Source organism: Rhodovulum imhoffii (genome assembly GCF_003046545.1).
Lineage (GTDB): Bacteria > Pseudomonadota > Alphaproteobacteria > Rhodobacterales > Rhodobacteraceae > Rhodovulum > Rhodovulum imhoffii.
Genome location: NZ_QAAA01000006.1, coordinates 1 through 110,720, shown reverse-complemented (window position 1 = coordinate 110,720; position 110,720 = coordinate 1). Strand labels below are relative to the sequence as shown.

Annotated in this window: 110 protein-coding genes, 1 tRNA gene and 1 riboswitch (1 of these 112 running past the window's edge); of the genes, 77 read left to right on the top strand and 34 right to left on the bottom strand. The window is 64.2% G+C overall.

Annotation, left to right across the window (positions count from 1 at the left end; translation table 11 throughout):
* Both C8N32_RS06880 and C8N32_RS06875 read right to left on the bottom strand, forming a co-directional pair.
* Positions 1-591 carry the 5' portion of an EI24 domain-containing protein gene (locus C8N32_RS06880; RefSeq protein WP_107891768.1) on the bottom strand. The gene continues 102 nt to the left of window position 1, outside the view, so the window shows 591 of its 693 coding nt (coding positions 1-591); it begins with the start codon at positions 589-591; its stop codon lies beyond the left edge, outside the window.
* Entirely contained in the window at positions 588-1,160 is a 573-nt protein-coding gene (locus C8N32_RS06875) for a nitroreductase family protein (protein ID WP_107891872.1), read from the bottom strand. The genes C8N32_RS06880 and C8N32_RS06875 overlap by 4 nt, the downstream gene beginning before the upstream one ends.
* 91 nt (positions 1,161-1,251) lie before the next feature.
* Between C8N32_RS06875 and C8N32_RS06870 the strand changes: the two genes are divergently transcribed.
* Positions 1,252-1,509 carry a DUF167 domain-containing protein gene (locus C8N32_RS06870; RefSeq protein ID WP_107891766.1) on the top strand — a complete coding sequence of 86 codons (258 nt, stop codon included), beginning with the start codon at positions 1,252-1,254 and terminating at the stop codon, positions 1,507-1,509.
* On the opposite strand, the gene C8N32_RS06865 is transcribed toward C8N32_RS06870, so the two are convergent.
* The gene (locus C8N32_RS06865) at positions 1,500-1,736 is read right to left on the bottom strand and encodes a hypothetical protein (RefSeq protein WP_107891764.1); all 237 of its coding nucleotides are present in this window, start codon (positions 1,734-1,736) and stop codon (positions 1,500-1,502) included. The genes C8N32_RS06870 and C8N32_RS06865 overlap by 10 nt on opposite strands.
* Positions 1,737-1,859: 123 nt before the next feature.
* Here C8N32_RS06865 and C8N32_RS06860 point away from each other — a divergent pair, with 123 nt between their 5' ends.
* The gene (locus C8N32_RS06860; RefSeq protein WP_107891762.1) at positions 1,860-2,123 is read left to right on the top strand and encodes a DUF6455 family protein; all 264 of its coding nucleotides are present in this window, start codon (positions 1,860-1,862) and stop codon (positions 2,121-2,123) included.
* Between the two features lie 3 nt (positions 2,124-2,126).
* Positions 2,127-2,387, top strand: a complete 261-nt coding sequence (locus C8N32_RS06855) for a DUF6455 family protein (protein WP_107891760.1) — start codon at positions 2,127-2,129, stop codon at positions 2,385-2,387.
* A 3-nt stretch (positions 2,388-2,390) separates the two neighbouring features.
* On the opposite strand, the gene C8N32_RS06850 is transcribed toward C8N32_RS06855, so the two are convergent.
* On the bottom strand, positions 2,391-3,194 hold the full coding sequence (locus tag C8N32_RS06850) for an ABC transporter permease (RefSeq protein ID WP_242509522.1): 804 nt from the start codon (positions 3,192-3,194) through the stop codon (positions 2,391-2,393).
* 130 nt (positions 3,195-3,324) lie between these two features.
* On the opposite strand from C8N32_RS06850, the gene C8N32_RS06845 reads away from it, so the two are divergent.
* A complete protein-coding gene (locus C8N32_RS06845) occupies positions 3,325-3,894 on the top strand; it encodes a GcrA family cell cycle regulator (RefSeq protein WP_107891868.1) in 570 nt (189 codons plus the stop codon).
* Positions 3,895-3,903: 9 nt separating this feature from the next.
* On the opposite strand, the gene C8N32_RS06840 is transcribed toward C8N32_RS06845, so the two are convergent.
* Positions 3,904-5,892 (bottom strand): AsmA family protein, encoded by a 1,989-nt coding sequence (locus C8N32_RS06840; RefSeq protein WP_170106752.1) that lies wholly within the window; start codon positions 5,890-5,892, stop codon positions 3,904-3,906.
* Between the two features lie 115 nt (positions 5,893-6,007).
* Here C8N32_RS06840 and rimO point away from each other — a divergent pair, with 115 nt between their 5' ends.
* The 5 genes from rimO (at position 6,008) to argF (ending at position 10,924) form a co-directional block, all read left to right on the top strand.
* Positions 6,008-7,381, top strand: coding sequence for a 30S ribosomal protein S12 methylthiotransferase RimO (gene rimO, locus C8N32_RS06835; RefSeq protein ID WP_107891756.1), 1,374 nt, complete (start codon positions 6,008-6,010; stop codon positions 7,379-7,381).
* A gap of 318 nt (positions 7,382-7,699) precedes the next feature.
* Entirely contained in the window at positions 7,700-8,008 is a 309-nt protein-coding gene (cutA, locus tag C8N32_RS06830; protein WP_107891754.1) for a divalent cation tolerance protein CutA, read from the top strand.
* A gap of 76 nt (positions 8,009-8,084) precedes the next feature.
* Entirely contained in the window at positions 8,085-8,585 is a 501-nt protein-coding gene (locus tag C8N32_RS06825; protein WP_170106751.1) for a DUF4405 domain-containing protein, read from the top strand.
* 228 nt (positions 8,586-8,813) lie between these two features.
* Positions 8,814-10,001, top strand: coding sequence for an aspartate aminotransferase family protein (locus C8N32_RS06820; RefSeq protein ID WP_107891750.1), 1,188 nt, complete (start codon positions 8,814-8,816; stop codon positions 9,999-10,001).
* Positions 9,998-10,924 carry an ornithine carbamoyltransferase gene (gene argF / locus C8N32_RS06815; RefSeq protein WP_107891748.1) on the top strand — a complete coding sequence of 309 codons (927 nt, stop codon included), beginning with the start codon at positions 9,998-10,000 and terminating at the stop codon, positions 10,922-10,924. Before C8N32_RS06820 ends, argF begins: the two co-directional genes overlap by 4 nt.
* A gap of 420 nt (positions 10,925-11,344) precedes the next feature.
* Here argF and hrpB read toward each other — a convergent pair whose 3' ends face one another.
* Positions 11,345-13,756, bottom strand: a complete 2,412-nt coding sequence (hrpB, locus tag C8N32_RS06805) for an ATP-dependent helicase HrpB (RefSeq protein WP_107891744.1) — start codon at positions 13,754-13,756, stop codon at positions 11,345-11,347.
* 98 nt (positions 13,757-13,854) lie between these two features.
* On the opposite strand from hrpB, the gene meaB reads away from it, so the two are divergent.
* From meaB to C8N32_RS06780, 5 genes are all read left to right on the top strand, one after another.
* Complete coding sequence (gene meaB / locus C8N32_RS06800; protein ID WP_107891742.1) at positions 13,855-14,838, top strand: methylmalonyl Co-A mutase-associated GTPase MeaB; 984 nt, start codon at positions 13,855-13,857, stop codon at positions 14,836-14,838.
* The gene (locus C8N32_RS06795; RefSeq protein ID WP_107891740.1) at positions 14,835-15,431 is read left to right on the top strand and encodes a DUF2238 domain-containing protein; all 597 of its coding nucleotides are present in this window, start codon (positions 14,835-14,837) and stop codon (positions 15,429-15,431) included. The genes meaB and C8N32_RS06795 overlap by 4 nt, the downstream gene beginning before the upstream one ends.
* A gap of 100 nt (positions 15,432-15,531) precedes the next feature.
* Positions 15,532-15,819, top strand: coding sequence for a 50S ribosomal protein L28 (gene rpmB, locus C8N32_RS06790; protein WP_107891738.1), 288 nt, complete (start codon positions 15,532-15,534; stop codon positions 15,817-15,819).
* 99 nt (positions 15,820-15,918) lie between these two features.
* A complete protein-coding gene (locus C8N32_RS06785; RefSeq protein ID WP_107891736.1) occupies positions 15,919-16,275 on the top strand; it encodes a hypothetical protein in 357 nt (118 codons plus the stop codon).
* A gap of 24 nt (positions 16,276-16,299) precedes the next feature.
* Complete coding sequence (locus C8N32_RS06780) at positions 16,300-16,776, top strand: copper chaperone PCu(A)C (RefSeq protein WP_107891734.1); 477 nt, start codon at positions 16,300-16,302, stop codon at positions 16,774-16,776.
* Here C8N32_RS06780 and C8N32_RS06775 read toward each other — a convergent pair.
* Positions 16,773-17,471 (bottom strand): NAD-dependent deacylase, encoded by a 699-nt coding sequence (locus C8N32_RS06775; RefSeq protein WP_107891732.1) that lies wholly within the window; start codon positions 17,469-17,471, stop codon positions 16,773-16,775. The two genes, C8N32_RS06780 and C8N32_RS06775, sit on opposite strands and share 4 nt — an antisense overlap.
* Positions 17,472-17,578: 107 nt before the next feature.
* Between C8N32_RS06775 and C8N32_RS06770 the strand changes: the two genes are divergently transcribed.
* A complete protein-coding gene (locus C8N32_RS06770) occupies positions 17,579-18,034 on the top strand; it encodes a low molecular weight protein-tyrosine-phosphatase (protein WP_107891730.1) in 456 nt (151 codons plus the stop codon).
* Here the strand turns inward: C8N32_RS06770 and C8N32_RS06765 are convergent.
* Positions 18,022-18,381 (bottom strand): hypothetical protein, encoded by a 360-nt coding sequence (locus tag C8N32_RS06765; RefSeq protein WP_420853788.1) that lies wholly within the window; start codon positions 18,379-18,381, stop codon positions 18,022-18,024. The genes C8N32_RS06770 and C8N32_RS06765 overlap by 13 nt on opposite strands.
* A gap of 40 nt (positions 18,382-18,421) precedes the next feature.
* A complete protein-coding gene (locus C8N32_RS06760; protein WP_107891728.1) occupies positions 18,422-19,969 on the bottom strand; it encodes a BCCT family transporter in 1,548 nt (515 codons plus the stop codon).
* A gap of 201 nt (positions 19,970-20,170) precedes the next feature.
* Between C8N32_RS06760 and lepA the strand changes: the two genes are divergently transcribed.
* The 5 genes from lepA to C8N32_RS06735 all read left to right on the top strand — a co-directional run bounded on the left by lepA (position 20,171) and on the right by C8N32_RS06735 (position 24,754).
* Positions 20,171-21,973 (top strand): translation elongation factor 4, encoded by a 1,803-nt coding sequence (gene lepA, locus C8N32_RS06755; protein ID WP_107891726.1) that lies wholly within the window; start codon positions 20,171-20,173, stop codon positions 21,971-21,973.
* A gap of 149 nt (positions 21,974-22,122) precedes the next feature.
* Positions 22,123-23,424: a Hint domain-containing protein gene (locus C8N32_RS06750; protein ID WP_107891725.1), complete on the top strand. Its 1,302-nt coding sequence runs from the start codon at positions 22,123-22,125 to the stop codon at positions 23,422-23,424.
* A gap of 107 nt (positions 23,425-23,531) precedes the next feature.
* A complete protein-coding gene (locus C8N32_RS06745; RefSeq protein WP_107891864.1) occupies positions 23,532-23,966 on the top strand; it encodes a DsrE family protein in 435 nt (144 codons plus the stop codon).
* A gap of 73 nt (positions 23,967-24,039) precedes the next feature.
* The gene (locus tag C8N32_RS06740) at positions 24,040-24,213 is read left to right on the top strand and encodes a CTP synthetase (RefSeq protein ID WP_107891862.1); all 174 of its coding nucleotides are present in this window, start codon (positions 24,040-24,042) and stop codon (positions 24,211-24,213) included.
* A 52-nt stretch (positions 24,214-24,265) separates the two neighbouring features.
* Positions 24,266-24,754 (top strand): cytochrome b, encoded by a 489-nt coding sequence (locus C8N32_RS06735; RefSeq protein ID WP_107891724.1) that lies wholly within the window; start codon positions 24,266-24,268, stop codon positions 24,752-24,754.
* Here C8N32_RS06735 and C8N32_RS06730 read toward each other — a convergent pair.
* Together C8N32_RS06730 and glyA are read right to left on the bottom strand one after the other, a co-directional pair.
* A complete protein-coding gene (locus C8N32_RS06730) occupies positions 24,751-25,509 on the bottom strand; it encodes an alpha/beta fold hydrolase (protein WP_107891723.1) in 759 nt (252 codons plus the stop codon). The genes C8N32_RS06735 and C8N32_RS06730 overlap by 4 nt on opposite strands.
* A gap of 30 nt (positions 25,510-25,539) precedes the next feature.
* Entirely contained in the window at positions 25,540-26,835 is a 1,296-nt protein-coding gene (glyA, locus tag C8N32_RS06725) for a serine hydroxymethyltransferase (RefSeq protein WP_107891722.1), read from the bottom strand.
* Between the two features lie 155 nt (positions 26,836-26,990).
* Here glyA and C8N32_RS06720 point away from each other — a divergent pair, with 155 nt between their 5' ends.
* A complete protein-coding gene (locus C8N32_RS06720) occupies positions 26,991-27,758 on the top strand; it encodes an NAD kinase (protein ID WP_107891721.1) in 768 nt (255 codons plus the stop codon).
* Here C8N32_RS06720 and C8N32_RS06715 read toward each other — a convergent pair.
* From C8N32_RS06715 to C8N32_RS06705, 3 genes are all read right to left on the bottom strand, one after another.
* Positions 27,755-29,107 (bottom strand): sigma-54-dependent transcriptional regulator, encoded by a 1,353-nt coding sequence (locus tag C8N32_RS06715; protein ID WP_107891720.1) that lies wholly within the window; start codon positions 29,105-29,107, stop codon positions 27,755-27,757. The genes C8N32_RS06720 and C8N32_RS06715 overlap by 4 nt on opposite strands.
* The gene (locus tag C8N32_RS06710; RefSeq protein ID WP_107891719.1) at positions 29,104-30,648 is read right to left on the bottom strand and encodes a response regulator; all 1,545 of its coding nucleotides are present in this window, start codon (positions 30,646-30,648) and stop codon (positions 29,104-29,106) included. Before C8N32_RS06710 ends, C8N32_RS06715 begins: the two co-directional genes overlap by 4 nt.
* 95 nt (positions 30,649-30,743) lie before the next feature.
* Positions 30,744-32,639 carry a propionyl-CoA synthetase gene (locus C8N32_RS06705; protein ID WP_107891718.1) on the bottom strand — a complete coding sequence of 632 codons (1,896 nt, stop codon included), beginning with the start codon at positions 32,637-32,639 and terminating at the stop codon, positions 30,744-30,746.
* A 217-nt stretch (positions 32,640-32,856) separates the two neighbouring features.
* Here C8N32_RS06705 and C8N32_RS06700 point away from each other — a divergent pair, with 217 nt between their 5' ends.
* Genes C8N32_RS06700 through upp form a run of 5 tightly spaced genes read left to right on the top strand, consistent with a single transcriptional unit; the run spans position 32,857 to position 37,354 of the window.
* Complete coding sequence (locus C8N32_RS06700) at positions 32,857-33,249, top strand: cytidine deaminase (protein WP_107891717.1); 393 nt, start codon at positions 32,857-32,859, stop codon at positions 33,247-33,249.
* Complete coding sequence (locus C8N32_RS06695) at positions 33,249-34,556, top strand: thymidine phosphorylase (RefSeq protein WP_107891716.1); 1,308 nt, start codon at positions 33,249-33,251, stop codon at positions 34,554-34,556. The genes C8N32_RS06700 and C8N32_RS06695 overlap by 1 nt, the downstream gene beginning before the upstream one ends.
* Complete coding sequence (locus C8N32_RS06690) at positions 34,556-35,767, top strand: phosphopentomutase (RefSeq protein WP_107891715.1); 1,212 nt, start codon at positions 34,556-34,558, stop codon at positions 35,765-35,767. Before C8N32_RS06695 ends, C8N32_RS06690 begins: the two co-directional genes overlap by 1 nt.
* Positions 35,764-36,729, top strand: coding sequence for an adenosine deaminase (locus C8N32_RS06685; RefSeq protein WP_107891714.1), 966 nt, complete (start codon positions 35,764-35,766; stop codon positions 36,727-36,729). Before C8N32_RS06690 ends, C8N32_RS06685 begins: the two co-directional genes overlap by 4 nt.
* A complete protein-coding gene (gene upp / locus C8N32_RS06680) occupies positions 36,722-37,354 on the top strand; it encodes a uracil phosphoribosyltransferase (protein WP_107891713.1) in 633 nt (210 codons plus the stop codon). Before C8N32_RS06685 ends, upp begins: the two co-directional genes overlap by 8 nt.
* Here upp and C8N32_RS15475 read toward each other — a convergent pair whose 3' ends face one another.
* On the bottom strand, positions 37,355-38,353 hold the full coding sequence (locus C8N32_RS15475; protein WP_107891712.1) for a hypothetical protein: 999 nt from the start codon (positions 38,351-38,353) through the stop codon (positions 37,355-37,357).
* A gap of 68 nt (positions 38,354-38,421) precedes the next feature.
* Positions 38,422-40,053, bottom strand: a complete 1,632-nt coding sequence (locus C8N32_RS06670) for an AMP-binding protein (protein WP_107891711.1) — start codon at positions 40,051-40,053, stop codon at positions 38,422-38,424.
* Positions 40,054-40,150: 97 nt separating this feature from the next.
* Between C8N32_RS06670 and C8N32_RS06665 the strand changes: the two genes are divergently transcribed.
* Positions 40,151-40,867 carry a sulfotransferase family 2 domain-containing protein gene (locus tag C8N32_RS06665; RefSeq protein ID WP_107891710.1) on the top strand — a complete coding sequence of 239 codons (717 nt, stop codon included), beginning with the start codon at positions 40,151-40,153 and terminating at the stop codon, positions 40,865-40,867.
* On the opposite strand, the gene C8N32_RS06660 is transcribed toward C8N32_RS06665, so the two are convergent.
* From C8N32_RS06660 to C8N32_RS06640, 5 genes are all read right to left on the bottom strand, one after another.
* Positions 40,834-43,020, bottom strand: a complete 2,187-nt coding sequence (locus C8N32_RS06660; protein WP_107891709.1) for a 3-hydroxyacyl-CoA dehydrogenase NAD-binding domain-containing protein — start codon at positions 43,018-43,020, stop codon at positions 40,834-40,836. The two genes, C8N32_RS06665 and C8N32_RS06660, sit on opposite strands and share 34 nt — an antisense overlap.
* Positions 43,021-43,034: 14 nt before the next feature.
* The gene (locus tag C8N32_RS06655) at positions 43,035-44,246 is read right to left on the bottom strand and encodes an acetyl-CoA C-acetyltransferase (RefSeq protein WP_107891708.1); all 1,212 of its coding nucleotides are present in this window, start codon (positions 44,244-44,246) and stop codon (positions 43,035-43,037) included.
* Between the two features lie 52 nt (positions 44,247-44,298).
* Entirely contained in the window at positions 44,299-46,077 is a 1,779-nt protein-coding gene (locus tag C8N32_RS06650; protein WP_107891707.1) for an acyl-CoA dehydrogenase C-terminal domain-containing protein, read from the bottom strand.
* Between the two features lie 20 nt (positions 46,078-46,097).
* Positions 46,098-46,493: a MerR family transcriptional regulator gene (locus C8N32_RS06645; protein WP_107891706.1), complete on the bottom strand. Its 396-nt coding sequence runs from the start codon at positions 46,491-46,493 to the stop codon at positions 46,098-46,100.
* Positions 46,494-46,618: 125 nt separating this feature from the next.
* Positions 46,619-46,987, bottom strand: coding sequence for a MerR family transcriptional regulator (locus tag C8N32_RS06640; RefSeq protein ID WP_107891705.1), 369 nt, complete (start codon positions 46,985-46,987; stop codon positions 46,619-46,621).
* Positions 46,988-47,129: 142 nt separating this feature from the next.
* Here C8N32_RS06640 and C8N32_RS06635 point away from each other — a divergent pair, with 142 nt between their 5' ends.
* From C8N32_RS06635 to C8N32_RS06625, 3 genes are read left to right on the top strand one after another with little or no spacing between them, the layout of a single operon-like run.
* On the top strand, positions 47,130-47,567 hold the full coding sequence (locus tag C8N32_RS06635; protein WP_107891704.1) for a PaaI family thioesterase: 438 nt from the start codon (positions 47,130-47,132) through the stop codon (positions 47,565-47,567).
* Positions 47,564-48,073 carry a PaaI family thioesterase gene (locus tag C8N32_RS06630; protein ID WP_107891703.1) on the top strand — a complete coding sequence of 170 codons (510 nt, stop codon included), beginning with the start codon at positions 47,564-47,566 and terminating at the stop codon, positions 48,071-48,073. Before C8N32_RS06635 ends, C8N32_RS06630 begins: the two co-directional genes overlap by 4 nt.
* On the top strand, positions 48,066-49,391 hold the full coding sequence (locus C8N32_RS06625; RefSeq protein WP_107891702.1) for an MATE family efflux transporter: 1,326 nt from the start codon (positions 48,066-48,068) through the stop codon (positions 49,389-49,391). The genes C8N32_RS06630 and C8N32_RS06625 overlap by 8 nt, the downstream gene beginning before the upstream one ends.
* Here the strand turns inward: C8N32_RS06625 and arsC are convergent.
* The 3 genes from arsC to C8N32_RS06610 are packed head-to-tail and all read right to left on the bottom strand — an operon-like array spanning position 49,388 to position 51,125.
* The gene (arsC, locus tag C8N32_RS06620; RefSeq protein ID WP_170106749.1) at positions 49,388-49,735 is read right to left on the bottom strand and encodes an arsenate reductase (glutaredoxin); all 348 of its coding nucleotides are present in this window, start codon (positions 49,733-49,735) and stop codon (positions 49,388-49,390) included. The two genes, C8N32_RS06625 and arsC, sit on opposite strands and share 4 nt — an antisense overlap.
* Complete coding sequence (locus C8N32_RS06615) at positions 49,732-50,790, bottom strand: quinone-dependent dihydroorotate dehydrogenase (RefSeq protein WP_107891701.1); 1,059 nt, start codon at positions 50,788-50,790, stop codon at positions 49,732-49,734. Before C8N32_RS06615 ends, arsC begins: the two co-directional genes overlap by 4 nt.
* Positions 50,787-51,125: a DUF952 domain-containing protein gene (locus tag C8N32_RS06610; protein WP_107891700.1), complete on the bottom strand. Its 339-nt coding sequence runs from the start codon at positions 51,123-51,125 to the stop codon at positions 50,787-50,789. Before C8N32_RS06610 ends, C8N32_RS06615 begins: the two co-directional genes overlap by 4 nt.
* A gap of 110 nt (positions 51,126-51,235) precedes the next feature.
* Between C8N32_RS06610 and C8N32_RS06605 the strand changes: the two genes are divergently transcribed.
* The 35 genes from C8N32_RS06605 (at position 51,236) to C8N32_RS06435 (ending at position 85,451) form a co-directional block, all read left to right on the top strand.
* Positions 51,236-52,807, top strand: coding sequence for a bifunctional metallophosphatase/5'-nucleotidase (locus tag C8N32_RS06605; protein WP_107891699.1), 1,572 nt, complete (start codon positions 51,236-51,238; stop codon positions 52,805-52,807).
* Positions 52,808-52,967: 160 nt separating this feature from the next.
* Positions 52,968-53,041 (top strand) — tRNA-Gly (locus C8N32_RS06600).
* An 86-nt stretch (positions 53,042-53,127) separates the two neighbouring features.
* On the top strand, positions 53,128-54,921 hold the full coding sequence (locus C8N32_RS06595) for an ABC transporter transmembrane domain-containing protein (protein WP_170106748.1): 1,794 nt from the start codon (positions 53,128-53,130) through the stop codon (positions 54,919-54,921).
* A 72-nt stretch (positions 54,922-54,993) separates the two neighbouring features.
* Positions 54,994-55,422, top strand: coding sequence for a peptidoglycan-binding protein LysM (gene lysM, locus C8N32_RS06590; protein ID WP_107891698.1), 429 nt, complete (start codon positions 54,994-54,996; stop codon positions 55,420-55,422).
* Between the two features lie 132 nt (positions 55,423-55,554).
* Positions 55,555-57,450 carry an acyl-CoA synthetase gene (locus C8N32_RS06585; RefSeq protein WP_107891697.1) on the top strand — a complete coding sequence of 632 codons (1,896 nt, stop codon included), beginning with the start codon at positions 55,555-55,557 and terminating at the stop codon, positions 57,448-57,450.
* 113 nt (positions 57,451-57,563) lie between these two features.
* On the top strand, positions 57,564-57,962 hold the full coding sequence (gene ybgC / locus C8N32_RS06580; protein WP_107891696.1) for a tol-pal system-associated acyl-CoA thioesterase: 399 nt from the start codon (positions 57,564-57,566) through the stop codon (positions 57,960-57,962).
* Positions 57,963-58,046: 84 nt separating this feature from the next.
* On the top strand, positions 58,047-58,742 hold the full coding sequence (gene tolQ / locus C8N32_RS06575) for a protein TolQ (RefSeq protein WP_107891695.1): 696 nt from the start codon (positions 58,047-58,049) through the stop codon (positions 58,740-58,742).
* Positions 58,743-58,745: 3 nt separating this feature from the next.
* On the top strand, positions 58,746-59,225 hold the full coding sequence (tolR, locus tag C8N32_RS06570; protein ID WP_107891694.1) for a protein TolR: 480 nt from the start codon (positions 58,746-58,748) through the stop codon (positions 59,223-59,225).
* Positions 59,222-60,364, top strand: a complete 1,143-nt coding sequence (locus C8N32_RS14945; RefSeq protein WP_170106747.1) for an energy transducer TonB — start codon at positions 59,222-59,224, stop codon at positions 60,362-60,364. The genes tolR and C8N32_RS14945 overlap by 4 nt, the downstream gene beginning before the upstream one ends.
* A complete protein-coding gene (gene tolB / locus C8N32_RS06560) occupies positions 60,364-61,677 on the top strand; it encodes a Tol-Pal system beta propeller repeat protein TolB (protein ID WP_107891693.1) in 1,314 nt (437 codons plus the stop codon). Before C8N32_RS14945 ends, tolB begins: the two co-directional genes overlap by 1 nt.
* Before the next feature lie 73 nt (positions 61,678-61,750).
* Complete coding sequence (gene pal / locus C8N32_RS06555; protein WP_107891692.1) at positions 61,751-62,266, top strand: peptidoglycan-associated lipoprotein Pal; 516 nt, start codon at positions 61,751-61,753, stop codon at positions 62,264-62,266.
* Positions 62,267-62,271: 5 nt separating this feature from the next.
* Positions 62,272-63,072, top strand: a complete 801-nt coding sequence (ybgF, locus tag C8N32_RS06550; protein WP_107891691.1) for a tol-pal system protein YbgF — start codon at positions 62,272-62,274, stop codon at positions 63,070-63,072.
* Positions 63,069-64,292 (top strand): tRNA lysidine(34) synthetase TilS, encoded by a 1,224-nt coding sequence (tilS, locus tag C8N32_RS06545; protein ID WP_107891690.1) that lies wholly within the window; start codon positions 63,069-63,071, stop codon positions 64,290-64,292. Before ybgF ends, tilS begins: the two co-directional genes overlap by 4 nt.
* Before the next feature lie 75 nt (positions 64,293-64,367).
* Positions 64,368-66,284, top strand: coding sequence for an ATP-dependent zinc metalloprotease FtsH (gene ftsH, locus C8N32_RS06540; protein ID WP_107891689.1), 1,917 nt, complete (start codon positions 64,368-64,370; stop codon positions 66,282-66,284).
* A 135-nt stretch (positions 66,285-66,419) separates the two neighbouring features.
* On the top strand, positions 66,420-68,090 hold the full coding sequence (locus C8N32_RS06535) for a formate--tetrahydrofolate ligase (protein ID WP_107891688.1): 1,671 nt from the start codon (positions 66,420-66,422) through the stop codon (positions 68,088-68,090).
* A gap of 67 nt (positions 68,091-68,157) precedes the next feature.
* Entirely contained in the window at positions 68,158-68,466 is a 309-nt protein-coding gene (locus C8N32_RS06530; RefSeq protein WP_107891687.1) for a chorismate mutase, read from the top strand.
* Entirely contained in the window at positions 68,463-69,365 is a 903-nt protein-coding gene (gene folD, locus C8N32_RS06525) for a bifunctional methylenetetrahydrofolate dehydrogenase/methenyltetrahydrofolate cyclohydrolase FolD (RefSeq protein ID WP_107891686.1), read from the top strand. The genes C8N32_RS06530 and folD overlap by 4 nt, the downstream gene beginning before the upstream one ends.
* Before the next feature lie 117 nt (positions 69,366-69,482).
* Positions 69,483-70,490: a PhoH family protein gene (locus C8N32_RS06520; RefSeq protein ID WP_107891685.1), complete on the top strand. Its 1,008-nt coding sequence runs from the start codon at positions 69,483-69,485 to the stop codon at positions 70,488-70,490.
* A complete protein-coding gene (ybeY, locus tag C8N32_RS06515) occupies positions 70,483-70,977 on the top strand; it encodes an rRNA maturation RNase YbeY (protein WP_107891684.1) in 495 nt (164 codons plus the stop codon). Before C8N32_RS06520 ends, ybeY begins: the two co-directional genes overlap by 8 nt.
* A 37-nt stretch (positions 70,978-71,014) precedes the next feature.
* Entirely contained in the window at positions 71,015-71,908 is an 894-nt protein-coding gene (locus C8N32_RS06510) for a hemolysin family protein (RefSeq protein ID WP_107891683.1), read from the top strand.
* 4 nt (positions 71,909-71,912) lie between these two features.
* Entirely contained in the window at positions 71,913-73,400 is a 1,488-nt protein-coding gene (gene lnt / locus C8N32_RS06505) for an apolipoprotein N-acyltransferase (protein WP_107891682.1), read from the top strand.
* A 41-nt stretch (positions 73,401-73,441) separates the two neighbouring features.
* Positions 73,442-73,490, top strand: a riboswitch (SAM-SAH riboswitch).
* A 6-nt stretch (positions 73,491-73,496) separates the two neighbouring features.
* Entirely contained in the window at positions 73,497-74,651 is a 1,155-nt protein-coding gene (metK, locus tag C8N32_RS06500; protein ID WP_107891681.1) for a methionine adenosyltransferase, read from the top strand.
* A 75-nt stretch (positions 74,652-74,726) separates the two neighbouring features.
* Positions 74,727-75,437, top strand: a complete 711-nt coding sequence (gene trmB / locus C8N32_RS06495; protein ID WP_107891680.1) for a tRNA (guanine(46)-N(7))-methyltransferase TrmB — start codon at positions 74,727-74,729, stop codon at positions 75,435-75,437.
* 51 nt (positions 75,438-75,488) lie between these two features.
* Positions 75,489-76,541: an amidohydrolase family protein gene (locus C8N32_RS06490; RefSeq protein WP_107891679.1), complete on the top strand. Its 1,053-nt coding sequence runs from the start codon at positions 75,489-75,491 to the stop codon at positions 76,539-76,541.
* A 54-nt stretch (positions 76,542-76,595) separates the two neighbouring features.
* The gene (aroA, locus tag C8N32_RS06485) at positions 76,596-77,948 is read left to right on the top strand and encodes a 3-phosphoshikimate 1-carboxyvinyltransferase (RefSeq protein WP_107891678.1); all 1,353 of its coding nucleotides are present in this window, start codon (positions 76,596-76,598) and stop codon (positions 77,946-77,948) included.
* A complete protein-coding gene (locus C8N32_RS06480) occupies positions 77,945-78,349 on the top strand; it encodes a GFA family protein (RefSeq protein WP_107891677.1) in 405 nt (134 codons plus the stop codon). The genes aroA and C8N32_RS06480 overlap by 4 nt, the downstream gene beginning before the upstream one ends.
* A complete protein-coding gene (gene cmk, locus C8N32_RS06475) occupies positions 78,346-78,969 on the top strand; it encodes a (d)CMP kinase (protein WP_107891676.1) in 624 nt (207 codons plus the stop codon). Before C8N32_RS06480 ends, cmk begins: the two co-directional genes overlap by 4 nt.
* 173 nt (positions 78,970-79,142) lie before the next feature.
* Complete coding sequence (gene rpsA, locus C8N32_RS06470) at positions 79,143-80,852, top strand: 30S ribosomal protein S1 (protein WP_107891675.1); 1,710 nt, start codon at positions 79,143-79,145, stop codon at positions 80,850-80,852.
* A 233-nt stretch (positions 80,853-81,085) separates the two neighbouring features.
* Positions 81,086-81,367 (top strand): integration host factor subunit beta, encoded by a 282-nt coding sequence (gene ihfB / locus C8N32_RS06465; RefSeq protein WP_107891674.1) that lies wholly within the window; start codon positions 81,086-81,088, stop codon positions 81,365-81,367.
* Positions 81,368-81,380: 13 nt separating this feature from the next.
* Positions 81,381-81,743, top strand: coding sequence for a LapA family protein (locus tag C8N32_RS06460; protein WP_107891673.1), 363 nt, complete (start codon positions 81,381-81,383; stop codon positions 81,741-81,743).
* Between the two features lie 8 nt (positions 81,744-81,751).
* Positions 81,752-82,390 (top strand): phosphoribosylanthranilate isomerase, encoded by a 639-nt coding sequence (locus C8N32_RS06455; protein ID WP_107891855.1) that lies wholly within the window; start codon positions 81,752-81,754, stop codon positions 82,388-82,390.
* 64 nt (positions 82,391-82,454) lie between these two features.
* Positions 82,455-83,693, top strand: a complete 1,239-nt coding sequence (trpB, locus tag C8N32_RS06450) for a tryptophan synthase subunit beta (protein WP_107891672.1) — start codon at positions 82,455-82,457, stop codon at positions 83,691-83,693.
* 142 nt (positions 83,694-83,835) lie between these two features.
* The gene (locus tag C8N32_RS06445; protein WP_107891671.1) at positions 83,836-84,387 is read left to right on the top strand and encodes a PepSY domain-containing protein; all 552 of its coding nucleotides are present in this window, start codon (positions 83,836-83,838) and stop codon (positions 84,385-84,387) included.
* Positions 84,388-84,494: 107 nt separating this feature from the next.
* The gene (locus tag C8N32_RS06440) at positions 84,495-84,911 is read left to right on the top strand and encodes a hypothetical protein (RefSeq protein ID WP_107891670.1); all 417 of its coding nucleotides are present in this window, start codon (positions 84,495-84,497) and stop codon (positions 84,909-84,911) included.
* Between the two features lie 33 nt (positions 84,912-84,944).
* The gene (locus tag C8N32_RS06435) at positions 84,945-85,451 is read left to right on the top strand and encodes a helix-turn-helix transcriptional regulator (RefSeq protein WP_107891669.1); all 507 of its coding nucleotides are present in this window, start codon (positions 84,945-84,947) and stop codon (positions 85,449-85,451) included.
* Here the strand turns inward: C8N32_RS06435 and pth are convergent.
* The 4 genes from pth to trpA form a co-directional block, all read right to left on the bottom strand.
* Positions 85,448-86,116, bottom strand: a complete 669-nt coding sequence (gene pth, locus C8N32_RS06430; protein ID WP_107891668.1) for an aminoacyl-tRNA hydrolase — start codon at positions 86,114-86,116, stop codon at positions 85,448-85,450. The genes C8N32_RS06435 and pth overlap by 4 nt on opposite strands.
* A 110-nt stretch (positions 86,117-86,226) precedes the next feature.
* Positions 86,227-86,874 (bottom strand): 50S ribosomal protein L25/general stress protein Ctc, encoded by a 648-nt coding sequence (locus C8N32_RS06425; RefSeq protein WP_107891667.1) that lies wholly within the window; start codon positions 86,872-86,874, stop codon positions 86,227-86,229.
* A gap of 100 nt (positions 86,875-86,974) precedes the next feature.
* A complete protein-coding gene (locus tag C8N32_RS06420) occupies positions 86,975-88,138 on the bottom strand; it encodes an alpha-hydroxy acid oxidase (protein ID WP_107891666.1) in 1,164 nt (387 codons plus the stop codon).
* Positions 88,139-88,203: 65 nt separating this feature from the next.
* A complete protein-coding gene (gene trpA, locus C8N32_RS06415; protein ID WP_107891665.1) occupies positions 88,204-88,995 on the bottom strand; it encodes a tryptophan synthase subunit alpha in 792 nt (263 codons plus the stop codon).
* Between the two features lie 121 nt (positions 88,996-89,116).
* On the opposite strand from trpA, the gene ychF reads away from it, so the two are divergent.
* On the top strand, positions 89,117-90,214 hold the full coding sequence (ychF, locus tag C8N32_RS06410; RefSeq protein ID WP_107891664.1) for a redox-regulated ATPase YchF: 1,098 nt from the start codon (positions 89,117-89,119) through the stop codon (positions 90,212-90,214).
* On the opposite strand, the gene C8N32_RS06405 is transcribed toward ychF, so the two are convergent.
* Positions 90,211-91,143 carry a LysR substrate-binding domain-containing protein gene (locus C8N32_RS06405; RefSeq protein ID WP_107891663.1) on the bottom strand — a complete coding sequence of 311 codons (933 nt, stop codon included), beginning with the start codon at positions 91,141-91,143 and terminating at the stop codon, positions 90,211-90,213. The genes ychF and C8N32_RS06405 overlap by 4 nt on opposite strands.
* Positions 91,144-91,254: 111 nt before the next feature.
* Between C8N32_RS06405 and C8N32_RS06400 the strand changes: the two genes are divergently transcribed.
* The 7 genes from C8N32_RS06400 (at position 91,255) to C8N32_RS06370 (ending at position 97,211) form a co-directional block, all read left to right on the top strand.
* Entirely contained in the window at positions 91,255-91,725 is a 471-nt protein-coding gene (locus tag C8N32_RS06400) for a TRAP transporter small permease (RefSeq protein ID WP_107891662.1), read from the top strand.
* Complete coding sequence (locus C8N32_RS06395; protein WP_107891661.1) at positions 91,722-93,020, top strand: TRAP transporter large permease; 1,299 nt, start codon at positions 91,722-91,724, stop codon at positions 93,018-93,020. The genes C8N32_RS06400 and C8N32_RS06395 overlap by 4 nt, the downstream gene beginning before the upstream one ends.
* A 23-nt stretch (positions 93,021-93,043) precedes the next feature.
* Positions 93,044-94,036: a TRAP transporter substrate-binding protein DctP gene (gene dctP, locus C8N32_RS06390; RefSeq protein WP_244905903.1), complete on the top strand. Its 993-nt coding sequence runs from the start codon at positions 93,044-93,046 to the stop codon at positions 94,034-94,036.
* 78 nt (positions 94,037-94,114) lie between these two features.
* Complete coding sequence (locus C8N32_RS06385; RefSeq protein ID WP_107891659.1) at positions 94,115-95,215, top strand: NAD(P)/FAD-dependent oxidoreductase; 1,101 nt, start codon at positions 94,115-94,117, stop codon at positions 95,213-95,215.
* A 16-nt stretch (positions 95,216-95,231) separates the two neighbouring features.
* Positions 95,232-95,489, top strand: a complete 258-nt coding sequence (locus tag C8N32_RS06380; protein ID WP_244905902.1) for a 2Fe-2S iron-sulfur cluster-binding protein — start codon at positions 95,232-95,234, stop codon at positions 95,487-95,489.
* The gene (locus tag C8N32_RS06375; protein WP_107891657.1) at positions 95,482-96,873 is read left to right on the top strand and encodes an FAD/NAD(P)-dependent oxidoreductase; all 1,392 of its coding nucleotides are present in this window, start codon (positions 95,482-95,484) and stop codon (positions 96,871-96,873) included. The genes C8N32_RS06380 and C8N32_RS06375 overlap by 8 nt, the downstream gene beginning before the upstream one ends.
* Complete coding sequence (locus tag C8N32_RS06370; RefSeq protein WP_107891656.1) at positions 96,870-97,211, top strand: RidA family protein; 342 nt, start codon at positions 96,870-96,872, stop codon at positions 97,209-97,211. Before C8N32_RS06375 ends, C8N32_RS06370 begins: the two co-directional genes overlap by 4 nt.
* A gap of 32 nt (positions 97,212-97,243) precedes the next feature.
* On the opposite strand, the gene typA is transcribed toward C8N32_RS06370, so the two are convergent.
* The 3 genes from typA to C8N32_RS06355 form a co-directional block, all read right to left on the bottom strand.
* Positions 97,244-99,064 carry a translational GTPase TypA gene (gene typA, locus C8N32_RS06365; protein WP_107891655.1) on the bottom strand — a complete coding sequence of 607 codons (1,821 nt, stop codon included), beginning with the start codon at positions 99,062-99,064 and terminating at the stop codon, positions 97,244-97,246.
* Positions 99,065-99,180: 116 nt separating this feature from the next.
* Positions 99,181-102,381 (bottom strand): efflux RND transporter permease subunit, encoded by a 3,201-nt coding sequence (locus C8N32_RS06360; RefSeq protein ID WP_107891654.1) that lies wholly within the window; start codon positions 102,379-102,381, stop codon positions 99,181-99,183.
* Entirely contained in the window at positions 102,378-103,346 is a 969-nt protein-coding gene (locus C8N32_RS06355) for an efflux RND transporter periplasmic adaptor subunit (RefSeq protein ID WP_107891653.1), read from the bottom strand. Before C8N32_RS06355 ends, C8N32_RS06360 begins: the two co-directional genes overlap by 4 nt.
* A 163-nt stretch (positions 103,347-103,509) precedes the next feature.
* Here C8N32_RS06355 and deoC point away from each other — a divergent pair, with 163 nt between their 5' ends.
* Both deoC and C8N32_RS06345 read left to right on the top strand, forming a co-directional pair.
* A complete protein-coding gene (deoC, locus tag C8N32_RS06350; RefSeq protein WP_107891652.1) occupies positions 103,510-104,475 on the top strand; it encodes a deoxyribose-phosphate aldolase in 966 nt (321 codons plus the stop codon).
* A gap of 11 nt (positions 104,476-104,486) precedes the next feature.
* A complete protein-coding gene (locus C8N32_RS06345; protein WP_107891651.1) occupies positions 104,487-106,808 on the top strand; it encodes an aldehyde dehydrogenase family protein in 2,322 nt (773 codons plus the stop codon).
* Here C8N32_RS06345 and C8N32_RS06340 read toward each other — a convergent pair.
* Together C8N32_RS06340 and C8N32_RS06335 are read right to left on the bottom strand one after the other, a co-directional pair.
* Positions 106,805-107,581: an SseB family protein gene (locus tag C8N32_RS06340; protein WP_107891650.1), complete on the bottom strand. Its 777-nt coding sequence runs from the start codon at positions 107,579-107,581 to the stop codon at positions 106,805-106,807. The genes C8N32_RS06345 and C8N32_RS06340 overlap by 4 nt on opposite strands.
* On the bottom strand, positions 107,578-108,177 hold the full coding sequence (locus tag C8N32_RS06335) for a uracil-DNA glycosylase family protein (protein WP_107891649.1): 600 nt from the start codon (positions 108,175-108,177) through the stop codon (positions 107,578-107,580). Before C8N32_RS06335 ends, C8N32_RS06340 begins: the two co-directional genes overlap by 4 nt.
* A gap of 180 nt (positions 108,178-108,357) precedes the next feature.
* On the opposite strand from C8N32_RS06335, the gene C8N32_RS06330 reads away from it, so the two are divergent.
* Together C8N32_RS06330 and C8N32_RS06325 are read left to right on the top strand one after the other, a co-directional pair.
* Entirely contained in the window at positions 108,358-109,011 is a 654-nt protein-coding gene (locus C8N32_RS06330; protein WP_107891648.1) for an ABC transporter ATP-binding protein, read from the top strand.
* A complete protein-coding gene (locus C8N32_RS06325) occupies positions 108,995-110,554 on the top strand; it encodes a KpsE/RkpR family capsule polysaccharide export protein (protein WP_107891647.1) in 1,560 nt (519 codons plus the stop codon). Before C8N32_RS06330 ends, C8N32_RS06325 begins: the two co-directional genes overlap by 17 nt.
* Positions 110,555-110,720 lie beyond the last annotated feature (166 nt).

Below are 110,720 nucleotides of genomic sequence, written 5' to 3'. Positions count from 1 at the left end.
CAAAAGCCCGGCCATGAATATCGTGACCCAGTGGCGCTTGCGCAAGGCCTGTGCCGGGGCGCGACCGATCCGCCGCATGGCCGCCATCTGAAAATACTCTCGCCCCAGCAGGTACCCGTTTACGGCCCAGAACAAAAGTGGAGCGAAAGGACCGGCAGGCAAATACAGAACCAGGGCGGCGATGTTCACGCCGACCACGATTCCGAAAAATCCCACGGCGTCGCGAATCTGTGACAGGACCGCGATGCGGGGCGGGGCGGGCAGGTCGGGGTGGTGGCGCGCCTCGACCGCCTCCGCCACGTCATCGAGGAACAGGCCCGTGAAGGCCGAGGCCACCGGCACCATCAGGAAGGCCGACATCACCAGCATCAGGGCCAGCGAGGCCCCGGACAGGATGTTGTCCACCCATGTCACCTCACCCAGCCATGGCAGGGAAATGCTTTCGGGTACGAACACTCCAATGGCAAGGAAGGTTAGCCCGTAGACGGCGGCCAGCAGCAATATCGTCAGCCCCAGCCCCATCCATAACACGCGGCGGAAGCGCGGGTCGGAAAACTGCGCGATCGATTTCAGGAAGGCAGAGAAGATCATTCGTAAATCCAGGTGGTAATGTCGTCGATATCCGGGCGCGGGCGCTCGGGCGGGGTGCGGGTTTCGCTCCCGATGTGAATGAAGCCGGCCAGTTGCTCCTGCGGGGAGAGGCCCAGGTCGTCAAGAAAGGGGCGATCCTGTGCGGGCCAGCCGCTGAGCCAGTTCGCCCCCCAGCCCGCCGCCAATGCCGCGTTGAGCAATTGCAGGCACGCCGCCCCGGCGGAGAACAGCTGATCCAGTTCCGGTACCTTGTCTGAGATCTTTGGCGAAAACACCACCGCCACCGCCAGGCCGCTGCCGGAAAAGGCCGCGGCGGCCTTTTCGGTCAGGGCTGTCTCCAGCCCCAGGGCTTCGCCCCGCTTCTGGACCTGCGCGCCCAGCCGGAGCAGCGCCGCGCGCTCCAGGACCAGAAAACGCCACGGAACCAGCTTCCCGTGATCGGGCGTGCGCGCCGCGGCGGTCAGGATCGGGCGCAGATCGTCACGGGTGGGATAGGGCGCGGCCAGCGTTTTGGCCGGGCGCGACCTGCGGTTCAGAAGAAAAGAGAGGGCTTCGGGATACTTGGGCATGTGACCTCCTGTGCACATGATGTCGAACATTCGCGGGCGTGGTTCAAGGGGCAGCCTTGACGGCGGGAGCGCACAAGGGCACCCCGGTTGCATGGATATCCCCGATCTTTCCCATCTTGCCTTACCCGGCGCGCGGATCAGCCTGCGCGTCACGCCAAAGGCGTCGCGCAACCGTATCGCCGGGGAAGGAGGACATTTGCGCGCTTACGTCACCGCCGTCCCCGAGGGGGGGAAAGCCAATGCGGCGGTGGCGAAGATGCTGGCCAAGGCGCTGGGCGTGCCGAAATCGCGGCTGGAGCTTGTTCAGGGGCAGACGGCGCGGGACAAGACCTTCCGTATTCAGGGCTGATCGCGCAGCCGGTAAACGCCTTCGGGCAGGTCCAGCGCCGCGGCCAGTTCCCGTACCTGCGCGACCGACAGCGTGATCTTGGCCACCTTGTCGGAACGGGGGTCCAGTTGTTCGACAGTGATGCAATCCTCGAACGCGGTCAGGATCACGTCTTCCTGCAAGGGGGCAGGGCCTTCGTCGACAAGGGTGACGACTGTTGCGTCGAAATCGTGCTCGATTGTGAACATGGGTCAAGGCTAGCCCGGTTGGGCGGTTTTGTGAAGCATTCCGGTATTTGATACGCATCAAGGCGCCAGTGGGGGCCGGTCGTCTAGACCTTTTGGAAAGCTGCCCAACCCCAGGAGGACACCATGTCCAACCGATATGACGATCATGGCGAGCTCGTCCAAAAGATGGCCGATACGCTTGGGATCGACCTGACGGAGGAAATGATGGCCGGTCGCTGGACGCCGGAGGATATGCAGGGCACGGTTTCGCGCTGCCTTGGCTGTACCGACCCCGAGCAATGCCGCCACTGGATGGAAGATCACGCCAAGGGGGCCACCCATACGCCGGGCTACTGCCGGAACAAGGACCTGCTCGAGAAGATGCGTGAGCGTCTCGTCGAAGAGTGAGCGATGGAGCATACGGGCAAATTTACCAGGCACTACTGGCTGACGCTGGGAATGGCCCGGACCATTGGCGTCAACCTGCCGGAGGCGATGCGTGTCGGCGATTTGCTGCGTGACGACTTTGCGCTGATGGTGGCGGAGTGCTGTCAGTGCAAGCTCTCGAGCCAGTGCGTCGCCTGGATGGCGTCGCAAGGCGCAGGCGCGGAGGATTTGCCGGCGTGGTGTATTCTCAGGCCCCGGCTTGCCCCTTTGCGCGAACCGGCCTGAGTGTCAGGGCTTCATCCGGTAGCCGCGCGCGAACCAGTACCAGCACAGACCCAGCACGGCGGTCGTGGCCCCCGCGCAGACCGCAAGCCCCAGCCAGGGCGAACTGTCCGAACGCCCGATGATTCCGTAGCGCACCCCGTCGATCAGGTAAAAGACCGGGTTGAAATGGGTGATCGTCTGCATCGCGGGGGGCAGGCGTTCGATCGAGTAGAACGTACCGGAGAGAAAACTCAGCGGTGTGACGATGAAGTTGGTGATGGCGGCCATCTGGTCGAACTTGTTGGCGAAAATTGCCGCAACGATGCCCAGCCCGGCCAGGAATGCCGCGCCCAGAACGACGAATATCAGCGCCCAAAGCGGATGCGCGACCCCCATCCCCAGAACCGAAACCATCAGGAACCCAACCGCGAGTGCAACGATCACCCCCCGTGCCACGCCCCCCGCAGTATAGCCCAGCACCAGTTCGGCGCCCGAAAGCGGCGGCATGAGGGTATCGACGATATTTCCCTGGACCTTGGAAATCACGATCGAGGACGAGGTGTTGGCAAAGGCGTTCTGGATCACGGTCATCATCAGGATGCCGGGGGCGAGAAACTCGACGAAGGGAACGCCCATGACCTCCCCCCGCGACGGGCCGATCGCCAGCGAAAAAACCCCCAGAAAGAGGGCCGCCGTCACCAGCGGTGCGGCCAGTGTCTGGGTCCAGACGGCAAGGAACCGTTGCATTTCGCGCCCCGCGAGGGTGTAAAGCCCCAGCCAGTTCACCCGGCCGAAGCGCCGCACGCCCATTTTCGTTGTTTCGCTCATCCCGGCCCTCAATCTTTTCCGATGCGCTTGTAACCCGGTCGCGGGAACGATTAAATAGGGCCTCAAGCGAATTTGCCAGATGGGCCTGCCGCAGGCGACATCTGATCGGCCGGAACGCAAGGAAACACCCATGTCCTGGACTGAAGAACGTGTTGAGACGTTGAAGCGCATGTGGGCGGAAGGACAATCCGCCAGCCAGATCGCCAAGGAACTGGGTGGCGTGACGCGCAATGCCGTGATCGGAAAGGTGCACCGGTTGGGGCTTTCGAACCGCGCGGGCAGCAACGGTAAGCCCGCCGCTGCGACCAGGGAAAAAACCGCCCCCAAGCCCGAACCGGCAGCAGAAAAACCCCCCGTTCGGGAGAAACCCGCCCCCAGGCCCGAACCCGTGGCCGAGACCCCTGTCCACAGCACGCCGCGCCGCCAGATTATTCCGGCCGGCCGCCCTTTGCCGCCCCAGCCCTCGGCGAACGAGATCAGCCCGGAGGCACTTGCCTCGGTTCGTGAGGTAGAGAAAACCGCGAAGAAGCTGACCCTGATGGAATTGACCGAGCGCACCTGCAAATGGCCCATCGGTGATCCGGCCACTGAAGATTTCTGGTTTTGCGGCCTGCCGGTTCAACCCGGCAAACCCTATTGTGAGGCCCATGTCGGCGTCGCCTTCCAGCCAATGAGTTCCCGCCGCGACCGCAAACGTTGAACGGGCGGTTCAGTTCCCGCCGAACAGGTTTCGAAGGCCGCGCACGGCCTCTTCCTCGACCTTGCGTCTTAGGGCGTCTTCAAGGCTTTCGCCTTCCTTCCGGCCCAGTTCCTCGGCGGCGCGCTGCTCGGCTTTCTCTCGTGCCTTGTCGGTTTCGGCGCGGGCGCGCTCTTCCAGGTCCTTGCGCTTTTGCTCGAGTTCCAGTTCCTCGCGGGCCAGCGCCTCCAGGTCGAGGTTGAACTTCGGGTCCTCCCACGGACCGGTGATCATCAGGGGCACCCTCAGACCTTTGCCGTCGCTGCCCGGCAGGGCGGTGGGGCGCAGGCGATAATCCAGCCGCTGGCGGCCCAGATCCACAGCCCCGTGCCCCTCGGCGGCCATCAGCGGGGCGGAAAAGGTCAGGTCGTCATTGTGCAGCACGCCATTGCGGATGGTGAAACTGGCAGAGATCGCGTCGAAGATCGTCTTGGACCCCTCCCCCATGTAAGACAGGTCAAGGTTGCGCAGCATTCCCGCAAGGTCCAGTCCACGCAGTTCCCCCTTGCCGAAGGAGACCGCCCCCTCTCCTGAAAGGCTGCCCATGACCGCCGCCATGCTGCGCCCGGCCCCAAGCAGATTCAGCCGCAAGTCGGCCGCCCCCAGCAGCCGGTCATAGCCGGCAAGGTCGCGCAGCAACGCCTGCATGCCCACGCGAGCGATCGTCAGGTCCGCCCCGACGGATCCGTCGCCGCGCCCGTTCAGCACCAGGGTTCCTGAGACCGCGCCGTCATAGGCCGCGACACGGTTCAGGGTTATCGCCAGCCTTCTGTCCACCAGTTGCGCACGCAGATCGGTCGCGCCCAGATGCAGCCCGCCGGCTGACAGGCTGTCGGTGGTCAGGGTCACGTCCGCGTCCAACGCCCCCAGTGTGCCAAGGTCGAATGGGGTTTCAGGCCAGCCTGCGCCTGAGGTCTTGCGCCCGCCAGCCCCGGACCCGCCGCCCGCCGTTTTGTCGGAAAGCGTCGTGAAATCAAGGGAACTGGCGGCCAGCGCCGCGGTCACGCGCGGTTTTGCAGCGAGGTCCAGATCGGCCTGCCCGGTCACGGTGTTTCCCGCGGCCTGGACCGTTGCGTTGCGCAGCGACAACTTGGAGCCTGCAAAACTGATTTGGCCTTCGGCGGCCATGCGCCGGTCCATGCCCTTGGGCAGATCCGGCGCCGGTTGCCCAAGCGCCGAAAAAAGCGCGGCAATATCCCTGGCTTCGGCCTCGACCCGGCCCGAAGCGGAAGGTGCAAGGCCGGCCTGCCCGTCGAACCGTCCCCGTGCCCCGGCCAGCGATATTTCGGCCGTCAGCCCGGCGGTTTCGCCCGCGAGGAACGGCCCGAAGGCGGCGACCCGCGCGGTGGCCTCCAGATCTTGCCCGTTCAGCCGCGCGGAGAGTGCCAGATCCGCCGGGCCGTGATACTCGGGGAGGCGCGCGGTCAGGTTCAGCCCCTCTATCTGCTGGCGGGTGCCGGTGGCGTGGTCGATATAAGTGAGGCTGGCGTCGGCGATGGTTGCCTTTTCCAGGGCGAAAGGGCGCGGGGTATCCGGTGCCGCGGAATCTCCGCCGTTGCCCGCGCCGGTGCTTTCGGTTTTGGCCAGCGCCCAGTTGACCCGTCCGTCGACGGCCTTTTCCAGCAGGATGCGCGGGCGGCGCAGGGCGATCTCATCCACGCGGATATCGCCCCCCAGAAGTGCCATCAGGTCCAGCCCGACAGACATGCCGTCGGCGGCCAGAATCGGCGTCTGATCTGCCCACCCGGCGTTGGAGATGGAGATGGGCCCTGTTGCCACCCCGATCTGTGGCCACAGCGAGGGCGACAGCCGACCCGAGAGCGTGACCTCACGCCCCGTGGCTTCGCGCAGCTTGTCCGAGGCCAGCCCGGCGACCTTGTCGGCAGGTAACAGGAACAAGGTTCCGACAAGCAGACCGATCAGCAAGATCAAGGACAACACGATCCGAAGCAGCCAGCGCATCATCGCCTCCGGTGGGAATGAACGTTGCCCGGACTTTATGCGCCGTGCGGCGGTGTCTCAAGGGATGTGTGATTGCGCCTTCTCATGACACGCCTTCCGGTTTATCCACCCCGCCATGAGCCAGAACCCGCCCGACCTGCGCCCCGATATCGCGCCCCGCCCCCGGATCGATGCCGCGCCCCGGCCCGGCCAGCCGACCATTGGCATGGTCAGCCTCGGCTGTCCCAAGGCGCTGGTGGACAGCGAACGCATCCTGACACGCCTGCGCGCCGAGGGCTACGCGATCAGTCCCGATTATGCCGGGGCGGATGCGGTGATCGTGAACACCTGCGGGTTTCTCGACAGTGCCAAGGCCGAGAGCCTCGAAGCCATCGGTGAGGCGCTGTCGGAAAACGGGCGGGTTATCGTTACCGGGTGCCTCGGGGCGGAGCCGGAGTTTGTCACCGGGGCGCACCCGTCGGTTCTGGCCGTGACGGGGCCGCACCAGTATGAGCAGGTTCTAGATGCCGTGCATGCCGCCGTGCCGCCGGACCCGGACCCGTTCGTTGATCTGCTGCCCGGAAGTGGCGTACGCCTGACCCCGCGCCACTACAGTTACCTGAAGATTTCCGAGGGGTGTAATCACAAGTGCCGCTTTTGCATCATTCCCGACATGCGCGGGCGGCTGGTTTCCCGCCCCGCCCATGCGGTGATCCGGGAGGCCGCGAAGCTGGTCGAGGCCGGGGTGCGGGAGTTGCTGGTCATCAGCCAGGACACCAGTGCCTACGGGCTGGATCTGCGCCACGTCAGTGACAAAGGGCACCGGGCGCATATCACCGACCTTGCGCGGGATCTGGGCCGGCTGGGGGTCTGGGTGCGGCTGCATTACGTGTACCCGTACCCCCATGTGCGCGATCTGATCCCCCTGATGGCGGAGGGGCTGATCCTGCCTTATCTGGATATCCCCTTTCAACATGCCCATCCGGAAACGCTCCGGCGTATGGCCCGCCCGGCCGCGGCGGCGAAGACGCTGGAGGAAATCGCCGCGTGGCGGCGCGATTGCCCGGAGATCGCCCTGCGTTCCACCTTTATCGTCGGCTATCCCGGTGAGACGGAGGCGGAGTTCCAGACCCTTCTGGATTGGCTGGAGGAGGCGCAACTGGACCGTGTCGGCTGTTTTCAGTACGAAAATGTCGCCGGGGCGCAATCGAACGATTTGCCCGGCCATGTGCCCTCTGAGGTCAAGCAGGAGCGCTGGGACCGGTTCATGGAAAAGGCGCAGGCGATTTCCGAGGCCAAGCTGACGGCCAGGGTGGGGCAGCGTCTGGAGGTGCTGGTGGACGATGTGGACGAAGACGGTATCGCCACCTGCCGGACCAAGGCCGATGCTCCGGAGATCGACGGTTGTCTGTTCATCGACGAGGGTACCGGGGGTTTGGCGCCCGGCGATCTCGTCACTGTCGAAGTGGACGAGGCCGGGGAGTACGATCTGTGGGGACGACGGATTTAGGCATGCGCAGACCCCAAATGGAGTATCCGTGGCCCCCCGCGCGGTTACGTGCCCGTGCGCGGTGGGGTGTGTTGCGAGGGGGTGTGTGTTGCGAGGGGGTGTGGCGGATCGGGCCTCTGGCTTTCGTGAAGGACGGGTTTTGCGGGGCGTCCGGATACGCGCCAGCCTGCCGCGCGCGGCGGGGCCCCCTTCGGTCCTTGGGGTGGCCCCGGCCCATGCGCCTGTGGTGCGGGCAGGGTTTTTGCCATGGCAAATCACGTTCGCATGCGTGCGAAGCGGACCTGCATAAGCTATTGTACCGGAAAAGCCGGAGGCTCCATGATCCACGTTACCACGACCTGCGCCGATCTTGAGACGGCCCGCGCCCTGGCCCGCGCCGCGCTGGAGGCCCGGCTGGCGGCCTGTGCGAATATCCTGCCCGGCGTCGTCAGCCTGTTTCACTGGCAGGGCCGGGTCGAGGAAGACGCCGAGGTACAGATCACTTTCAAGACCACCGAGGTCTGTCGCCCCGGTCTTGTGGATCTGATCGGGGATCGCCACCCCTATGATCTGCCGGTCATCGCATGGGAGACGGCAGAGACGACATCCGACTGTACGGGCTGGCTGTCGCAGGAAACCGCGCCATGACAGACTGACGCACCCGCGGCGGATGCCACCCCCGGATCCGTTTCATTCCCGAAAGCAAATCAAACCGGGGATGAGAATGTCCGTTCTTCGCAAGATCGCCACGCCGCTGACCATCGGCACTTCCATCGTTGTCGGGATCACCGGCGTTTTGATGTTCCTTCACGCCGAGCCCCCCCTTGCCGAGCTTGTCCATGAGTGGATCGGGCTGGCCTTTGTGGGGATGATCGTTCTGCATCTGATCGTCAACAATCGCCCTTTGCGCGGACACCTGAAGCACTGGCCGGGACGCATCGCGATCGGTTTGGGGGCGGTGGTGCTGGCGGCCAGTTTTTTGCCGGTGGTGGAAAAGAACAAAGGGCCGCGCCCGGATTTTGCCTTGCTGGAGCGGGTCGAGGCCGCACCGCTGGGGACCGTCGCCGCGTTGCTGAACGAAAACCCGGAGGATCTGGCGGATCGGCTGCGCGCTGCCGGGTACGGACAGGCGGATGCCGAGGCAACCATCACCGCGCTGTCCGGTCCGGAAAGAGGCCGCAAGATGCACCTGATTGCCGCGATCCTTGACACACAGGATGGATGATCTGGAAAAGGCCCTGTTCGGGGTCTTTTCCCGTTCGGGGCTGTGCCATCTGGACAAATCCGCGGGTCCGCGCTAGAGCCCTAGTATGACTTGGGAACTCCATACCGCCCCGATGCGACGCCGACGCCGCGCCTGAACGCACCGCGTGCGTTTTCCCTGTCATTTTCCCACCGTTGACTTGACCCTGCGCCTGAGGCACCCCTAGGGCCTCCCACAAAGGATATTTCCATGATCCCCACCGTTTTGCCGACCTATAGCCGGGCACCGCTCAGCTTTGTCCAAGGCGAAGGAAGCTGGCTGATGACGGGGGACGGCACCCGATACCTCGATCTTGGCGCGGGGATTGCCGTCAACGCGCTGGGCCATGCCCACCCGGCGCTGGTCGAGGCACTGACCGATCAGGCCGGGCGGTTGTGGCACGTGTCGAACCTTTACGAGATCCCGCAGCAGCAGGCGCTTGCCGACGCGCTGGTGGAAAAGACCTTTGCCGATACGGTGTTCTTTACCAACTCCGGCACCGAGGCGTGCGAACTGGCGGTAAAGATGGCCCGCAAGTACTGGCACGACAAAGGCCAGCCCGGGCGGGTCAACATCGTGACATTTTCCGGGGCGTTCCATGGCCGCTCGTCCGCCGGGATTGCCGCCGCCGGATCCGGGAAGATGATCGACGGTTTCGCGCCGCTTCTGCCCGGTTTCATTCACCTGCCTTTTGCCACCCATGGCAGCGTTCTGTCGAATGCCGTCGACGAAACCGTGGCCGCCATCATGGTGGAGCCGATCCAGGGCGAGGGCGGAATCCGCCCGCTGCCCGATGCCTGCCTGAAAGGGTTGCGCCAGCTCTGCGATGAAACCGGCGCGCTGTTGATTTATGACGAGGTCCAGTGCGGCATGGGGCGCACCGGGCGCCTTTTCGCCCATGAATGGGCCGGCGCCATGCCCGACATCATGATGGTTGCCAAGGGAATCGGAGGGGGATTCCCGCTGGGCGCGGTATTGGCCACGGAGGATGCCGCCAGCGGTATGGTCGTGGGCAGCCACGGCTCCACTTACGGGGGCAATCCGCTGGCCTGCGCGGTGGGCAAGCGCGTGATGGAGATCGTGGCCGAAGAAGGTTTCCTGGATGAGGTGACCCGCAAGGCCGCGCTGATGCGGCAAAGGCTGGAAGGGCTGGTTGCCGCCCACCCGGACGTGTTCGAGGAGGTGCGTGGCCTTGGCCTGATGCTTGGCCTGAAATGTCGGGTGGCGAATACCGGGGTGGTTCAGGCGGGGTATGCGCAGAAACTGCTGATCGTTCCGGCGGCCGATAATGTCGTGCGGCTGCTGCCCGCCCTGACCATCTCCGACGATGAAATCGCCGAGGCCGTTGCCCGGCTGGATGCCGCCGCTGCGGCGCTGACCAAGGAGTCCGACGCGTGACCCATTTCCTGGACATTCACACCACCCCCCCGGCCGATCTGCGCGCGATCATCGACCAGGCCCGTACAATGAAGGAGGCCCGCGCGGGCCGTCCCCGTGGCACGCCCGATGACACGCTTCCGCTGGCGGGGCGCATGGTGGCGCTGATCTTCGAAAAGCCCTCTACCCGTACGCGGGTGTCCTTTGACGTGGGGGTGCGCCAGATGGGCGGCCAGACGATGGTGCTCTCGGGGGCCGATATGCAGTTGGGCCACGGGGAAACCATCGCCGATACGGCACGGGTACTTTCGCGGTATGTGGATCTGATCATGATCCGCACCTTCGAGGAGGCGACGCTTCAGGAAATGGCCGAGTTCGCCAGCGTGCCGGTCATCAACGGACTGACGAACCGTACCCACCCCTGTCAGATCATGGCCGACATTCTGACCTATGAGGAACATCGCGGTCCGATCGCGGGCAAAAAGGTCGTCTGGGCGGGGGATGGGAACAATGTGTGTGCCTCTTTCATCCATGCCGCCGGGCAGTTCGGGTTCGACCTGACCTTCACCGGCCCCGCCACGCTGGACCCGGAGCAGGACTTCATCGAGGGCGCGCGTGCCGGGGGGGCGGATGTGCGGATTGAGCGGGACGCGCACAAGGCGGCCGAAGGTGCGGACCTGATCGTGACCGACACCTGGGTTTCGATGCACGATCCGCAATCGGCCCGTGAACGTCGCCACAACCAGTTGCGCCCCTACCAGGTGAATGATGCGATGATGGCCCGGGCCAAGCCCGATGCGTTGTTCATGCACTGCCTCCCTGCCCATCGGGACGAGGAAGTGACCAGCAGGGTCATGGACGGTCCGAACTCCGTCATTTTCGATGAGGCTGAAAACCGCCTGCACGCGCAAAAGGCAGTGATGCGCTACTGTCTCGGCGTGTGAGGATCGCTCCGAGCTCAGTGGGTGTGGTCCATCAGCGTGTCCACCCGGGCGCGTCCCAGCCGGACCCGGCGGGTCGAGAAGGCGAATTCCCGTGCCCCGCTGCGCCCCACATTCTGCCGGCATAATCGCACTGGGCGGTGCGGCAGGCCCCCCATACCGCGTGCCGGCCTCCAGCGCCGGGTCTGCTGCGGCGCGGCCGGTCATCCCGTCCAGTTCTCGTGCCGCGTTCATGGAAAAGCCGCGCGTGGTTTTCTGCGCTGTGTCCACGACCCTCTTCGCATCGGCGGCACAGTCGTCGATTTCAATCTGGCTGTTGCCATTTTGTAAGCATCCTGTCGTCGGGCCCGCGATGGCAGGCAAGGCGGACAGCAGGCCTGCGGCAGGCTTGATGTGTTTCATCCGCGCCGTCGCCCCCTGGGTCTAACGGCGGGGTTTGGCCCGGAGCGTCGGGGTGGCCTGTGTCGGATCTTCGGGCCAGGGGTGCCGGGGATATTGGCCCCGCATGTCCTTGCGGACGTCGGCGTAGGAATTGGCCCAGAATCCGGGCAGATCCATCGTCACCTGCACTGGCCGCCCCGCAGGCGACAACAGCGTGACGCGCAGTGGAACGCCGGCCACGGTGGGGTGGGTGGTCTGGCCGAACATCTCCTGCAGGCGCAGGGCGATTTCAGGGGTCGCCCCGCTGTAATCAATGGGCACCTTGCGCCCCAGCGGGCTGAGAAACCAGGCTGGCGCGGCACTGTCCAGGGTTTGCGTCTGCGGCCAGTCCAGCATGGCGCGCAGGGCGGGCAGCAGGTCGAACCGCTTCCAGTCGGCGGCGGTGCGTATACCGGTCAGGTGGGGCAACAGCCAGGCCTCAAGACTCTCCATCAACGCGGGGTCGGTCATTTCAGGCAGGTCGGCGCCGTTCCGGCGCACCAGGTTCACCCGGGCACGGAAGCGGCGGGCGGCCTCGTTCCATGGCAGGCCAAGGTCACGCACGCCGTCCAGCATGGCGTGGGCAATGGCCTCCGGAGGGGCGTCCTTCCAGATGCGATCCTCCAGCACCAGGGCGCCAAGATGTTCCTGCCGCCGGGCAAGTACCCTGCGCTCCCTCCGGGACCAGTGGCAAAGGTCGTGCCACCCGATCAGGTTGGCATGCACCGCGCGCAGTTCACTTTCCGCCAGGGGGGCGGCAAGGCGGATCCTTGCCTCCCGCGCGTCGCCATCGAGGTCCAGCGCCACCAGAAGGCGCTGCCCGGCCAGCGGGTCGCCTTCCTCCAGAATCGCGCCCTTGCCGCCCGAAAGCACGTAGCGCGGGGCCTCACCGGGGCGGCGCAGGGCGATCCGGTCGGGATAGGCGAGCGCGGCCGCCTCCGCCGCGGAAACCGGCGGAGCGTCAGAGGCGGCGCGGGCAAGGCGCCCGGCCTCGGCACGGATGCGGGCCAGTCCGGGACGGGCGGCGGGGGGCGCGCCCTGCGGGTCTTGCAGGGCACGCAGACGCGGGGTCAGGTCGCTGCCGGTCCCGCGCAGGGGGTCGCGGTCGGACAGAAGCGCGGCGAGGGGCGCGGCCTGTTTCCCGGCCCGTATCAGCATATGTCCAAGGCGCGGATGCACCGGCAGCGCGGCCAGGTCCCGCCCATGTGCGGTAATGCGCCCCTGTTCATCCAGCGCCCCAAGCTGGCCCAGCAAGGCGCGCGCTTCGGCGAACGGGCCGGGGTTGGGCGGGGTCAGGAAGGCCAGGTCCTGAGGCTCCGCACCCCAAAGCGCGAGTTCCAGCGCCAGCGCGCTCAGGTCGGCGGCTTCGATCTCGGCCGGGGGGTAGGAGGCCAGCGCCCCCTCCGCCCCCCGTGTCCAGAGCCGATAACACACCCCCGGCGCGACCCGTCCCGCGCGGCCCCGGCGCTGTTCGGCTTCGGCGCGGGTGACGCGCTCCGTCACCAGCCGTGACATGCCGGAATTCGGGTCGAATCGCGCCCGCCGCGCCCGTCCCGCGTCCACCACCACGCGGATATCCTGAATCGTCAGGGAGGTTTCCGCGATCGAGGTTGCCAGAACCACCTTGCGTCTGCCCGTGGCGGGGACGATGGCCGCGCGCTGTGCGGCGAAGGGCAGCGCGCCGTAAAGGGGGCGGACGTCACAACCCGGCAGCCGGCCCTCCAGCACGGCGGCGGTGCGGCGGATCTCTCCCTCTCCGGGCAGGAAGACCAGAACCCCGCCGTCGGTTTCGCGAACGGCGCGCGTTACGAGATCCGCCGTGGCTTCGGGCAAGCGCGCGGTCCTGGGCAGGGGGGCGTCCAGCCAGTGTGTCTCTACCGCAAAGCTGCGTCCATGCGCGGTGACGACCGGTGCATCGTTCAGCAGCGCGGCGACCGGTGCGGCATCCAGCGTGGCGGACATGACCAGCAGGATCAGATCCTCCCGCAGGGCGGTGCGCGCTTCCCATGTCAGGGCAAGACCGAGATCCGCGTTCAGGGAGCGTTCGTGAAATTCGTCGAAAATCACCGCGCCTATGCCCTCAAGCGAGGGGTCGGATTGCAGCATCCGGGTCAGGATTCCCTCGGTGACGACCTCGATGCGGGTGCGGGCGGTGGTCTTGGCCTCACCCCGGATGCGGTAGCCGACGGTCTGGCCGACGGGTTCGTCGAGGGTTTCGGCCATGCGTTCGGCGGCGGCACGGGCGGCAAGGCGACGGGGTTCGAGCATCACGATCCGGCCCTTGGCGATGTCGCGCAGGGCCAGCGGCACGCGGGTTGTCTTGCCCGCGCCGGGGGGGGCTTGCAGAACTGCGCACCCGGCGCGGCGCAGGGCGGCAAGAAGATCGGGCAGAGCGGCGTCGATCGGCAGGGTCATGGGATGCGTTATGGGGGATTTGGCCGTCCGGGGCCAGAGGGCTGGACAGCCACGTCCCCACGCGGCAAGAGTGTTGCGCCACAGACCGGAGGAACGCCATGGATATTGCCGACCTTGCCCAGCGGATCGTCGGGGGCGAACGCCGGGCGCTGGCCCGTGCGATCACCCTGATCGAGAGCACCCGGCCTGACCATCGGGAACAGACTCGCGCGCTTTTGGAGGCGTTGCGGGGCACCGGGCGGCAGGCGCTGCGCATCGGGCTTTCGGGGACGCCGGGGGTGGGCAAATCGACCTTCATCGAATCCTTCGGAATGATGCTGACGGGGCAGGGGTTGCGCGTGGCGGTGCTGGCGGTGGATCCCAGTTCGGCCCGCTCGGGGGGGTCGATCCTGGGCGACAAAACCCGGATGGAGCGTCTCAGCCGGGAGCGGAACGCCTTTATCCGGCCCTCTCCCAGCCAGTCGGCGCTGGGGGGTGTGGCGCGGCGCACGCGTGAGGCCGTCGCCCTGTGTGAGGCGGCGGATTTCGATGTGGTGCTGATCGAAACCGTCGGTGTGGGGCAGTCGGAAACCATGGTCGCTGAAATGGCGGACCTGTTTATCCTGCTGCTGGCCCCCGCCGGTGGGGATGAGTTGCAGGGCGTCAAGCGCGGCATCATGGAGATGGCGGATATCATTCTTGTCAACAAGGCGGATGGCGATCTCAAGCCGGCGGCGGAACGGACCCGCGCCGAATATGCCGGGGCGCTGCGCCTGTTGCGTCGCCGTCCGCAGGACCCGAAGGCGTTTCCCAAGGCGATGTGCGTCTCTGCGCTGGCTGAGGACGGGTTACAGACCGCATGGGAAGAAATGCGCATACTGGACGCCTGGCGGCGGGAAAACGGCCATTTCGACATTCGCCGGGCCGAACAGGCGCGATTCTGGTTCGGAGAGGAGGTCCGCCGCGGCCTGCTGGCGCGGTTGGACGAAGATCCGCAGATGCGTGCCCGGATGCGCGCCCTGGGGGAAGAGGTGGCGCGCGGCGGGATGACGGTGGCGGTGGCGTCTCAGGCGATGCTGGCCGAACTGGGGGCCGGTGGATGACGCGTGCGCATTGGGCAGTTTTGCTGTTTACATTGGGGTATGTGGCCGTTTTCTCGGCCTGGTTCCTGGGCACCGGCAATACGGAATTTCTGTTTTATGTCGTCACAATGCTGGTCCTGATTGCGCTGGTCGCGCTGAGCTGGCGCAAGGGCGATTATCCCTTGCCGATCCTTTGGGCGCTGAGCCTGTGGGGGCTGGCGCATATGGCGGGCGGGGGTGTGCCGGTGGGGGATTCGGTCCTGTATGCCGCGGTTCTGGTGCCTGTGGTCGAAAACGCGGAGATGACGATTCTGAAATACGATCAGGCCGTACATGCCTATGGTTTCGGGGTAACGGCATGGCTGCTGCACCACCTTCTGGTGCGTCATTACCCGCCCGCCCGCGGCAGTCTCAGTGCGCTGGCCTTTCCCGCCCTTGGGGCGATGGGGCTGGGGGCAGTCAATGAAATCGTTGAATTCATTGCTGTTCTTGCGGTTCCGGAAACCAATGTAGGCGGCTATGTCAACACGGCGTTGGATCTTGTTTTCAATGCTTTCGGGGCGTGCATTACGGTGGCGGCAATCCACCTGTCCGGGGCAAAAACTTCGACCTGACTTCTTGACGGCCCACGTCTTTGCGCATAAACACCCGCAACGGAATTCGCGGCGCTGCTGTTGGCGGCGCCTGCTTTGTTATCGAGACAAGGAAAAAGCCATGTCGCGCGTTTGCGAACTGACCGGAAAAGGCCCCATGGTTGGCAACAATGTCAGCCACGCCAACAACAAGACCAAGCGCCGGTTCCTGCCGAACCTGAACGACGTGACGCTGATCTCTGACACGCTCGGCCGGTCTTTCAAGCTGCGCGTTTCGACTTCGGCGCTGCGTACGGTCGATCATCGCGGGGGGCTTGATGCGTTCCTCGCCCGCGCCAAGGATGCGGAGCTTTCCGAAAAGGCGCTCAAGATCAAGAAAGATATCGTCAAGGCGCAGGCCACCGCCTGAATTTCGCACCCTGCCATTCGAAGGCCCCGCTTTGGCGGGGTTTTTTCGTTTTGGCATTAATCGCTTGGCGATATGCGCGTCTGGTCTTAGAAAAACGTCATGATGCGCCCCCGGTTCCTTGTTGCGTTCGCTTTGGCCGTGTCGCTGGTGCTGGCCTCGCTTAGCCTGGCGGCTGCACGCGGGCAGGCGCCAGCGGCGGGCCAGGTTCAGATCTGCACCGGGATGGGTGTGCAGGCCGTCCCCGTCGATGCGGAGGGCAAGCCGGCGGGGAACGCCCATGTTTGCCCTGACGGGGTCAGCGCGATTGCCGCGGTGGCGTTGCCGGTTCTGCCCTCTGGTGTGGATGGCTGCGCCGATGGCGAATCGTTGTGCCTGCCGCGTGTTCTGGGCGGAACCGGGACAGCGTGCCCCTTCCCGCAGGCGCGCGACCCGCCCGCAGGGCCGGTTTTCCGCTGAAACCGACCTGACAAGGAAACCGAGATGTCTTTCAGAACTACTTTTTTTGCGGTTTGCGCCGCTTCTTTTGCAGTACCTGTGCTCGCCCAGGGTATCACCATCGAAGACGCCTATGCCCGCGCCTCCACGATGATGTCGCAGTCGGGTGCAGCGTTCATGACCATTGCCAATTCTGCTGAGGCCGATGACCGGCTGGTTTCGGCCAGTTCGGATGTGGCCAAGCGGGTGGAGTTGCACACCCATGTCGCCGGAAAGGGCGGGGTGATGCAGATGGTCGAGGTCGAAGAGGGGTTCGTTATCCCCGCGCAGGGACGCCATGTGTTGGAGCGCGGCGGCGACCATGTGATGTTTCTGGGGCTGAACCGGCCTCTGGAGCAAGGCGATACCGTAACCGTCACCCTGTCATTCGAAAATGCGGGCGATATCAGCGTGGACATCCCCGTCGATCTGAAACGCCAACCCATGGGCATGAAGCCGATGGGTATGAAGATGGGTAATTAGCCCGTGCGTGCCAGCACCTCGTTGACCCATTCGGGGACGAGGTCGCTGGCGCGGCCGTGCCGGGCTTCGGCGAAATCGTTTACGGTTTCCGATGGCTCGAGATTGATTTCCAGCGTGTGAGCCCCCGCGCGGGCGGCATCCTGGACGAAGGCCGCTGCCGGATAGACACTGCCCGAGGTTCCAATGGCGGCGAATGTCTTTGCCCTGCGCAGGGCGTCCCAGATTTCTTCCATGAAATAGGGAAATTCCCCGAACCAGACGATATCGGGCCGGGTTCCGGGGTGCGCGCAGGCCGGGCATGGATCGCCGGGGGCCATTTCCGCCGGGGCATCCCAGGCGTGTCCGCAGGCGGTGCAGCGGGCGCGGAACAAGTCCCCATGCATGTGCAGTACCGTTCTGGACCCGGCGCGTTCATGCAGGTTGTCGATATTCTGCGTGATGATCAAAACTTCGCCGGGCAGCGCCTTTTCCAGCCGGGCAAGGGCTGCGTGGGCGGCATTCGGGAGGGCCTCGGCGGCGTTCTTGCGGCGGGCATTGTAGAAATCGTGTACCAGCCTGGGGTTGGCGGCGAAACCTTCGGGGGTGGCGATCTCCCTCAGATCGTAGCGGGTCCATAATCCGTCTTTGTCGCGGAAAGTTCCCAGCCCGCTTTCGGCGGAGATTCCCGCCCCCGTAAGAATGACGAAACGTGCCATGGAGATATGGTAATCATGCCTGCCGGGCCGGCCAAGTACTTTGCGCAAGCTTGCCGGACCGGGCGGATTGCGCTTTGGTGGGAGGGAATCCACAGGGGGGGACCGTGATGACCCGTATCCTTTTTGTCTGTCTTGGGAATATCTGCCGGTCGCCTACGGCGGAGGGCGTGTTCCGGGGGCTGGCCGAGGCCGCCGGGGTCGCGGTACAGGTGGACAGTGCGGGAACCGGCGGCTGGCATGTAGGAAACCCGCCGGATCGGCGCGCCCAGGCCGCCGCAGCGGCGCGGAGCTATGACCTTTCCGGCCTGCGCGCCCGGCAGGTGTGCCCGGAGGATTTCGACCGGTTCGACCTGATCCTTGCGATGGATCGTTCGAATCGGGCGGATCTCGAACGTCTGCGCCCGGCGGGGAATACCACGCCGGTGCGCCTGTTTCTGGACTATGCCGGCGGTTCGCAGCGGGAGGTTCCCGATCCTTATTATGAGGGCGGATTCGATCGGGTGCTGGACCTGATCGAAGCCGCCTCACGCGGCGTTCTGCGGCAGGTGTCTCAGCCGCAATAAGAGGCGGCAGCCTGGCCAAAACGCTTGTAGCGTTTCCAGAAGGCTTCGTCATCCCGGCGGTCCGACTGGCGGACGACCTGTGCCTGGTGGGGATCGCGGAAGAACTTGATCGCCCGGCGCTGGTCGCTGCCGGAAAGCGTCATGTCTGCCACGTCCTGAATGCAGCCGCACAGGCTGCGCGAGGGGCCTCGGTCGGATTGGAGGCAGGCCCGTTCGATGGGTCCCGCCTGCGCGGTCGTAGTAGAAAGTACGGCCAGAGCGGCCACGAGTACGATGTTTTTCATTGATCTGCCTATGGTTCCTACCTGCGTGATGGGGTGGCGGCTGCCCGCTTCTTGGTCCAGCATGGAAATGGTAGTATGACTGAAAAGATGATTTTTTCAACAACTACCCTTTTGCGCGTGTCCGTCCTTTTTCCAGTGTGATCCGCAGCGCATCCCACAATGAGGGCAACAGCACCAGCGAAACGGGTGCTGCGGTGACCACGATGAAGCTTTGCAGCTTGTCCACGCCCCCCGAACCGAGCGTCACCAGGATAAGCGCCATAAGCCCCATTGCCAGCCCCCAGAACACCCGTACGGCCATTGCCGGGCGGTCTTCGTCGGACAGGGTCACGGCGATGACGTAGGTCATCGAATCTCCTGTCGTGGCGACGAACACGGTGGTCAGGACCAGGAACAGAACGGAGACAAGAAACCCCAGCGGCAGGTGCTGGGTGATGGCCAGCAGCGCGGCAGGCAGGTTGAAGCCCTCGAACGCGGCAGAGATCGAGCCGGGGTTGGCCTGTTCGAAGGCCAGCCCGGTGCCGCCCAGGATGGTGAACCAGAAATTGGTCGCGACCGGTGCGACGATGGCCAGCATCAGGACGATGGCGCGGATCGAGCGCCCGCGCGAGATGCGCGCGATGAAGATGGCCATCAGCGGACCATAGCCAAGAAACCAGCCCCAGAAGAAGACCGTCCACCACCCCAGCCAGCCGGGCGCAGAGAAGAAATCCGCTGACCCGCGGTGCAGCGCCATGCCGAAGAAGTTTTTCAGGTAGGTGACAAAGCTGGTGGCAAAGGCTTCGAAGACGAAGCCAGTCGGCCCCGCCACCAGGATAAAGGCCAGTAAAAGCGCAGCCAGTATCACGTTGAAGCGGCTGAGAATCTGGATCCCCCGGGACAGGCCCGTCATCGCGGAAACGGTGTAAAGAAGGACAAGCCCGGCGATGACGCTGGCCTGGGTGGCAAGCCCTTCGGGCAGGCCGAACAGTTCGTGCAGACCGTAGCTGACCTGCAGGCCGAGAAACCCGATCGGGCCGACGGTTCCCGCAACCACGGCGATGATGCAGCTGGCATCGGCGAGCAGCCCGATGGGGCCATGCAGGGCATGCCGTCCGAACAGCGGGTAAAGCAATGTGCGCGGCGCGAGCGGCAGGCCTTTCTCATAATGGTAGAACATCAGCATCACGGTGGTCAGTGCCCCCAGGATCGCCCAGCCGAGGAATCCCCAATGCAGGAAAGATTGTGCCAGCGCGGCCTGAAGGCCGGGCGTGGCCTTATCGGCGAAATAGGGCGGGGGCGAGAGAAAATGCGCCATCGGTTCGCCCGCGGCCCAGAACACGCCGCCGCCGGCCAGCAGGGTACACATGACCATCGCCGCCCATTGGAACAGGGTGAATTCGGGCGTGTCGCGCCCGCCCATCACGGCGCGCCCGCCGGGGAGAACGACCAGGACCATGCCGATCAGGAACGTTCCCAACAGCAGAGCCTGCCAGTAGAGGCCGAAATACCGCGCCGCGAAGGCAAAGCCGGTGTCCACGGCCTGAGACAGGGCGTCCAGGTCGATCAGCGCCGTCAGGCAGAAAAGCGCGATGAACCCGCCGGTGATGGCGAAAAGCGGTTTGTTGACATGGGCGTGGGCGCCCATATCCGGCGATGCGGTTGTTTTCATGGGAAGGAACGGTCCTCTTGTCCGTTTTCAGGGCGCTTTGCGCCGGGCTTTGTGGGGTGGGGGTCTGCCAGAGTCGTGCAGGGGCCCGAAAGGCCTTTTCTGAAAACCTGCGGAAATTCACCCGACCGATGTAGCCATGCAACGCTTTACACGGCGCAACAGCCATTGACCGCCCGTGGTTTCCGCAGCATATCGCTCTGCATGACCGAGCTTGGCCTTATTCGCAATTTTTCCATCGTGGCCCATATCGACCACGGCAAATCCACCCTTGCGGACCGTCTGATTCAATTGACGGGGACCGTGTCCGAACGCGACATGAAAGAGCAGCTGCTCGACGCGATGGACATTGAGCGGGAGCGGGGCATCACCATCAAGGCCAACACCGTCCGAATCGATTACCCGGCGCAGGACGGCAAGACTTACGTGCTGAACCTGATTGATACGCCCGGTCACGTGGACTTCGCCTATGAGGTCTCCCGCAGCATGCGCGCGGTGGAGGGCTCCTTGCTGGTCGTGGATGCGACGCAAGGGGTCGAGGCGCAGACGCTGGCCAACGTGTACACCGCCATCGAAGCCGACCATGAGATCGTCCCGGTTCTCAACAAGATCGATTTGCCCGCCGCCGATTGCGACCGCGTGGCCGAGCAGATCGAGGACGTGATCGGTATCGATGCGACGGACGCCGTGCAGATCAGCGCCAAGACCGGCCTTGGGATTCCCGATGTGCTGGAGGCCATCGTCACCCGCCTGCCGCCGCCCCATGAGGGCGATCGGCACGCGCCGCTCAAGGCGATGCTGGTGGACAGTTATTACGACCCGTATCTGGGTGTCGTGGTCCTTGTGCGCATTATCGACGGCGTGCTCAAAAAGGGCGATCGCGTGCGTATGATGAAGACCGGCGGCACCTACGGGGTGGACCGCATCGGTGTATTCCGCCCCAAGATGACGGATGTCGCAGAACTCGGTCCGGGGGAGATCGGGTTTCTGACCGCTTCGATCAAGCAGGTGCGCGATACCCGCGTGGGGGACACGATCACCACCGAAAGGAAAGGGTGTGAGACACCGCTGCCCGGGTTCAAGCCGGCCCAGCCGGTGGTGTTTTGCGGCCTGTTCCCGGTGGATACCTCGGAATTCGAGGATCTGCGCGATTCGATCGAAAAGCTCGCCCTCAACGATGCCAGCTTCAGCTATGAGATGGAAACCTCGGCTGCGCTGGGCTTTGGTTTCCGTTGCGGTTTTCTGGGGCTTTTGCACCTTGAGGTCATCCGGGACCGGATCGAGCGGGAGTATGGCATCGACCTGATCACCACCGCGCCCTCGGTGATCTATCATGTCTACATGCGCGATGGCGAGATGATAGAGTTGCACAATCCCGCCGACATGCCGGACCTGACCCATGTCGACCACCTTGAGGAACCGCGCATCAAGGCGACCATCCTTGTCCCGGACGAATATCTTGGCGATGTGCTGAAGTTGTGCCAGGACCGCCGGGGGGAACAACTGGATCTGACCTATGCCGGTTCCCGCGCCATGGTGGTTTACGACCTGCCGCTGAACGAGGTCGTGTTCGACTTCTACGACCGGCTTAAATCCGTCACCAAGGGCTATGCCTCTTTCGACTATCAGTTGATCGGCTACCGTCAGGACCATCTTGTGAAGATGCAGATTCTCGTCAACGATGAGCCGGTGGATGCGCTATCCGTCATGGTCCATCGTGACCGGGCCGAAGCCCGCGGGCGCGCCATGTGTGAAAAGCTCAAGGAGCTGATTCCCCGTCACATGTTCAAGATTCCGATCCAGGCGGCGATCGGCGGGCGGATCATTGCCCGTGAAACGCTGGCGGCCCTGCGCAAGGACGTGACTGCCAAGTGTTACGGCGGCGATGTGACCCGCAAGAAGAAACTTCTGGAAAAGCAAAAGGCGGGCAAGAAGAAGATGCGCCAGTTCGGAAAGGTGGAAATCCCGCAGGCGGCCTTCATCAACGCGCTGAAAATGGATGACTAGACCGGATCCCCTGAGGGTGCTGCCAGCGATATTTATGCAACCTGGACGTATAACAACCTAAAATAGTATTTTTTTGATAAAAAGAACTTGTGGCGAATCTAAAGTCGGGATTACGTTGCCCAGCGATGTTTTGTTCTGGGTAATGAATAATGGCAGATTTAACCTATACGTCAGGGTCGGCAACCGACTATGCCAATGCGTTGCTGGGTAAGGGGATCACGCTTGTCTCGGCCTCATTGATCGGGTCCACGAGCCAGTCACGCATCTACACCGACGGTGACGCGCAGTCCCCCACCGTGACGCCTACCGACACGGGGCTGATCTTTTCCACAGGCCTGGCCGAATCGTTCAACGACGACGATACGACCAATGATGAACTCGACAGCTTCATCGGATCCGGTGGCGATAGCGACCTCTCCAATGAGGTTGGCTCGACGACACGGGACGCTTCCGGCATCGTGATAACCTTTACGGCGGACAAGACGGGAACGATCGATCTTTCCCTGACCTTCCTCAGCGACGAATATCCGGATTACTTCGGGTCAAGGTTCAACGACGTCGCCGGCGTTTTTGTCAATGGGGCACTGGTCCCCATCACCGATACGGTGAATGGTTACTATGCCGTGAACGATATGGAAAGCGGCGGGTCGTTTTTCGACAATGGCGAAACCGGCGATACGAACACATACGGTACAGATTTCAATGCCTTCCGTTCCGGTGTGGCCAGTTTCAACGTGGTTGAGGGGCAAACCTATACGCTGAAAATCGTCGTTGCGGACATTGTCGACCGTAAGTTCGACTCCGCCCTGATGGTGGGGTCCGGCGCCGTCAAGATTGTCTGCTTTACGGAAGGCACGATGATCCAGACCCGATCCGGCCCGGTCGCGGTGGAGGATCTTTCGCCGGGCGACATGGTCCTGACGAAAGATCGGGGTTATCAGCCGCTGCGCTGGTCGGGGGCGACGCGGCTGTCAGCGGGGCGGCTGTCCGCCAACCCGCACCTTCGAGCCATCCGAATCCGGGCCGGGGCGCTGGGGGCGGGGATGCCTGGACAGGATTTGACCGTCTCACCCCAGCATCGCGTGCTTGTGCGTTCCCGCATCGCCGAGCGCATGTTCACGGCGACAGAGGTTCTCGTCCCCGCGAAGGCGCTCTTGCCGCTTGAGGGTGTTGAGGTCGTCGATGATGGCGCAGAGGTTTCCTATTTCCACCTGCTGTTCGATCAGCATGAGATTATTTTTGCGAACGGGGCGGAAACTGAATCTCTTTACCTTGGGGAAACTGCGCTAGAGTCCGTTGGGCGGGAAGCGCGGCGGGAAATTCAGGAACTTTTCCCCGATTTGCGTACGATCCATCCCGATCCGGTTCGCCCTCTGGCAACCGTAAGGCGAGCCAGGACTTTGGCGGAGCGGCATCTGCACAATGCAAAGCCAATCTGCACCAGCGCCTGAGGAGAGAACCGGTCGGGAGGCGGATGTACTGGGTGGCTGCGACATCCCGACATATTCTTATTTTCAGATATATGTTTATCTTTCCCGGTATCACCGAGGAGGACTTCATGCAAAATGCCCTTAAGGCCGTTGTTCTTGTCGCGCTCCTGGCTGCGACACCCGCAAATGCACGCGACGCCGAACGCCTGGTGACAGTCGTGACCTCTCCGGAACCGCAAGTGCAGGCGATGAGCATGGTGTTGACACTTCAGGCTGTGCAGCGCGGGGTGGCGACCCGTATCCTGTTGTGCGGTCCGGCAGCGGATATAGCCCTGCGTGAGGCCCCCGGAACGGCAACCGCAGGTCAACCGCCACAGGGGGCAAGCCCGCAAGGCCTGTTGAAATCCGCGTTGGACGGCGGCGTGCGGGTTGAGGTTTGCGCCCTCTACCTTCCCGGCAAGGGCCTGTCGCCGGAGGCCTTGATCGATGGGGTGAACCCGGCTGCGCCCCCGGCGATGGCAAGGACACTTTTGGACAGCAAGGCACGCGTCTGGTCGTTTTGACTTGCGCCATGTCAAGGACATCCACCATAAAAGGCGCTTTTCCAACATTTGTTTTGTGACGAGGGGATCTGTGGTGGCACGGTTGGCGACGCTTTTGTTTTCCCTGATACTCCCCACTCTCATGGGGGTGGGGATCCTGGGTTTTCTTATGGCAGGGTTCGGCACGCCGGGCCCCATCGTGGCGGCGGCCGTCGGGTTGATCTTGTCCTTGCCGCTGTCCTGGGCGGTGGCCCGCACACTGTACTGACCGGCGCGTCTGCGCCGATCAGATGACATCCTGACAAACGGAGAACTGGATCATGTCGGTTTCGGGGTACTCACGGATACAAATCCGCCTGCACTGGGTCATCGTGGCCCTTGTTGCGCTTCAGTTTCTGTTCAACGGGTGGGTTTCGGCAGCCTTCCGCGATGGGCTGGAACGTGGCGCAACGGCGATGACGCCTTTGGCGGGCGGCCATATCGCGTTGGGAATCCTGGTGCTTGTCCTGAGTTTCTGGCGTCTTATCCTGCGGGTGCAGCGCGGGGTGCCGGCGCCGGTTTCCTCCCACTCGGCGGCACAGGTCAAGGTGTCAAAGGGGCTTTTCGGGGCGTTTTACGCGCTTTTGATCCTGTTGCCCGTATCGGGGATGGTGGCATGGTCGCAAACCTCTGCGACGGCGGGCGCAATCCACGGACTTTTGACGACGCTGCTCTTGCTGCTTGTCATTTTGCATGTGGCGGCGGCGCTTGCCGGGCATTTTCTGCGCAAGGATGGCACGATGACCCGGATGAGGGTGCCGCAGGATTAATCGAGGAACGCGCGCACGGCAGCTTCGAACTCGCGCGGTTTTTCGGCGTGCAGCCAGTGGCCCGCGCCGGGAATCCTTGCGAACCGGGCCGCCGGGAACAAGGCCTTGATCCGGGGGCGGTGCCGGGGCTCAACATAGTCTGACAGATCGCCCGACAAGAACAGCGCGGGGCCGGTGAAGGCCCCCGCAACGCCCTCTGGCCATCCGGTGATGTGCGCCATTTCGGCTTCCAGCACATCAAGGTTCAGCCGCCAGCGGGGTGGGCGGACCTTCAGGTCCAGAGATTGCAACAGGAAGGCCCGTACGGAAGGGGTTTCCACCTCCTGCGCCAGCGCGCCATCCGCTTCGCTGCGCCGGGTCATGGGGGCGATGTCCAGCCCGCGCATCGCCCGGATCAGGTGCGACTGGCTGTGCCCATAGGCGACCGGGGCGATATCGGCCACCACCAGCCGCCTCACCAGCCCGGGCCGGGAGAGCGCGAGCATCATTGCCGCCTTGCCCCCCATCGAATGCCCCAGAACATCGATCTGGCCGCCCTGTTTTTCGATGACCTCGGCCAGGTCGGCGGCCAGGTCCGGGTAACGATGGGCGGGCGCGCGAAAGCTTTCCCCGTGGTTGCGCATATCCACGGCAAGCACCCGGCGCGTATCCGACAGCCTCCTGGCGATGACGCCCCAGTTGCGCGCCGAGCCGAAAAGACCGTGTGCGATCAGAAGCGGTGTGCCGCCAGAGCCAAGAGAGACCGTGTTGAGCATGTGTTCGGGGCCCCGAAGGGCCCCCTTTCGTTACAGGTTCGGATAGATAGGAAAGCGCGCGCAAAGCGCCTCTACCTCGGCCTTGACCTTGGCTTCGGCGGCGGCATTTCCCTCTTCGCCGCTGCCGGCCAGCCCGTCGACGACCTCGGTGATCCATGTCCCGATCCGGGTGAACTCGGCCTCACCGAAGCCGCGCGTCGTCCCGGCGGGAGAGCCAAGCCGAATACCGCTGGTGATCGTCGGCTTCTCGGTGTCGAAGGGGATGCCGTTCTTGTTGCAGGTGATATGCGCCCGGCCAAGCGCCCTTTCGGTCGCGTTTCCTTTTACGCCTTTGGGCCGCAGGTCTACCAGCAGGACATGGCTGTCGGTGCCGCCGGTGACGATGTCCAGCCCACCCGCGATCAGTGCGGCAGACAGCGCCTGCGCGTTCGCGATGACCTGTTTCTGGTAGGTCTTGAACTCGGGGCGCAAGGCTTCACCGAAGGCAACCGCCTTGCCCGCGATCACATGCATCAGCGGCCCCCCCTGAATGCCGGGGAAGATGGCAGAGTTGAACTTCTTGGCCAGAGTCTCGTCATTGGTCAGGATCATGCCGCCGCGCGGGCCGCGCAGGGTTTTGTGGGTGGTGGTGGTGGCGACATGGGCGTGCGGGAAGGGGGAAGGGTACAGCCCCGCCGCGACCAGCCCGGCAAAATGTGCCATATCCACCATCAGCCAGGCCCCGACCATGTCGGCGATCTCGCGGAAGCGTTTGAAATCCAGAACGCGCGGAATGGCGGAGCCGCCGGCGATGATCATCTTCGGCTGGTGTTCCTTGGCCAGGGCCTCGATCTGATCGTAATCGGGCAGCAGGTCGCTTTCACGCACGCCGTATTGCACCGCATTGAACCACTTGCCAGACTGGTTCGGTGCCGCCCCGTGGGTGAGGTGACCGCCCGCGTCCAGCGACATGCCCAGGATCGTGTCGCCCGGCTTCAGCAGTGCGGTGAAGACCCCCTGATTGGCCTGGCTGCCGGAGTTGGGCTGTACGTTGGCAAAGCCGCAGTCGAACAGTTTGCAGGCGCGGGCGGTGGCCAGGTTTTCGGCGATATCCACGAAGTGACAGCCCCCGTAATAGCGCCGCCCAGGATATCCTTCGGCGTATTTGTTGGTCAGCACCGAACCCTGCGCCTGCATCACGGCGGCGGAGACGATGTTCTCGCTGGCGATCAGTTCGATCTCGTCACGTTGGCGGCCAAGCTCCTGCGCCACGGCGGCAGCGATTTCCGGGTCGCGGGTGCTCAGGTCTTCGGTGAAGAAGTCGCTGTCGCGGGGGGTATCTGTCATCTTGGCATCTCCTGGTGGGCCGACTGTGCGGCGTTTTTATCCAAACTTCCCCGGCGGCAAAAGGGCGTTTGCGACCCGCAGGCTGTGTTAACCGGCCCTTGTGTTTCCGATCCGGGCGCGCGATGACATTTTCAGAAACGCGCGAAAGGACAGGAATGGCACGGTTTCGGAAAATTGCATTTCTTGCCAGCCAGACGGAGGCCGCGCAACGAAACCTTGCCGCGTTGGAGGCGCGCTATGGTCATGTGCCCCCCGTCGGTGCCGATGTGATCGTGGCGCTGGGCGGCGATGGGTTCATGCTGGAGACGCTTCACGGCCATCAGAGCCTGGGGCGCCCGATCTACGGCATGAATTGCGGAACCGTGGGGTTCCTGATGAATGAGTTCCAGTCCGAAGCCCTGACCGACCGGCTGGAGGAGGCGGAAGAGGTCTATCTCAACCCCCTGCGCATGCGCGCGACCCGCCCCGACGGTTCTACGGCCGAGGCACTGGCGATCAACGAAGTGAGCTTGCTGCGTGCGGGGCCACAGGCGGCAAAGCTGCGCATCAGCGTCGATGGCAAGGTGCGGCTGGAGGAACTGGTGTGCGATGGGGCGTTGGTGGCGACCCCGGCCGGGTCCACCGCCTACAACTATTCCGCCCATGGGCCGATCCTGCCGATCGGGGCCGATGTGCTGGCGCTGACGGCGGTGGCGGCCTACCGGCCCCGGCGCTGGCGCGGGGCGCTGGTTCCCACCACCTCGACGGTACGCCTGGAGGCCATCAATCCGGAAAAGCGCCCGGTCATGGCCGAAGGCGACAGCCGCGGGGTGGGCATCGTGACCAGCGTGGAGATCATGTCCGAGCCGGCGATCACGCATCGCATCCTGTTCGATCCCGATCACGGGCTGGAAGAGCGCCTGATCCGGGAGCAGTTCTTCTAAGATTCGGGGCGGTTCCACTGGCCGCGCTTGCGGTAGATCGTGGAAGGCGCAACATCGAGAATACGCGCGGCACGCGGTACGGAGCCCCCGGCATGGGCGATGGTTTCCTCTATCACCATCTGTTCGATTTCCGCGAGCGATTTCCCCAGAAGTCCGCTTGTCGCCAGCCCGGAAGTCACGGTGGAGGTAACGACCGTGTCGCGTTCGTGCAAAAGCTCGACCGGCAGCATGTCAAGTGTCACCTCCGGGCCATCGAAAAGCACCACTGCGTGGCGCAGCACGTTGAGCAGCTGGCGCACGTTACCCGGCCAGGGTAGCTGGCAAAACAGGGTCTTCACCTCGTTGGACAGCCGGGTAAAACTCTGGTTTTCTTCCGCCGCCATCCGTGTCAGCGCGCCTTCGGCGATATCGATCACGTCGCCGCCCCGGTCCCGCAGGGGGGGCAGGTGGATTGGAACCACATGCAGGCGATAGTAAAGGTCCTCACGAAACCGGCGGGCACGAACCTCCGCCAGCGGGTCGCGGTTGGTGGCGCAGATGATTCGCACATTCACCTTGCGCGGTTGTGACGCCCCGACCGGCTGGATCGTCGACGTTTGCAAGAACCGCAACAGCTTGGTTTGCAGGTTCAGGTCCATCTCACAGATTTCGTCAAGGAACAAGGTGCCGCCATCGGCTACCGCCGCGGCGCCGGGCTTGTCGGAAAGTGCGCCGGTGAAGGACCCCTTGAGGTGGCCGAAAACCTCCGATTCCAGCAAGTCCGCAGGTATGGCCCCGCAGTTGAGCGGCACGAACGGTCCCCGCGCCCGGTTGGAGGCTTCATGGACCGCCTGTGCGCAGATTTCCTTGCCGGTGCCGCTTTCGCCGGTGATGAAGACCGTTGCCATGGATTTTCCGACCGATGCGATGCGGCTGTAAACCTTCTTCATCGTGGGAGAACTGCCCAGGAATCCCGCTGGGTGCGGGGGGGTGGAAGCGGGCTCCACGCGCTCGGCGCGGGCGGTTTCCACCGCGTGCAACAGACGTTGTTCGGTGAACGGCTTGAGCAGGAATTCGTAGGCCCCGGCCCGCATCGCGTCCACCGCCCGGTTGATGGACCCGTTCGCGGTGATGACAATGACCCGTGTCGTGGGGCGCTGGTGGAGAAACTCGGTCATGAGATCCTGGCCGGGGCGGTCCGGCAGCATCAGGTCCAGTAACACGACATCGGGGTTGTTTTCCCGAAAGGCGGTCAGTCCTTCACGGGCATTGCCGGCGCAGACGACCGTGTATCCGGCGTTCTGAAGGATGGATTTGTACACCACCTGTAACGAAGGCGTATCCTCGACCAGAAGGACTGGCACGTTCATCGTGCATGCCCGTAAAAGCGGCGGGCGGTCTCTTTCGAGAGACGGGTCACCAGACCCTCGATGTCGTCTGTCAGGCCGGGGAGGATCGCGGAGATGTTTTCCCAGTCGTTTTCATGGGCAGCCTGGTTCAGGGCCTCGGCGCGGGCCTGCATCCGCTTTGCCCCGATCGCCCCGGCCAGCGAGATCAGAACATGGGACCGGGCGCGCAGCGCGCCACAATCCCGCGCGGCAAACCCCTTGCGCAGGTCGTTTTCAGTGTCGGAGAAATCGTCCTGCAAGTGGCGCAGCAATTCGTGCCCCCCATCGGGGGAGAGCGCCAGCAGCCGGTCGAGACTGAGGGCACAGTACGCAGCGGGTGACGGCAGATTGGGGTACAAATCCTGCTGCGGATCACGCTTTTTCAGGACCAGTCCGATCGCTTCGCCAAAGGCCTCGAGGCTGAGAATCGGTTTGGGCAGGATGCCGTCGGCCCCGGCGGTATAGATCTCTTCCCGGGATGCGCTGAGCACGAAGGCCGTCACCGCCAGAACGGGAATGTCGCTGTTGCGCCCCGCCCTGCCCCGCAGGTCGGCGATGACGTCGATGCCTGATCGGCGGGGCATTTCGATGTCGATCAGGGCAAGGTCGAAATTCTCTCGCCGCAGGGCTTCCTGCGCAGCGTGGCCGTCCGCGGCGATTTCACACTGGGCGCCGAGTGTTTCCAGCATCTGCCGGAGCATGAGTTGATTGGTGGCGTTATCCTCGGCGACAAGTATCCGCCACCCCGAAAGGTCCGGAAGGCCGTTTCCCCCGCCGGGACCGGTCAGCCCCGGAGCCCATGTCGTGCGCGGCAAGATGATGGATACCTGCGCGCCGCCCTCGGGGTGGTTTGAGACATGCATCCGGGCATTGATCCGATCGGTGAGGTCTCGCACGATATGCAGCCCCAGCCCGTCCCCCGGTTTGGTGTTTTCGGGGCAGCGCCCGCGATATTCGAAAAGTCGTGCTATCGCGCCACTGGAAAACCCCGGCCCGCTGTCGCGAATCTCGAAGCAAAGCGTTTCGTGACTTCCCATCGTCGTTTTCATGTAGACGGTGCCACCTTCGCTGTACTTGATGGCATTTCCCAGAAGGTTGGAAAGAATGCGTTCCAGGGCACCCTGTTCGGTGCCGATCTCTGCGGGAAGGTCCGCATCCCTTCTGGACACGAAGCGTACGCCGCGTTCAAGCGCATTGGCCCGCCAGCGCATCGCGACGGAATCCAGGAGCGTGCGTAAGGGGTAAGCAGGGACGCGCGTCGCCTGAACGGCCTCGCCGGTGTAAAGGGCGAGAACCTCGTCGGTCAGGCGGACAAGCTGCGCGGCGGCGGATCGTATGCGCTCTCCCTGAAGGCGGGAGGGGTCATCGAGGTCGGAGAGATCCATCAGGGACAGGCCGCCGACGATGTCGGAGACTGCCGTACGGATGTCATGCCCCAGAAGTGAGGCCCGCTTGCGATGCAGGTCACTGTCGGTGTTGAAGCCCTGCCGCGCCGCGGCGGGATGTGGGGCGATCTGGCTCATTCGGAACACCCGCAAAGATTGCGTCTATTCCAATTAGCCTTTTTTGATCCGGTTATCCAGTGCGCAGGCGCCCAAGGCGCCCGCGCACCGGGGGATCAGGCTGCCTTTGGGTAGCCAAGCCCCTTCAGGGCTTCGGCAATTTCGTCGAGGATGGCCGGATCGTCTATCGTGGCCGGCATCCTGAAATCCTGCCCGTCGGCGATTTTGACCATTGTTCCGCGGAGGATCTTGCCCGATCGCGTCTTGGGCAGGCGGTCCACCACGCAGGCCAGTTTGAAGGCCGCGACCGGGCCGATCTGGTCGCGCACCAGCTTCACGCATTCCCGGACGATTGCGCCGTGGTCGCGCTCCACGCCCGACGTCAGGCACAAAAAGCCCATCGGTACCTGGCCCTTCAGATCGTCCGAAACACCGATGACGGCACATTCGGCCACGTCCGGATGGCTGGCCAGGACTTCTTCCATCGCGCCCGTGGAAAGACGGTGGCCGGCCACGTTGATCACATCGTCGGTGCGGGCCATGATGTAGACGTACCCGTCCTCGTCCTTATAGCCTGCGTCGCCGGTTTCGTAGTAACCGGGGAAATGGGACAGGTAGGACTTGAGATACCGCTCTTCGGCGTTCCACAGGGTCTGCAAGGTCCCCGGCGGCAGTGGAAGCTTGATCCCGATCGCCCCCAGTGTGTTTGGCCCGACCTCGTGCCCGCCCTCGTCAAGGATGCGGATGTCATAGCCCGGCATTGCGACGGAAGGAGAGCCCAGCTTGACAGGAAGCGGCTCGATTCCCATCGGGTTTGCGGCTATGGCCCACCCGGTTTCGGTTTGCCACCAGTTGTCGATCACCGGGACGTTCAGGTGATTTTGCGCCCACTTGATGGTATCCGGGTCGGCGCGTTCGCCGGCAAGAAACAGGGTCTTCAGGCAGGAGGTGTCATATTTGCGGATGAATTCGCCCAGCGGATCCTCGCGCTTGATGGCGCGAAAGGCCGTGGGCGCGGTGAACAGCACCTTCACGTTGTAGTCGCGGATGATGCGCCAGAATGTGCCCGCATCGGGGGTCCCGATGGGCTTGCCCTCAAAGACGATGGTGGTGTTGCCGTGGATCAGCGGTGCGTAGCAGATATAGCTGTGTCCGACGACCCACCCGACGTCGGATGCCGCCCAGAACGTGTCGCCCGGATCGACACCGTAGACGTTTTTCATCGACCAGTTCAGGGCCACCAGATGCCCCGCGGTCGATCGCACAACCCCCTTGGGCTGGCCCGTCGTGCCGGACGTATACAGGATATAGGCGGGATGGTTGCCTTCGACAGGCACGCATTCGGCCGGTTCGACACCGTACTGAAAGCCGTGCCAGTTGTAGTCGCGCCCCTCTTCGAGATGGGCGACTTCCTGTTCGCGCTGCAAAATGACACAGAAATCGGGCTGGTGCCCGGATTGCGCCAGCGCGTCGTCCAGCAACGGCTTGTAGTGGACGATGCGGCCCGGCTCGATTCCGCAGGACGCGGCGATGATGCACTTGGGTTTGCAGTCGTCGATGCGCACGGCCAGTTCATGGCTGGCGAAGCCGCCGAACACCACCGAATGCACCGCGCCAAGCCGGGCACAGGCCAGCATCGCCTCCAGGGCTTCGGGAATCATCGGCATATAGATGATAACCCGGTCGCCCTTGCCCACGCCCTTGGCACGCAGCGCCCCCGCAAGCGTTGCCACCGCGTTGCGCAGCTTGACATAGGAAATCACCCGGCGGGTTTCGCTGACGGGGCTGTCATAGATGATGGCGGGCTGGTCGCCGCGGCCATTCTCCACATGCCGGTCCACCGCGTTCCAGCAGGTATTGACCAACCCGTCCGAAAACCATTCGTATATCGGGGCCTTGTCGTCAAAAAGCGCCCTGGAGGGCTTCCTGGTCCATTCGATCCCGTCTGCGGCCTGCATCCAGAAAGCTTCGGGATCAGCCTTCCAGCCTTCGTAAATCTCGGCATAGCTCATTTTAGGTGTCCCTCCTGTGCATTTTGGAAATTCTGTTACGCAGAGAGGGCTCTCTGCGCAAGATAGAAACCAATGGGGTTGATGGCGCATCGCCTATAACGGCACACAATGGCATGCAACCATTTTGTGAATATGACTCGCCCGCGGCGTGAAGATGCAGCCTTGCAACCGGCCGGACTGCGCCGCAGATTGCGGAAAGGGAACACGGGAGACAATCATGCCGCTTTTGTCCGCTGCACGTGCCGTGCGCGAAAACGCCCATGCCCCTTATTCCGGCTTCAGGGTCGGGGCTGCCATTCGCAGCGGGAGCGGTGCGGTTTTCACCGGATGCAATGTTGAAAATGTAGCTTTTCCCCAGGGAACCTGTGCCGAAGCCGGGGCAATCGCCGCAATGGTCGCCGCCGGTCAGCGGGAAATCGCAGAGGTCGCCGTGATCGCGGATAGTCCCGCCCCGGTGCCGCCCTGCGGAGGCTGCCGTCAAAAACTGGCCGAGTTTGCCGGCCCGGATGTGCCGGTGACACTGGCGACCCTTACGGGCGAGACGCTGACCACGACGGTGGGGGCGTTGCTGCCCGGGGCGTTTTCAGGCCTCCATATGGGGCGGGGATAATGGACGCCCGCGACATTATTGCGCAATTGCGGCGCGGTGAACCGCTCGGGGTGTCGGCGTTGGAATGGTTTGCACAGGGGCTGGCTTCTGGCGCGGTGAGCGATGCGCAGGCCGGCGCCTTCGCGATGGCGGTCTGTCTTCGGGGGCTTTCGCCAGAGGACCGCACGGCCCTGACCTGTGCCATGCGCGACAGCGGAAAGGTGCTGAACTGGGATCTTCCCGGCCCGGTCGTGGACAAGCACTCCACTGGCGGGCTGGGCGATTGTGTCAGTCTGCTGCTTGCCCCGGCGCTGGCCGCCTGTGGGGCTTTCGTGCCGATGATCTCCGGTCGGGGGTTGGGTCATACCGGCGGTACGCTGGACAAGCTTGCCGCGATTCCGGGGTACCGCACCGAGGTCGGCCTGTCGGAGCTCAAGGCTGTGACCGCGCAGGTCGGTTGTGCTGTCGTGGGGGCTTCCAGAAACATCGCTCCGGCGGACAAACGGCTTTACGCCATTCGCGATGTCAGCGGTACGGTCGAAAGCCGCGATCTCATCACGGCCTCGATCCTGTCGAAAAAGCTGGCCGCCGGGCTGGAGGGGCTGGTGCTGGATGTGAAGACTGGCTCCGGGGCGTTCATGACCGATATCGAAGCGGCGCGGGATCTGGCGCATGCGCTCGTACGGACGGCACAGGGGGCGGGGTGCATGGCCTCGGCGCTGATTACCGACATGAACCAGCCGCTGGTGGGCAGTTGTGGAAATGCGCTGGAAGTGATCGAGGTGATGGAAACGCTTACCGGCACTGGCGTCACCCCGGCCTTGTGGGATCTGACCTGTACCCTGGGGGGGGAGGCGTTGGCGTTGGTCGGGCTGGCGGAAGACGCCGCCGATGGCGCGGGGCGCATTGCGCAGGTTCTGGAATCCGGTGAGGCCGCTCTGCGCTTTGGGGAGATGGTGGCCGAGCTTGGCGGCCCGCTGGATTTCGTCGAACGCTGGCGCGACCGGTTGCCCGCCGCGCCGGTGGTTCGCCCGGTGCGGGCAGATCGCACGGGGATCGTGCAGGCGATCGACGGGCGGATGCTAGGCCGGGGAGTCATTGCGTTGGGCGGCGGGCGGCACCGCGAAGGCGACCGGATCGATGTTTCCGTCGGAGTGTCGGAAATCGTGATGCTGGGGGAGGCCATCATGCCGGGCATGACGCTGGCGCTGATCCACGCCGCCAACGCGGATGAGGCCGAGGATGCGGCCCGTATCCTGCGTGGGGCCTTCACGTTGGGCGATGCCGCGCCCCGGCCGGCACCCCTGATCTATGAAAGGATCGGCTGATGCCGCGCGCGTTTCTTGTGGTGATGGATTCGGTCGGGGTCGGCGGCGCCCCGGATGCGGGGGAGTTCTTCAATGGCGATGTCCCTGACACCGGGGCGAATACGCTGGCCCATATTGCCCGGGCCTGCGCCGAAGGCCGGGCGGAAGAGGGGCGTTCCGGCCCATTGCGTCTGCCCAATCTCGATGCGCTGGGCCTGGGGGCGGCGCTGATCCTGGCCAGCGGCGCGCAGGGGCCTGGGCTGGGGGCTGCACCGCAGGGTCTTTGGGGGGTTCTGGAAGAAACCTCCCCCGGCAAGGACACGCCGTCGGGACATTGGGAACTGGCGGGTGTGCCGGTGCCATGGAACTGGCGTTATTTTCCCGACCGGGTGCCCGCCTTCCCCCCGGAGCTGAGCGCGCAGATCGCCGCGGTGGCCGGGACGGGCGGCGTTCTTGGTGATTGCCACGCCTCGGGGACGGAAATCATCGCCCGCCTCGGGGCCGGGCATATGCGGACCGGCTGGCCGATCTGCTACACATCCGCCGACAGCGTGGTTCAGATTGCGGCGCATGAAGAAACCTTCGGTTTGCGACGTCTGCTGGATCTGTGTGCCGCCATCGCCCCGGAGGTGCATGCGATGAAAGTGGGCCGGGTGATCGCGCGGCCCTTCGTGGGGGATGCCGAACGGGGCTTTACCCGCACGGCGAACCGGCATGACTATGCCATCGCGCCTCCGGCTCCGACGCTGTGCGACTGGGTGCAGGATGCGGGGCGGCGGGTGCAGGCTGTCGGCAAGATCGGGGATATCTTCTCGATGTGCGGGATAGACGAGGTCCGCAAGGGGACCGATGCCACCCTGATGAACCACTGGCACGACCTCATGCGGGAGGCGCCCGATGGCAGCCTGACCTTTGCCAATTTCGTGGAGTTCGACAGCCATCATGGCCATCGCCGCGATATTTCGGGTTATGCCTGTGCGTTGGAACGGTTCGACGCCGGGCTGGGGCGCATTCTGGCGGTGCGCCGCCCCGGCGATCTGGTTCTGCTGACCGCAGATCATGGGAATGATCCCACATGGCCCGGCACCGACCATACGCGGGAGCGGGTGCCCGTTCTGGGCGCAGGTGCAGGGAGACGGTCAGTCGGTCTGCGGGCCTTCGCGGATGTCGCCGCAAGCGTTGCGGCCCATCTGGACGTGCCTGCGGCCGGGCCGGGGAGGAGCTTTCTTTGAGCCTGCCAAAGATAGAGTTGCATTATCATCTGGAAGGGGGCGCGCCACCGGAGCTGATCCGCGAGCTTGCGCGTCGTCATGGGGAGGATATCTCGGGCATCTTCGCGCCCGAAGGCGGCTATCTGTATCGTGATTTTGCACGGTTCCTGAAGGTATACGAGGCCGTGACCTCGGTTTTGCGCCAGCCTGAGGATTATGCCCGCCTGACCCGCACTGTCCTGGAGAACGCCGCGCAGGCGGGTGTGATCTACCTTGAGACATTTCTTTCGCCGGATTTCTGCGGCGGGGGCGATGTTGCCGCGTGGCGCGACTATCTGCATGCCATCGCGGAGGTGCGCGTGCCGGGAATCGAACTGCGCGGCGTCGTCACCTGCATCCGCCATTTCGGCGGGATCCCGGCCCGACGCTCGGCATTGTGTGCGGCGGAAACAGCGGGAGATTTCATCGTCGGGTTCGGCATGGCCGGTGAGGAAGGGGCGGGGCGCGCAGCCGATTTCGCCTATGCCTTCGACATGGCGCGCGAGGCGGGGTTGGGCCTGACGGCCCATGCGGGGGAATGGGGCGGCCCGGCTTCGGTGCGCGATGTTCTGACGCTGGGCGTCTCGCGTATCGGGCATGGCATCGGTGCGGCACAGGATCCGGCCTTGGTGGCGCAGCTTGCCGGGACCGGCGTTGTGCTGGAGGTCTGCCCGGGGTCGAACGTTGCTTTGCGGGCGGTGGCGGGCTGGGCCGCACACCCGATCGACCGGTTACGCCGGGCGGGGGTGGCGGTGACTGTCTCAACCGACGATCCGGCGTTTTTCGCCACCACGATGGAGCGGGAATATACCATGCTGGCGGAAACCTTTGGTTGGGCAGAGGCCGATTTCACGGCATTGAACCGGGTTGCGGCCCGCGCGGCCTTCTGCGATGACCTGACCCGCGCGCGTTTGCTGAAACATCTGGAGGCCCCCGATGTCTGAGTATCTGACCATTGTCCGGCACCCGCTGGTCCAGCACAAGCTGACCCTCATGCGTGAGGCAGGGGCCTCGACCGCGGAGTTCCGCCGCCTGTTGCGTGAGATCAGCCAGCTTCTGGCTTACGAGGTCACCCGCGATCTGGAACTGACCACCAGGCCCATCGACACGCCGGTTTGTGCGATGCAGGCCCCGGTTCTGGCCGGCAAGAAGCTGGCGCTCATATCGATCTTGCGGGCGGGGAACGGGCTGCTCGACGGTGTTCTGGAACTGATCCCCTCGGCGCGGGTGGGGTTTGTGGGCCTCTACCGGGATGAGGTGACCCTGCGCCCGGTACAGTATTACGTCAAGCTGCCGCAGGATCTGGCGGGCCGGCTTGTCGTGGCGGTCGACCCGATGCTGGCGACGGGCAATTCCGCGGTTGCGGCGATCGACCTGCTGAAAGAGGCAGGGGCGACGGATATTCGTTTCATGTGCCTGCTGGCCGCGCCTGAAGGCGTTGCCCGGATGAAAGAGGCGCATCCGGATGTGCCTGTCATCACGGCCGCGCTGGATGAGCGGTTGAACGAGCACGGTTATATCGTGCCCGGTCTGGGAGATGCCGGGGACCGGATGTTCGGAACCAAGTGATCAGTTGCACATGGCCTGAAGGCGAACCCATTCCCCATCGGGCATGAGGGGCACCGGCGCATTGGCCGGCGGCGCGGCTTGCGACAGCAGCGCGGCCCCTTTCCGGCCAAGGCTGCGCGCATAAGGGCCGGGGGACACGCCCGCCACGGCGAAGCGGTCCAGCAATTGGTTCGCGGGCAGTTGGGCCGGCGCGGTGAAGATATCCCTGGCGTATGCGTCGAGGGCGCTTTCGGGTAGGGCGCCGGTGGTCAGGAAACGGAAGGTCGCCAGAACGCCCGCGTGACGCAGCACCCGCGAGAGCGGATCCTGACGGGTGATGCGCAGATCCTCTGCCAGGGTATGCGCGGCCAGGGCGCTGGCATCTTCATGCTCCTCGATCAGGGCCCGGTTCAGCAGGATCATGCCCCCTGGCAAATGTGCTGACACTCCCCCTGAGGGCAGGACTACAAGCCGCGTGTTCTTGCCGGGCAACAGCCGTGCCGAGAGGTCCGTCAAGGCCCGGCTGCTGCCGGTGCTGACGCAGGGGGGGCCGTGCAGGACGGTGACCCTGCGCAGAAGATCCTGCCCGATCTCGGCCCGGATTTCGGGCGGCACGACACCGACCGCATGCCGGACCAGCGCGCCCGGCAGCCAGAACACCGCCAGCCCCAGGACCAGCAGAGCCGCCGCCGCCGCCGTCCCCTGCCGCAGCCGGCCGGAGCGCGGACGCCCCCGGCCAAGGGCAGCGCGGATTTTCTCGATCGCACCGACCATGGTGGCGTCGTCGATTTCCAGCGTTTCGGTGGCGTCTTCTCCGGGGCTGTAGAGCGCGGGCATGCGTCCGGGATTGAGCCGGCTTACCGCGGCCAATGACCAGTGAGTCAGGGCGATTTCGTTAAAATCTGAAATGACCAGGGAGTTTTCACCGAATGACACGATCACGTCGCGACGCTGGGCCTGTGGCGTATCGCGCCACAGGCCGGGGCTTTCGAGCCGCTGGAATTTGTGAAGGGCCGTCATCGGCACGGGTCTGCCTGCATCTTATTGATTTGGCAAACCATAGCCCGCAGGGGCGGCCCTTACAATCGTCACAGGGTTTTGGCGATCTTGCGCAGTTCGAACTTCTGAATCTTGCCGGTGGAGGTTTTGGGCAACTCCTGAAAGATTACTTTCTTGGGTGTCTTGAACCCGGCCAGCCGTTCACGGGCGAAGGCGATCAGTTCGGCCTCGGTGACGCTGTGGCCGTCCTTGAGTTCGACGAAAGCGCAGGGAACCTCACCCCATTTCTCGTGAGGTTGGGCCACTACCGCACAAAGCAGCACATCGTGGTGATGCATCAGCACGCCTTCGACTTCGACGGAACTGACGTTCTCGCCGCCGGAGATGATGATATCCTTCGCGCGGTCCGCAATCTCAAGGTAGGTGTCGGGATGCTGTACGGCGATATCGCCGGTGTGGAAATAACCGCCTTCGAAATGCTCTCGCGTGGCGCGGGGGTTCTTCAGGTAGCCTTTCATTACCGCATTGCCGCGCATCATGATCTCGCCCTGGGTGGTGCTGTCCATCGGCACTTGCTGCATCTCTTCGGCCTGCATGACGGTGACGTGCTCCATCATCGGCATGCCGACGCCCTGGCGGGCCTTCATCGCGGCGCGCTTTTCCCCGGGCAGGGGGCCCCACTCTTCCTCTTTCCACACGCATTCCGTGACCGGACCATAGGTTTCCGTCAGGCCGTAAACCTGCGTGACGTTGAAGCCGATCTTTTCGATTGCGGCCAGTGTCGCGGCGGCTGGTGGCGCGCCGGCGGTGAAAACCTCGACCGTGTGATCGAAGGGGCGCCGATCTTCCGCGCGGGCGTTGACGATCATGTTCAGCACGATGGGCGCCCCTGCGAAATGGGTGACATTCTCATCCGCGATCGCGTTGTAGATGGCGCTTGCCTCGATGTCCCGGCAGCAGACGGCGGTGCCGCCCAGCAGCGGCATCATCCACGCATGGGCCCAGCCGTTGCAGTGAAACAGCGGGACGATCGTCAGGTAGCGGGCATAGCGCGGCATCTGCCAGCTCAGAATCTGACCCATCGCGTTCAGATAGGCGCCGCGATGGGAATAGACCACGCCCTTGGGGCGCCCCGTGGTGCCCGAGGTGTAGTTGAGGGAGATACTTTCCCATTCGTCCTTGGGCATGACCCAGGCAAAATCGGGGTCGGCGTTGGCCAGTACGTCTTCGTATTCGGGATAGGCGCCGCTGGCGTGCACGCCCTCGGGGTCGTCTGCGACCTCTATGATCCGGGGTGTATCGCCTTCCATATCTTCCAGGGCCTCGACCAGAAGCGGCAGGAATTGCGGGTCGACCAGCACGACTTTGGCACCTGCGTGGTCCAGGATATAGCTGACCGTGGCCACGTCCAGGCGGACGTTGATGGTATTCAGAACCGCCCCGCAGGCCGGGACGCCGAAATGCGCTTCCGCCTGTGCGGGGATGTTGGGCAGGAGTGTCGCAACCACATCGCCGGGCCTGACACCCATGCCGCTCAGCGCCGAAGCCAGTCGCGTGACCCGTTCCCGGTATTGGCGGTAGGTATAGCGGCGTTTTCCGTATACGAGGGCCTCACGATCCGGATAGACCGCAGCGGCGCGGTTGAGGTTTGACAGCGGCGTCAGCGGCACGTAGTTTGCCGCGCATTTTTCCAGACCGGTTTCATCAGCCAGCCAGCCCATGCTTTTCCTCCTCCTCAAAAGTGGCGAATATGTCGCGGCAGACCATGGCGCGGGCCGCAAGGATTGAAAAGGGGGGGCGAAAAGTTACGCTAGGTTCATGATCGTATCACGCGGGCGCCACTATATCTTTGTTCACATTCCCAAAACCGGCGGTACTTCCCTTGCTCTGGCGCTGGAGGCGCGGGCGATGGCCGATGATATTCTGGTCGGCGACACGCCCAAGGCCAAGCGGCGCAAGGGACGGCTGAAGGGGGTGAAAACCGCCGGGCGGTTGTGGAAACATTCGTCACTGACCGAGGCCGAGGGCCTGATCACCCGTGCCGAGATGGCGGAATTCTTCACGTTCACGCTGGTGCGCAACCCATGGGACAGGATGGTGAGCTATTACCACTGGCTGCGGGTTCAGGCCTTTGACCATACGGCGGTAAAGTTGGCACAAAGTCTTGATTTCGCGTCCTTTGCCAGCCATCCGCATACCCGTGCCTCGTTGCGGGCAGCCCCTTATGCACGTTACATGCGCGATGGTGCAGGGGTGGAACATTGCCGACTTTACGCGCGCCTGGAACGTCTGGAAGACGACCTGCCGCTGCTGGAGGGGCACCTGGGTTTTGCCCTGCGCCCGCTGAAGCGGGTGAACGAATCGCAAAGATCGCGCGATTACCGCCGCTACTACACCGATTCGCTGGCCGAGATCGTGGCCGAAACCTGCGCCGAGGACATCGCGCGCTTCGGCTACGGGTTTGAGGACGGGGCGCAGGACACCCCGTCCCTTGAGCCGCCTCAGGCGGCCTTGTCAGGGGCGAAGCGCCCGTAGAAGGTTTCGCCCTTTTCCGCCATTTCCCGCAGAAGGGGGGGGGTGGTAAAGCGCGGGCCGTGACGCTTGGTCAGCGCATCGCACAGGTCCACGGCGCGGGCTGCGCCGATCATGTCCAGCCAGCTCAGCGGGCCGCCCGACCACGGCGCGAAGCCCCAGCCCAGGATGGCGCCGACATCGCCTTCGCGGATATCCATCAACACGCCATCCTCCAGTGCGCGCACGGCCTCCAGAACCTGTGCGAACAGCAGGCGGTGCTGAACCTCGCTCACCTCGGGCTGGCTCGTGGCGGGGGGGTATTTCGCCGCCAGACCTTCCCACAGGCCGGTGCGCTTGCCCGCCGCGTCATAGGTGTAGAACCCGGCCTTGGACTTGCGGCCCATGCGGCCTTCTCCGGCCAGCCAGAAGATGACATCGTCCACCGCGTCGTCGGGATAGGCATCGCCCATCGCAGCGCGGGTGGCCTTGGCAATCTTCACCCCAAGGTCGATCGAGGTCTCATCGACCAGCTGAAGCGGTCCCAGGGGCATTCCCACGAGCTTTGCAGCGTTTTCCACCAGCGCCGGGGCCACGCCTTCGCCGACCATGCGGATGCCCTCGTTGATGTAGGGGATGATACAGCGGTTGGCGTAGAAAAAGCGCGCGTCGTTGACCACGATGGGGGTCTTGCGAATCTGGCGCACATAATCCAGTGCCTTGGCCACCGCCCGGTCGCCGGTCGCTTTGCCCTTGATGATCTCGACCAGGAGCATCTTTTCCACCGGGCTGAAGAAGTGGATTCCGATGAACTGGCCGGGACGTTCGCTGGCCGTGGCCAGGCCGCTGATCGGCAGGGTCGAGGTGTTGGTGGCGATGATGCAGTCCGGTCCGACCTCGGCCTCGATCTTCTTCGTCACCTCGGCCTTGATGGCGGGATCTTCGAACACCGCCTCGATCACCAGATCCACCCCCGACAGCGCGCCATAGTCGGTCGTTGCCGTGATGCGGGAGAGCACCTCCTGCTTCTTTTCGGGGGTGGCCTTACCGCGCTTGATGCCCTTGTCGAAATAATCGGCGGTATAGGCGCGGCCCTTTTCGGCGGCGTCCTGGGACTGGTCAAGCAGCACGACCTCCATCCCCGCCTGCGCCGAAACCAGCGCAATGCCCGCGCCCATCATGCCCGCGCCGATCACCCCCAACTTCTGTACCTTCAGGTCCGGGATGTCGGCAGGGCGGACCGCGCCTTTCTCCAGTGCCTCCTTGTTGATGAAAAGGGAGCGGATCATCGCGCTGGAGGACGGGTTCATCAACACGTTGGTGAACCAGCGGGCCTCGACCTTCAGCGCCGTGTCGAAGGGGACCAGGGCCCCTTCGTAAACCGCCGAGAGCAGCGCCTTCGCCGCCGGGTAAACGCCCTTGGTCTTGCCGTTGACCATGGCGCTGGCGCCAACGAAGGTCATGAACCCGGCCGGGTGGTAGGGGGCACCTCCGGGCATCTTGTAGCCCTTCTCGTCCCACGGTTTCACGATGTTCGGCCCCGACAGAACCCAGTCCCGCGCCGCGGCCGCCGGATCGTCGCAGACCTCGTCGATCAGGCCTGCGGCCCTGGCCTTCGCGGGGGCGGAAAGCCTGCCCTCCAGAAGAAAGGGGGAGGCCCCCATCGCGCCCAGCTTGCGCACCAGTCGCGTGGTGCCGCCCGCGCCGGGGAAGATGCCGACCATGATTTCCGGCAGGCCGATCCTGGCCTTCGGGTTGTCGGCGGCAAAGATGCGATGGCAGGCCAGCGGGATCTCCAGCCCGATGCCCAGCGCCGTACCGGGCAGGGCGGCGGCGATAGGTTTGCCGCCCTTGTTCTTGTCGTCCATGCCCGCGCGTTCGATCTTGCGCAGCAGGGCGTGGATTTTCATGATTCCGCCGAACAGGCCGCGCGCCGGGTCGTCGCCCGCGTCTTCTTTCATCCGGGCGATGATGTTGAGGTCCATCCCCCCCGCGAAGTCTTTCTTGCCCGAGGTCAGGACGATGCCTTTCACCGCCTCGTCGGCCAGCGCGGCGTCGATATGGGTTTCCAGTTCGTCGAACCCTTGCAGGGACATCACGTTCATCGACTTGCCGGGCACGTCCCAGGTGATGGTGGCCACGCCGTCGGCGTCAACGGAATAAGTGAATTCTGCCATTTGTCGTGCCTCCCTTACACGCGTTCTATGATGGTGGCCGCGCCCATGCCGCTGGCGACGCAGAGGGTCGCAAGGCCGGTGCCTTTGCCGGTGCGTTCCAGCTCGTCCAGCAGGGTGCCGAGAATGATCGCCCCGGTCGCGCCCAGCGGGTGTCCCAGCGCGATGGAGCCGCCATTGGGGTTGACCCGGTCTGGCGCGACGTCAAACGCCTGCATGAAGCGCAGCACGACGGCGGCGAAAGCCTCGTTGACCTCGAACAGGTCGATGTCGGAAATCGACATGCCGGTGTCTTTCAGAATCTTCTCGGTCACGGGGACCGGGCCGGTCAGCATGATCGTCGGATCGGTCCCGATCTTCGCGGTGCCACGGATGCGGGCGCGCGGGCGCAGCCCGTGGGCCTTTCCGAATTCGGCATTGCCGATCAGCACGCCCGCCGCACCGTCCACGATGCCCGAGGAATTGCCCGCGTGGTGGATATGCTCGATCCGCTCCAGGTGAGGATATTTCATCTGCGCGACCTGGTCGAAGCCGGGCATGATCTCGCCCATTTCCCTGAAGGACGCCTTCAGCGCGCCGAGGCTTTGCATGTCGGTTTCGGGGCGCATGTATTCATCGCGGTCCAGAATGGTCAGTCCGTTGCGGTCCCTGACCGGGACGACGGACTTGTCGAAGCGGCCCTCGGCCCAGGCCAGCGCGGCGCGGCGCTGGCTTTCGACGGCCAGCGCATCGGCCTGTTCGCGGGTGAGGCCATATTCGGTGGCGATGATATCGGCGGAGATCCCCTGGGGGACAAAGTATTTCTCCATCGCCAGAGAAGGGTCCACGGCGATGGCGGCCCCGTCGCTGCCCATGGCGACGCGGCCCATCATTTCCACGCCTCCGGCGATATAGGCCGCGCCGGCGCCGCCCTTTACCTGATTGGCGGCGAGGTTCACGGCCTCCAGCCCCGAGGCGCAGAAACGGTTGATGGACAGTCCCGGAATGGCCTCGTCCAGAGCAGAGGCCAGCACCGCGCTGCGGGCCAGGCACCCGCCCTGCTCGCCCACTTGGGTGGCGTTGCCCCAGATCACGTCCTCGACGACGTGCCCTTCAAGGTTGTTGCGGGTTTTCAGCGCGTCGAGCACGCCCGCCGACAGCCGCAGAGAGGTGACCTCGTGCAGGCTGCCATCCTTGCGGCCCTTGCCGCGGGGGGTGCGGATTGCGTCGTAGATGAAGGCTTCGGTCATGTCTGCCTCTTTTGAAAACAGGTCTTGGCCGGCCGGAAGGCCGGGCCGGGGGTCAGAAGCGGTCGGCGTCCAGAGCCATCACGGTATCGCCACCGCTCTGGATCCGTGACAGGTGCAGCGCCGTTGCGGGCAACTGGCGCGCCATGTAGTAGCGTCCGGTCGCCAGCTTGGTCTCGTGGAAGGCGGGGTCGCCGCAGCCTTGTGCCAGCGCGTCCGACGATACCCTGGCCATTTTCGCCCACATCAGCCCAAGGCAGACATGGCCGAAAAGGTGCATGAAATCGTAACTGCCGGACAGTGCGTTGGCGGGGTTTTTCATCCCCTCCGCCATGAAGTACATGCCAGCGGCCTGAAGATCCTTGGACGCAGCCTTGAGCGGGTCCAGGAAGTCGGCCTTCAGCGCGGTGTCTTTCTCGTTTTCCTTCAGAAAGGTCTTTACCATCTCGAAGAACGCCATCACCGTCTTGCCGCCGTTCTGCCCCAGTTTGCGGCCGACGAGGTCGAGCGACTGGATCCCGTTGGTGCCCTCGTAGATCATCGTGATACGGGCATCGCGGACGAACTGCTCGGCTCCCGCAGGGCGGGTGAAGCCGGTACCGCCATAGGTTTGCTGGGCCAGTACCGTGGTTTCGAACCCTTTGTCGGTGAGGAACCCCTTGATGACCGGCGTCAGCAGCGAAATCATCGCCTCGGCCTCCGCGTCCTTTGCGCGGTGGGCGCGGTCGATCATCTCGGCCCCCCAGAAGGCAAAGGCACGGGCCCCTTCGACAAAGGATTTCTGGTGCATCAGATTCCGGCGCACATCCGGGTGCACGAGAATCGGGTCCGCCGGACCGTCGGGATTGGCCGGGCCGGCCACTGCGCGGCCTTGCAGGCGTTCGCGGGCGAAGTCCAGCGCGTTCTGGTAGGCGACGACGCCCTGCGCGTAGCCTTGCAGCCCCACCCCGATGCGCGCCTCGTTCATCATGGTGAACATGGCACGCATGCCCTTGTGTGCCTCGCCGATCAGGAAGCCTGTCGCGCCATCGTAATTCATCACGCAGGTGGCGTTGCCGTGAATGCCCATCTTGTGTTCCAGCCCCGCGCAGACAAGGCTGTTGCGGGTGCCGGGGTTGCCGGCCCCATCGGGCAGGAATTTGGGCACGATGAACAGCGAGATGCCCTTTACGCCCTCCGGTCCGCCGGGGATCTTCGCCAGAACCAGATGGATGATGTTCTCGCTCAGGTCATGTTCGCCGGCGGAAATCCAGATCTTGGTGCCGGAGATTTTGTAGGTGCCGTCTTCCTGCGGCTCGGCCTTTGTGCGGATCAGGCCGAGATCGGTGCCGCAATGGGGCTCGGTCAGGTTCATGGTCCCCGACCAGATTCCATCGATCATCTTCGGCAGGTAAAGCGCCTTCTGCTCTTCGGTGCCGTGGGCATGGATGGCGGACATCGCGCCGTGGGTCAGCCCCTGGTACATGTTGAAGGCCATGTTGGCGGAGACGAACATCTCCCCCACGGCGGTGCCCAGCAGATAGGGCATGCCCTGGCCGCCATGGGCCGGGTCGGCGTCCAGCCCCATCCAGCCGCCTTCGCGCATCTGGTCATAGGCGGCCTTGAAGCCCCTGGGCGTGGTGACAGTCCCATCCTTAAGCGTGCATCCCTGCTCATCCCCTACGGGGTTGAGCGGGGCCAGAACCTCGGCGGAAATCTTGCCGGCCTCTTCCAGAACGGCAGCGGTGAAGTCCGGGGTCAGTTCGTCATAGCCCGGTGTGCCGGACAGGCTGACCTGCATGACGTCATGCAACAGGTACTGCATGTCCGCGGTAGGCGGGGTGTAATTCGGCATGATTTCCTCCCAGTGTGGTCTTACTCGGCGGCCTCGGCAGGCAGGCGGCGCAATTGTTTCTCGGCACAGGCAAGCTGTGCCTTCAACTCGGTGATTGCCTCATCCAGGTCCGTGCGCTGGCGTTCCATGTCGGCCAGGCGTTCCTGGGCGACCGTGTAGGTCTGGCGAAGCTGGGTGATGTTGCGTTCTTCGGGGTTGTACAGCTCCAGCAGCTGGCGGATCTGTTCCAGAGAAAAGCCAAAGCGCTTGCCCCGCAAAATCAGCACCAGCCGCCCCCGGTCGCGGCGGGCATACAGACGCTTCTGTCCCTCCCGGCGGGGAAAGAGAAGCTCCTTGCTTTCGTAGAAGCGCAGGGTGCGGGGCGTTACGTCATACGCCTCGCACATCTGCCGTATGGTCATGAATGTGTCCGTCATCGCCCTTTCCCAGCGTGTTACGCGCCTCTTTCGAGGTGTGGTGGGGCGATCTTACAGGCAAATTTGACGTTTACGTAAACGTAACGCAGCGTCACGGCAGGGCGTCGTCTCCCCGTGACGGCGCGTCAGAACTGCCCGCTGGCGACTCGTTCACGCAGTTCGCGCAGTTCGTCGATGGTGTTTTCCAGTTGCTCCTTCTGTTCGCTCAGGACGCCAAGCTGGCGGTCTGCCATCTCGATCCAGGCCTCCATCTGGGCTTCGGTTCCCTTTTCCTCGTAGACCAGAAGCCACTGGCGGATTTCCTCAAGACTGAAGCCGAACCGGCGGCCGCGCAGAATCAGCGTCATCCGCGCGACCTCGCGCGGGGTGTAGAAGCGGCTGCGCCCTTCCTTTTCCGGACTCAGAAGCTCAATATATTCGTAATAACGAAGAGTGCGCGGCGTCACGTCGAATTTCGCGCACATTTCCTTGAAGGTCAGGCGATTGTCAGGCATCCACGTCCTCACGTCTTGTTGGGTTGGCCGCCGGTAGGCGTTTTAGTCGCACATGCTTGACGGATGGGCAAGTATACCCCGGCACGCCGGACCTTGCAGGGGTCGGAAAGGCGCAGGAAACCGGATACAGAAAGGATCAGGCATGAGCGACCGCAAGGCTGAACTGGCCCGGGAGTTTATCCGGATGATACCCCATTCCCAGGCGCTGGACATGCGAATAGATGAGATCGGGGAGGGGCTGGCCGAGATTTCCATGCCCTACGATGCCCGTCTGATCGGTGACCCGCAAAGCGGGGTGATCCATGGGGGCGCGGTATCGGCCCTGATGGACACCTGCGGTGGTGCAGCGGTAATGAGCCACCCGTCCGCCCCCGCGGGGACCGCTACCATCGATTTGCGGATCGACTACATGCGCCCGGCCACCCCCGGCCAGCGTATTACCGCCCGGGCGGAATGCTACCATATCACGCGCAGCGTGGCTTTCGTGCGGGCCACCGCGATGGATGCGGACCGGTCCCGTCCGGTGGCCGCCGCCACCGGCGCCTTTACCGTGGAACGCCCGAAGGAGAAGGCGAAATGAGCCGCCGCCCCCCCGAACCCGTACAGGTCATCAAGCAACGCCGGGACGCGGCGTTGAACGCGCTGGTCCACGGGGTGCCCTATATCGGCTTTCTCGGCATCGAGTTCGATCGCCGCGGCGACGAACTGACCGCCATTCTGCCTTTCGACGAGAAGCTGATCGGCAACCCGATGCTGCCGGCCTTGCATGGTGGCGTAACGGCGGCGTTTCTTGAGGTGACGGCGATTATCGGGTTGAGCTGGACGCTGATCTGGGACCAGATGGAAAGCGGCGATCTGGACCCGCTGACGCTGACGCCGCAGACCTTGCCGCGCCTGCCCAAGACGATCGACTTCACCGTCGATTATCTGCGCTCCGGTCTGCCGCGCGATGCTTATGCGCGGGCGCGGATCAACCGCTCCGGCCGCCGCTATGCCAGCGTCCATGTGGAAGGCTGGCAGGACAACCGCGCCCGTCTTTACGCGCAGGCGACCGGGCATTTCCTGATGCCCCCCCAAAATGCCTGAGCCCCGGCCCGGCGCCGCGCTTGGTCACCGCCGGGTTCTGAAAATTGCGCTGCCTATCGTTCTTTCGAACGCCTCGGTGCCGATTCTTGGGGCGGTGGATACCGGCGTGGTTGGCCAGATGGGGGCGGCCGCACCCATCGGGGCGGTTGGAATCGGGGCGATCATCCTCGCCGCGATCTATTGGATCATGGGCTTTCTTCGTATGGGGACCACGGGTCTGACAGCGCAGGCCAGGGGGGCGGGCGACGCCGCGGAGGTGAGTGCGATGCTCTCCCGCGCGCTGTTTCTGGGCGTGCTGGCCGGGGTGGGGATGATCCTGATGCGCGGGGGGTTGTTCGCGGGGGCGTTCGTCGTCTCTCCCGCGTCGCCCGAAGTCGAGGCGCTGGCGCACGATTACATGGCCATCCGCATCTGGTCGGCCCCTGCGGCCATCGCCATCTTCGGCCTGACCGGCTGGCTCATCGCGCTGGAACGCACCCGCGCGGTTCTGGTTTTGCAATTGTGGATGAACGGGCTGAACATTGCACTGGACCTGTGGTTCGTTCTGGGGCTGGGCTGGGGCGTTCAAGGGGTGGCTTTCGCCACTTTCCTGGCCGAATGGAGCGCCGTGGGGCTGGGCCTGTGGCTGTGCCGCGAGGCCTTCGCCACGCCCGCCTGGCGTGACTGGACACGCGTTTTCGACCGGGCACGCCTGCGTTACATCGCGTCGGTCAACAGCGATATCCTGATCCGGTCCGTCCTGTTGCAGGGGATCTTCGTCTCGTTTCTGTTCATCGGGTCGGATTTCGGGGATGTCCCGCTGGCCGCCAACCAGATTCTGCTCCAGTTTCTGGAAATCACCGCTTACGCGCTGGACGGGTTCGCCTTTGCCGCCGAGGCGCTGGTGGGACAGGCGATGGGCGCGCGGGTAAGGGCGGATCTGCGCCGGGCGGCGCTTTTGACCAGCTTCTGGGGGTTGGTCAGCGTCGGGCTTCTGGCGGTCGGTTTCGCCACCTTCGGGACGGCGATCATCGACATCATGACCACCGCCGAACCGGTCCGCGCCGCGGCGCGCGATTACCTGCCATGGATGGTCGCGGCCCCGGTGGTGGGGCTGGCCTCCTACATGCTGGACGGCATTTTCATCGGGGCGACCCGGACCCGGGACATGCGCAACATGATGATCCTGACGGCGATCGTCTATGCGGGGGCGGTGGCGCTTCTGGTGCCGCCGTTCGGCAATCACGGACTGTGGGCGGCGCTGCTGATTCATTTCGTGGCGCGCGCACTCACCCTGGGTGCGCGCTACCCGGCGCTGGAGGCGCGGGCGGCGGGTTAGAGCAGTTCCAGAACCCGCTCCGGCGGGCGGGCGATGACGGCACGGCCGCCGGCGAATACCACGGGCCGTTCGATCAGGGTCGGGTTGTCCGCCATGGCCCTGAGAAGGGTTTCGCCGTCATCGGAGGCCGACAGGCCCAATTCCGTGAACCGCGCCTCTGCCGTGCGGATCATCTCGATGGCGCGGATCCCGAGCGTTTCCAGTGCGGCCCGCAACTCGTCCGGTGTGGGGGCGTCGTCACGGTAAAGACGAATCGCGGGGGTGTGGCCCTGCGCTTCGATCAGGCGCAATGCCGCGCGCGATTTCGAGCATCGAGGGTTGTGCCAGATGGTGATGGCGCTCATTCCCAGTCCTTTCTGCCTGTGCCCACGGCTTCGGCGGCATTGGCAAAACCGTCCCGCGCCAGCAGGGTATCCAGCCCGGTCACGATCTCCCTGACCAGCCCCAGTCCGCGATAGGCCAGGGCGGTATACAGTTGCACGGCGCTGGCCCCGGCACGGATCTTTTCATAGGCCTGTTCGGCGGAGCCGATCCCCCCCACGCCGATCAGCGGCACCCGCCCTTCGGTCAGGGCCGAGAGACGGGCCAGGATGCGGGTGGATTTTTCGAACAGGGGTTGGCCGGAAAGCCCGCCGACCTCCCGCGCGTTTGGGTTGCGCAGCCCGTCACGCGAAAGCGTGGTGTTGGTGGCGATGATGCCCGAGATCCCGCTTTCCACTGCGACCCCGGCGATCCCGGTCAGGTCCCGGTCCGACAGGTCCGGGGCAATTTTGAGAAACACGGGCAGTGGGCGCGCCAGTTCGGCACGGGCCTCCATCACGCCGACCAGCAGTGCCGAAAGGGCGGCTTTCCCCTGAAGGTCGCGCAGGTTCTCGGTGTTGGGGGAGGAGACATTCACAGTTACGAAATCCACATGCGCCCCGCAATGGGCCAGAACGCGCGCGTAATCGGCGGCGCGGTCGGCGCTATCTTTGTTGGCGCCCAGGTTCAGCCCCACGCAGTTTCCCTGCGGTCGGGCGGCGAGACGAAGGCAGACGGCTTCCATGCCTTCGTTGTTGAACCCGAAACGGTTGATGACGGCGTGGTCTTCGGGCAGGCGGAACAGGCGTGGGCGCGGGTTGCCGGACTGTGGACGGGGGGTAACTGCACCGACCTCGACAAACCCGAACCCGGCGCGGGCCAGCGGCCCAAGGGCCTGTGCGTTCTTGTCGAACCCCGCGGCAAGGCCCACGGGGTTGGGCAGGGCCATGCCCGCCAGGCAAATACCCAGGCGCGGGCCGGTCAGCTGGCCGGAAAGCGGCGCCAGCCCGCTGCCGAGCGCCCGCAGCGCCAGCCCGTGGGCGGTTTCCGGATCCAGGCGGCGCAGACCGAGAAGGGCGAGACGTTCCAGCACGCTCATATCATCCCCTCCGGGAATATGTGGCCGCTGGCCCCCAGCGGCAGGGACTTGTCCCACACCACGTCGGCCAGCGCCAGGGGGCGGTAGAGATGTGGAAACAACCGCCCCCCGCGCGAGGGTTCCCATTTCAGGGCCGGACCGAGAGCTTCCGCCTCGACGGCGATCAGAACCAGGTCGCTTTCCGCCGCGAAGTGACGGGCGGCCGTTTCGGGGGCCTGCCCGGCGGTGGAAAGGTGAATGTACCCGTCTTCCAGGTCCACCGGGGCGCCGGCCGTTTCGCCGCTTTCGTGGAAAGCGTCCCATTCGGAGCGGCGGAAAATCTTGTAGATCAGCATGCCCGCTCACATGCCCTCAGATCGGCGCGCGGTCAAGGACGGGAAGGCTTTGACAGGCGGCAGGTGCGGGGGCAGTCTGAGGGTGTCATCCACATTGGGAGGGAGTCGATATGACCCTGCGCATTCTTTCCGCGGCCGCGACCGTGGCGCTGCTGGCCGGTGCTGCCCAGGCCGACTATTCGCTGACAATTCTGCACACCAACGATTTTCACGCCCGGTTCGAGCCGATTTCCAAATACGATTCCGGGTGTTCGCAAGAGGACAACGCCGCCGGCATGTGCTTTGGGGGGTCCGCGCGGCTGGTCTCCGCGCTGGAAGAGGCGAAGGCGCGTGCGGGTACTTACATTCTTGTCGACGGGGGCGATCAGTTTCAGGGCACACTGTTCTATACCTACTACAAAGGCAAGGTCGCGGCGGAGATGATGAACCGGATGGGCTATGACGCGATGACTGTGGGCAACCACGAATTCGACGATGGCCCCGAGGTTTTGCGCGGCTTCGTGGATGCGGTGGATTTTCCGATCCTGATGTCGAACGCCGACATTTCGGGGGAGCCGTTTTTGCGCGATGCGATCCGCAAATCGGTTGTGATCGAACGCGGTGGTGAAAGGCTTGGCCTGATCGGGTTGACCCCGCAGGACACAGACGAACTGGCCAGCCCGGGTCCGAATGTCGTCTTCACCGATCCCGCCGGGGCGGTGCAGGCCGAGGTGGACAAGCTGACCGCCGAAGGAGTCACCAAGATCATCGTGCTCAGCCACTCCGGTTACGCGATGGACAAGCGTCTTGCCGCCCAGACCACCGGGGTGGATGTGATCGTGGGTGGGCATACCAACACCTACCTGTCGAACGTCGCCGATGGGGCCGAGGGGCCTTACCCGACCATGGTGGGCGATACGGCTATCGTGCAGGCCTATGCCTACGGCAAGTTTCTGGGTGAGTTGACCGTCACGTTCGATGGCGGGGGCAAGGTTATCGCCGCTACCGGAGAGCCGCTGATCATGGATGCCGCGGTGGCCGAAGATGCGCCGACCAAGGCCCGCATCGCGGAGCTTGCCGTCCCGCTGGAGGAAATTCGCCAGAAAGTCGTGGCCGAAGCCGCCGCGCCGATCGAGGGCAGCCGTGAAATTTGCCGCACGCAGGAATGCCCGATGGGAAATCTGGTGGCCGATGCCATGTTGGACCGTGTGCGCGCGCAGGGTATTCAGATTGCGATTCAGAATGGTGGCGGTCTGCGGGCTTCGATCGACGCAGGGCCCGTTACCATGGGGGAGGTGCTGACGGTGTTGCCGTTCCAGAACACGCTCTCGACCTTTCAGGTCAGCGGGCAGACGGTGCTGGATGCACTGGAAAACGGGTTCGGTCAGGTTGAGGAAGGTGCCGGCCGCTTCCCGCAGGTCGCCGGCCTGAAGGTCGTGTGGAACCCCGCCGCCGGGCCGGGCGCCCGCGTGGTCGGGGTTCAGGTGGCCGAGGGGGACGGTTTCGTGCCGTTGGACCCGGCTGCGACCTACGGGGTGGTTTCCAACAATTACGTCCGCAATGGGGGCGATGGCTACAAGATGTTCGTAGAGGCCGAAAACGTTTACGATTTCGGCCCGGATCTTGCGGATGTAATGGCGGCGTATCTGGCCGCCGGAGAGTCTTACAAGCCCTTCACGGGCGGGCGTATCACCGCACGGTAGGCGGCAATGCGCAGGGGCGCGCGCGTGCTGCCCCGCTGTATAGCAATGGCCCGGTGAGGGTAATGGCGTGGCTGTATTCGGCTGCGCCGCCGGGCCGGACCTGATCTGACACCTTTGGGGCTTGCGGACCCCGGCCCTTGCCTTTTATACGGAGGGGGCGGCGGGTATGGTGAAATGGTATCACACGAGCCTTCCAAGCTCTTGGTGCGGGTTCGATTCCCGCTACCCGCTCCAGTCTCTTCTTGTCCGGCTGTTGTATCTGCGTCTTGTTGCCGCGTCGTGCAGCGCGTAAAGACGGGCGAACAGCGAGGAGACCCGGCATGCCGCCAAAACAACGTCACGAGGAAGAGCGTGAAAAATCCCGCCGGATCGGAGCGTTGCGCGCGCTTGTCCCGTTTGTTGCGCCCTATCGTGGCCTGGTATTCGCCGCGCTGACCGCGCTGGTGCTGACGGCTGGTGTTTCGCTGATCCTGCCGATGGCCGTACGCCGTGTGGTCGATGCCTTCGAGACCGAGGCCGTCACCTTGCTGGACGCCTATTTCGCGGCGGCATTGGGGATTGCCGGTCTTTTGGCGCTGGGAACCGCGCTGCGCTATTATCTCGTTACCCGGCTGGGGGAGCGTGTCGTGGCAGACATTCGTACCGCCGTGTTCGACCGCATGATCGGCATGAGCCCCGCCTTCTATGAGCGTGTCATGACCGGTGAGGTGCTGAGCCGGATTACCACCGACACCACGCTGATTCTTTCTGTCATCGGGTCGTCGGTGTCGATCGCGCTGCGCAATGCGCTGATCTTTGCCGGGGGGCTGGTACTGATGTTGCTGACCTCTGCCAAGCTGGCGGTGATGGTTCTGTTGCTGGTGCCCGCCGTGATCGTGCCGATCGTGGTTCTGGGGCGGCGGCTGCGGCGGTTGAGCCGTGAGAACCAGGACTGGATCGCAACGTCTTCGGGGAGTGCGTCGGAGGCACTTCTGTCGGTTCAGACTGTGCAGGCTTTCACCCATGAAGAGCAGAGCCGGGATCATTTCCGGGACGTGACGGAGAAGTCCTTTGTTGCCGCCCGTCGCCGTATCGGAACCCGTGCGGTGATGACGGTGATCGTGATCTTCCTTGTTTTCGCGGGTATCGTCGGCGTGCTGTGGATCGGTGCCCGCGATGTCCGTGCCGGCGACATGAGCGTGGGCGAACTCGTGCAGTTCGTGATCTATTCGGTCATGGTGGCCGGGGCGGTGGGGGCGCTGTCCGAGATTTGGGGCGAGTTGCAGCGCGCCGCCGGGGCGACCGAACGTCTGGCGGAACTGTTGCGCGCCAGAGACGATGTCTGCGATCCTTCTGTTCCGCGCCGTTTGCCCGATCCGGTGCGTGGCGAGATCCGGTTCGAGGATGTCTTGTTCCATTACCCTTCGCGCCCGGAGCAGGCAGCACTGAACGGGATCGCCCTGCATGTCAGGCCCGGAGAGACCGTGGCGCTGGTCGGTCCGTCCGGGGCGGGAAAAACCACGATCGTTCAACTTCTCCTGCGCTTTTACGACCCGACACAGGGAACGATCCGTCTGGATGGGGTGGATCTGCGCGAGATTGCGCGTGCGGAGTTGCGCAAGCAGATCGCATTGGTGCCGCAGGATCCGGTGATTTTTGCGGAAACCGCATGTGAAAACATCCGTTTCGGCCGCCCCGGAGCCTCCGATGCGGAGGTCGAGGCCGCTGCCCGCGCCGCCGCCGCCCATGATTTCCTGGTCGCGTTGCCCAAAGGCTATGACACCTATGTGGGCGAGCGGGGTATCATGTTGTCGGGGGGGCAGAAACAGCGCATCGCCATCGCCCGCGCCATCCTGCGCGATGCCCCCGTGTTGCTTTTGGATGAGGCAACTTCCGCTCTGGATGCGGAATCGGAACGGGCCGTACAGCACGCCGTGGACGAGATGGCTGCGACGCGGACGACGATCATCGTTGCGCATCGTTTGGCCACGGTCAAGAAAGCCGACCGGATATTGGTGTTCGACCAGGGTCGTATCGTGGCCGAAGGGACCCATGATGCGCTGGTGGCCGAGGGCGGACTCTACGCCCGCCTTGCGCGGTTGCAATTTACCGACGGGGTCGGGTCTGCGGCCTGATTTGACTTTTCATTCGACCAGTTCCAGCGCATCTTGCGCGCATCGAAGAATTTTTTCTGAAGGAGATCACGCATGGGTCTTTGGAAATTCGTCAAAGATGCCGGAAAGCGCCTGACCGGTCGCGCCGAGGCGGCCGAGGCACCGAGCGAGGATGCGTTGCGCAAGGAAATTGCCGACCTCGGCCTGGAGGCCGAGGGGCTGGAGATTGCTGTCGAGGGCGATACGGTCAAACTTTCGGGCAAACCTGCCAGCCAGGAAGCCAAGGAGAAGGTCATGCTGGCGGTTGGAAATATCGAAGGCGTGGCCGCCGTTTCCGATGAGGCCGGGGGCGACGATCCAGTGTTCCATACCGTCAAAAAGGGTGACACCCTTTGGGCGATTTCCGAAAAGGCGCTGGGCAGCGGTGCGCGCTACATGGAGATCTTCGAGGCCAACCGCCCGATGTTGAGCCACCCCGACAAGATCTACCCCGGACAGGTGCTGCGCATTCCGCAGGGTTAATGCCGCACCGCGCCCGCCCGGTTTGCTGACGCTGCGTTTTTCGTGGGCGTTCGGCTTGCGGCGGGCGCATTTTGCTTTCATCCTCGTCGCAGGGATGGCAGCCGGCCCATGGCCCTGCCGGGGAGGAAAAAAATGTCAAATTACCAATCCGTCGCCGATCGCGACGCTATCGAGGCTGAATCCGCGTGGGATGCACGGGATGTTCCGCCGACGCTTTACCGCTTCCTGTCCGAAACCCGGGCGCGCAACCCGAAGGGCGATGCGATCAGTTTTCAGCTCTTGTCCGGGCCGAAGGACCCGGCGGAGACCCTGACATGGGATCAGGTCCATCGGAAGGTTACGCAGGCTGCGAACCTGTTTCGCAAGCTGGGTGTGGGGCAACAGGACGTGGTGGCCTATGTCTTGCCCAATTGCAGCGAGACGGCGATCACCTTTCTGGGCGGCGCGGTCGCTGGTATCGTGAACCCGATCAACCCGTTGCTGGAGCCCGAGCAGATTGCCGCCATCCTGCGCGAGACCGGCGCCAAGGTGGTGGTGACGCTCAAGCCGTTTCCGAAAACCGACGTGGCCCAGAAGGTGGCCGAGGCGGTCAAGCACGCCCCCAGGGTTCACACCGTTCTGGAGGTGGATCTGTTACGCTACCTCACACCACCGAAAAAGTGGATCGTGCCGCTGATCCGCCCCAAGAAGCCCGTGGGGCATCACGCGGATATTTTGTGTTTCAATCGTGAACTGGCCAGGCAGCCCGCCGACCGCCTGGCCTTCGACGACCCGCCGCGCGACCGTGTGGCCGCTTATTTCCATACCGGGGGCACCACGGGGATGCCCAAGGTTGCCCAGCACAAGTATTCGGGCATGATCTATAATGGCTGGCTGGGGCATCGGCTGCTGTTTACTCATGAAGACACGCTGATCTGCCCGCTGCCGCTGTTTCACGTATTCGCCGCTTACCCGGTCTTGATGTCGGTGATCGCGGCAGGGGCGCATATGGTCATGCCAACCCCGGCGGGCTATCGGGGAGAGGGCGTCTTCGACAATTTCTGGAAGTTGATCGAACGCTGGAAGGTGACCTTCGTGATCACCGTTCCAACGGCGATCTCGGCGCTGATGCAGCGCAAGGTTGATGCCGATGTCTCGACCTTGCGCTATGCGTTCTCCGGGTCCGCCGCGCTGCCGGTGGAGCTTTACAACCGCTTCGAGAAAGCCACCGGCGTGACAATCTGCGAAGGTTACGGACTGACAGAGGCGACGTGCCTTGTTTCCATCAACCCGCCGGATGGGCCCAAGAAGATCGGCTCGGTCGGGATTCCGTTCCCCTATACTCATGTGCGCATCCTTCACTGCAATGCCGACGGTGAGATCGATCGTGAATGCGAAGTGGACGAGGTCGGGGAGATCTGCATCGCCAATCCCGGCGTTTTCGAAGGCTCAACCTATACCGAGGACGCGAAGAATCTCGGCCTTTTCGCGGAGGAGCGATTCCTGCGCACGGGGGATCTGGGGCGGCTTGATTCAGAGGGGTATCTTTATATCACCGGCCGGGCGAAAGACCTGATCATCCGCGGAGGGCATAACATCGATCCCGCCGAGATCGAAGAGGCGCTGTCCGGCCATCCGGAGGTCGCCTTCGTCGGTGCGATCGGCCAGCCCGACAGTTTCGCGGGGGAACTGCCCTGCGCCTATGTCGAGCTTGTCGACGGGGCAAGCGTCAGCAGCGAGGCGTTGCTGGAATACGCGAAGGTGCATATCCACGAACGTGCCGCAATACCGAAATATGTCGAGATTCTCGACGAACTTCCCAAGACGGCGGTGGGCAAGGTCTTCAAGCCGGACCTGCGCAAGCGTGCCATCTCCCGGGTCTATGACGCGGCCCTGAAGGACGCGGGCCTGGCAGTGCGGGTCGGAAGCGTGGTCGAGGATCGCAAGCGCGGCCTTGTCGTACGTCTGAAGAAGACCGGGGCGGTCGAAGACGATGCCGTGACGCATCTTCTGGGCAATTTCACCCGGCCGTGGGAATGGGCGGACTGACCCCTCGTGCGCCCGGCTTTGGCCGGGCGCCGTAAAATGTAGCCTTGCATCCTTTTCAGGGGCTGTGAAACAACGCCGGCAAGGCAGGACAGCCCGAAAGGAAAGGACCGGCCATGACCCACAGGTTTTCCCTGCGTGTTTACTATGAAGATACCGACCTTGCCGGAATCGTTTATTACGCCAATTACCTGAAATTCATTGAACGGGCCCGAAGCGAATGGGTGCGCAGTATCGGGATCGACCAGGCCCGGATGAAGGCCGAGGACAACACCGTCTTCGTCGTCCGCCGGGTGGAGGCGGACTACCTGCGCTCTGCCCTGTTCGACGATGTGCTGGTGGTGGATACCTCCGTTTTTCTGGCCACGCCTGCCCGGCTGGTGCTGGATCAGATCGTGCGGCGGAAAGAGGAAAAGCTGTTTGTCGCCCGTGTCACACTGGTGGCTGTCGGAGCGGGGGGGCGGGCGGTAAGGCTGCCGGCGGAACTTCGCCGGATCGTGCCTGCCGGGGGCTGATGACGTGGTTGTGTTGGCAATGCGGCTTAAAAAACGCTAAAGTCCCGCGTAAACGGCCCAGAACGCCAACACACGAGCAGGACAATGGAAACCGAAACCCTTGCCATGGCGCAGGAGATTGACTTCTCCCTGCTGGCTCTTTTCGCGCGCGCCACGTTCACAGTCAAAATCGTCATGATCCTCCTGATCGCCGCGTCCTTCTGGGCCTGGGCGATCATCATCCAGAAACTCGTCACCTATCGTGCCGCCCGTACGGAGGCCGACCGGTTCGACGAGGCCTTCTGGTCCGGCGAGCCGCTGGACGAGCTTTTCGACAAGCTGGGGGCAGAGCCCGCCGGTGCATCGGAAAAGATATTTGCCGCCGGCATGGCCGAATGGCGGCGCAGCCACCGGCGCGACGGCGGCATGATCGCCGGTGTTTCCGCGCGGGTGGACCGGTCGATGGACGTTGCCATCGCGCGGGAGGCGGAGTCGCTCAATGGCGGGTTGGCGTTTCTGGCGACAGTGGGGTCCACCGCGCCGTTCATCGGGTTGTTCGGCACCGTCTGGGGCATCAAGCATGCGTTTGAACAGATCGCCCTGCAACAAAACACCAACCTTGCCGTTGTCGCCCCCGGTATCGCCGAGGCCCTTCTGGCCACCGCCCTGGGCCTTCTTGCGGCCATTCCCGCAGTGGTATTTTACAACAAGCTGACCGCCGACAGCGACCGGATCGTGGGCAACTACGAATCCTTCGCGGATGAGTTCTCCACCATTCTTTCGCGCCAGCTGGACGCCTGATCCATGGGCGCCACGCTTCCAACCGCACGGGGCAAGGGCGCGCGCCGGGGCAGGGCGCGCCGCAAGGCCCAGCCGATGGCGGAAATCAACGTCACGCCCTTCGTGGATGTGATGCTGGTGCTCTTGATCATCTTCATGGTGGCCGCGCCGCTCCTGACCGTGGGGGTGCCGGTGAACCTGCCGGAAACTGCCGCCACCGCCCTGCCCAGCGAGCAGGAGGAGCCCCTGACCGTGACGCTCACGGCAGAGGGGCTGCTGCTGTTGCAAACCACGGAAACGCCCGAGGCGGATCTGATCCCCAGGCTGCGCGCCATCATGGCCGAGCGTGCAGATGACAAGGTGTATATCCGCGCCGACGGCGCCATCGCCTATGAACGTGTCGTGCAGGTCATGGGGGCGCTCAACGCCGCAGGTTTCAACCGCATCGCCCTGGTGACCGAGACCGGCGGCCCGGACATGGATGGCGAACAGGCGCCAAGATGAAAACCGGCACCTATATCTCCGGTATCGGACATGGCGGGATCGTTCTGTGGGTGCTGCTGGCCGGGCTGTTCACTGCCCGTGCCCCCGCGCCGTTGGAGGTGGCCGACGTGACGCTGCTGTCCGGCGCGGAATTCGCCGCTTTATCGCCTGCGGCGGCCCCGCGCGCCGCGCAGGAAATCGAGGCCCCTGGGCCGCCCGCTCCGGCGGACCCGGCCCGCCCTCCCGCGTCCGGGACGCCCCCTGCGACGCCCTCCGAGACACCCCTTGTGTCTCCGCCTGCCGAAACGTCCCCTCCCGACCCGGTCCCGGACATGGCCGCGCTGTCCCCTGTGCCTCCGACACAGGTCGAGGACGCGGTGCCGGAGGTTGTGCCGCCCGATCCGCGTGCGGAGCCTGTACCGGAGCCGGGCGAGGCCGCGCCGCGGCCGGCCCCCCGCGTCGCCCCAGACCCCGCGCCGCCCGTGCCGCCCGAAGCCACCCCGGACCCGGACCGGCAGAGTGCAACCGCGCCCGTAGTTCAGCCCGAAGCGCAACCCGAAACCCCTGATACCACCGCCCCGCAGGAGGCCGCATCCCGGATCGTGACCGAGGCCGAGGAAACGCCACAGCCCGGCCTTGCGCCGCCGTCCTCGCGCCGCCCGAAAAGTCGTCCGGTGCGCGTGGCGGCTGTGTCTCCGGCCCAAACGCCCCCTGCCCCCGCCGCCCCGGATGCTGCCGGAGCGCAGGAGGCTCTGGCGGATGCGGTGGCCGCCGCCGTGGCCGAGGCCCTGACCGATCCCGGCGGGACCGGGGGGGCGGGCCTTGCCGCCTCTGGTCCGCCGTTGACGCGCGGGGAACAGGACGCTTTGCGTGTTGCCGTTTCGCGCTGCTGGAATGTCGGCGCGCTTTCGACCGAGGCGTTGCGCACGAAGGTCGTGGTGGCGGTGCGCCTAGATGAAACGGGCCGGCCGCTTGCGGAGACGATCCGCAAGGTATCCCATTCCGGAGGTTCCGAGGCCGTGGCACGGCAGACTTATGAAACCGCCCGCCGGGCGATCCTGCGCTGCGGCGTTGACGGGTTTGATCTGCCCCCCGAGAAATATTCGCAGTGGCGTGATATTGAGATGACATTCAACCCGGAGAACATGGGGATTCGGTAATGCTCCGTCTGATTTTACTTGTGCTGGGCCTTCTGGTGCCGCTGACCGTTCAGGCCCAGAACGGGCCATTGCGTATCATTATCGATGAGGGCGTGATCGAACCCTTGCCGTTCGCGTTGCCGCAATTCGTGGCCGAAGGCGGCGAGGCGGAAGATTACGCCCGCCGGATCAGTGAGGTCATTGCGGCGGACCTGACCGGGTCGGGTCTGTTCCGGGAAATTCCGCGCGATGCCTTTATCGCCCGTGTGACCAGTTTCGACAGTCCGGTCGAATATGCCGACTGGAGGGCGATCAACGCGCAGGCGCTGATTACGGGGGCGGTCGCGCTGTCGGGGGACAGGCTGGTGGTCAAGTTCCGTCTCTTCGATGTCTACGCCAATGCGCCGTTGGGGGATGGTCTGCAATTCGCGGCCTCAAGCGCCAGCTGGCGGCGGCTGGCCCACAAGGTGGCCGACCAGGTCTATGCGCGTATTACCGGGGAAGGGGGGTATTTCGACAGCCGCGTCGTGTTCGTGGCGCAGAGCGGGCCGAAAAACGACCGGCAGAAGCGGCTTGCGGTCATGGATTACGACGGTGCCAACCTGCGCTACCTGACGGACAGTTCCGCGCTGGTTCTGGCGCCACGGTTTTCACCCGAGGGCGCGCGGGTGATCTACACCAGCTACGAGACCGGTTTCCCGCGTATCAACCTTTTGGACGTGGCCTCCGTTCAGCGCCGTGCGCTGGAGGATCAACCCGGTTCGATGAGTTTTTCGCCCCGGTTCTCTCCGGACGGTCAACGGGTGATCTTCTCCCTCAGCGAGGGGGGGAATTCGGACCTTTACATGATGGATGTGGGCAGCGGCCGCAAGCAGCGTCTGACCACCGCGCCTTCGATCGAAACCGCCCCCAGTTTTTCACCCGACGGCCGGCAGATCGTGTTCGAGAGCGACCGTTCCGGCGGGCAGCAGTTGTACATCATGACCGCTTCGGGCGGGGAGCCGCGCCGCATCAGTTTCGGGGCCGGTCGCTACGGTACCCCGGTCTGGTCCCCGCGTGGCGACCTGATCGCCTTTACCAAGCAGAACAACGGGCGATTTCATATCGGCGTGATGCGCACCGATGGCTCGGGGGAGCGGTTGCTGACGGCATCGTTCCTGGACGAGGGGCCGACATGGTCCCCCAACGGCCGGGTCATCATGTTCACCCGTGAGACGTCCGGTGCCGGGGGCGCGCCCGCCCTTTATTCGGTGGATATCAGCGGGCGCAACCTGCGCCGCGTGCCGGTCGAGGGCGCGGCTTCCGACCCGTCGTGGTCACCGCTGTTGCCATAGGCGTGATTTCAAACTTGCCCCGTGGCTGATAGGATGCGGCCCGAGGCATGGGAACAACACAAGGACCTTATCCATGACACCCGTTTCAAGATCGCTTCTGCTGCTGGCCGTGCTTGGCGTGGCGGCCTGTACGTCGCCCGACCGTTTCGGGGGCGGCTATGGCTCTGACGGTTATGGCGACGCCGGGTACGGGAAGGATGCCGGAGCGGCTTCCAACCCGCGCTCACCGGCCTATTTCCAGCAGGTTGTGGGCGACCGGGTGTTGTTTATCGTCGATCAGAGCACCCTGACCGACACCGCGCGCGCCACGCTTGAGGGGCAGGCGCGCTGGCTTTCGGACAACCCTGAGTTCACCGCCATCATCGAGGGCCATGCCGATGAGCGCGGCACCCGCGAGTACAACGTGGCGCTTGGCGCCCGCCGGGCCAACGCGGTAGAGGAATTCCTGATTTCGCGCGGGGTGTCGCCCGCCCGGCTGAAGACGGTCAGCTACGGCAAGGAACGCCCGCTGGAAATCTGCTCGGAGGAATCCTGCTATGCCAGGAATCGCCGGGCGGTCACCGTGGTTGCCGCCGGTCTGGCGGGCTAGGTGCCATGCGGGCCCTTTTTCTTGCGGCACTGGTTGCGCTGCCCTCGGCAGGGGCGGCGCAGGACCGGACGCTGGCGGACATCCGGCAGGAAATGTCGGTGCTCTATGTCGAGGTTCAGCGGCTCAAGCGGGAACTTTCCACCACTGGCGCGCCGGAGGGCAGCACCGGGGGGGGCAGCGTTTTGCAGCGTATCGATGCGATCGAGCAGGAGCTTCAGCGTCTCACCGCCCGGACGGAGGAACTGGACTTTCGGATTCAGCAGGTTGTTTCGGACGGGACCAACCGCCTGGGCGATCTGGAATTCCGCCTGTGCGAACTGGAGCCGGATTGCGACATTGGTCAGTTGAAACAGGGCACCACGCTGGGAGGCGGAAAGATGCCGGATCCCGCGCCGCCCCCGGCTCCGCCGGGCGCCGAACTGGCGGTGGGAGAGCGTGACGATTTCGAGGCCGCCCGCGCCGCCCATCAGCAAGGGGAGCATCAGCGGGCGGCGGATCTCTTTGCCAAATTTCTTGAAACCTACCCCCAGGGACCGCTTTCGGGGGAGGCGAATTTCTTCCGGGGCGAAGCCCTGCGCGCGGCGGGCGATGTCGCGGAGGCGGCGAAGGCTTATCTTGCCAGTTACGCAGGTGCGCCGCAGGGGGAGCACGCTCCGCTGGCATTGGTGCGGCTGGGGGTGTCGCTGGGAGAGCTTGGCCAGACGCAGGAAGCCTGCCTGACCCTGGCCGAGGTGTCGGACCGCTATCCGGGATCCGGGGCCGAGGCTGAGGCCCGAATCGCCGCAAAGGGATATTCCTGCCAGTGACGGGGTTGGCCCAGACTGTCCGGGCGGCCCTTGGTCAGCCGCCTGCCCATCTTGGGGTGGCGGTTTCGGGGGGTGGGGACAGTCTCGCCCTGCTGCTTTTGCTGCGTGAGGCGACGCCGGAGACCCGGCTTCATGCCGTGACCGTAGATCACGACCTGCGCCCGGAATCCGCGGAGGAGGCCGCCTGTGTCGGCCGGATCTGCGCCGGGCTTGGGGTGGTTCACCGGGTGCTGCGATGGCAGGGCTGGGACGGTCAGGGAAACCTGCAAGATGCCGCCCGGCGTGCGCGCTATGGGTTGATCCGCGATTGGGCGCGCGGCACCGGGTTGACGGCTGTGGCGTTGGGGCACACGGCGGACGATCAGGCGGAGACCCTGTTGTTGCGGCTGGCCCGCGGGTCGGGGGTCGATGGGTTGTCGGCGATGGCGGCGCAGAGGGATCACGGGGGGCTGGCGTGGCTGCGCCCGATGCTGACCCTGCGCCGGGCGGATTTGCGCCTTTACCTGCAAGACAGGGGGCAGGTGTGGATCGACGACCCCTCCAACGAGGATGCGCGCTTCGACCGCGTTCGGGCACGCCGCCTGATGGAGGCCATGACCCCCCTCGGGCTGACTGCCGGAGGGCTGATTGCGACTGCGGGGCGAATGTCCATGGCGCGTGAGGCGCTGGACTGGCTGGCCGATCATGCCGCGCACGCCATGACCCCGGACCGGGGCGACGTGGTGGTGGACCTTGCCGCATTGTCGGGGTTTCCGCGCGAAACCCGTCTGCGCCTCCTGGCCGAGGGGCTTTGTTACGTATCGTCGGCGATTTACCGCCCGCGGTTCTCGGCGCTCGAGGCGGCGGACCGGTCCGTGACGGAGGGACGCGCGCACACTTTGCATGGTGTCTTGATGCGCCCGTGCAAGGCGGGGGTGCGCCTGATCCGTGAGTATAATGCGGTGCGGGAAGTGCGGGCCGTGCCGGGGCGGCTTTGGGATCGGCGCTGGCGGCTGAAAGGGCCGCCGGTTCAGGGGCTTGAGGTGCGCGCGCTGGGAGAGAGCGGGCTGGCCGTCTGCGAGGGGTGGCGTGAGACGGGTCTGCCGCGTGAAAGCCTTCTGGCCTCACCCGCGCTGTGGGCCGGGGGGCAACTGGTGGCCGCGCCGCTGGCGGGGCTGGAAAACGGCTGGCAGGCGGCTTTGGAACCCGTTGCGGGACTCCGTCTGGGGAAATCGCATTGAACCCCGGTGCCGTTCCCCTATCTTAGGGGGCACGGCCCGGCTTTGCCGGGCCCGGATATTCAAGGAGACACACGAGTGGGCAACGCGAGAAACATCGCCTTCTGGATCGTTCTGTTTCTGCTGATTCTGGCCTTGTTCAACCTGTTCAGCGGCGGGCAAAGCGCCATGTCGTCGCGCAGTATCAGCTATTCGGAATTCCTGCAGAGCGTCGACGAAGGCGAGGTGGCCAGCGTGACGCTGGACGGCGAGCGTGCGTTGATTACCGGCACGGACGGGTCCAGCTATACCACGGTCATGCCGCGCGGCGTGGACGTGACCGAACGGCTGATCGACAAGGACATCGCCGTCAAGGCGGAGCCGCAGGAACGAAACGGCCTGCTGGCCTATATCGGCACCATCCTGCCGTTCCTTATCCTGATCGGGATCTGGATCTTCCTCATGAACCGCATGCAGGGCGGCGGGCGCGGCGGTGCGATGGGGTTCGGCAAGTCCAAGGCCAAACTGCTGACGGAAAAGCACGGGCGCGTTACCTTCGATGACGTGGCGGGCATCGACGAGGCCAAGGAAGAGCTTGAGGAAATCGTGGAGTTTCTCCGCAACCCGCAGAAATTCAGCCGCCTTGGCGGGAAGATCCCCAAGGGCGCGCTTCTGGTCGGGCCTCCGGGGACGGGCAAGACGCTTCTGGCCCGCGCGATCGCGGGGGAGGCGGGCGTGCCCTTCTTCACCATCTCTGGGTCGGACTTCGTGGAGATGTTCGTCGGTGTCGGTGCCTCCCGCGTGCGCGACATGTTCGAACAGGCCAAGAAAAACGCCCCCTGCATCGTTTTCATCGACGAGATCGATGCGGTCGGCCGTTCCCGTGGCGTGGGCTATGGCGGTGGGAACGACGAGCGGGAGCAAACCCTGAACCAGCTTCTGGTGGAAATGGACGGCTTTGAGGCGAACGAGGGTATCATCATCGTTGCGGCAACGAACCGTCCCGACGTTCTGGACCCGGCGCTGCTGCGCCCGGGCCGGTTCGACCGCCAGGTGCAGGTGCCGAACCCCGATATCAAGGGGCGGGAAAAGATCCTTGGCGTCCATGCCCGCAAGGTGCCCCTGGGGCCCGATGTGGACCTGCGCATCATCGCGCGCGGGACGCCGGGTTTCTCGGGCGCGGACCTTGCCAATCTCGTCAACGAGGCGGCGCTGATGGCGGCCCGTGTGGGGCGGCGATTCGTGACCATGGAAGATTTCGAGAACGCCAAGGACAAGGTCATGATGGGGGCGGAGCGACGCTCCATGGTGATGAGCGAGGACGAAAAACAACTGACCGCCTATCACGAGGCCGGCCATGCCATCGTGGGGCTGAACGTGCCCCAGCATGACCCGGTTCATAAAGCGACCATCATTCCACGGGGGCGTGCGCTGGGCCTGGTGCTGAGCCTGCCGGAGCGTGACCAGCTTTCGGTCAGCTACACCAAGTACAAGTCCAAGATCGCCATGGCGATGGGCGGACGCGTTGCCGAGGAGATCAAGTTCGGCAGGGAAAACGTGACTTCGGGGGCGGCCAGCGACATTCAGCAGGCCTCGAGGATCGCCCGGGCAATGGTGACCCAGTTCGGATTTTCCGAGGAGTTGGGGTTCGTGGATTACGCGAATGAACAGCAATCCTACCTTGGCCCCTATGGCGGTGGCACGAACCATTCTGCCGCGACGCAGAAGGTCATAGACGACAAGGTGAGGGAGATCATCGACGAGGGTTATGAGACCGCCCGCCGTATCCTGACCGAGAAGCGGGAGGAGTGGGAGCGTCTGGCCCAGGGACTTTTGGAATACGAAACCCTCACCGGTGTCGAGATTGCGAAGGTCATCGCGGGGGAGCCGCTTAACCGTGGCGACGATGAGGACACCCCGCCAAAGAGCGGGAACGCCCCCTCTCTTACGGCCATTCCCAAGACAAAGCCCAGGGGGCGCCCCCCGGTCGATCCGGAACCCGAGCCCACCCCCTGATACCGATACCGCCGCGCGAATTGCGCGGCGGTTTCCGTTTGGCCGTAAGCGGCGTACGGGGCGTCGCATTAAGGTCTGTCCTTCGAGTCGGACTGGGCTATCACTTTTGCAAGCGTTGCCGGAGGAGAGGTGCCCATGGTCCGAACCGATATCGAGATTGCCCGTGCTGCCCGCAAACGCCCGATCCAGGAGATCGGGGCGAAACTGGGTATTCCGGCGGATGCGCTGATTCCCTACGGCAATGACAAGGCGAAGGTTTCCGCAGCTTTTACCGGATCGCTGGGGGGGCGGCCCGACGGCAAGCTGATCCTCGTGACGGCAGTCAACCCGACTCCGGCGGGCGAGGGCAAGACGACCACGACCGTGGGGCTTGGCGACGGGCTGGCGCGGCTGGGACATCGCGCGGTCATCTGTATCCGGGAGGCAAGCCTTGGTCCGTGTTTCGGGATGAAGGGCGGAGCCGCCGGCGGCGGGCTGGCGCAGATTGTCCCGATGGAAGAGATGAACCTGCACTTTACGGGGGATTTTCATGCCATCACCAGCGCCCACAACCTGCTGGCGGCGCTGATCGACAACCACATTTACTGGGGCAATGCGCTGGGGCTGGATTCGCGCCGTATCACGTGGCGGCGGGTGATGGACATGAATGACAGGGCGCTGCGGGATATCGTGTGCTCTCTGGGCGGGGTGGCCAACGGATTTCCGCGTCAGACGGGCTTTGACATCACCGTCGCATCGGAGGTCATGGCGATCTTGTGTCTGGCCAGTGACCTTGCGGATTTGCAGCGCCGGCTGGGGGCGATCATCGTGGGCTATACGTCGGATCGCAGGCCGGTTACCGCCCACGACCTTGGCGCGGATGGGGCGATGACTGTCCTGTTGAAGGATGCGTTCCAGCCCAATCTCGTGCAGACGCTGGAAAACACCCCGGCTTTCGTGCATGGCGGGCCGTTTGCCAATATCGCCCATGGGTGCAACTCCCTGATCGCCACGCGCACGGCGCTGAAGCTGGCCGATTACGTGGTGACGGAGGCCGGTTTCGGGGCCGATCTCGGGGCGGAGAAGTTCATGGACATCAAGTGCCGGATCGGCGGGCTTTCCCCCGATGGGGTGGTGCTGGTGGCGACGGTACGGGCACTGAAGATGAACGGTGGGGTCGGCCGTGCCGAACTTGGGGCTGAAGATGTCGCGGCGGTGCGGGCGGGCTGTGCAAATCTGGGCCGCCATATCGAGAATCTCCGTGGTTTTGGCGTGCCGGTTGTCGTGGCAATCAACCATTTTGACGGCGATACCGAAGCCGAAATCGAAGCTGTGCGTGCCTATGCGGCACAATACGGGGTAGAGGCGATCCCCTGTACCCATTGGGCCGAGGGCGGCGCGGGGACACAGGCGCTGGCCCGCAGGGTCGTGGACCTGGCCGGAGAGTCGGCGGCGTTCTCTCCGCTTTATCCCGATGAGGTGCCGCTGTTTGGGAAAATCGAAACGATTGCCCGCCGGATCTACCGCGCGGAGGAGGTGCTGGCCGACGCCCGCATTCGGGCCCGGTTGCAGCAGTGGGAGGAGGAAGGGTTCGGTCACCTGCCGGTGTGCATGGCCAAAACGCAATATTCCTTTTCTGCCGATCCGAATTTGCGTGGCGCCCCGGAGGGGCACTCGGTTCCGATCCGCGAAGTGCGGCTTTGTGCGGGGGCTGGGTTCGTCGTGGCGATCTGCGGTGAGATCATGACGATGCCGGGCCTGCCCAGCCAGCCTGCGGCGCAGGCGATCGGGGTGAATGAGGACGGCCAGGTGGACGGGTTGTTCTAGCCCCGTTGCAGCCCGCGCCTGCGCGCGCTATGCCAGCCCCAAGCCAGAACAACCCAAGAGGCCGGGCATGATCCCCCCAGAAGACTGCCAGAGCATGGACGAACTGCGCCATCAGATCGACACGCTGGACCGGCAGATCGTGGCGGCGCTTGCCCGGCGGGCAGGGTATATCGACCGCGCGGCCGAGCTCAAGCCGAAGGAGCGGTTGCCCGCCCGGATCGAGGCGCGCGTATGCGAGGTGCTGGACAACGTTCGCGCCTGTGCCCGCGCTGAAGGGTGGGATGAGAAACTGGCCGAGACGCTCTGGCGTGAGATGATCGAATGGTCGATCCGCCGCGAAGAGACGGCCATGGCCGCCAAGGAGACCCGAACATGACCGCAATCCTGATTGATGGCAAAATCTTTGCCGCAGACATCCGTGCCAGGGTGGCCGACCATGTGGCCCGTCTGAAGCAGGACCATGGCCTGACCCCCGGTCTTGCCGTGGTGCTGGTCGGGGAAGACCCGGCAAGCCAGGTTTACGTGCGCAACAAGGGCAAGCAGACAAAAGAGGTTGGGATGACCTCGTTCGAGCATTGCCTGCCCGCCGATACGCCCGAGGCCGAGCTTCTGGCCCTGATCGACCGGCTGAACGCTGCCCCCGCGGTGCATGGGATCCTTGTGCAACTGCCGCTGCCCGATCATATCGACGCCGACAAGGTCATCAATGCGATCGATCCCGCGAAGGATGTGGACGGGTTCCACATCCTCAATGTCGGGCGGCTGGCGACCGGGCAGAAGGCGATGGTGCCCTGCACGCCTCTGGGATGCCTGATGATGCTGCGTGACCGGCTCGGCAGCTTGTCGGGCAAGCGTGCGGTGGTCGTGGGGCGTTCCAATATTGTCGGCAAACCGATGGCCCAGCTCTTGCTGCGCGACAGCGCGACGGTGACCGTGGCCCATTCCCGCACGCAGGATCTGCCCGCGGTATGCCGCGGGGCGGACATCCTTGTGGCGGCGGTCGGGCGGCCGGCGATGATTCCGGGCGGCTGGATCAAGCCGGGCGCGACGGTGATCGACGTCGGGATCAACCGAGTTCCCGCGCCCGAAAAAGGCGAGGGAAAAACCCGCCTCGTGGGGGATGTGGACTTTGAAACTGCGGTTGAGGTGGCCGGTGCGATCACCCCGGTGCCCGGCGGCGTGGGGCCGATGACCATCGCCTGCCTGCTGGCAAATACGGTTACGGCCTGCTGCCGGGACAGTGGGCTGCCCGAACCGGAGGGCCTGACAGCCTGATCCGGGCCTCGGGCGGCGCGATGTTGCCCGAATTTGCCTGAGTCCCAAACCAATGCTTGCGCCAAACGGTCGCGCTTGGCACCATATCTGTGCAGGCTCCAACCCACGAGGTTCTATTTGGGCATCAGCGCACTGACCCCCCCGCCCGCGCCCGACGGCGTTCAGGAAACGCTGTTGGAGTTTCCTGACAATCGCCTTCTGATCGATCTGTGTGGTGAGTTTGATCGCAATCTCGCCCAGATCGAGCATCAGCTGGAGGTACATATCCTGCGCCGGGGCAACCGGCTTTCGGTATTGGGGGACGAGGCCGCCAGAACCCGTGCGGCAGAGGTCCTGAATCAGCTTTACGGACGCCTGGAGGCAGGCAGGAGCGTTGCCGCAGGAGAGATCGACGGGGCCATTCGTTTATATGACAGCCCGGAAACCGGTGCCCGCGCGGGCGACCAGCTGGAGATGTTTCAGCGCGGACGGATCGAGATTCATACCCGCAAGAAGCTGGTCGAGCCCCGGACCGAGGCGCAGAAGGCCTATGTGCAGGCCCTGTTCGGGCACGAACTGGCTTTCGGAATCGGCCCGGCCGGCACCGGCAAGACGTATCTTGCGGTGGCGGCCGCGGTCAACATGTTCACGGGTGGGCAGGTGGACCGGATCATCCTTTCACGTCCTGCCGTCGAGGCGGGGGAGCGGCTCGGATTTCTGCCCGGCGACATGAAGGACAAGGTGGATCCGTACATGCAGCCGCTTTACGACGCGTTGCACGACTTCCTGCCGGGCCGGCAACTGACCAGGCTGATCGAGGAAAAGAAGATCGAGATTGCGCCGCTGGCCTTCATGCGGGGGCGCACCCTGTCGAACGCTTTTGTCGTGCTGGACGAGGCCCAGAATGCCACGCGCATGCAGATGAAGATGTTCCTGACCCGGCTGGGGGAGGGGTCGCGCATGGTGATCACGGGCGATAGCAGCCAGGTGGACCTGCCCCGCGGCGTTACCAGCGGCCTGGCCGATGCGCAGGCGCTGCTCAGGGGGGTAGAGGGGATTTCATTCAGCTACTTTACCGCGCGGGACGTCGTGCGGCACCCTCTGGTGGCGCGGATCATTCAGGCTTATGACAAGGCCGATGGATGATCTTGTCGATACGATTGCCGAAGATCCCCGCTGGCAGGAGGCCGGTCTGCCCGCACTGGCCGAGAGGGCCTGCCGTGCCACGCTGAACCATCTGGGCCTCGATCCCGCAGGGGTCGAGATTTGCCTGCTGGGCTGTGACGATTCCAGAATCGCGGCGCTTAACGCGGAATTCCGGGAAAAGCCCCGGCCGACGAACGTGCTGTCCTGGCCGTCCCGGGAACGCGCGGCGGGTGCGGATGGCGGGCGTCCGGACCTGCCCGAAGGCCCGCTGTGTGAGTTGGGCGATATTGCCATCGCCTGGGAGACCTGTGCCCGGGAGGCGGAGGCGCAGGGCAAACCGTTTGCCGACCACGTGAGCCATCTGCTGGTGCATGGCTGCCTGCACCTGTTGGGGTATGACCACATCCGGCCCGGAGACGCCGCGCTGATGGAACGTCTGGAGGTGGAAATACTTGCCAAACTGGGTATCGCTGACCCATATGTCTGATAACGGGCCTCGGGCCCGGATCATTTGGTAAGGACTGATGGGTGACGAAACCGAAGGGTCGTCTTGCGCGGCGCATGGCGCGCACGGCTCTGAAAAGACCGAGAGACGGGGCCTGATCGGCAGGCTCGCGTCTCTGGTGCGCCCCGATTCCGGGGCCCAAGCCACCGAAAACGATGCGGAGGGATCGTTCTCCGCGAATCTTGCACCGGAGGCTTTTGCTTCGGGCCTGATGAACTTCAGCAGCCTGAGGGTGGAGGACGTCGCAATCCCGAAGGTGGAGATCGTCGCCGTGCCTGCGGATATCGGACTGGTGGAACTGGTCGGCGTGTTCCGTGAAAGCGGTATGACGCGCCTGCCGGTTTATGACGGTACGCTGGATACGCCGCTGGGCATGGTGCACCTGAAGGATCTTTCTCTGCGTTACGGTTTCAATGGCAAGGCGCAGGACTTTTCCCTGGACGACATGATCCGCCCGCTCTTGTTCGCTCCGCCGTCGATGCCGGTCGGGGTGCTTTTGCAGAAGATGCAGAGCCAGCGGATGCACATGGCGCTGGTCATCGACGAATACGGCGGGGTGGACGGGCTGGTGACGATCGAGGATCTCGTCGAGCAGGTCGTGGGGGAGATCGAGGATGAGCACGACGTGACCGAAGGCCAGTTCTGGGTACAGGAAAAACCCGGCATCTACCTTGCGCAATCCCGTGCGCCTCTGGATGAGTTCGAGGCGGAGATCGGTCTCAAGCTGGCGGAAGCCGAAGACGAGGAAGAGATCGACACCATCGGCGGGTTGGTTTTCATGATGATCGGTCGGGTGCCTGCGCGGGGCGAAGTCATCCCCCATGACACGGGCGCCGAGTTTGAGGTGGTTGACGCCGACCCCCGGCGGATCAAACGTTTGCGGGTGCGGTTGCCCTCCGCCAAGGTCGCCTGATGTCATGACATCGCTTTTGGGTCGCCTTTCTGCCCGGCGGTTCGGTTTCGCGGCCTTCGGGCTGGGGGTGTTGGCCGCAAGCGGGCAGGCCCCGCTGGGCTGGTGGCCGCTGACGCTACTGGCGTTGGCAGGGTGTATCGCGCTGGTGGCGCGGGGGACATGGCAGCAGGCGGCGGGCCGGGCCTGGGCGGCGGGCGCGGGATATTTCGCCGGGGCGGTGAACTGGATTGTGGAGCCGTTTCTCGTGGACATTGCCCGTCACGGCTGGATGGCGCCCTTCGCGTTGCTGTTGCTGGCCGGGGGGCTGGCGCTTTTCTGGGGGGCGGCGGGCGCGCTGGCCCATTGGCTGGGCCGGGGGCGGCAAAGCAGGGCGCTGGCCTTCGCGGTGACGCTGGCCTTTGCGGAACTGGCGCGCAGCCATGTGTTGACGGGGTTCCCCTGGGCTCTTGTCGGCCATGTGTGGATCGGCACGCCGGTGATGCAGCTTGCGGCGCTGACCGGGCCACATGGCCTGAGCCTTCTGGCGGTGTCGATCGCGGCACTGCCTGCCATGGCGCGCTGGCGGGGGGTGGGGCTGGCGGCGGCCCTGCTGGCCGCGGCGTGGGGGGGGGGAATGTTCCGTCTTGCCCAACCCATGCCCGCGGACACGCCGGTCGTTGTGCGGCTGGTACAGCCCAACGCCGCGCAGCACCTGAAATGGCGTCCGGACATGGTTCCGGTTTTCTTCGAGCGGCTGATGGATGCGACTGCCCGGCCCGCCGACCCGGCGCCGGATATTGTCATCTGGCCCGAAACTTCTGTGCCTTACCTACTGAACCATGCCGATGACGTGATGGGAATGATGGCGGATGCTGCGGGCGGGGGTCCGGTGATGTTCGGGGCCCAGCGGCGCGACAGGCAGGGCGTTTACAACAGTCTCGCCGTTATCGACGCACAGGGACGGGTCAGCCACCTCTATGACAAGCACCATCTTGTGCCGTTCGGAGAATATCTGCCTTTCGGCGGGGTGCTGGGAGCGATCGGGCTGAAGGGCCTGGCCGCGCGGGATGCCTATGGGTACACTCCCGGTCCGGGGCCACGCCTGCTGGATCTTGGGCCAGCGGGGCGGGTGGTGCCGCTGATTTGCTATGAGGCTGTGTTTCCCGAAGATTTGCGCGCGCCGGGCGGTCGTCCGGACTGGGTGGTTCAGATTACGAATGACGCTTGGTTCGGCCGCCTGACGGGGCCATATCAGCATCTCGCACAGGCGCGGCTGCGCGCGGTGGAGCGTGGGCTGCCGTTGGTGCGTGTGGCCAATACCGGCGTTTCCGCGGTGATCGATGCGCGCGGCCGGGTGCTGGACAGCCTGCCGCTGAATACGGCCGGTGCCCTGGATGCGGGTTTGCCCGGCGCGCTGCCGCCCACGCCTTATGCGCGTGGGGGCGACTGGCCCGCCGTGTTTGCCTTTTTCCTCCTTTTTGCCCTTTTCGCCGCAGCGCGCCGGCAGAAATAGACGTTGACCCCTTGTGGCCGTGGGCGTAAGCGGGTGGGATCGAACCGTCACAACGGCTTCCTGGCGTGATGGGGATAACCTAATGGAGCACTTCCAATGACTCGTAAGAACTATATCTTTACCTCCGAATCCGTCTCGGAGGGGCACCCGGACAAGGTTTGCGATCGCATTTCGGATGCCGTTCTCGATGCCTTCTTGGCGGCGGACCCCCAGTCCCGCGTTGCGTGTGAGACCTTCGCCACGACCGACCGCGTCGTGATCGGCGGCGAGGTGCGCGGCCCCGGCGAAGTCATCCAGCGGGTCGAGGAGATTGCCCGCGAATGTGTACGCGACATCGGCTATGAGCAGGAGGGCTTTCACTGGGCCAACATGAAGGTGGACAGTTACCTTCATGCCCAGTCCGCCCATATCGCACAGGGCGTTGACAAGGAGGGTGCGGGCGACCAGGGGATCATGTTCGGCTATGCGGTTGAAGAGACCGATGCCCTGATGCCCGCGCCGATCCACTATTCCCACGCGATCTTGCGTCGCCTCGCCGAGGTGCGCAAATCCGGGGCTGCACCCGATCTGGGCCCTGACGCCAAGTCCCAGCTTTCGCTGCGTTACGAGGACGGCAAACCCGTTGAGGTGACCCAGCTGGTGCTGTCGACCCAGCACGCCAGCGAGAACCAGACCTCCGACGATATCCGCGCCATCGTGGAACCCTATATCCGGGAAGTGCTGCCCGAAGGCTGGCTGACGAAGGCTACCGAATGGTGGGTCAACCCCACGGGCACCTTCGTGATCGGCGGCCCCGATGGCGATGCCGGCCTGACCGGGCGCAAGATCATTGTCGATACCTATGGCGGGGCCGCGCCCCATGGCGGTGGTGCGTTTTCGGGCAAGGACCCGACGAAAGTCGACCGTTCTGCCGCTTATGCGGCCCGCTATCTGGCCAAGAACGTGGTGGCCGCCGGGCTGGCCCATCGCTGTGTGATCCAGCTGTCCTATGCCATCGGCGTGGCCAAGCCGCTGTCGATTTATGCCGAAACCTACGGTACCGGCGAAGTCAGCGAAGAGGTCATCGAAAAGGCCGTGGCCGAGGTGATGGATCTGACCCCCCGCGGGATTCGCGACCATCTGCAGCTTAACCGTCCGATCTACCAGCGCACCGCAGCCTATGGGCATTTCGGCCGTGCGCCCGAGGTCGATGGCGGGTTCAGTTGGGAACGCACCGACCTGGTCGAGGCCCTGAAATCGGTGATCGGGTAAACCGCGCATTGCCCGGCGTAACGTGACACGATAGGGGGTGGGTCGAAACGCCCGCCCCTTTTTGCGTGGACCCGCATGACAGACAAGAAACACCCCGCCGCGCCCTGGCGCAATTTCTATGGCCGCCGCTCCGGCAAGACCCTGCGCGACAGTCAGCGTGGCTACCTGGAAGAGGATCTCGCGGCGCTCTCCCCTGGCGCGGTATCGTGGGAAGACAACCCCGGGCGCGACCCGCTCGACCTTGCGGGGCTTTTCGGTGGGCGCGACGTCTGGCTGGAGGTCGGTTTCGGCGGGGGGGAGCACATGGTCCATCAGGCGGGGCAAAACCCGCAGGTCGGGATCATCGGGTGTGAGCCGTTCATCAACGGTGTCGCCATGCTGTTGGGGAAGCTGCGCCAGGCCGGTGTGGGGAATGTCGCCATCCATCCCGGCGATGTGCGGGATCTCTTCGACGTTCTGCCCGAAGCCTGCCTGTCGCGGGCGTTCCTGTTGTATCCCGACCCGTGGCCCAAGAAGAAACACCACCGCCGCCGGTTCGTGACGCCCGGGTATCTGGAGCCACTCGCCCGTGTGATGAAGCCTGGTGCGAGTCTGCGCGTGGCCACCGATATCCCCGATTATGTGCGCCAGACACTGGAGCAAGTGCCCCGCCACGGGTTCGAGTGGCTGGCCGAGCGTCCGGAAGACTGGCGCGCCCCGTGGCCGGACTGGATTTCGACCCGTTACGAACAGAAAGCCCTGCGTGAGGGCCGCCCGCCCCATTACCTGACTTTCCGGCGGGTTTAGACGCTGTGGCCAGGGGGGGATTCGCGCTATATTCCGCGGGGAGGGCGCGCCATGGCCGAGATCCAGATTACGAATTGCCACATCCACACCTTCACCACGGCTCATACGCCGAAATATTATCCGGTGCGGATCGCGGCGTTGTTCCGGGCGGTCCCGGCGCTGCTGATGTTCTCACGGTGGATCGCCCGGTTTTTGCCCTGGGATGGCCTTTATGATCTTTTGGTGCGGCTGGAGAATTTCCACCGCACCGGCAGCCGCAGATCGCAGGAGGAGGTGTTCAGGGAGGTTTTGCATTATTACCCGCGGGATACGCGTTTTGTGGTCCTGCCAATGGATATGGCGCTTATCGGCCACGGCCCGGTCGGGGAGGATATCGATGCACAGCATGACGGCCTTGCCGAACTGGCGGAGGCTTATCCGGATCAGGTTCTTCCTTTTGCCACGGTGTTTCCGGATCGTCCTGGTGCGGCCGGGGAGTTCTTGCGCTGCATTGACGAACTCGGCTTTCGAGGTCTCAAGATTTACACCAAGCTGGGCTATGCCCCCGATCATCCGGTTCTCATGAACGATGTTTACCCCCTGTGCGCAGCACGCGGTCTGCCGGTGATGGCCCATTGTTCGCGCGGGGGGGTGCGGCACAAGCTTTGGAGCCAGTCCCGTGCCGACAAGGTGACAGATCCGGCGGCGTATCGTCCCGTGATGGAAAAATTTCCCGATCTGCGCTTGTGTCTTGCCCATTTCGGCGGCGATGCGGACTGGCGCGATTATCTGGGCCGTGGGCTTGACCCAGACGACCCGGAGGCGCGGCAAAGGAACTGGGTCTCGGAGATTGCCGACATGATCGAAGGGGGCGCGTTCCCCAATCTTTATACCGATATTTCCTACACGATCTTCAAGTTCTCCGAATATGCGCCTTTGCTGCGCCTGTTCATGGAGAATGACAAGTTGCGGCCGCGCATCCTGTTCGGGTCGGATTTCTACATGACCCGGCAAGAGCAGCTTTCGGAAAAGGCGGTGTCGATCCGGCTGCGCGACACGCTGGGCGAGGATCATTTCCGCCAGATCGCCGAGATCAACCCCCGTCACTGGCTGGGGGAGGCTTGACGCCCCGGCCACATTCGCTAAGCCCTTGCCAGAGCATGCTGCAAGGAGCCGCCCATGTCCGCCCATGGTGACCCGATCCCGATGACTGCCCGGCGTGCGGCTTCCCTGCGCGGCACGGCAGAGGTGCCGGGGGACAAGTCGATCAGCCATCGTGCGCTGATCCTTGGTGCGCTGGCGGTGGGGGAGACCCGCATCAGCGGCCTTCTGGAAGGGCAGGACGTATTGGACACCGCCCGGGCGATGCGCGCCTTCGGTGCGCGGGTGAGCCAGACCGGCCCCGGGGCGTGGGTCGTTCAGGGCGTCGGCGTTGGCGGATTTGCCGAGCCTGACGATGTCATCGATTGCGGCAATTCCGGCACCGGGGTGCGGTTGATCATGGGTGCGATGGCCACCTCGCCCGTGACGGCGACGTTTACGGGCGACGCCTCTTTGCGGTCCCGCCCGATGGGGCGCGTGACGGAGCCTCTGGCGCTGTTCGGGGCGCGGGCGGTGGGGCGCGATGGGGGGCGTTTGCCGATGACCGTCACCGGCGCGGCGCACCCGGTGCCCGTGTGTTACAAGACACCGATGCCTTCGGCGCAGGTAAAGTCGGCGATCCTTCTGGCCGGGCTGAACGCGCCGGGCGAAACCGTGGTGATCGAGCGTGAGGCCACCCGCGACCATACCGAGCGTATGCTGGCAGGGTTCGGGGCCGATTTGCGGGTGGAGGATGGCCCCGAGGGGCGCATTATTACCCTGACCGGCCAGCCGGAGCTGCGCCCCCAGACCATCGCCGTGCCGCGCGATCCAAGCTCCGCGGCGTTCCCGGTTTGCGCGGCGTTGATTGTCGAGGGGTCGGATGTCTCGGTCCCCGGCATCGGTCTGAACCCGACCCGTGCGGGCCTGTTCGAGACCTTGCGCGAGATGGGGGCGGACTTGGGCTATGAAAACATGCGTGAGGAAGGGGGGGAGCCGGTGGCGGATCTGCGTGTGCGGTTCTCACCAGCCCTGAAAGGGATCGAGGTGCCACCCGAACGCGCGCCCAGCATGATCGACGAATACCCGATCCTGTCGGTGGTTGCGGCTTTTGCCGAGGGTCCTACCGTGATGCGCGGTGTGGGGGAGTTGCGGGTGAAAGAAAGCGACCGTATCGCCGCCATGGCCAACGGGCTGCGCAGTTGCGGGGCCCGTGTCGAGGAGGGGGCGGACTGGATGGTCGTTCATGGAATGGGGCCGGGTGGGCTGCCCGGGGGGGCGATATGTGCCACGCATCTGGACCACCGGATCGCGATGTCTTTCCTTGTGGCCGGGTTGGGCGCGCAGGCGCCGGTCACGGTTGACGATGCCGGGCCGATCGCAACGTCTTTCCCGGTGTTCGAGCCGCTGATGGAAGCCCTTGGGGCACGGTTTTCGAAGGTGTCCCCATGAGTGCCGCGGGCGGTTGCCTTTGCGGCGCGGTGCGTTACCGCACCGACGCGCCGCTGCGCCCGGTAATCGCGTGCCACTGCACGCAGTGCCGCAAGACGAGCGGACATTACGCCGCCGCCACCTCGGCCCTGCGTGCGCGTGTCACGATCGAGGGGCGGGTCGCATGGTATGCGTCCTCGCCGTGCGCGCGGCGCGGTTTTTGCCCGATTTGCGGCTCCAACCTTTTCTGGGACGGGCCGGGGACTCATCTGGCGATTTTCGCCGGGACGATCGACGGCGACCCCGGCGTGCGGCTTGCGGGCCACATCTTCTGTGCCTACAAGGGTACCTATTATGATATCGAAGGGGATCTTCCACGTGCCGATGGGGCGGACCCTTCCATGACGACGCAGGTGGAATGAGTTTTGCCGTTGCCATAGATGGCCCCGCCGCCGCCGGGAAGGGGACGATCAGCCGGGCCGTTGCCGCGCATTTTGGATTTGCCCATCTTGATACGGGGCTGCTTTACCGGGCCGTGGGGGCGTGTGTTCTGGAGGGGCGGGACCCGGTCGAGGCCGCGCGCATGCTGGCCCCCGCAGACCTGGAGCGAGACGGCCTGCGCAGCCCGGCGGTGGCGCAGGCTGCCAGCAAGGTTGCCGCGATTGCCGATGTTCGTGCCGCGCTGGTGGAGTTTCAGCGCGCTTTCGCCACCCGTGCCGAGGGCGCGGTACTGGACGGTCGGGATATTGGCACCGTGATTTGCCCCGATGCTCCGGCAAAGCTTTTCGTGACCGCGAGCGATACGGTTCGGGCCAGGCGCCGCTACCGCGAACTGGTGGAAAAGGGGATCGAGACGACCTTTGAGGAGGTGCTCGCCGATATGTGCGCCCGCGACGCCCGCGACCGCGCCCGGTCCAGCGCGCCGTTAAAACCCGCCGAAGATGCGGTGATGCTCGACACGTCGCAATTGGGCATCGATGAGGCCGTAGCGGAAGCGATCCGGATCATCGAAGCGCGCAGGGCGCGGGTTTTTACGGCTTAACACTTGCGTGAGACGGTTTGTCCCGCTATAGAGCGCCCGTCGAAAAGGCCGAAAGAGCCGCAATCTGGGGCAGGGTCGGGGAATGTACCGGCCCTTCTTGTTTTGACCCCGGCGCGGGCGGGAGGCAATCAGACCAATCCAAGACCGGCGGAGACAACCGCCCGGCCAGTAAAATGAACCCGAAGGAAACCAGAGACCACATGGCTCAGAACACATCCATGGAGGAATTCGAAGCCCTCCTCCAAGAAAGCTTCGAAATTGACACGCCGGAGGAAGGCAGTGTCGTCAAAGGTCGCGTTATCGCCGTCGAGGCGGGGCAGGCCATCATCGATGTCGGCTACAAAATGGAAGGCCGCGTCGATCTGAAGGAATTCGCAAATCCCGGCGAAGCGCCTGAGATCTCCGTGGGGGATGAGGTGGAAGTCTACCTCGACCGCGTCGAGAACGCTCGCGGCGAAGCCGTTATCAGCCGTGAAAAGGCCCGTCGGGAGGAAGCCTGGGATCGTCTGGAGAAAGCCTATGCCGACGATGCCCGCGTCGACGGCGCGATCTTCGGTCGCGTCAAGGGTGGCTTTACCGTCGATCTGGGCGGTGCCGTCGCCTTCTTGCCCGGCAGCCAGGTCGATGTGCGCCCGGTGCGCGATGCCGGCCCTCTGATGGGGCTCAAACAGCCCTTCCAGATTCTGAAAATGGATCGTCGCCGCGGCAATATCGTTGTGTCGCGCCGCGCCATCCTGGAGGAATCGCGGGCCGAGCAGCGTGCCGAGGTCATCGCCAAGCTGACCGAGGGCGATGCTGTGGACGGCGTGGTGAAGAACATCACCGAGTATGGCGCCTTCGTCGATCTGGGCGGGGTGGACGGGCTGTTGCACGTCACCGACATGGCATGGCGCCGCGTCAACCATCCTTCCGAGATCTTGTCGATCGGGGAAACCGTCAAGGTTCAGGTCATCAAGATCAACAAGGATACCCACCGTATCAGCCTGGGCATGAAGCAGTTGCAGGAAGATCCGTGGGATACCGTGGGCGCGAAGTTCCCGCTGAACACGGTTCACAAGGGGCGCGTGACCAACATTACCGACTATGGCGCCTTCGTCGAACTGGAGCCGGGGGTCGAGGGTCTTGTCCACGTGTCCGAAATGTCCTGGACCAAGAAAAACGTGCATCCCGGCAAGATCGTTTCGACCAGCCAGGAAGTGGATGTCATGGTGCTGGAGATCGACGCTGCCAAGCGCCGCGTCAGCCTTGGCCTGAAACAGACCATGCGCAACCCGTGGGAGGTGTTCTCCGAAACCCATCCGGTCGGGACCGAGGTTGAGGGCGAGGTCAAGAACATCACCGAGTTCGGCCTGTTCATCGGTCTGGACAACGACATTGACGGCATGGTGCATCTCTCCGATCTCAGCTGGGATCAGCGCGGGGAGGAAGCCATCCAGGACTACCGCAAGGGCGACATGGTGAAAGCCGTCGTCACCGAGGTTGACGTGGAGAAAGAGCGCATCTCGCTCTCCGTCAAGGCGCTGGCGGGCGATCCGTTCGCCGAGGCCGTGGGGGGGGTGAAGCGCGGATCGGTTATTACCGTCGCGGTCACGTCTATCGAGGATGGCGGGATCGAAGTGGAGTACGAAGGCATGAAATCCTTCATCCGCCGCTCCGATCTGTCGCGGGACCGGGCGGAACAGCGTCCCGAGCGCTTTCAGGTCGGTGACCATGTGGATGTGCGCGTGACGAACATTGACAACAAGACCCGCCGGCTGGGCCTGTCGATCAAGGCGCGTGAGATCGCCGAAGAGAAAGAGGCCGTCGAACAGTTCGGCAGCTCCGATTCCGGGGCGTCGCTGGGGGACATCCTTGGGGCGGCGCTGAAAGGCAGCGAGAAGTAGCTGGGATTTGTCGCATTTGTCGCGATCATCCGGCCCCGCCACTGGCGGGGCCGTTTTCATTTGCCCCTGTGATTCGCCGCGCAGCTTCGGGTTTTCCAGCCCAAAGGGGCAGGCGCCGGGTGCAGCGGAGGGTTTTTCCACGTTTTCAGGGGCTTTTTCTTTGAGGAATGCTGAAACGCGCCTATAGTCACGAAGCCGAAGGCCAACTAAAAATTCGACGGGGACCCTGTGTTATGATCCGCTCTGAATTGATTCAGAAAATTGCCGATGAAAACCCCCACCTTTACCAGCGCGATGTCGAACGCATCGTTGGTACTGTTTTCGAAGAAATCATTGCTGCCATGGCGCGCGGTGATCGGGTTGAGTTGCGGGGCTTTGGCGCATTTTCGGTCAAAAAACGGGATGCGCGCATTGGTCGTAATCCGCGCACCGGTGAGTCCGTTCATGTTGAGCAGAAGCATGTCCCTTTCTTCAAGACCGGCAAGCTGCTACGAGAACGACTGAACGGGAAATAAACGGACCGGAGCTATGCGCTACATTCGATACCTCTTCCTCGCCGTTCTGGCGATTGGGATTGTCGTCATCTCGATGGCAAACCGGAATATTGTCACCCTGTCGCTGTTGCCGGAGGAACTGGCCGGTTTTGCCAAGTTCAACTGGACGGCCGAGGTGCCGCTTTTCGTCGTCGGGTTTTCAGGGCTCGTCGCCGGCCTTTTGATCGGGTTTTTCTGGGAATGGATGCGCGAGGCCAAGCACCGCGCGGAAGCGTCTCGCAACCGGCGTGAAACCGCCCGACTTCAACGCGAGGTGTCGCGCCTGAAAAAGGCGCAGAGCGGCGATGACAAGGATGATGTTCTGGCCCTGATCGAGGACGACAGGAAGGCGGGTTGACCGCCGCCATGTCGGACATACGGGTGAAAATCTGCGGCCTGCGCGACCGGGCCGCCGTTGAGGCGGCGGCGCGTGCTGGGGCTGCCTATGTCGGATTCGTCTTTTTTCCACGATCGCCGCGGTCAGTGGATCTGGCGCAGGCTGCGGAATTGGCCGCTGGGGTGCCTGTGGGGATGGCGCGCGTCGCCCTGACGGTGGACGCCGAAGATGCCGCGCTGGAGGCGCTGGTGGAGACCGTTCCCCTCGACATGCTCCAACTCCATGGCAATGAACCTCCGGACCGGGTGGCGCGCCTGCGGGCGCGCTTTGGCCTTCCGGTGATGAAGGCTGTGGGCGTCGCGGATGAGGCCGATTTGCCCGCGCTGCAGGAGTATGCCCGTGTTGCGGACCAGGTTCTCGTGGATGCCAAGGCTCCGAAAGGGGCTGTGTTGCCGGGGGGAAACGGGCTGTCTTTCGACTGGCGGATGATCGCGGGCCGCCGCTGGCCGGTACCGTGGATGTTGGCGGGGGGGCTGACGCCGGAAAACGTGGCTGAGGCCATCCGCCTGACCGGGGCCCGGCAGGTGGACGTGTCTTCCGGCGTGGAAAGCGCCCCCGGGGTGAAAGATGCCGTACGCATGGCCCGTTTCGTGAAGGCGGCGGGCTAACCCTGTCTTTACCGCCGCGCCCAATGGCTTTAAACGCGGGGAGACCCGAGATGGAGACCCCGACATGGCGGAAAATCTTGTGAACAGCTTTCTGACCGTCCCGGATGACAAGGGGCGCTTCGGCGATTTCGGCGGTCGATTCGTCAGCGAGACGCTGATGCCGCTGATCCTGGAGCTTGAGCAGCAGTACGAATATGCCAAGACGGATGCGTCCTTCTGGGACGAGATGACCCATCTGTGGACCCATTACGTGGGCCGTCCCAGTCCGCTCTACCACGCGGAGCGTCTGACCGAATACCTTGGCGGCGCGAAGGTCTACTTCAAGCGCGATGAACTGAACCATACTGGCGCGCACAAGATCAACAATGTGCTGGGACAGATCATTCTTGCCCGCCGGATGGGAAAGACCCGGATCATTGCCGAGACCGGTGCCGGCCAGCATGGCGTGGCCACGGCAACCGTGTGCGCCAAGTTCGGGCTGAAATGCGTGGTTTACATGGGGGCGCATGATGTGGAGCGCCAAAAGCCGAACGTCTTCCGGATGCAGCTTTTGGGGGCAGAAGTCGTGCCCGTCACTTCGGGGCGTGGAACGCTGAAGGATGCGATGAACGACGCTTTGCGCGACTGGGTCACCAATGTGCGGGATACGTTCTACTGTATTGGGACGGTTGCGGGGCCGCATCCCTATCCGGCGATGGTGCGCGATTTCCAGTCGATTATCGGCAAAGAGGCAAAGGCGCAGATGCTCTCCGCCGAGGGGCGGTTGCCGGATACACTTGTCGCGGCCATCGGGGGGGGCTCCAACGCCATGGGCCTGTTCTACCCGTTCCTCGACGACAAGCAGGTCCGCATCATCGGGGTCGAGGCCGGAGGGAAGGGCGTGACCGCAAAGATGGAGCACTGCGCCAGCCTGACCGGCGGACGCCCCGGCGTCTTGCACGGAAACCGGACCTACCTGTTGCAGGATGACGACGGGCAGATTCTCGAAGGATATTCGATCTCCGCCGGACTCGATTATCCCGGCATCGGGCCGGAGCACGCCTGGTTGCACGATATGGGGCGCGCGGAATACGTGGCCATTACCGATGATGAGGCCTTGGGGGCGTTCCAGCTTTGCTGCGAAAAGGAAGGTATCATCCCCGCGCTGGAGCCCAGCCATGCGCTGGCCCATGTTGTCAAGATCGCCCCGGATCTGCCTGCGGATCACCTGATTTGCATGAATATGTGCGGACGTGGCGACAAGGACATCTTCACTGTGGCGCGGCATCTTGGTGTGGGAATGGCAACCCCCGATCAGAACTGAGACTTGTCGAATTCCTTCGTAAACTTGGGTTTACAAGCGTGTTTCGGGGCCTGTGCGGGCCTGTCTAACCCTTAGGTGTATGGCGTCCTGGTCTGAGTCATGCTCCCTTGGCGGTGCGAAACCGAAGCCAAAGGAGCGTGACATGAAACCGATCCCCTTTATGGCCGCCTGTATCACGATGCTGGCCGGGGCAGCCGCAATGGCGGACGTCTCCGTGCGGGATGTCGTGCGGGACCTCCAATCCCAGGGCTATGTGGATATCGAGGTCGAACGCGAAGGCGGGCGTATTTCCGTCGAGGCGCGCAAGCGCGGTCAGGAACGCGAGGTAACTTACGATTCGGTTACGGGCCGTATCCTGCGGGACGAAACAAGCCGCTACGGTGGCATGGTCCGTGAGCGTGTCGAGGTTGATTTTGACGACAGGGAGCGCGGCGACTCTCGTGGAGATCGTGGCGGCGATCTGAGCGACCGCGGCGACAACCGAAGCCACCGCGACGACGACCGGGATGACCGTGACGACGACCGGGATGACCGCGACGACGACCGGGATGACCGTGACGACGACCGGGATGACCGTGACGATGACCGGGATGACCGCGACGACGACCGGGATGACCGCGACGACGACCGGGATGACCGTGACGACGACCGGGATGACCGTGACGACGACGACGATCATGACGACGATGACTGACGTCGCCATCGGGCCAACCCTTTTCCCCCTTTAGGGTATGGCCTTGTCACGGCGCCGCACATGGGCCCAAATGTGCAGGGCGCCGTGACCCATTCAGGGATATCTTCATGATCAAGCGCAGAATCATTCTGGCCAGTCTGACCGTTTTTCTGCTGTCGGGCTGGGCATTGGCGGCCGGCATGCAGGACCGCATTGTCGCGCAATTGCGCCAGCAGGGCTTCACGGAGATCCTGGTCACCAGCACACTTCTTGGACGGACGCGGGTTGTTGCCCGCGGGCCCGGCGAACGGCGAGAGATCATCTTCAATGAACGAACCGGGGAGATTTTGCGCGATCTCTGGCAATTCAGTGATGACGAAGACGTGCGCGGACAGCTTTTCTCTTCCGAGGGCGGGGCCAGGAATTCCCGCCAGAACGACAGGGAGCGTTCCACGGGCGGAACTTCCGGAGAGAGCAAAAGCAACAACGGTGATAACCGGGATGACGACAGCGACGACGACGATGGAGACGACGATGACGACTGAGCCGCGCCCCCGAAGGATGTCGGGGCAAGGCCGGTGAGTGGCAAAATCCTCATCGGGGCAATCTTGCTGGTTCAGGCGCTTTGCGCCGTTTTTTTCGTGTCTGACATCCTGTTGACGGTTCTGAATGCACGCAGTGTGCCGATAAGCTGGCAAACGCGGGAACTACTGGAAATCGGGGCTGCGGTGGGACTGATTCTGGGCCTTCTCCTGGGGGCTGTGGCGCTTTGGGAGAGCCTGCGTCAAGGGGCGCGTGCGCGGGAGAAACTGCGCCTGGCCTCCGGTGCGTTTCACGAGGTCATGGAGGAAAAGTTCTCGGAATGGGGGCTGACCCCGGCAGAGCGGGACGTTGCGCTCTTTTGTATCAAGGGGCTCAGCACGCAGGATATCGCCATGCTGCGCAAAACGTCGGAAGGCACGGTCAAGGCGCAGACGAATGCGATCTACCGCAAGGCCGGGGTCAGCGGGCGACCGCAATTGCTCAGCCTGTTCATCGAAGACCTGATGGTAGACAGCCTGTTGCCGGTCTCACGCGACGATTAGCGAAACCTGTCCACCAGTTTTTGCAAGGGGGTGCGGGTGTCGGCGCTGGCGGGGGGCTCTGTCGTCTGCGGCTTTTGGCAGGGGGGGCGCGCGGGGGGGCGGGCGTGACGCTGGGCCACCGCATTCAGGAATTGCGCATTGTTGTTCGCCGCCAGCTCCGCCACCCCATCCGAAAGACCGCGCAGCAGGTTATCCAGCCAGACCTGGTCCGCCTTGGCAAAATCGCTCAGGACGTAGCCGGAGACCTTGTCCCTGTGACCGGGATGGCCGATCCCCAACCGCACGCGGCCGTAAGCTTCCCCGATATGGGCATGGATCGAGCGCAGACCGTTATGCCCGGCGTGGCCACCGCCCTGTTTGAGACGGCATTTGCCGGGGGCGAGGTCGAGTTCATCATGGAACACGGTCACGTCCTGTGGGCCCAGCTTGAAGAAACGCATCGCTTCGCCCACGGACTGACCTGAGAGGTTCATATAGGTTTCGGGCTTGAGCAGCAGAATCTTTTCCCCGGCCAACCGCCCTTCGGCGATCTGGCCCTGAAATCTGGCCCGCCACGGTGTAAAACCGTGGTCCACCGCGATTTTGTCTACCGCCATGAAGCCGATATTGTGCCGGTTCCCTGCATATTTTGCGCCGGGATTGCCCAGACCCACGAACAGCCGCATCCTTGCCTCCGAATGGTGTATTGCCTTGATGCCGCCAAGACGGCGGAATTTCCAGCCCGCAAACGCAAACGGGGCCCCGGAGGGCCCCGCTCAAAGGGTGGTAGAGGGGCTTATTCCTCTTCGCCGGTGTCTTCCTCGGCCTCGGCGGCGTCCGCCGCATCGCCCTCTTCGTCGCCGGAGCGCAGGCTCGACGGTGCGGAGATGTTGGCGATGACGAAGTTCCGGTCGGTGATGGTCGGGGTCGCCCCTTCGGGAAGAGCCACGTCCGAGATATGAACGATATCGCCGACATTCAGCCCGGACACGTCCACGGTCAGCTTCTCGGGGATATCGCCGGCGGTGACCACCAGTTCAACCTCCGGGCGGACGACGGTCAGCACGCCGCCTTTCCTGAGGCCGGGGGAGGTTTCTTCGCCCACGAACTCGACCGGGATGAACAGGTTGATGCGCGAGGTCCGGCGCAGGCGCATGAAGTCCACGTGGATCGGCAGATCCTTGACCACATCACGCTGCACGCCGCGGCAGATCACGCGGACATCTTCCTGCCCGTCGAGCTTGAGGTTGAACAGCGTCGACAGGAAGCGGCCCGCTTTCAGGCGCTTGAACAGTTCGTTGTACTTGAGGTTGATCGCAACGGGGTCTTGCCCGCCGCCATAGACCACACCGGGGACGAGTTTTTCACGGCGAGCTTGACGAGCGGCCCCCTTGCCCGACCTCGTGCGAACCGTGGCGTGAATATCAGGAATTTCACCAGCCATTTTCACTTTCTCCTGTTAAGGGCATCCTCCAAGGGTGTATGCCCGGATGAAGCCGTGCCCTTAGCCCAGGAACAGAAAATTGGAAAGGGAAAAAGGGCGGTCAGGCCCATTTTCCTTCGAAATCTTCCGGGATCATCAGGATGTCGTGGCCCAGCCCTTCGATGGTCTTGTGCCCGCACAGGGCCATGGACACGTCCAGTTCCTTGTGGAGTATCTCCAGCGCCGTTCTGACGCCGGCCTCGCCCATCGCGCCAAGGCCGTAGATGAAGGCCCGTCCGATATAGGTCCCCTGTGCGCCCATCGCCACGGCCTTGAGAACGTCCTGCCCGCTGCGGATGCCGCTGTCGAGGTGGACTTCCACCTGTCCTCCCACCGCGCGCAGGATCGACGGCAGGGCACGGATGGCCGACACCGCGCCGTCCAGTTGCCGCCCCCCATGGTTGGAGACGACGATCGCATCGGCGCCCACATCCAATGCCATCTTCGCATCATCGGCGTCGAGGATGCCTTTCAGGATCAGCTTTCCGTCCCACATTTCCTTGATTCGGCGGACCTTTTCCCAGTCAAGCCGGGGGTCGAACTGTTCGGCGGTCCAGGTTATCAGGCTGGAGGCGTTGGTCACGCCCCTGGCATGGCCGACGATGTTGCCGAACTGGCGGCGTTTGGTGCCCAGCATTTCCAGCCCCCATCCCCATTTGGTGGCAAGGTTCAGCAGGGTCGGAAGGGTCAGTTTGGGCGGCGCGGACAAGCCGTTCTTAAGGTCCTTGTGCCGCTGGCCGAGAATTTGCAGATCGAGCGTCAACACCAGCGCCGAACATCCTGCGCGGCGGGCCCGTTCGATGATGTTTTCCAGGAATTCCTGGTCGCGCATCACGTAAAGCTGAAACCAGAAAGGTTTTTGCGTATGCGCCGCAACATCCTCGATGGAGCAGATCGACATCGTGGAAAGCGTGAACGGCACCCCGAATTTCTCTGCCGCGCGGGCGGCCTTGATTTCTCCGTCGGCGGATTGCATTCCGGTCAGCCCGACCGGCGCCAGCGCCACGGGCATCGTGACCTCCTGGCCGATCATCCGCGTGGCGGTGGAGCGTCCCTCCATGTCGACCGCCACGCGCTGGCGCAGGCGAATCTGCCCGAAATCGGAGGTATTCTCGCGGAAGGTCTGTTCCGTCCAACTGCCGGATTCGCAGTAATCATAGAACATTCGCGGTACCCGGCGCCGGTAGATCCGGCGCAGATCTTCGATCGTGGTAATCACTGGCATGGAAACAACTCCGGCTATTGGTAAAAACCTGTTACCAATTTGGCCGGGGTTGCGCAATAACTCCGCTATCCCCGGTGCGCGCCGGCGGCCAGGTCCTTCACGTAAGCCAGAACCTGGCGCACGCTTTTGCCCTGTTCGATCTGCTTGACGATGGCCGACCCGACGACGGCCCCATCGGAGACACCGGCCATGGTTTGGGCCATTTTCGCGGTCCTGATCCCGAACCCGACAACCACCGGCAGATCGGTTTGCGCCTTGATACGCGCCACGTCGGGGGCGACATCCGCGCCTCGCGGCTCCGCCGCGCCGGTGATACCGGTAATCGAGACGTAATACACAAAACCCGAAGTATTCTGCAAAACCCTGGGCAGGCGCGCGTCGTCGGTGGTGGGGGTGGCCAGGCGAATGAAGTTCAGCCCGGCCTCCTGCGCGGGGATGCAGAGTTCCTCGTCTTCCTCGGGGGGCAGGTCCACCACGATCAACCCGTCGATCCCGGCGGCGCGCGCGTCGCTGAGAAACCGCTCCACCCCCCGGTTGTAGATGGGGTTGTAGTATCCCATCAGCACGATCGGAGTCTCGTCGTTGGCGGCGCGGAAGGCGCGTGCCATTTCCAGCGTTTTCTCAAGCGTCTGGCCTGCATCCAGTGCCCGCTGCCCGGCCAGCTGGATCGTCGGCCCGTCCGCCATCGGGTCGGTGAAGGGCAGGCCCAGTTCAATGATGTCCACGCCCGCGTCTGGCAGGCCCTTCATCAGCGCCAGCGAGGTCGCATGGTCCGGATCCCCGGCCATGATGTAGGCCACGAATGCCTTCTTGCCTTCGGCCTTCAGCGTGGCGAATTTCCGGTCGATCCGAGTCATGGTGTCCCTCGTCTGGTTTCGCCCGGTTTGGCGAAAGGCGCGACGAAAATCAAGACATGTGGAGTTGCGGCGGCCCGGTCAGGCGCGTAGAAGGCGCGCAAAGCTGCGAACCGGAGGTGGCATGGGTTTCAAGACGGGTATCGTGGGGCTGCCCAACGTGGGCAAGTCGACCCTGTTCAACGCGCTCACGCGCACGGCGGCGGCACAGGCCGCCAACTTTCCCTTCTGCACCATCGAGCCCAACGTGGGCGAGGTGGCCGTGCCCGATATGCGGCTGGACAAACTGGCGCAGATCGCCGGGTCCAGGCAGATCATCCCCACGCGGATGACTTTTGTGGATATCGCCGGGCTGGTGAAAGGCGCCAGCAAGGGGGAGGGGCTGGGCAACCAGTTTCTGGCCAATATCCGTGAATGCGACGCCATTGCCCATGTGTTGCGCTGTTTCGAGGATGGGGACGTGACCCATGTGAACGGCCGGGTGGACCCGGTTGCCGACGCGGAGGTGATCGAGACCGAGCTGATGCTGGCCGACATGGAAAGCATCGAGAAGCGGCTTGCCAATCTGGTGCGCAAGGTGCGCGGTGGCGACAAGGAGGCGCTTCAGCAGGAGCGGCTGCTGAAAAGCGCGCAAGCGGCCCTGGAGGCCGGGGCCCCGGCCCGCACCGTCGCGGTGGACGCGGAAGACGCCAGGGCCTGGGAAATGCTGCAACTTCTGACAGCGAAGCCCGTCCTGTATGTTTGCAACGTCTCCGAAGATGAGGCCGCCACCGGCAACGCCCATTCCCGTGCGGTTGCGGACATGGCCCTTTCGCAAGGAGCGGCCAGCGTTGTCATTTCCGCCAGGATCGAAGAGGAGATCAGCCAGCTCGACCCTGAAGAGGCCGGGATGTTCCTGTCGGAACTGGGGCTGGAAGAGGCCGGGCTGGACCGTTTGATCAAGGCGGGCTATGCGCTTTTGGGGTTGCAGACCTATTTCACCGTCGGTCCGAAGGAAGCCCGCGCCTGGACCATTCCTGCCGGGACTTCGGCGCCCAGGGCCGCCGGCGTCATCCATGGGGATTTCGAACGCGGCTTCATCCGGGCGGAAACCATCGCCTATGTGGATTACGTCCGCCTGGGCGGTGAGCAGTCGGCGAAAGAGGCGGGCAAGATGCGCGCCGAAGGCAAAGGTTACATCGTTCAGGATGGGGATGTCCTGCACTTCCTGTTCAACGCTTAGGGAATGAGGCGGGCATCCACTTCCTCGTGCATTCTCAGGACGTGGGTTTTCAGGTGCTCGCAGAACGCTTCCGACAGAAGCGATTGTGGCCGGTGCGCCGGGGTCAGCAGGGAAAGCCTGGCCGGAATCCGGGGTGCGAAACTTCGAAAAACCAGCCCGGACAAAAGGTTTTCGCGGTTCAGCACCCCATGAGCGGAAATCCGGTCGCAGATCATGTAGCACAGCCCGGCCGCGACGAAGCTGAGACCGGGCAGGATGGTCTGCAACTCGAACCGACGGTGGATGGCGACGCCCCGCCGGGCAAAGGCGGTGCGGATGTCGCGGGTGATCGGGTGGTCGTCGTAGAGCAGTGCCAGTTGTTTGCCATCCAGCATTTCCGGCGTGATCGTGGCGTTCTTGGCCAGGGGGTCCCCGGCGGGCAGGGCGCAGATGCAGTCAAGGTCGAAATCGACCTGCCGGACCGACGGCCGCGGCCGTGGGGTTTCCGCAAAGCCTACATCGAACTGCTGCGAGGCGACCAGTTCTTCGATGAACCGGGAGGAGCGCATCATCAACGCGGCCTCGACCTCGGGCTTGTCGGACAGGAAATCCCTCAGGACCTGCGGCATGAAAAACCCCGATGCGGCCGGGTGACATGCGATCTGAAGTCGCCCGGATTGATTCCCGGACATCGCCTGAAGCGTCAGTTTGGCCTGATCGAGGCGGGTGAGGATGGCCTCGCATTCCTCAAGAAAGAAGTAGGCCTCGGGCGTTGGGGTCAGCTTGCTCTGCTCCCGTGTGAACAGCTTGAAGCCGAGTTCGGTTTCAAGCCCGGCAATGACGGAACTGACGGCGGGTTGGGTGCGCCCAAGGGAGCGGGCCGCCTGCGAGATTGAGCCGCTGCGCATCACTTCCCGGAAGGCGTTAAGCTGGCGGAAGGAAAGATTCATCGGAAACCATTGCGGTGAAATTTATGGATATAGAGTATTTTCCAATTTGCATTTATGGGCCTGACTTCGTCAAGTGGCCCGACGACCCGGATGTGTAGCGCAGGAACAGGAATGGATAAACCGGCAAAATACCTTCTGACCTGTTTGATTTGTGTCGTCGCGCTCGGGCAGTTCGTCCAGGTTGTGACCCGCTACGTCTTGCAGGTGCCGGTCATGGGGCTGGAAGAAGCCATGATGTATCCGACCATATGGTTGTACATCCTTGGCGCGGTAAACGCCTCGCGTGAAGATACGCATATCCGCGCCAATGTGCTGGAAATCTTCCTGAAAGCGCCGTGGCAGCATCGCCTTCAGGCCATCGTGGCAGAGACTGTCAGTCTCGTTGTCGGCCTGTGGCTGCTGTATTGGGCGTGGGACTTCACGAAGTATTCGTGGCGTGTCTGGCGGGAAAGCCCGACCCTTTATATCCCGACATTCTATGCCGATATCGCGTTGTTGGCCGGTCTTGCGCTGATGATGGTCTATACTGCGCTTCACCTTGTCCGCCATGTTCGCAGCCTCCGCCACGGAGAACGGACGTGATCGAAGTTGCCCTTGTCGCCATCGCGGTTCTGGTTCTCTTCCTGACGCTCGGCGTGCCGCTGCCCTACTGTTTCGGGGGGGCGCTGATGGTGATGTACTATCTCGGCGATGCCGTCATGAAGGGCAACATGCTGTGGGGCATGCAGCAATTGGGCAACCCTGTTCTTCTTGCGATCCCGCTCTTCGTGCTGGCGGGGACGATCATGTCCGAAAGCGGCATCGCGGCCAGTTTGCTGCGCTTCGTGAATGCCTTCATCGGGCACGTCCGGGGGGGGTTGGGTGTCGTGGCCGCGGTAAGCTGTGCCATCATCGGGGCCATTTCGGGATCCGGCCTGACGGGAATAGCGGCGATCGGGCCTTTGCTGATCCCGGAAATGGAAAAGCGCGGGTATCCACGCGAATACGCGACTGCACTGATCGCGAACTCTTCGATCCTTGGCCTGCTGATCCCGCCTTCGGTCACGATGATCGTCTATGGCTGGGTCACGGACACCTCGATTCTGGCCTGTTTTCTGGCGACGCTGGGTCCGGGGCTGCTTATCATGTTCAACTTTTCGGCCGTGAACCTGTGGATGAGCCGCAAGTTCGACCTTGTACTCGACGAAAAGCCCGACCTGTCGCACCTGGCCGGCGAGGTCGCCCGGCGCGGGTTTCATGCCACCCCGGCACTGTTGATGCCGGTGATCATACTCGGGGGAATCTATGGCGGCGTCGTCACTCCGACCGAGGCCGCCGCCGTCGCCGCGATCTATGCCATCCCGGTTGGCTTCTTTATCTACAAGGGGTTGCGCTGGGATAATTTCCTGAATGTCGGCAAGGAGGCCGCAACCGCCGTTGGAGCGATCATGATGATGATCATCTTTTCGATGATCCTCAGCCAGATGTTCGTGATGGAAGGGGTGCCGCAGGCATTGGTGGCATCGATTTTCGAGATCACCGACAACAAGGTGCTGCTGCTGATCCTGATCAACGTGATGTTGTTCCTTGTCGGCATGGTGGTGAATGACGTGACCGCCATCATCCTGATCGCGCCGCTGCTGCTGCCGCTGATGCAGGCGATCGGGGTCACCCCGGTGCAGTTTGCCGCCATCATGGGGGTTAATACGGCGATGGGGGGCGTGACGCCGCCCTATGCCTCAATCCTGTATCTCGGCGCGCGTATCGGCAATGTGCCGGTGACCCGCGTGATTCCGCCAGCCATGCTTCTGATTGTCACGGGGTATGTGCCGGTGGTGTTTCTGACCTCGCTTTGGCCGGACCTGTCGCTCTTCCTGCCGCGGGTGTTTGGCTACTGACTTCGTTCAAGGAGGACCCGAACGTGAGAAAAACCCTGATGACCACGGCCGCTCTTGCCCTGATGGCGCTGATGCCCGCTGCCGAGGCCGCGACGCTGAAGCTGAGCCATGTGCGCCCGCAAGATACCACCGTGGACAAGGAACTGCGCGTTTTCGCGCAACAGGTCGAGGCCGCCACCGGCGGTGAGATCAGCATCCGGTTGTTTCCGGCCTCTGCGCTGGGAGATTTCACATCGGTGCAGGAACGTATCTCGGTCGGGGCGATCGACATGGCCGTACAGCCCGCAGCAACCGGGGCCGACCGCCGCATTCAGATCAGCACCTTTCCCTACATCGCGGATGACTGGGACGCCGCGCGCCGTCTCTACGGCGCCGGCGGCATCATCCGGGAAAAGGTTTCCGGGCTGCTGGCCGAACAGGATATTACCGTCCTGGCCGTCTACCCGGTCTATTTCAGCGGTATCGCACTGAATACCGAGGCTGTCGCGCCCGGTGACCCGTCTGTCGCCAAAGGGATCAAGGTGCGCGTGCCGGGGGTGAAAAGCTTCCAGCTCAGCGGTGAGGCGCTGGGCTACATTCCTGCCCCGATTCCGTTTTCCGAAGCGTTCACCGCAGTACAGACCGGCGTGGTGGACGGGGTGATCGGCTCCGGTGCAGAGGGCTACTACGCCTCGTTTCGCGATGTGACGAAGACCTACATTCCCGCCAACCTGCATTTCGAGATCTGGTATCTGATGGTTTCCAACAGCACGCTGGCCGAATTGTCAGAGGATGACGTCGCCGCGCTCCGGGCGGCGGCCGAAACGTTTGAGACCACACGCTGGGGCGTGGCCGAGAAAGACCAGGCGCTCAATGAGGCAAAACTGGCCGAAAGCGGCGCGACCATCGTCGATCTGAACGAAGAGCAACTCTCCGCGATGGCCGCGAAGATCCGCACCGAGGTGTGGCCGGAAATTCTCAGGGATATCGGGGAGGACTGGGGCCGCGCCATTCTGGACGAAGTCGCCGCACAATAGCGCCCACCGCCACGCACGGGCCGCCGGGGCGGTCGTTTTTGCCGCCCCGGTTTTCCTTTCACCCGAAAGCGGGTCTTGATGTCTACGGAATACGCAATCGTTGGAGGGGGTGTTGTCGGCCTTTCGCTGGCCTGGGGACTCCTCAAGCGTGGGTGCCGTGTCCTGGTCCTGGACGGGGGCGATGGCGGCTTGCGGGCCAGCAGGGGAAATTTCGGATTGGTGTGGGTGCAGGGCAAGGGGCTGGATCAGCCCGCCTATGCCCGCTGGTCGCAGCGTTCGGCAAAGGCATGGGGTGATTTTGCCGCCGAACTGGGCGAGGCCACCGGCACCGATCTGTGCCTGCATCAGCAGGGGGGGTACGATTTTCATTTCAGCGAAGAGACGCTGGAAGCCAGGGTTGCGCAATACAGGGCGCTCCGGCCGCATCTGGCGCAATACCCTTTCGAAGTTCTTGGTCCCAATGCGCTGAAGGCCGAGGAGCCGCATATCGGCCCTGGCGTCGCGGGCGCCATCCTGCACCATCAGGATGGCCATGTGAACCCGCTGCGCCTGTTGCAGGCCCTGGCCGCCGATGTCCGCCGGTTGGGCGGGAAGGTTCTGACCGGAAAACATGTGAGCGACATCGCCCCCGGCGACGGCTTTACACTGACTTGCGCCGATGGGACGGTCTTTCGCGCGGCGAAGGTCGTCCTTGCCGCCGGATTGGGGGCAAGGGATCTGGGGCCAAAGCTGGGGTTCGTTGCGCCGGTTCGTCCGCAGCGCGGGCAGGTTCTGGTGACCGAGAAGCTGCCCCGGCTGCTCAACCGCCCGTCGGGGATCATCCGGCAGGTCAATGAGGGGGGCATTCAGATCGGCGACAGCAAGGAAGAGGTCGGCCTGGACGATTCCGTCACCCTCAAGGGCATTGCGGCCATCGCGGTCCGTGCAGTCCGGGTCTGTCCCGCGCTGGCACGGGCGCAGATCGTAAGGAGTTGGGGGGCGCTGCGCATTCTCACGCCGGACGGGTTGCCGATCTATCAGCAAAGTCCGCAGGCGCACGGGGCATTTCTGGTGACCTGCCACAGCGGCATCACCCTGGCTGCTGCCCATGCCCGGTTCCTGCCCGATTGGCTAGAGGGGGCCGACATCCCCAACCTGGAGACCTTCAGTGAAAAAAGATTTTCCATTTCAAGAGATTGACCCCGATGGTCCGCGTGTGGCCGTTCGCTTCGACGGGGCCGTGTATGATTTGCCGGAAGGGGCCAACCTCGCTGCGGCGCTTCTGGTGGCGGGGGTGCGCGCCTTTCGGGCCACGCCCATATCCGGCGCGCCCCGTGCACCGTTCTGCATGATGGGGGCCTGCTATGACTGCCTGGTACGGATCGACGGCGTGGTTCGCCAGGCCTGCATGACCCGTGTGCAGGCCGGGATGGAGATTGAGCGCGCTCCGGCGCGGGAGGTCCCCCATGGGTGATGTGGACTTCCTGATCATTGGTGCCGGGCCTGCCGGCATGGCAGCTGCGGCGCAGGCCGCCCGCCTCGGAATGAGCACTGCGATCCTCGATGAGCAGCCCGCCCCGGGCGGTCAGATCTACCGGGGGGTGGAGGTCGCAGGGCCGGTGCGCGGCCGTATTCTCGGCAAGGATTTTCTGAACGGCGTGCAACTGGCGCAGGGCGTGCGGCATGCGGGAATCCGCTATATTCCCGGCGCGACCGTCTGGAAGGCGGAGGCCGGAGGGTCCGTGGCCTATTCGGTCGAGGGTGCGGCGCGGACAATCCGGGGGCGGCGTCTGCTGCTGGCCACCGGAGCCCTGGAGCGGCCTGTCCCTCTGCCGGGCTGGACATTGCCGGGCGTGATGACTGTGGGGGCCGCGCAGATTCTGCTCAAGCAATCCGGGGTGGTGCCACGGCGGGCGGTCATCGCCGGATCGGGGCCGCTGCTTTATCTGGTCGCCGCGCAGATGGTGCGCGCGGGGCGGCCGCCGCTCGCACTTGTCGAGACCCCAGAGCGGCGCGACCTCCTTCGTGCTTTGCGGCATTTGGGCGGTGCGCTGCGCGGGTGGCGTTATATGGCCAAGGGGGTCGGGTGGTTCGCGGAACTCGCCCGCGCCGGGGTGCCGCGCTATCGCAGCGCCACAGAGCTGCGGATCGAGGGCACTGACAAGGCGGAGGCGCTGTCCTTTGTCGCCGGTGGCCGGAACCGGTGCATCGCCTGCGAGACGGTTCTGCTGCACGAAGGCGTGGTGCCCAATACGCAGGCCAGCCGGGCGATGAACCTGCCCCATCACTGGGATGCGGGCCAGCGGTGTTTCGTGCCTGACCACGATGTTTGGGGCCAGACAGCGGAGCCACGCGTCTACGTGGCCGGCGATGGGGCCGGGATCGGCGGGGCACAGGCGGCGGAGCAGGCAGGGTGCCTGGCGGCGCTGCACGCCGCCGCCGCGCTGGGCCATATCGGCAATGATGAGCGGGATCGCCGCGGCGCCCGGCATTTGCGCCGCCTCGCGCGGGAAATGGCTGCGCGACCGTTTCTGGAGGCCGCCTACCCGCCGGGGATGCAAACGCGCGCCCCGGCCGATGATACCATCGTTTGCCGTTGTGAAGAAGTGACGGCCGGAGATATCCGTCGTCATGCGGCGCTGGGATGCAGAGGGCCGAACCAGGCCAAGGCTTTTGGCCGCGCCGGGATGGGGCCGTGTCAGGGGCGCTATTGCGGCCTGACCGTTACCGGCCTGCTCGCCGCGCAAACCGGGCAGACGCCTGCCGAGACCGGATATTACCGAATCCGCCCGCCGCTCAAGCCGATCACCGTTGCAGAGCTGGCGGCGCTGGAGCCAGACCCAGGAGAAAACACATGATCGAGCGTATCGAAACCGGTCAACGCATGAGCAAGATCGTCCGGCACAATGGCGTGGCCTATTTGTGCGGGCAGGTCGGTGAAGGCGCGACCGTGGCTGAGCAGACCCGGACCTGTCTTGCCCGTATCGAGGGGTTGCTGGAAAAGGCCGGGTCTTCGCCCGGGCGGATTCTTCAGGCGATCATCTGGTTGCGCGACATGGCCGATTTCGCCGAGATGAACGCGGTCTGGGATGCCTGGGTCCCGGAGGATCAGGCCCCGGCACGGGCGTGCGGTGAGGCCCGGCTGGCGCGCGATGATCTCAAGGTCGAGATCATCGTCACCGCGGCCTGCGACTGAGGAAAAGCCCGGCAACAGGGCGGCTTTTGGGTCTATCCGGCCGCGCGGGCCGCGCGCTTGCGTTCATGCGGGTCGAGGTGACGTTTGCGCAGGCGCACCGCGTTTGGCGTCACCTCGACCAGTTCGTCATTATCGACATAGGCGATGGCTTCCTCGAGGCTCATCCTGACGGGGGGGGTCAGGACGACGGCGTCATCCTTGCCCGCGGCACGCACGTTGGTCAGCTTTTTGCCCTTGAGCGGGTTGACCTCAAGATCGTTGTCGCGGGAATGCTCCCCGATGATCATGCCCTGATACACGGCCTCCTGCGCGCCGATGAAAAGCCGCCCCCGGTCTTCGAGGTTGAACAGGGCATACGCGACAGATGTTCCGTTTTCCATCGAGATCAGCACCCCCGCACGGCGGCCCGGGATCGTCCCCTTGTAGGGCGCCCAGTCATGGAACACCCGGTTGAGAACTCCGGTTCCGCGTGTGTCGGTCAGGAACTCGCCGTGATAGCCGATCAGCCCGCGTGACGGCACATGGGCGATGATCCGCGTTTTCCCGGCCCCGGCGGGGCGCATTTCGGCCAGATCGCCCTTGCGCGGCCCGGTCAGCTTTTCGATCACCACGCCGGAATATTCGTCATCCACGTCGATGGTGACTTCCTCGACGGGCTCCAGCTTCTGGCCGTTTTCCTCCCGCATCAGGACCTGCGGGCGGGAGATTGATAGTTCGAACCCTTCGCGGCGCATGTTTTCGATCAACACGCCCATCTGCAATTCCCCGCGCCCGGCGACTTCGAACGCCTCGCCGCCGGGGGTGTCGCTCACCCGGATGGCGACGTTCGATTCGGCTTCCTTGAGCAGACGCTCCCGGATGACACGCGATTGCACCTTCTTGCCGTCGCGGCCTGCCAGCGGGCTGTCGTTGATGCCGAAGGTCACGCTGATGGTGGGGGGGTCGATCGGCTGGGCGGGAATTGCGCCGCCGACCGCGGGGGCGCAAAGCGTGTCCGCCACGGTTGCCTTCGACATCCCGGCAAGGGAGACGATATCCCCCGCTTCCGCCCGGTCGATGGGTTGCTGCGACAACCCCCGGAAAGCCAGCACTTTCGTCACCCGGAAGCTTTCCACCGGTTCGCCGGTGCGGGACAGGGCCTTGACCTGGTCGCCCGGCCTGACGGTGCCGCTTTCGATCCGCCCGGTCAGAATGCGCCCGATGAACGGGTCCGCGGCCAGCGTGGTGGCCAGCATGCGGAAAGGATCACCGGTATGGGCCAGTTGTCTCGGTGCGGGCACATGGTCCAGGATCAGGTCGAACAAGGCGTGAAGGTCCTTGCGTGGGCCGTCCAGCGCGGTATCCGCCCAGCCCGACCGGCCCGAGGCGTAGAGATGCGGGAAATCGAGCTGCTCATCGGTTGCGCCGAGGTTGGCGAACAGGTCAAAGACCTCGTCCAGGGCGCGGTCGGGTTCGGCATCGGGCTTGTCGACCTTGTTGAGCACCACGATCGGCCGCAATCCCAGCGCCAGTGCCTTGGATGTCACGAATTTCGTTTGCGGCATCGGCCCTTCGGCCGCATCGACCAGCAGCACGACGCCATCGACCATGCTGAGGATCCGTTCGACCTCACCACCGAAATCGGCGTGGCCGGGGGTATCGACGATATTGACCCGGTGGCCGTCCCACTCCACGCTGGTGGCCTTGGCGAGGATGGTGATGCCGCGCTCCCGCTCCAGGTCGTTGCTGTCCATCGCGCGTTCTGCCACGGCCTGGTTTGCCCGAAACGCGCCCGATTGGCGCAAAAGCTCGTCCACCAGCGTTGTCTTGCCGTGGTCAACATGTGCGATGATCGCGATATTGCGAATGTCCATGGGTGGCCCGTTTTGATGGATTTGCCACGGCGATACAGGCTTGCCCCTGAAAACGCCAGTGCTAAACGCGACCGCCCCCGCCCCCGCCCCCGCCGGCTGGCCGGCAGGGGAGGCGTTCAGGTCTTGAAGATGCGGTAGATCGCGGGGATCACCAGTACCGTCAACGCCGTGGAGGAGGCCAGCCCGAACAAAAGCGAGATCGCCAGCCCCTGGAAGATCGGGTCCGCCAGGATCACCGCCGCGCCGATCATCGCCGCCAGTGCCGTCAGGAGGATCGGCTTGAACCGCGTCGCCCCGGCTTCGATCAGGGCGTCCACCGTGATCGGTGCGCCCGGATCCGTGTGGCGGATGAAATCCACCAGCAGGATCGAGTTGCGCACGATAATCCCCGCCAGCGCGATGAAGCCGATCATCGACGGGGCAGAGAATGGCGCGCTGAACAGCCAGTGCCCGAACATGATGCCCAGAAAGGTCAGCGGCACCGGGGTCAGCACCACCAGCGGCACCCGGAAGGAGCCAAACTGCGCCACCACAAGGATGTAGATGCCCAAAAGCGCCACGCCGAAGGCCGCGCCCATATCGCGGAAGGTGACGACTGTGACTTCCCACTCCCCGTCCCACAGGATGGTGGAGGCCTGGTTGGACAGCGGCGCCCCGGCCAATCGGATTTCCGGTTTTTCAAGGCCGGTCCAGTCCATCGCGTCCAGGCGATCCTGAACTGCGAGCATCCCGTAAAGAGGCGCTTCGAATTCCCCGGCCAGTTCGGCCATGACCATTTCGGCATAGCGCCCGTTGTGGCGGAAGATGGGGTGGGAGGCGCGCTCCTCGCTGAGGCGTACGACATCGCCCAACTCCACCACGCCCCGCCCGCCGGGCAACGCGTTGGCCGGAACCGGGGTGGACAGCGCCCGTTCGTCCACAACCCGGTCCGCCCGGTCGCGGGCCACCACGATGGGAATCGGTGCGCGACCGTCGCCCCGGTGGGAGTAGCCCACGACGGTTTCGCCGTTCAGCAGGCGCAGGGTGTCCAGCGCGTCGGCTTCCTGCACGCTGAAGAAGGCAAGATCCGAAGGGGCGATCTCTGCCCGCAGACGTCGGGGCGGCGTGCCGAAGCTGTCGTCGGTATCGACGATGAAGGGCGTATCCTCGAAGGCCGTGCGCAGTCTGGCCGCCACGGCCCGGCGGGTCTCGGCATCGGGGCCGTAAACCTCTGCCAGGAGGGTGGCGATAACCGGCGGGCCGGGCGGCGGTTCCACCACTTTCAGGCTGGTGCCCGGCGGCACGGGAAGGTCGCGCAGGCGCTCCCGCAGGTCCAGTGCGATGGCGTGGCTGGCGCGGTCACGGTCGTGTTTGCCTGCGAGGTTGACCTGCACATCGCCTTGTTCGGGGCTTTGGCGCTGGAAGTAGTGGCGCACCAGACCGTTGAAATTAAACGGCGCGGCCGTGCCCGCATGTGTCTGGGCGGAGATGACCTCCGGCAGGTCCAGGGCCACGCGTGCCACCTGCTGCGCGAGGGCATCCGTCGCCTCGACCGGGGTGCCTTCGGGCAGGTCGATCACCACGGCCAGTTCCGACTTGTTGTCGAAGGGCAGCAGCTTGACGGTCACGTCCTTGGTATAAAGCGCCGAGAGCGATCCGAAAGACAGCACCGCCACCGCCAGGAGAAACAGGGCCGAGGTCGATTTGCGCGCCAGGATGGGCCGTACGAGGCGGGCATAAAACCGCCCCAGGCGCCCGCCGGGGTGGCCGTCATCGTTGCTGTGCAGGGGCGCGCGCCCTGCGATCCTGACCATCAGCCAGGGGGTGATCATGACCGCGACGAAGAAGGAAAATACCATCGCCGCCGAGGCATTGGCGGGGATCGGGCTCATGTAAGGCCCCATCATGCCCGAGACGAACAGCATCGGCAGCAAGGCCACGACCACCGTCAGAGTGGCGACGATGGTGGGGTTGCCCACTTCGGCGACAGCGGTAATGGCAGCCCTCACCCGGCTTTCGCCCTTGGCCGGCATTCCCCAGTGGCGGGCAATGTTCTCGATCACGACGATGGCGTCGTCCACCAGGATTCCGATGGAAAAGATCAGCGCGAACAGCGAGACCCGGTTGAGGGTGTAGCCCATGAAATAGGCCGCGAACAGCGTCAGCAAGATCGTCACCGGGATCACGATGGCGACGACGATGGCCTCGCGCCAGCCGATGGCGAACAGCACCAGCGCGACGATGGAAATCGTGGCAAGGCCAAGGTGAAACAACAGTTCGTTCGCTTTTTCACTGGCAGTCTCGCCATAGTTGCGGGTGACCTCCACGGTCACGCTGTCGGGGATCAGGCCGCCCTGCATTTCCTCAACCCTGTGCAGGATTTTTTCCGCCACGACGACGGCGTTTGCGCCCGCGCGCTTGGCCAGCGCCAGCGTCACCGCCGGGCGGCGTGTGACGGTTCCGCCCCCGGCATGGGCCAGGGTTGCCACGTAGGTTTCCTCCATGTCCTGGACGAACCCGATCCCGGCCAGGTCACGCACGTAAACGGTACGCCCATCTCGCGCGGTCAGGTCGAGATTGCCGATTTCCCCGGGGGTGGAGAGCGTGCGCCCCAGCACCAGCCCGACCTGCTCGCCCGTGTCGCGGACCAGCCCGGCCGGGGCGGAAGCGTTCGCGCCTTCCACCTTGGCGGCGAGTTGTTGAAGGGTCACACCATACAGGGCCAGCTTTTCCGGGTCGGGAGCGATGCGCAGAATTTCCTGCGTGGCGCCGACGATGTAGGTCAGGCCGACATCCTCGATCTTGGTCAATTCAACCTCGACCTCGCGGGCGATGCGGGTCAGGTCGGCAGGGGCGATGGCCTCATGTCCCGGGGCCGGGGCGAAGGTGAGGGTGGTAATCGCCACATCGTTGATCCCGCGCCCCACCACCAGGGGTTCGGGAATCCCCACCGGGATACGATCCATGTTGGCGAGAATCTTGTCCCGCACGCGCAGGATGGCGGTGTCCTGGGAGATCCCGACCTCGAACCGGGCGGTGACCATTACACGGTCGTCGGAGGTGTTGGAGTAGACGTGCTCGACCTCGTCGATGCTTTTGACGATGGTTTCCAAAGGTTCGGTGATCAGCTTCACCGCGTCATCCGCCCTCAGCCCCGCGGCCTGTACGTGGATATCCACCATGGGGACGGAGATCTGCGGTTCTTCCTCGCGCGGCAGGCTGATCAGCGCGATCAGCCCCACGGCCAGCGCGGCCATCAGAAGAAGAGGTGTCAGCGGAGAGGTGATGAAAGCGCGGGTCAGGTACCCGGCCATGCCAAGGGGGGCGCGCGCGCTCATGGCAGCACCACGGTATCGCCGGCGCGCAGCCCGGTCAGGATTTCGCGCCAGACGGTGCCGTCGCGGGCGATCTCCTGCCCCGGAACGACCGTGCGGCGCACGGGGCCGTCGGGGCTGGTCACCGTCACGAAATCCAGCCCGCCTGTTCGGGTCAGGGCCGTTTGCGGCACCAAAAGCGCGGGGCGCATGCCAACCGGCAGGCGGACGGGCACCCGGCGTCCGACAAAGCGGGCCTCCAGCCCCGGAACCTCTATATCCGCGAGCACGCGCCCGCCCTCGATCCGGGGGTAGACCTTGGCAAGCCGTCCTTCATGCGCCTCCAGCCCTGAGCCGGGACCGAAGGCGATGCGCCCCCCCTCGGTCAGGGTGGTGGCATGACGCTCCGGTACGGCGAGGCGCACGTAAGCGCCCCCGCCCCCTATATCGGCCAGGACCTCACCCGGTGTGACCACCGACCCGCGCGAGACCGGGACCGACAGAACAACCCCGGTTTCAGGGGCCAGAACGTCACCTTCGGCGACCTGCTGCTCGATCACCCGGCGCTCGGCACGGGTGCTTTCGATCCGGCCTTCCAGGATATCCACCTGGGTACGTAACTGGTCCAGCCGTTGCACGGTGACTACGCCGCGTTCGCGCAAGGATTCGCCCCGGCTGAGATCCGTCCGCGCGGTTTCGATCTGGGTGTTCAGCGACTCGATCTGGGCATCCACCGCGCGCAGGCGGAAGGAAAGCTTTTCATCCTGCACCCGTGCCAGAATCTGCCCGGCGGCGACACGGTCGCCCTCCGTGACGTCCAGCGCCACGATCGTACCGCCAAGGCGGGCACGGGCAGGCACACGATCACGGGTTTCGATTTCACCGTAGACGGCCTTCCATTCTTGAATCTCCGTTGGGGTCAGCGTCAGCTCTGCCGCGCGAAGGGGCAGCGTGGCCAGTGCCACAAGCAGGAAAACAAGGTATCTCATCTGGGTCTCCGGGTGGGTCCGGTTTGGGGCATGGGCAAATCGACGGCCATCGAGTCACCATTATATGCAATCTTTTGAATATATAGGCGGTGTATTCCGGGCTTGGCAAGACCCTCACACCATGCAACCACGATGCATGGGACCATCTACGTGGATTTCGTCCATGACATATTCGCGCGACATGACGCTTTCCGCCCGCAATCCGGGGTTGCCTCTGGATGCAGACTGGCTTCGGCGTGTGCGCGTCAACCGTCCCGCGGTGGAGCGCCGCTGTGCATCGCTGCCCGGGCGCCGGTCGGTCAAGGGGGAATATCAGGCGGCCTGGCTTGCAAAGGCGGTGACCCTGATCGATCTTACGACGCTTTCGGGCGACGATACGCCCGGTCGGGTGGCGCGGCTTTGCGCCAAGGCGCGCGCGCCGTTGCGCCCCGATCTGGCGCAGGCGCTTGGTGTCGACCTGCACACCGCCGCTGTCTGTGTCTACCACGACATGATCGCCCCGGCGCTGCAGGCGCTTGCGGGCACGCCTATTCCGGTCGCGGCGGTCTCCACGGGGTTTCCGGCGGGGTTGTCGCCTTTTGCCACGCGCTTGGCCGAAATTGAGGCAAGCGTTGCCGCCGGTGCGGCCGAGATCGACATCGTGATCTCCCGCCGCCATGTGTTGCTTGGAAACTGGCCGGCCCTTTACGATGAGGTCCGTACCTTCCGTGAGGCCTGTGGCCCCGCGCATCTGAAGACCATCCTTGCCACGGGGGAACTGGGCACGCTGCAAAACGTCGCCCGTGCCAGCCTCGTGTGCATGATGGCGGGGGCGGATTTCATCAAGACCTCGACCGGCAAGGAACCGGTGAACGCCACGCTGCCTGTCGGGTTGGTGATGATGCGGGCCATCCGCGATTATCACGCCGCGACAGGGGTCAAGATCGGGTTCAAACCCGCCGGGGGGATTTCGACCGCGAAGGACGCACTGGTCTGGCTGGCGTTGCTCAAGGAGGAACTGGGGTCCGGCTGGCTGAGCCCCGCGCTGTTCCGGTTCGGGGCGTCGTCGCTTCTGGGAGATATCGAGCGACAGATCGAACATCATGTCACGGGCGCCTATTCCGCCGCCTGCCGGCATCCGATGGGCTGAGAGGAACCGAGATGGCTGAAAGAAACCTGCCCGAAACGTCTGCCCTGATGGAGAGTATGGCCTACGGCCCGGCGCCCGAATCGCCCTCCCCCGCGCTGGACTGGATCGCCGAACACGGGCGGTTCGGCTGTTTTGTCGCCGGAGCCTTTGAGGAACCGGGCGCAACATTCGAAACCCGCAACCCCGCGACGGGGGAGGTGTTGGCCCATGTCACGCAGGCCGATGCCGATACGGTCGCCCGTGCCGTTGCGGCTGCGCGGGCGGCTCTGCCGGGTTGGGCGGGGGCGACGGGGCATGCCCGTGCGCGTCTGCTTTACGCAATTGCGCGGCTGGTTCAGAAGCAGGCCAAGCTGCTTGCGGTTCTGGAAACGCTTGATACCGGCAAACCGATCCGGGAATCGCGCGATATCGATGTGCCCCTTGCCGTGCGGCATTTCTATTACCACGCGGGACTGGCCCAGCTCTGGCCGGAAGAACTGCCGGGTCACAGCCCCATCGGGGTGTGCGGACAGATTGTCCCGTGGAATTTCCCGCTGCTGATGCTGGCGTGGAAGGTCGCTCCGGCGCTGGCGGCGGGCAACACGGTGGTCCTGAAGCCAGCCGAGTATACACCGCTTTCGGCGTTGATGTTCGCGCAACTGTGCCAGCAGGCGGGGGTGCCGGCGGGGGTTGTGAATATCGTCACCGGCGACGGGGATGTGGGTGAGCGGATCGTCGCCCATGACGGGATCGACAAGATCGCCTTCACCGGCTCGACCGAGGTGGGCCGGCGCATCCGGAAGATCACCGCGGGCCGGGGAAAGGCGCTGACGCTGGAGCTGGGGGGCAAGTCCCCTTACCTCGTTTTCGAGGATGCCGATCTTGACAGCGCGGTGGAAGGGCTGGTCGATTCGATTTGGCTCAACCAGGGGCAGGTTTGCTGCGCGGGGGCACGGCTTTTGGTGCAGGAAGGCATCGCCGCGTCGTTTTATGACAAGCTCAAGACCCGGATGCGCCATCTGCGCCTTGGCGACCCGCTGGATAAATGCACTGATGTCGGGGCCATCGTGGACCCGGCGCAGCTGGCGCGTGTGACGGGGATGGTTGCACAGGGCGGGGGCGACGTGTTTCAGCCCTGTCAAGCCCCCGGAACGGGGTGCTTCTACCCGCCGACACTGATAACCGGGTTGTCTCCGGCGGACAGGCTGATGCAGGAGGAAATCTTCGGCCCGGTTCTGGTTGCTACCACCTTCCGTACGCCCGCCGAGGCCGTGGCGCTGGCCAATGACACCCGCTATGGCCTGGCCGCCAGCATCTGGAGCGAGACGCTTCCACTGGCTCTGGAGGTTGCCCCAAAGCTTGCCGCCGGGGTTGTGTGGGTGAACGGGGCAAACATGTTCGACGCGGCCGTCGGGTTCGGAGGGTTGCGTGAGAGCGGTTTTGGCCGGGAAGGCGGCTGGGAGGGGCTGACAGAGTATTTGCGTGCACCTGGGGGGCGGCCTGAGGCCGTTCCGGTCACGCCGGGGGTCGTGGGGCCCGCGCCGCTGGATCGTACGGCCAAGATGTTCATCGGCGGCAGACAGACCCGCCCGGACAGCGGGGAAAGCCTTTTGGTCCGTGCGTCCGGGGGCCAGCTCCTGGGCCATGTGGGTGCGGGCAACCGCAAGGACATCCGCAACGCGGTTGAGGCCGCGCGTAAGGCCCAGCCCGCCTGGGCGGGGCTTTCGGGCCATGCGCGGGCACAGGTTCTGTATTATATCGCGGAGAACCTTTCCGCCCGTTCAGAGGAATTTACCGAGCGCCTCGCCGCCCAGACCGGGGCAGGGGACGCGGGACAGCAGGTTGCCCGTAGTCTTGAGGCTCTTTTCGCCTGCGCGGCCTGGTCGGACAAGTACGATGGACGTATCAAGGACGTGCCCATGCGCGGCGTGGCGCTGGGGTTCAATGTGCCGGTGGGGGTGGTGGGGGTGTTGTGTCCGTCCGTGCCGGCACTGGAAGGCGCCATTACCGCGATGGGGGCGGCGATTGCGATGGGCAATACCTGCGTCCTGGTCGCGCCGGAAACCGCGCCCCTTTCGCTGACGGATTTTTACCAGGTTCTGGAAACCTCGGACCTGCCGGGAGGGGTGGCGAATATCGTGACCGGGCGAACCGTTCTTGCCGAAACGCTGGCCGGGCATCTGGATGTAGACGCTGTCTGGGCCTTTGCGCCAGAACTCGGGCAGGCGGTAGAGGCCGCCTCTTGCGGGAACCTCAAGCGCACATGGATCACGCCGTGGCCCGGACGGGATCTGGGCCCTTTCCTGCGTGCCGCGACCGAGGTGCGGACCGTCTGGATCCCCTGGGGGGCTTAACGCAGGCGCGGGGGGGCGTCCGGGTCGGGGGCGATGATCTCGCCCGCGGGATCGGGCGTGGGCAAATCGAAGCGCAGCCCGACCCGGGCCAGTTGCGCCACGATGGCGTCGCCGGTTCGAAAGAAGGCCACATCCAGGGCGCCCGCCTCAGCCCCGCTGAAGGTCAGCGCCTCCGATACTGTCCGGGAAAGTGCCGCTTCCGCCCCCGCAGCGGCGTCGATGAAGGCCAGAAGATGCCCTGAGTTCCCATCGCCGTAGCGCACGCCGGCCAGCCATGCGCAGCGTGACAACCCCGCCGCCGTGGCCAACCGCGAATCCAGTGCGGGCAGCAGCGGTTCCGGCAGCCCTTTGGGGGCGGTCAGTTCTTCGGGGCGGGCGTGAAACTCTTGTGGGGCGCAGGACAGAACGTCTGCCAGCCAGTCAAGCGTTTTGGGCGGGAGGAGTTCCCCGTTATCGTCCTCCAGGTTCACACCCAGCCCCAGCCCCTGACCGGCCAGCAGCCCCGCCAGGGCCCGTCCCGGCAATCCCGCGAAGGGGGTGGGCGCGCCGGTGAAGGCGGCCAACCTGGCTTCGCTGTCGAAAGCCAGGACGACGGGACCGTCTTCAAGCGGGAAAACGCGGGGGGAGAGGATCCCGCCCTCGGGGTCGCTTTCGAGCAGCAGGAAAAGCTCGGTGTTGGCGAGCCGTTCAAAATAACGAAGCCGCAGGGCCGTATCTGCCGGGGCAGCCTGCATCGCGGCGTGGGCTTCATCCAAAGGGCTGGGTCGGGTCATGTCAGAACCTCCTGAACCCGGTCGCGCAGGGCAGGGAGAAGCGTGCCCGCGAACCAAGGGTTGCGTTTCAGCCATCCCGTATTGCGCCATGACGGATGCGGCAAGGGGAAGACGCGCGGCGCGTGATCGCGCCACTGTGCCACCGTCGTTGTCACGCCGCCCTGTGCGGCCGCGCCAAGGTGCCACTTTTGGGCGTGGCCTCCGATCGGAAGAATCAGCGGGATGTCACCCAACAGGGTCATGGCGCGTGTATGCCATGTGCGTGCGCAAAGGGGCGGCGGCGGCAGGTCGCCGCCTTTCGCGTCATAGCCGGGAAAGCAGAAGGCCATCGGCAATACGGAGATTTTATCCCGGTTGTAGAAGGTCTGGACGTCGAGGCCCATCCATTCCCGCAGCCGGTCGCCCGACGCGTCGACGAAGGGTCTGCCCGCTTTGTGCACGCGCATGCCCGGTGCCTGCCCGGCCACGAGAATGCGCGGGGCGGGGCCGAACCAGGGGACCGGACGCGGGGCATGGGCGGTGGCCGTCGCGGCGAAGCGCGCCACGCAGAGCCGACAGGCGGCGATTTCATCGGATAATTTCGAAAGATCGGACATGCCGTAGAGTGCCGTTTTCACAAGACGACGGCAACGCCGAGCGACTGACCGAAAACGACGGGATGACGAAACCGCGCAAAACCGTTACAAGAACGCCAAGTTGATTTAGTTTATTGTTGTTTCGCACCGATAATGTGATCGGAAAATCCGATGGTGTTGGATTGAGCCGAAAGGATACCGATGCTTGAGTTTGAGAATGTCAGCAAATCGTTCTGGACTGGCAGGCAGCGCAAGGTCATCCTGGACCGTGCGTCGTTCCGGGTGGAGCTTGGGCGGTCTTTGGGGATTCTCGCCCCGAACGGAACCGGCAAGACAACGCTTATCAACATGATGTGCGGGATCGAGAAACCCGATGAAGGCACGATCCGCCGGGGATGCCGGATTTCTTTCCCGCTCGGCTTCATGGGAGGGTTGATTCCCCGGCTCAGCGCCAATGAGAACGCGCGGTATATCGCCCAGCTCTACGGGATCGACCCGGACTACGCGGAGGCTTTCACGCGGTGGCTCTGTGATCTTGGCGACTATTATGACCAGCCGATCGGGGTGTATAGTAGTGGCATGTCCGCCCGTTTTGGGTTTGCCTTGCTGCTGGCGCTGGATTTCGACATGTACCTCATCGACGAAGGCATGCCGCAAAATCAGGACACGGAGTTTGCCCGGAAGGCCGGGGCCATTCTGAAGGAAAGGCTGGACAGGACCACGATGGTCATGGTGTCCCACAGCCCCGGTACCCTGGCCGAGTTCTGCCAGTCCGCAGCGGTTTTGCGGAACGGTCAACTTTATATGTTCGATTCCCTTGAAGAAGCGAAACAGCTCTATGACTATGAAGCCTAAGGCCAAGAGATTCCGCATCCGCCGCGACGATACGCTCGTCTCCGATACCCCCGCCCCCGAGGAGGCCCGGTCGGAGGCTCCGCAACCCGCCGCTGCGCCGGAGCAAAGCCACCCCGGAGAAGAGCTCGACGCGATCCGCAGGGAGGAACTGACGGGGCGGCAATTGCGCATGGCGCGGCGGGTGGCTGTCAATCATGGCCTCAACCCGGCGTCGGATTACGATGCCGTGCGGATGTTGCGCAAACAGGGAATCGATCCGTTCCAGAAGTCCCAGATGCTTGAAATCGTCATGGGCAAGCGTGAGCAGGGCAAGGACGAAAAAGAGGAACGGGTTCAACTCCCCCTGAAGGCCGATATTGCGCAAGTTCCGTCCACGGAACTGGACACCGAAGCGGCGCGGATGCGCGAACTGCGCCAGATCCAGATCGACATTGCCCGCCGGCGCAAGCGCCGTCTGATTCTGACGGCCGTTCGTCTGTTCGTGTTCATTCTTTTGCCGACACTTGTGGCGGGGTACTATTTTTACAAGATCGCAACGCCAATGTATGCGACGAAGTCCGACTTCATCATTCAGCAGGCGGACGGAACGGTCGTGGGCGGGCTCAATTCCATGATGTCCGGCGGAATGCTGGCCATCCAGCAGGATTCGATGACCGTTCAGGGCTATATGCAATCGCGGGACGCGATGCTGCGCATCGACCGGGATATCGGTTTCAAGTCTCATTTCAGTCAGGACTGGATTGACCCGATCCAGCGTTTGCCCGCCGACGCCTCCAATGAGCAGACTTACAAGGTCTATGAGAAAAACGTAAAGATTGCCTACGATCCGACCGAAGGTATCCTGAAGATGAAGGTTATCGCGGCGGACCCCGAAACCAGCCAGAAAATCGCGAACGCGTTGCTGTCCTATGCCGAGGAGCGGGTCGACAGCATGACCCAGCGTCTGCGCGAAGACCAGATGTCCGGTGCCCGCGAAGGGTACGAAGAGGCCGAGGAAAAGGTTCTGAAGGCGCAGCAGAAAGTTCTGGACCTTCAGGAGCGGCTGGGGGTGTTCGATCCGGGGTCGGAGGCCGCGGCGCTGATGTCCCAGATCAACACGTTCGAAACGGAAGTTCGGGACAAAAGGCTTCAGTTGGCGCAGCTGATGGATAACCCGCGCCCGAACCAGGCCCGTGTTTCTGGTCTGGAGGGCGATATCCGTCGCCTGGAGTCCCTGATCGAGGAATTGCGCGGTGAATTGACCGAGAAGACCGATGGAGGAGAATCGCTTGCGCGGATCAACGCCGAGTTGATGTTGGCCGAGGTCGAACTGGAAAACCGTCAGGCGATGCTACGGCAGGCGCTGGAGCAGATGGAAACCGCCCGTATCGAGGCGAACCGGCAGGTGCGCTATTTGTCCGTTGCTGTCAGCCCCGTCGCGCCGGACGAACCGACCTACCCGCGGGCTTTCGAGAACACGATGGTGTCGATGCTGATCTTCGGGGGGATTTACCTGATGATCTCTCTGACGGCTGCGATCCTGCGCGAACAGGTTTCCGCCTGATCGGGCCGCAGATCCCCGGCCTTCCGGGGCTTTTTGCTGTCGGCCGGGGCAGGGCGAAAGAGAAGATTTACATGAGGAGAAGTTTGTCAACAGGCGCGCAGATGCATGTCGCTGCGCTGTTCTGCAGCGTTTCCATGTCTCGGTTCCGGGCGGATCGATTGCTGCG

What these genes read in the sequence shown, in the direction of transcription:
- C8N32_RS06405 (WP_107891663.1), bottom strand. Translation starts at nt 91,143, where the DNA reads ATGAATCTTTCCTTCCGCCAGCTTAACGCCTTCCGGGAAGTGATGCGC.
- C8N32_RS06850 (WP_242509522.1), bottom strand. Translation starts at nt 3,194, where the DNA reads ATGAGCGAAACAACGAAAATGGGCGTGCGGCGCTTCGGCCGGGTGAAC.
- lnt (WP_107891682.1), top strand. Translation starts at nt 71,913, where the DNA reads ATGACATCGCTTTTGGGTCGCCTTTCTGCCCGGCGGTTCGGTTTCGCG.
- C8N32_RS06340 (WP_107891650.1), bottom strand. Translation starts at nt 107,581, where the DNA reads ATGACCCGACCCAGCCCTTTGGATGAAGCCCACGCCGCGATGCAGGCT.
- folD (WP_107891686.1), top strand. Translation starts at nt 68,463, where the DNA reads ATGACCGCAATCCTGATTGATGGCAAAATCTTTGCCGCAGACATCCGT.
- C8N32_RS06610 (WP_107891700.1), bottom strand. Translation starts at nt 51,125, where the DNA reads ATGCTGATCTACAAGATTTTCCGCCGCTCCGAATGGGACGCTTTCCAC.
- C8N32_RS06370 (WP_107891656.1), top strand. Translation starts at nt 96,870, where the DNA reads ATGATCGAGCGTATCGAAACCGGTCAACGCATGAGCAAGATCGTCCGG.
- C8N32_RS06535 (WP_107891688.1), top strand. Translation starts at nt 66,420, where the DNA reads ATGGTCCGAACCGATATCGAGATTGCCCGTGCTGCCCGCAAACGCCCG.
- C8N32_RS06655 (WP_107891708.1), bottom strand. Translation starts at nt 44,246, where the DNA reads ATGACCGAAGCCTTCATCTACGACGCAATCCGCACCCCCCGCGGCAAG.
- meaB (WP_107891742.1), top strand. Translation starts at nt 13,855, where the DNA reads ATGGATATTGCCGACCTTGCCCAGCGGATCGTCGGGGGCGAACGCCGG.
- C8N32_RS06775 (WP_107891732.1), bottom strand. Translation starts at nt 17,471, where the DNA reads ATGGCACGTTTCGTCATTCTTACGGGGGCGGGAATCTCCGCCGAAAGC.
- C8N32_RS06445 (WP_107891671.1), top strand. Translation starts at nt 83,836, where the DNA reads ATGAAACCGATCCCCTTTATGGCCGCCTGTATCACGATGCTGGCCGGG.
- C8N32_RS06795 (WP_107891740.1), top strand. Translation starts at nt 14,835, where the DNA reads ATGACGCGTGCGCATTGGGCAGTTTTGCTGTTTACATTGGGGTATGTG.
- C8N32_RS06400 (WP_107891662.1), top strand. Translation starts at nt 91,255, where the DNA reads ATGGATAAACCGGCAAAATACCTTCTGACCTGTTTGATTTGTGTCGTC.
- C8N32_RS06855 (WP_107891760.1), top strand. Translation starts at nt 2,127, where the DNA reads ATGGAGCATACGGGCAAATTTACCAGGCACTACTGGCTGACGCTGGGA.
- C8N32_RS06865 (WP_107891764.1), bottom strand. Translation starts at nt 1,736, where the DNA reads ATGTTCACAATCGAGCACGATTTCGACGCAACAGTCGTCACCCTTGTC.
- C8N32_RS06630 (WP_107891703.1), top strand. Translation starts at nt 47,564, where the DNA reads ATGAGCCGCCGCCCCCCCGAACCCGTACAGGTCATCAAGCAACGCCGG.
- C8N32_RS06455 (WP_107891855.1), top strand. Translation starts at nt 81,752, where the DNA reads ATGTCGGACATACGGGTGAAAATCTGCGGCCTGCGCGACCGGGCCGCC.
- C8N32_RS06715 (WP_107891720.1), bottom strand. Translation starts at nt 29,107, where the DNA reads ATGAACGTGCCAGTCCTTCTGGTCGAGGATACGCCTTCGTTACAGGTG.
- C8N32_RS06510 (WP_107891683.1), top strand. Translation starts at nt 71,015, where the DNA reads ATGGGTGACGAAACCGAAGGGTCGTCTTGCGCGGCGCATGGCGCGCAC.
- lepA (WP_107891726.1), top strand. Translation starts at nt 20,171, where the DNA reads ATGACCGAGCTTGGCCTTATTCGCAATTTTTCCATCGTGGCCCATATC.
- C8N32_RS06355 (WP_107891653.1), bottom strand. Translation starts at nt 103,346, where the DNA reads ATGAGATACCTTGTTTTCCTGCTTGTGGCACTGGCCACGCTGCCCCTT.
- deoC (WP_107891652.1), top strand. Translation starts at nt 103,510, where the DNA reads ATGACATATTCGCGCGACATGACGCTTTCCGCCCGCAATCCGGGGTTG.
- C8N32_RS06335 (WP_107891649.1), bottom strand. Translation starts at nt 108,177, where the DNA reads ATGTCCGATCTTTCGAAATTATCCGATGAAATCGCCGCCTGTCGGCTC.
- C8N32_RS14945 (WP_170106747.1), top strand. Translation starts at nt 59,222, where the DNA reads ATGAAAACCGGCACCTATATCTCCGGTATCGGACATGGCGGGATCGTT.
- C8N32_RS06640 (WP_107891705.1), bottom strand. Translation starts at nt 46,987, where the DNA reads ATGCCTGACAATCGCCTGACCTTCAAGGAAATGTGCGCGAAATTCGAC.
- pal (WP_107891692.1), top strand. Translation starts at nt 61,751, where the DNA reads ATGACACCCGTTTCAAGATCGCTTCTGCTGCTGGCCGTGCTTGGCGTG.
- C8N32_RS06820 (WP_107891750.1), top strand. Translation starts at nt 8,814, where the DNA reads ATGATCCCCACCGTTTTGCCGACCTATAGCCGGGCACCGCTCAGCTTT.
- C8N32_RS06490 (WP_107891679.1), top strand. Translation starts at nt 75,489, where the DNA reads ATGGCCGAGATCCAGATTACGAATTGCCACATCCACACCTTCACCACG.
- C8N32_RS06615 (WP_107891701.1), bottom strand. Translation starts at nt 50,790, where the DNA reads ATGAGCGTGCTGGAACGTCTCGCCCTTCTCGGTCTGCGCCGCCTGGAT.
- pth (WP_107891668.1), bottom strand. Translation starts at nt 86,116, where the DNA reads ATGCGGCTGTTCGTGGGTCTGGGCAATCCCGGCGCAAAATATGCAGGG.
- ybgC (WP_107891696.1), top strand. Translation starts at nt 57,564, where the DNA reads ATGACCCACAGGTTTTCCCTGCGTGTTTACTATGAAGATACCGACCTT.
- C8N32_RS06480 (WP_107891677.1), top strand. Translation starts at nt 77,945, where the DNA reads ATGAGTGCCGCGGGCGGTTGCCTTTGCGGCGCGGTGCGTTACCGCACC.
- rpsA (WP_107891675.1), top strand. Translation starts at nt 79,143, where the DNA reads ATGAACCCGAAGGAAACCAGAGACCACATGGCTCAGAACACATCCATG.
- C8N32_RS06530 (WP_107891687.1), top strand. Translation starts at nt 68,158, where the DNA reads ATGATCCCCCCAGAAGACTGCCAGAGCATGGACGAACTGCGCCATCAG.
- C8N32_RS06460 (WP_107891673.1), top strand. Translation starts at nt 81,381, where the DNA reads ATGCGCTACATTCGATACCTCTTCCTCGCCGTTCTGGCGATTGGGATT.
- rimO (WP_107891756.1), top strand. Translation starts at nt 6,008, where the DNA reads ATGAGCCAGAACCCGCCCGACCTGCGCCCCGATATCGCGCCCCGCCCC.
- C8N32_RS06765 (WP_420853788.1), bottom strand. Translation starts at nt 18,381, where the DNA reads ATGCTGGACCAAGAAGCGGGCAGCCGCCACCCCATCACGCAGGTAGGA.
- C8N32_RS06845 (WP_107891868.1), top strand. Translation starts at nt 3,325, where the DNA reads ATGTCCTGGACTGAAGAACGTGTTGAGACGTTGAAGCGCATGTGGGCG.
- C8N32_RS06770 (WP_107891730.1), top strand. Translation starts at nt 17,579, where the DNA reads ATGACCCGTATCCTTTTTGTCTGTCTTGGGAATATCTGCCGGTCGCCT.
- C8N32_RS06670 (WP_107891711.1), bottom strand. Translation starts at nt 40,053, where the DNA reads ATGGGCTGGCTGGCTGATGAAACCGGTCTGGAAAAATGCGCGGCAAAC.
- C8N32_RS06375 (WP_107891657.1), top strand. Translation starts at nt 95,482, where the DNA reads ATGGGTGATGTGGACTTCCTGATCATTGGTGCCGGGCCTGCCGGCATG.
- trmB (WP_107891680.1), top strand. Translation starts at nt 74,727, where the DNA reads ATGACAGACAAGAAACACCCCGCCGCGCCCTGGCGCAATTTCTATGGC.
- tolB (WP_107891693.1), top strand. Translation starts at nt 60,364, where the DNA reads ATGCTCCGTCTGATTTTACTTGTGCTGGGCCTTCTGGTGCCGCTGACC.
- C8N32_RS06645 (WP_107891706.1), bottom strand. Translation starts at nt 46,493, where the DNA reads ATGACGGACACATTCATGACCATACGGCAGATGTGCGAGGCGTATGAC.
- C8N32_RS06330 (WP_107891648.1), top strand. Translation starts at nt 108,358, where the DNA reads ATGCTTGAGTTTGAGAATGTCAGCAAATCGTTCTGGACTGGCAGGCAG.
- C8N32_RS06425 (WP_107891667.1), bottom strand. Translation starts at nt 86,874, where the DNA reads ATGGCTGGTGAAATTCCTGATATTCACGCCACGGTTCGCACGAGGTCG.
- C8N32_RS06420 (WP_107891666.1), bottom strand. Translation starts at nt 88,138, where the DNA reads ATGCCAGTGATTACCACGATCGAAGATCTGCGCCGGATCTACCGGCGC.
- C8N32_RS06745 (WP_107891864.1), top strand. Translation starts at nt 23,532, where the DNA reads ATGCAAAATGCCCTTAAGGCCGTTGTTCTTGTCGCGCTCCTGGCTGCG.
- cutA (WP_107891754.1), top strand. Translation starts at nt 7,700, where the DNA reads ATGATCCACGTTACCACGACCTGCGCCGATCTTGAGACGGCCCGCGCC.
- arsC (WP_170106749.1), bottom strand. Translation starts at nt 49,735, where the DNA reads ATGAGCGCCATCACCATCTGGCACAACCCTCGATGCTCGAAATCGCGC.
- C8N32_RS06780 (WP_107891734.1), top strand. Translation starts at nt 16,300, where the DNA reads ATGTCTTTCAGAACTACTTTTTTTGCGGTTTGCGCCGCTTCTTTTGCA.
- C8N32_RS06345 (WP_107891651.1), top strand. Translation starts at nt 104,487, where the DNA reads ATGGCTGAAAGAAACCTGCCCGAAACGTCTGCCCTGATGGAGAGTATG.
- C8N32_RS06690 (WP_107891715.1), top strand. Translation starts at nt 34,556, where the DNA reads ATGCCGCGCGCGTTTCTTGTGGTGATGGATTCGGTCGGGGTCGGCGGC.
- C8N32_RS06585 (WP_107891697.1), top strand. Translation starts at nt 55,555, where the DNA reads ATGTCAAATTACCAATCCGTCGCCGATCGCGACGCTATCGAGGCTGAA.
- lysM (WP_107891698.1), top strand. Translation starts at nt 54,994, where the DNA reads ATGGGTCTTTGGAAATTCGTCAAAGATGCCGGAAAGCGCCTGACCGGT.
- C8N32_RS06440 (WP_107891670.1), top strand. Translation starts at nt 84,495, where the DNA reads ATGATCAAGCGCAGAATCATTCTGGCCAGTCTGACCGTTTTTCTGCTG.
- C8N32_RS15475 (WP_107891712.1), bottom strand. Translation starts at nt 38,353, where the DNA reads ATGACGGCCCTTCACAAATTCCAGCGGCTCGAAAGCCCCGGCCTGTGG.
- typA (WP_107891655.1), bottom strand. Translation starts at nt 99,064, where the DNA reads ATGGACATTCGCAATATCGCGATCATCGCACATGTTGACCACGGCAAG.
- C8N32_RS06785 (WP_107891736.1), top strand. Translation starts at nt 15,919, where the DNA reads ATGATGCGCCCCCGGTTCCTTGTTGCGTTCGCTTTGGCCGTGTCGCTG.
- glyA (WP_107891722.1), bottom strand. Translation starts at nt 26,835, where the DNA reads ATGACAGATACCCCCCGCGACAGCGACTTCTTCACCGAAGACCTGAGC.
- C8N32_RS06870 (WP_107891766.1), top strand. Translation starts at nt 1,252, where the DNA reads ATGGATATCCCCGATCTTTCCCATCTTGCCTTACCCGGCGCGCGGATC.
- C8N32_RS06595 (WP_170106748.1), top strand. Translation starts at nt 53,128, where the DNA reads ATGCCGCCAAAACAACGTCACGAGGAAGAGCGTGAAAAATCCCGCCGG.
- ihfB (WP_107891674.1), top strand. Translation starts at nt 81,086, where the DNA reads ATGATCCGCTCTGAATTGATTCAGAAAATTGCCGATGAAAACCCCCAC.
- trpB (WP_107891672.1), top strand. Translation starts at nt 82,455, where the DNA reads ATGGCGGAAAATCTTGTGAACAGCTTTCTGACCGTCCCGGATGACAAG.
- aroA (WP_107891678.1), top strand. Translation starts at nt 76,596, where the DNA reads ATGTCCGCCCATGGTGACCCGATCCCGATGACTGCCCGGCGTGCGGCT.
- C8N32_RS06875 (WP_107891872.1), bottom strand. Translation starts at nt 1,160, where the DNA reads ATGCCCAAGTATCCCGAAGCCCTCTCTTTTCTTCTGAACCGCAGGTCG.
- ybgF (WP_107891691.1), top strand. Translation starts at nt 62,272, where the DNA reads ATGCGGGCCCTTTTTCTTGCGGCACTGGTTGCGCTGCCCTCGGCAGGG.
- C8N32_RS06720 (WP_107891721.1), top strand. Translation starts at nt 26,991, where the DNA reads ATGGCACGGTTTCGGAAAATTGCATTTCTTGCCAGCCAGACGGAGGCC.
- C8N32_RS06385 (WP_107891659.1), top strand. Translation starts at nt 94,115, where the DNA reads ATGTCTACGGAATACGCAATCGTTGGAGGGGGTGTTGTCGGCCTTTCG.
- C8N32_RS06730 (WP_107891723.1), bottom strand. Translation starts at nt 25,509, where the DNA reads ATGCTCAACACGGTCTCTCTTGGCTCTGGCGGCACACCGCTTCTGATC.
- cmk (WP_107891676.1), top strand. Translation starts at nt 78,346, where the DNA reads ATGAGTTTTGCCGTTGCCATAGATGGCCCCGCCGCCGCCGGGAAGGGG.
- ychF (WP_107891664.1), top strand. Translation starts at nt 89,117, where the DNA reads ATGGGTTTCAAGACGGGTATCGTGGGGCTGCCCAACGTGGGCAAGTCG.
- C8N32_RS06750 (WP_107891725.1), top strand. Translation starts at nt 22,123, where the DNA reads ATGGCAGATTTAACCTATACGTCAGGGTCGGCAACCGACTATGCCAAT.
- trpA (WP_107891665.1), bottom strand. Translation starts at nt 88,995, where the DNA reads ATGACTCGGATCGACCGGAAATTCGCCACGCTGAAGGCCGAAGGCAAG.
- C8N32_RS06705 (WP_107891718.1), bottom strand. Translation starts at nt 32,639, where the DNA reads ATGAGCTATGCCGAGATTTACGAAGGCTGGAAGGCTGATCCCGAAGCT.
- tolQ (WP_107891695.1), top strand. Translation starts at nt 58,047, where the DNA reads ATGGAAACCGAAACCCTTGCCATGGCGCAGGAGATTGACTTCTCCCTG.
- C8N32_RS06665 (WP_107891710.1), top strand. Translation starts at nt 40,151, where the DNA reads ATGATCGTATCACGCGGGCGCCACTATATCTTTGTTCACATTCCCAAA.
- C8N32_RS06625 (WP_107891702.1), top strand. Translation starts at nt 48,066, where the DNA reads ATGCCTGAGCCCCGGCCCGGCGCCGCGCTTGGTCACCGCCGGGTTCTG.
- C8N32_RS06650 (WP_107891707.1), bottom strand. Translation starts at nt 46,077, where the DNA reads ATGCCGAATTACACCCCGCCTACCGCGGACATGCAGTACCTGTTGCAT.
- upp (WP_107891713.1), top strand. Translation starts at nt 36,722, where the DNA reads ATGTCTGAGTATCTGACCATTGTCCGGCACCCGCTGGTCCAGCACAAG.
- C8N32_RS06710 (WP_107891719.1), bottom strand. Translation starts at nt 30,648, where the DNA reads ATGAGCCAGATCGCCCCACATCCCGCCGCGGCGCGGCAGGGCTTCAAC.
- C8N32_RS06825 (WP_170106751.1), top strand. Translation starts at nt 8,085, where the DNA reads ATGTCCGTTCTTCGCAAGATCGCCACGCCGCTGACCATCGGCACTTCC.
- C8N32_RS06840 (WP_170106752.1), bottom strand. Translation starts at nt 5,892, where the DNA reads ATGCGCTGGCTGCTTCGGATCGTGTTGTCCTTGATCTTGCTGATCGGT.
- hrpB (WP_107891744.1), bottom strand. Translation starts at nt 13,756, where the DNA reads ATGACCCTGCCGATCGACGCCGCTCTGCCCGATCTTCTTGCCGCCCTG.
- C8N32_RS06760 (WP_107891728.1), bottom strand. Translation starts at nt 19,969, where the DNA reads ATGAAAACAACCGCATCGCCGGATATGGGCGCCCACGCCCATGTCAAC.
- C8N32_RS06360 (WP_107891654.1), bottom strand. Translation starts at nt 102,381, where the DNA reads ATGAGCGCGCGCGCCCCCCTTGGCATGGCCGGGTACCTGACCCGCGCT.
- C8N32_RS06700 (WP_107891717.1), top strand. Translation starts at nt 32,857, where the DNA reads ATGCCGCTTTTGTCCGCTGCACGTGCCGTGCGCGAAAACGCCCATGCC.
- C8N32_RS06860 (WP_107891762.1), top strand. Translation starts at nt 1,860, where the DNA reads ATGTCCAACCGATATGACGATCATGGCGAGCTCGTCCAAAAGATGGCC.
- C8N32_RS06605 (WP_107891699.1), top strand. Translation starts at nt 51,236, where the DNA reads ATGACCCTGCGCATTCTTTCCGCGGCCGCGACCGTGGCGCTGCTGGCC.
- C8N32_RS06695 (WP_107891716.1), top strand. Translation starts at nt 33,249, where the DNA reads ATGGACGCCCGCGACATTATTGCGCAATTGCGGCGCGGTGAACCGCTC.
- C8N32_RS06660 (WP_107891709.1), bottom strand. Translation starts at nt 43,020, where the DNA reads ATGGCAGAATTCACTTATTCCGTTGACGCCGACGGCGTGGCCACCATC.
- tolR (WP_107891694.1), top strand. Translation starts at nt 58,746, where the DNA reads ATGGGCGCCACGCTTCCAACCGCACGGGGCAAGGGCGCGCGCCGGGGC.
- C8N32_RS06325 (WP_107891647.1), top strand. Translation starts at nt 108,995, where the DNA reads ATGACTATGAAGCCTAAGGCCAAGAGATTCCGCATCCGCCGCGACGAT.
- metK (WP_107891681.1), top strand. Translation starts at nt 73,497, where the DNA reads ATGACTCGTAAGAACTATATCTTTACCTCCGAATCCGTCTCGGAGGGG.
- rpmB (WP_107891738.1), top strand. Translation starts at nt 15,532, where the DNA reads ATGTCGCGCGTTTGCGAACTGACCGGAAAAGGCCCCATGGTTGGCAAC.
- C8N32_RS06735 (WP_107891724.1), top strand. Translation starts at nt 24,266, where the DNA reads ATGTCGGTTTCGGGGTACTCACGGATACAAATCCGCCTGCACTGGGTC.
- ybeY (WP_107891684.1), top strand. Translation starts at nt 70,483, where the DNA reads ATGGATGATCTTGTCGATACGATTGCCGAAGATCCCCGCTGGCAGGAG.
- C8N32_RS06635 (WP_107891704.1), top strand. Translation starts at nt 47,130, where the DNA reads ATGAGCGACCGCAAGGCTGAACTGGCCCGGGAGTTTATCCGGATGATA.